Raw genomic sequence first — 115,343 nt, 5'->3', positions numbered from 1 at the left:
GTCCATTCAACAAAGTCTTGGGTCTGATAATTGATCACGTGATCTGCGCCAAGTTGTCTGCAGGCCTTTTCCTTATGCTCATTACCAACAGTAACAACCACTTCACACTCCATTGCTTTCGCTAATTGAATTGCGGCAGTACCCACACCGCTAGCGCCAGCATGTATGAGAACTTTATCACCTGTTTGAACACGCGCGATGGCGCATAAGCTTTGATAGGCTGTGAGGAATACTTCGGCAAGACTAGCACCTTGTTCAAACGTAAATCCTGATGGAAGAGAAAACAAATGAGATGCAAGTAGCTTGGTATATTGCGCATAGGCTCCACCAGGAACTAGCCCAAAAACAGCATCGCCAGATTGCCATTGTTTAACCTGATTACCGACTTTGGTTACGATACCAGACATTTCCAAACCAAGAATGTCAGACTCTCCTTTCGGAGCTGGATATTTACCATAACGTTGTAAAATGTCTGCGCGATTAACACCGATTGCTTTCACTTCAACCAGCACTTCATTGTCAGATATTGCTGGAGTTTCGCCTTCAGTGATTGAAAGCTCATTTAATTGATTAACAGAGATAAATTTCAAAAGAATACCAATAAACTAACGTTAGATGTCAGCCTACTATAGCACTTGCCAAAGCAAATGCTGCCATTCAAATATGAATTTAACTTATCGCAAAATGATTATGGTCCTGCCACGGTACTTGCTTGGTCTCTACGCGACTAACTTCTGCCTGAGGTGGTCCATGCGATAGCCATTCAAGCATTTTGTCGACGCATTGTTGCTCTCCGCACATCAACACTTCGACATCACCACCTTCAAGGTTTCGTGCATAGCCACTAATTCCATATTCAATCGCTTGTTGTTGACTCGAAGCGCGAAAATATACGCCTTGAACTTTTCCACTTATGTGTGCGATATAACTTACATTCATTACTAGCACTCTCATACTATTTATAATAAACACATTTGGTGATTGCACCCTAGCCTGTCATCAACTAAACTCGGCGCATTTCACCATCATCCATCTAAGTATAGGCAAATGTCAGCAAGAATTTATTTAAAAGTTTCAAGAGAGAAGTCACTACGCCGAAAACATCCTTGGGTTTTTTCGAAAGCTATCAATAAAATCAAGGGGTCACCAATGATTGGTGAGACTGTTGATGTGTTTGATAGCAAAGAAAACTTTCTTGCTAGAGGCGCTTATTCGCCAGATTCTCAAATAAGAATACGGGTATGGACCTTCGACCAAACTGAAGAAATAGACCGCGATTTTTTTCTAAACAAATTAAAGTCAGCACAGGCACGTAGAGAATGGTTTATCGAACAAGGTCAGCTAACTGGCTATCGCCTGATTGCAGGCGAATCAGATGGCTTGCCAGGAGTCACCATTGACAAATACGACAACTTTATCGTTTGTCAGCTACTAAGTGCAGGTGCGGACTTTCATCGCCACACTATCGTTGACTGCTTGTTAGAGCTATATCCTAATGCGCACATTTACGAACGTTCTGATGTTGACGTGCGTAAAAAAGAAGGACTGACGCCTATTACAGGTTGGTTAGCCAACGAAACAGATACTACAGACTGTGTCATTGAAGAGCATGGCATTAAGATCAAAGTAGATGTTGCGACCGGCCACAAAACAGGGTTCTACCTTGATCAACGCGATTCTCGGGTTGCGGCTGGTAAATATGCAAAAGGGAAATCCGTCTTAAACTGCTTTTCTTACACAGGTACTTTTTCACTGCATTGTGCAGCCAACAATGCTGAAGAAGTGATCAATGTTGATGTTTCTCAGGCAGCGCTAGATACGGCAAAAGAAAATCTTTCATTAAACAATCTACAAGACAAAGCTGTTTCTTTCGTAAAAGAAGACGTGTTTAAATTATTAAGACAGTATCGCAGTGAAAAACGAACGTTTGATATGATCATCTTAGATCCACCAAAGTTTGTTGATTCAAAAGCACAACTCACTAGCGCTTGCCGTGGTTATAAAGATATCAATATGCTCGCGATGCAGTTGCTTAAACCAGGTGGTGTTTTACTCACATTTTCATGCTCAGGCCTAATGGATGCGAGTTTATTTCAAAAGGTCGTCGCAGATGCGGCATTAGATGCTAATAGAAACGTATATTTTGTGGAAAGACTCCAGCAAGCGGGTGATCACCCGATAGCTAGCAACTACCCAGAAGGTTATTACTTAAAAGGACTCGTTTGTCAGGTAGAGTGATAACCACTCTCCTACAAAATCAGTCGAATTGACTAAGAGCATCACAAGGAAGTGATGCGTTAATCTGAATTAGTATTAATTTGACCAGTCAGATTCGATTAATAGGATTCAAACAAATCTAATAGTCGCATATGTGCCAACAACGGCCTTTAATAATTTCAGCTAAGAGTGTTGTAGAAAATTAATTCTTTTACCTAAAGGACGAAGAATAAATTCTGCGACTATAAAACCATATGTTAGCGAAAGAGCTAAATCAGGTATCAATATACTAATCTCATTCGTAAATGCCGATGACATAACTACAGCGTATAAACACCATAATATAGAAGCAGAATAACAATAAACTATTGCCCCTTTGATTGTCTCCAATTTAATTAAAGTTGGTTGGTAATCATAAACAAAAAAAGTTTTTATAGATTTTATTAATTCACCTAACTGCGATAATCCAAATGAAAGTACCGTCAGAGCTACGAGAATTAAAACAAATGGGACTAATATATGGCTTTTTAAAAAATGATGAGTAATCTCTCCAGATATAAGTGGAAAAAAAGCGATGTACCCTAAAAAAATTACTGGTACTAAAATTTCAATCCTGTATCTCATGGTAATCCTTTCCGATTTAAACTATCTTTAGAAAGCATAAAACCAGTATAGTATTTATTCAAATTTAATGACCGCTATTCGCTCATAGCTGCCTGTCAGATGAAATATAAACCTATTCTTCTAAACTGTATGATCAGATATGAGCTACTACAGTTAATCACACTACTACAGTTAATCAATCTCGGAAATATTTATACCTATTAAATAACACTCTGGACTTTCTTCATTCACTCTTACAACTCGCCCAGTTACATCTAATGGCTGCACACTACCATTAACAGAATCAACGTTAACCTTAACTTGCGTATTAACTTCTAAAGGATGCGGCATTTCGATGGCCATTCCAGTCGCGCTTAAATCTCGGCAAGTAGCTAAAAACTGACTATTAGCTTCATCGTCGATGACGGTTACCGTTACATCGCTGTTGAGCATCATACGATAAAAGTCACGCTTGTCATCATAATTGACCATTACTACTCCATTTTACATACTGTTAATATGTTTCATTTATAACCACTCGCCCATAGTCTGTCAATTAACTATTGGATCGACTTAAGGTGATTCATGATGCGTTTTGCCGATATTGGGTATGCAGTTTTCAAATTTTGCGCATACAGAGATACTTTAAGTTCTTCTATCATCCATCGCGTATGCTCAAGATCTTCTGGTAAAGGTACGTCCTGTCTTTGTTGCTTAACCAGCGCTTGATAAGCATCTTCAACCTTAGCAATCTCTAACATCTTTAAACGATCTTGATTAGGATCTATGGGTAATTTTTCCAATCGACGAACAATTGCTTTTAAATATCGATTAATGTCATCTAATCGCTTAACGCCGCACGCACTGACAAAACCTTTGAATATCAATTTATTTAATTGCGCTTTTATATCACCATGGGATTGAATCACGTTAAGTGGTACATTCCCTTTGAGCTTCTTGTTAATTTCATGAGCTAAACTTAAGACCTGTTCAACTTTTACTGCTGCTGATAATACAGTGTCGGCGATTTCAGCCCTTACAAAATCTCTACAAGCTGCAAAATCAGCCTCTGTTCGCGGTAACTCTCCTCTTTCCTCAATCAAATGCTGGCACGCAGCCGAAATGCAATCATCAAGCAAATCACCAATTGCGCCAAATGGATTGAAGTACAAACCCAACTTTGCCTTGTTAGGTAACTTTTGTTGAAGGTATTTAACTGGCGAAGGAATGTTTAGTAGTACGAGCCTGCTTACGCCAAGCAACATCGCCTTTTCCGCAAGACTCTCTTGTTCAAATAATTCAACGGCAACCGACTGTTTCTTATCTACTAATGCCGGAAACGCTTTAATTTTGATGTTGGCCACTTTTTTCTCATAGCCCTTTGGCAGATCATCAATATTCCATTCAGTTAAGTCGGTTTGCTCAATGCCCTTTTCTGCTACTTTCTTGATTGACGCCTTTACCTTACCTTGAAGTTCTGCTTGTAACGCTGTCAGACTACGTCCTTGTTTGATCAACTTACCTTTTTCATTCAAGATCTTAAAATTCATGATTAAGTGTGTCGGCAACTCAACCGCTTGCCATGCTTCTTTTTCAACTCGAACACCTGTCATTCTAAGAAGTTGCTTGCCTACCGCTTCGCAAAATGTAAACGACATATCTGAAAGTGCGGCTTCGCAAGCTGACGCATAATTGGGAGCAGGAACAAAGTTTCTACGCAGCGCTTTTGGCAATCCTTTTATATAAGCTAATATGAGTTCGTGACGAACCGCTGGAATGAGCCAATCAAATCCTACATCCTGTACCTGATTGAGGATTCCAATTGGAATATTGACAGATATCCCATCGTCTTCTGCACCGGGTTCAAAATGGTAAGTAAGAGGTAATGTTAAGTTGTTTTGAATCCATGTATCAGGGTATTCGCGTTGACTGACCGTACTTTCTGACTCATTAAGCAATAACGCTTTGGTATAATTTAACAGCTCAGGTGATTGCTGTTTTTCTTTTTTCCACCATGCGAGAAAACTACGTTGGCAAATCACTTGCTCAGGAATTCGCTGCTCAAAAAACTCACATAAATGTTGGTCATCGGTAAGAAAATCACGTCGACGGGCTTTTTGCTCAAGCTTATCAATCTCAGCAACTAACGCACGATTTCGCTGAAAAAAAGGTTCTTTAATTGCAAAATCACCATTAACCAGCGCTTCCTGGATAAAAATATCGCGGCATGTCTTAGGTTCAATCTGATTAAAATAAACTTTGCGTTTGCCCACGATTATTAAACCATAGAGCGACACCTGCTCATAAGCCATCACCGCACCTTGTTTTTTCTCCCAGTGCGGTTCACTATAACTGCGCTTAAGCAAATGTTGTGCATACTGCTCTACCCACTGAACATCTATCTTCGCGACCATTCGAGCAAACAGTCGGCTGGTTTCAACAAGTTCTGCCGCCATAATCCACTTAGGCGGCTTTTTCGCCAAGGCAGAACCGGGGAATATAAAAAACTTGCTGTTACGAGCGCCTTTATATTCTCGATTTTCATCAAGTTGCCCTAAATGACTCAATAAACCAGACAATATTGCTTGGTGAATTACATCAGGACTTGATTCTAACTCCATATCAACTGAGCTAAATGATTCTCCTAGCTCTTTGATAGTTAATTTCAATTGGCTGTATATGTCTTGCCATTCCCGTATACGAATATACGACAAGTATTCTTTTTGGCACAGCTTACGAAATTGGTTGTTAGACAATTCTTTTTGTTTTGTCCCAATATATTCCCATAGATTAAGCAAACTTAAAAAGTCCGAAGTCTTGTGCTTGAATCGGCTGTGTTTTTCATCGGCCGCCTGTTGTTTTTCATGCGGACGTTCTCGAGGGTCTTGAATACTTAATGCACTTACAATAACCGCTACCTGTTTAGCGCAACCAATGTTCAATGCGGTCAACATCATCTTTGCTAATCGAGGATCAACAGGGAACTTTGATAGCGCCCTTCCCGATTTTGTTAGTTTACTATTCGAATGATTATGTTCAATCGCCGCCAATTCGTCTAATAAGCGCATGCCATCTGTGATATGTCGATGATCTGGCGGCTGTACGAATGGAAAATCACTAATATTGCCTAAATCAAGCGACAACATTTGTAGAATCACGGTCGCTAAATTTGTGCGCAAGATCTCTGGATCGGTAAACTCTGGACGATTTAGAAAGTCTTCTTCTGAATAAAGTCTGACGCAAACACCTGACGAAACCCGGCCACAACGACCTGCACGTTGATTTGCACTTGCTTGTGAAATAGGTTCGATAGGAAGTCGTTGTACTTTAGTGCGATAGCTATACCTTGAGATTCTTGCTGTACCGGGGTCTATTACGTACTTGATCCCTGGGACAGTCAAACTTGTTTCTGCAACGTTGGTCGCTAATACTATGTTTCGACCACGATGCGGTGCAAATATTTTATTTTGTTCTTGTACTGTTAAGCGCGAATACAGTGGCAATATTTGCGTATCTCGATAGTTTTCTCTTTCGAGTGCATATGCCGTGTCTCTGATTTCACGCTCACCGTTGAGGAATATCAAAATATCGCCCACTGGCAATTCAGCTAGTTCATCTACCGCATTAATAATGCCTGAGATTACGTCACGATCTTCTTCTTGCTCATTTAACGGGCGATAACGCATTTCAACAGGATACGTTCGACCTGACACTTCAATAATCGGCGCATTGTCAAAATGCTTTGAGAATCTTTCGGGGTCAATCGTTGCTGATGTTATAATCACCTTTAAATCTGGACGCTTAGGTAATATTTCTTTAACGTAGCCCAAGATAAAATCAATATTTAGGCTTCTCTCGTGTGCTTCGTCAATAATCAAAGTGTCATACTGACGCAATAACCTGTCGTTTTGAAGCTCCGCGAGCAAAATCCCGTCTGTCATCAATTTTACATAGCTGTTTTCATCAACCATGTCGTTAAAACGAACTTTGTAGCCAACAGCCTTGCCCAACGGTGAATTCAGTTCTTCAGCAATTCTCGATGCAACTGTACGCGCCGCAATTCTTCTGGGTTGTGTATGACCGATTACACCTTCAACCCCACGACCAAGCGCAAGGCAAATTTTAGGGATTTGTGTCGTCTTACCTGAGCCAGTTTCACCTGCAATTATCACCACTTGATTATCCGCAATTGCTTGACTAATTTGTTCAGCATTTTGCGAAACAGGTAACGATTCTGGGTAAGTGACTTTAGGGAGGTTGGCTAGTTTTGCTTGTTTACTATTTATTGAGCGCTGTATGGCTTGAAAAATCTGCTCTTCCGCTTTTTTCTTTTTATTGTCATTTTTAATTTTTGACAGCCCAGCTATTCGCTTTTTCAACAATGCTCTGTCTGATAGTTTTACTTGTGAAAGTAATTTTAATAATGAATCCACGTTAATACTCAACAACTTACGCCACGGTGAGACGTGTAACTCGCTTTGCAACGAAAACACATATACAAGCTTGGTACTACAGGCGTAGGAAAAATACCAAATGCTATAAAGATAAATTTGAGGGAAATTTTAACAGCTTAATTGAATAATAACAGCGTGAAGGACGTAAAAATAAGGAAAATGTTAGACTAAGTGTCGACTTATTTAAGCCGACAACAAAGTAAAAAGACTTGGTATCCCAAAACAAATTATCTTGGTGGAATATCTGCGTATAAACTTCAGAAATAAATTAGGCTAATTACTTGCCTGCATGAAATGTCGCACGCGTATGCTTATCAATAGCTTGCAGAACATCATTTCTACAAATTGTGCCCAATAAGTTACCATCGTCATCAACAACTGGGTAAACTTTAGGCTTATTTCCTAACATCTGTTGCGCCAATTCGACGATGCTATCATAAGGTTTTACAGACAAAACCTCTTTGCGCATTAAGTCAGAAACATTGGCGATATGTTCGTTGTAATAGCTCGTTTCTAACATTTGCTTTAATACATCACTTTCAGATAAAAAACCCACTAACTGGTGCTTGTCATCTACCACAGGCCCACCAATTTGCTTAGTCTTTAAGAATCTCAACGAAGCTTCTTCCAATACCATCTCTGGTGTGAACGTGACAGGGTATGAGTTCATATAGTCTTTAACTTGCAATGATTCCATGTCTTGTACCTAAATTATTATTAAATTACATGGTGTAATACCAATGAATATAAAGGCATAGCAATCATTAATCGTAGCGGGATTTCTGACCGTCTCACTATGAATACATGCCCTTTTTTTAAATGTAGACCTAAAATCTGATTATTCCTATCTATTTGTTAGGAAATCAGCCAGTTATTTATAATTTTTGTCACCAACAAACAACTCTTGTGCTAATTCTTAACGCTATAATCTACTGCCCATTGCCATGCATTCGTCTTATATAACGGAACTGTCGATAAAGAATGGTGATGACTGCCACTCGACTCTTTCGTTGAATATGACAGATATATTAAGGTTTTTTGTTTGGCATCATAGATGCGGCGAACCTTAAGCGACTTAAATAATATACTCTTGGATTTTTTGAAGACGATTTCGCCGTTTTTTGATTTATCTATCTTGGCAAGTTGTTCCGCTGTGATTTCACCTGTTTGACGACAAGCAATTGACATATCAGACGGATCCGAAAAGTCGAGATCAGCTTCAATATGGCTTATATGACATGTTACACCTGTGATAATAGGATCTTGATTAGCCTGAACAACCACATCTTTGGTCGTAAACAAGCCTAAACTTACTTTACCAACATCATCAGAACACCCGGCTAATGCGCTAATAGCGATCGCACCAGCCAAATAACGATTAAACTTTAATAAGCGCATAAATTATTCTCCTTTAAAAATCGCAATCTTTCGCTCGCCAGTTGATGAACGCTGCCCTCTATACATTCCTGACGTATTAAATGGCATTGCAATGTTCCCTTTCGTGTCAATGGCAATAATGCCGCCGGTGCCTCCGGCCTCTTTGAGTACTTGATTAATCACAATATCAGCAGCGTCCGCTAATGTACTTCCCTGGTATTGAACACGAGCACAAATATCAGCTGCCACATGATATCGAATAAAATACTCGCCATGGCCTGTAGCCGATACTGCACAACTGTCATTATTTGCGTACGTCCCGGCTCCAATTATTGGCGAATCACCAATACGTCCAAAACGTTTTGCTGTCATGCCACCAGTACTGGTGCCTGCAACTAAATCACCGTATTTATCAAGTGCAACGGCACCAACCGTCCCCATCTTGTATTCCGACGGCAGTGTTCGATGAGCAGCTTGATAGTCTTTCAACTGGCTTTCTTGTTTTAACAGTTTTTGTTTTGCTTTAATTAACGACTGGTAACGATGCTTGGTATCAAAATATCGATTATCTACTAACTCGATCCCTTGTTGAGAGGCAAAAGCTTCAGCGCCTTTTCCACTTAACATCACATGTACAGACTTTTCCATTACCCGTTCAGCTAGGACTATAGGGTTTTTAACTGTACTAACACCTGATACTGCACCTGCATTGAGCGTTTTACCATGCATTATTGACGCATCTAATTCATGGCTTTCCTCAAACGTATACACAGCGCCTTTGCCTGCGTTAAATAACGGCGAATCTTCTAATATTTTGATTGCCGCAATAACCGCGTCTTGGCTTGTTCCACCTTTCGCCAGAATGTCATAACCTGCATCAAGTGCTTGGCCTAGTTTAGCTTCGTATGCCTCTCTTTTGTCAGGAGTCATCTTAGTTTGGCTTATTGTGCCTGCTCCACCGTGTATTGCGAAAGCAATTGGCTGCTCAACTGCATAACAAGGCGCCAGAGTGCTTAAAAATACACTTGCAGAGGCCAGAGTTACCGTTAAAGTACGATGTACAGCGCGAGTTATTGATTTGGTCATGATATTTCTCACTAAGTTTATGGAGCGGAGCGAAGAAAACTAATCGCATACTAAATCATATTAGTTTTGTTTTAGAGGATGGTCTTCAGGCAATTGCTTTGCAATCCACAACGCTAATTTATGTTTCATGTTAGGTTGCGATTCTTGATCCAAAGCTAATGGATGCATCAGCTTATCATGTACAAGCAATCGATAAAGACTCTCTATTTTTTGTTTAGCTGAGTCTGTGGCTTTGAATGCACTATAGCCACGATTAATGGCATATTTCTCTCCGATCACTAACGCTTTCTTAAGCAATTCACTTTCGTGTTTAAGCTTTTTCACTATGGTATGTCCTTGTAATGACGCATCATTTGATACGTCATTAACGCAAATAACACACCATAAGTAAATATGTTTAGTGAGCTGGTGCCTGAAAGTAAAACGCGTTTAGTTTATTGCCATCTAAATCACGAAAATACCCTGCGTAAAAACCTGCCAACTCGTCTCGAGGACCCGCTGGCCCTTCACACACACCACCGAGTTCGAGTGCTTTCGCATAAATGGCGTCTACCTTCTCTGGCGAATCTACCGATAAAGCAATCATAGTACCATTGCCATTCGTCGCGGGTTGGCCGTTGAATGGCTTCGTTATTGAGAAACTAGGTTGTGAAGGTTCGGTTGCCCAAACAACGTACTCTTCACTCTCCATTACGCGATTTGCACCTATCACGCTAAAAAGTTCATCGTAAAATGCCACCGCTTTATCGAAATTATTGGTGCCTAACATAGTGTAACCTATCATAATATCTCCTTGGTCTACTGTTTTGTAAAATGTATACAGCTAAAAGTCGTCTAACATCGCTTTTTCAAATTGTGTTGATTTAATTTCTATCCCTTTTGCTTCTACCATATCGTGAAAGGCTTGGTGCTCTTTTTCTACCGTTGACATCGTAATTGTATTGTCATCTAAGTGATAAACCTGTTTCAAACTTTCATAGTAAAACTCAACGATAACCATTGCGTTACGATTATTATTCTCGGCAGCCGATTTAATTTTTTTAAGTTTTCGATAGATAAGATTTTGAATTTGTTTGATTTGCCACACGTAATAGACTTCACGAAAAAATGGCGTGAGCTTTAACCGGTGCAATACCGCAGCACAGGTTATTAAACCAAGCACAACCCCAATCAAATTGAATTTAAAATTACTCGCTTCTTCAGTACCATTATTTGGGTTTACTACCGCTTGTGTTTCGACGGAAGAAAGCATGGCTATCAATAATGCACCGTACAAGACAGACAACACCCCAAATATCAAAATAAACCCAACAATAATGGTATTCAGTCGTTTTCTATATTGTACTTTGTTGATTTGCTGTATTTGCATACTTGGTATTACTCACCTTATCTAAATAAATCTAAACCTGACATACGCTTGATTTGGTTAACGACAGTCTGCTGCCATACTTGTTTTGACGCATGCACACTTACCTTAGTTTTGCCTCGGGTGATTCCTGTATATAATAACTCCCGCGACAACAAGCGATTATTGGCTTGTTCTGGTAACACAATAACAGAATGGTTAAACTCACTACCCTGAGTCTTGTGGATAGTCATCGCATATACTGTTTCGTATTTAGGTAACCTTGAAGGTAAAACCCAGTATAAATCACCATCGTCCCGTTCAAATACCGCCATCAGCTGGTTATTTTCATTTGGCCATATCAATCCAATGTCACCATTAAACAAGCCCAAGTGATAGTCATTTTGACTAATCATAATGGGCTTACCTAGATATAGCGCTTGACGATATGGAATAACACCCTGCATCTGTAGCAAACTCTCAACTTCGTCATTTAATGAATCTACACCACATTGACCAACGCGAGTTGCACATAAAATACGGTATTTTGCGAGCTGTTCAAAAGCAGATGTCACCGAGTCACATTGCATTATCGGCGAATAGAATTGTTTAACGTGTGCAGCCAACCACACTTTACGTTCAGTAGGCAAAAGCCTAAGTTGCTCTTTAATATGACAATCAGAGTCTGGACTATTGCTATCAAGCAACAACTGCCAACTTTCTTCACTTTTACCTTCAATAACTGCTTTAGCTAGCCTGCCGATCCCTCCTTGACCATCAAAGCGACGACTATGTAGTAAGAAAGTTAAATGATCCGTAAACACCTTTCCTTTTCCCTTGAATAAAGCGCCCTGTACCTCGCAGATTTGCTTTATCAATTTATTGTTTTCTATGCTAAAACCAGGATGAGGCCTTGGCGCCAAGTCTTCTAATACACAACCAGCACCAACAGAAGGTAATTGATCAGCATCCCCCAAAAATATTACGCGACAATGAGAAGGAAGCGCTCTCGTCAATCGAGCCATTAGTGGTAAGTCAACCATAGACACCTCGTCTACCAACAAAACGTCTATTGACAGCGGGTTATCTTTATTGTGTTTAAAGTTTAATTGCTCTGGAATTACGCCTAGCAGTCGATGAATAGTTTGAGCTTGTCGCGGAATCGCAGATAAAACAGATTCATCAATTTGGCCTTTAAATCCCACCACCGCATTAGAAATAGACTCAGACAAACGCTGTGCGGCTTTGCCCGTAGGCGCGGTTAACGCAATTTTTAACGAACGTCGCTTATCGATATGCAATTGCTCATGCTCTGCAGTCTGCTCGTTATGTAAGGCCACCAATGCCGCTAATAACTTAGTGACAGTATAGGTTTTTCCGGTTCCCGGCCCCCCAGCAATAACAACAAACCGTTTGTTCAATGCGTTTGCAACGGCGACCTTTTGCCAGTCAATCTCAGTATCTTGGCTTGATTGTTGGTTTGAATTAGGAAATAACATCTGCACAATCGACGCGAGTTTTTTCACGTTCGCCTTATCCAAAGCTACTGCTTCATTTGTCCGCTCCTCAACAAATAAACGTACCTCCTGTTCAAATTGGTAATAGCGTCGCAAGTACAATTTGTTATTTGCAATGAGTACAGGAAATTCCCACTGATTAATGGCTAAATCATCAAGCAACAATTTTAGGATAGCGGCTAGTTCTGAAAAACGATATCCCTGTTTAACAATGACTCCTTGCTCATCACTTTCAAAACCGAAAACCTTGTTAGCAAATTGTTCAATCGACACACAAATATCGCCTGCACGATTAGTACAATGCAGCACCATCAATAGATGAAAAAGTTCAGAAAACTCTGCTTGTGAAATTGTATTGTTTGACTCTAATTGGCTCTGACTGCCAACAATGTGCATGCTAGTGTGCTTCGCAAAAAAATAGTCTATTGGCGTTATATCGGCAATAACTTCATTAGCGCGCGCAAAAGTTGAGTAAGGGCATGAATATGTTAACGGCTTTGTATCGCTCATTTGACCTCACTATCGCGGTTCACTTCACCGTCAAATATGTTATCTAGTGCTTGCAAAGTACTCTCGTCAATGCGGCGATAATAAATACCTGAATCACCATTAGCATTTCTATGCCCCATGCCTCTTAAATACAGGTAATAAACCCCGCCAAAATGTTCCGCAACACTGTAATCATCAAGCATTATTCTTAAATACCTATGGAGCGCTAAGCTATAAATCAAATATTGAAGGTCATAGTTGTGAGATTCGATATTCTGACGCAACAAAGCCGGCTGGTATTGGTTGATATCATCGCCTAAATAATTGGATTTATAATCACACACATAAAACTTACCATCATGTTCGAAAACCAAATCAATGAATCCATGCATCATGCCTTTTAATTGTGTCATAGCCGGTAGACTAACATGAGGAACCCGCCCCATATCTTGCTGGCGATTAGCTAAGCGGTGCTTAGTCAATAAAGTTGTTAAGGCGTTGGTTTTAGCAGAGATAATTGGAAAATAAAACTCCATTTCTTTTAACACGCGACGAGAGTCTAGCTTGTCTAGTGACAGTTGAAGTTGGTCAGATAAAGAAGAAGATATAACGTTTTGCAACCATGTAATTATCGCATCGATATCCTGTTGATTTACCACGTTTACATACTTCTTCAACGGCCAATGCAACGCGGCTGTCCAATCTGGAGAATTAAAATCTAGGTTTTCCATTACATCATGTAGGAAATTACCTACCTGTGCGCCACGATCGAGTGAAAACTGAATACCGCCCGCTTCCTGAATCAAAGGCTTAGTCACTAATCCCGCATCAGTGGGATTGTCGAATTGATCACGATCAGGAGACGAAACACCAACATGACGTAAGTTCCGGCTCAACGCCGTAAACGAACTTAGCCACCAGTCTCGTTCAATCCGTCCCGTAAATTTTGCAGGGCTCGCGTCTGGTTTATTTGCGAGAGAACTACTGCTATTTTTGCCACTAGTGTCTGCATTCTTGAGCAGTGAAGCTTCAACCTCTTCAAAACCGATGTCTTTGGGCATTTCATTAGCTAATGCCTGTAGTGTCACAGCTAAAGGCTGATCTTTCGTTAATTTTAACGTACTACCCAATGGGGATGCTTCATAACTATCAAATTGGGTAGTTAGCAAATAGCAGCGTTGCTCAGCACGTGTAACGGCAACATATAATAACCTAACCGATTCGGCATATTGTTCTTCAGCCATTCGCAGCTTTTGTTTATAACTCGCGTCTAAACTAACAGTTCGACCCGCATTTTGATCATGAAATTCAATGACTGAAACATTTTTATTACCAAATTTAAGCGGGTCTTTATGTCGCGTACAAAATGGCACAAATACAAACGGGTATTCAAGTCCTTTCGAACCATGTTGCGTGACAATTCTGATAAGGTTTTCTTCGCTTTCTAATCGTAACTCTGCCTCTGTCTCAGAGTTCTCCTGACGACATTCTTGCTCAAACCAATGAATCAGTTCTTCTGGTTGATGGTGACGTTGACTAGCCGATTGTAGAACTTCGAATAAGTGCAAAATATTGGTTAAACTTCGATCAGAATTACTACGCTCAACATTTATGTGATCGTGCATCAATTTGAGCGCCATCGTAATAAAACTCTTATTTCGCCAAATGTCTCGTAACGCGATGAATTCGAATTTTAGCGATTGCCACGCTATATCGTCTTCTTTCAATGACAGTAATCGTATCGGCGAATAGCCAAGCAACTCAGCCGAGAGCGCAGCGGTAAAAACCTGGTCATTTTCAACATGCAATATAGCATTGAGAATAAGCACTAGTTGTCTTGCTTGTTCACTATCAAACAAGTTTGCCCGATTACTTAGATAAACACTGGCCAACCCGTGCTCATTAAGCGATTGTTTGATTACTTCTCCTTCCGTTCCATCTCGTACTAATATTGCAATATCTTTAGCTTGTACTGACTGGTACGTTAACAATCTGCCGATTTCAAGAGCACACCAATTAGCCATCGTTGCTCTAAAACCTTGTTTGACTGGTTTGTTTTCGTCATGTGAAAAATGTATAAACTGTAACGCCTTATAATCATCACCTGTGTCTAATGGAGCACTAGCTGCAGGCGACACTTTGACTGGTAAATAAGGAATGCCAAAACCAAACACATCTTTAGACTCTTGAGCAAGTTCATTGCCGTAAAACAAACGGTTATAGCCGCCAATCATAGTAGACGTAGACCGCCAGTTGGTGTCCATTACCCATTGATAATCACAATCATTTCGAGCAGACAAATATGCAAATATATCTCCCCCACGAAAACCATAAATTGCTTGTTTAGGGTCGCCAATCATAAACAAGTTAGCCGAAGTTTGCTGGCCATATATCGCACGAAGAATATCAAACTGTTTGGGATCTGTGTCCTGAAATTCATCTACCAGTGCCGCAGGAAATTGTTGATAAAGTGTATTGGCTAATGTTTGGTTGTTTAATCGATCCGCTAGCGTAGAAATTAGATCATCAAAAGTTAAGGTATTTACTTGTTGTTTCGCATTGTTGATAGTTACTCGAAGCTTTGTCATTCCTTTATATATGACTTCCATCGCTTTGGCTTTAGTAACGTTAGACTGCAATCGCTTTAGTAACTTTTTAAGATTTGAAAGTGGCTCAATTGCCAGCGCTATCTCAGTTTTCTTTGCGTGGCGACTAAAACGACGCCCGTCAACAAAACTATCTGGCAGTGAGCTGTAAAGCGCTGAGTCATCACTCTTCGCGTCGCGTAACCAATTGAGTAAAGCATGCTTTTCTGATAATCGCTTTTCTCTCTCAGCTCCTTTTTTACTGTCGACCAAACATTCAGTAAGCAAAGCATCATGATTGACCAATTCACTTTCAGCTTGAGTAACGCATAACCTTACTTCTGCCAGAATATCAGCCTCTGTTCGAACAGAAATAGCGTCTTCATGATGAATCACTTTAGCAAACTGTTGATAAAAGCTTTCTGGTGTTGCACACAAAGTAACTAAATTCATGAAGTCTTCTACATGCTCAATTGCGAGCTTTCGATACCAATCTCTGCACGCAGACAATTCAATTTCACGCCCGTCTGATTCTAACTGAGCATTAAATGGCACTTGTGTTAAAAATGCATGTTGACTTAGTACGCGTTGACAAAAACCATGGATAGTAAAAATTGCTGCTTCATCAAGAAATAAGAGTGCTTGCTTAATCAATAGCATAGCGCGATCTTTACTTACCCGTTGAGCAAGTGCAGTGAAAAATGGATCATCCGTTATTTTTTCATCCCAATGCAACATAGATTCACGCAAGAAGCTATCAATACGGCCTTTAATTTCTTCAGTTGCAGCCTTTGTAAAGGTCATTACAAGAATCTGCTGAACTGTTAACTCTTGCTCTAAAAGAAGTCGCAAATACAAACGCGTTATATTGAATGTTTTGCCAGTACCAGCGCTGGCTTCAATTAAATGCTTGCCAACTAAGGGAACATCGTGCGCAACGAGATTAGTAACCGTCATTGTTTTATTTGCTCCCTGTGCTTTACACAGTCCGCGAAACTTTTTTCTAAGTCAGGAAGCACACTTTCAATATGTGGGCATTCTGGCCAAAAATATTTGATATAAGGGTCGTCACCAAACGAAGAATAAGCATTGGCATCGTGCCAAAACTTCTCAAATTCTTGCTGTTCGAATTGTTTTGCGGTTAATGCTTTATCTGCTAATGCGCTATTAATCAGCAGCGGCCGCTTCATTCCCAGAATAAAAAACGCAATTAACGTTTTAAGCTTTTCCTGTGGGTTGTCTATGCGGGCGTAACAATAGTGGCTGACCTTTTGATTTTTGGTATCAAAATAAAAGCCGTGGCATGAGGTAACATTGCCTAAGTCTAACGTATCGTTATCTTCGCTCTTATCATCAATATACTCCGCGGCATTTTCTTGGGCACATTGAAGCAGAAGTTGATGAATATAAAGCCGTAAAAAATCACCCGCTTTCGGTGAACTCATTCTAAAGAATACTGCCTTGTTTCCAGACAACTGAGGTTTGCCTGTTAACTTAAAACCTATTGTCGTATTTAGATCTTCTATCTTATTTTCATATGTTAAACAGTGAGAGCGTTCTACACCTTCAACTTTTGAACGAATATACGCGTAAAAAGACTCAGTATCTTCTAGCCATTTTTTAAGTACTGGTTCCGTTGTCGGTAAATCAGGAAAGTTTCCGGAAAGTTTGGCCTTAGTAATAACTTCGTTAATCGCATGTACTTTCTGTTCTTCATCTAATGCAGGTTCAATATATATTTGAAGCAACGACTGCTTAAACAAGTAACTTTGCAACGAATCTTCAACAAACGGTTCATTGTCGTCAAGCTCACAGTCATAATCTTCAAGCATCAGTCTTAATTGCTTGTTAGCGAACCACTTACTAGGATGCTGAAAATATCTAACGAGTTCATCTACTGTTATATCTACAAAATCTGTAGTCGATTGTTCAATACATGGCAATGTCCTATCACGTTCAGACTCTGCTATCAGCGATAACCATTTAGCGTCAAAGCTAGGCCACTTTCCCTGATAGTTATTTACACTGAATGGCTGCATTGGCAGTTGCCTTAACTGGCTCAGTGCCTGCTCATCATTTGCATCAAACTGCCAACCATATGCATCAGTGAGATAATGCATAAGCTCCTTAAGCACGATCGATGGTTCTCGTGGTCCATTATTACTAATGTTTCGGCCTTGATAACTCAAATACAAAGACAGCCTTGCAGAGATGATAGCTTCCAAAAACAAATAGCGATCGTCTCCTCGTCTTGATCGATCACCCAGTTTACTGGCAGAGCTCGACATCAAATCAAAACCAAATGGTTGACGTTGTCTAGGGTATTCTCCGTCATTGAGACCTAAAACTGCGACAATTTTAAATGGAATTGACCGCATCGGTAACATCGAGCAAAACGTTACTTGCCCAACCATGAATTGCCTTCCAGGATCTGGCTGGCTGAAATGAGTAAATAAAAACTCTTGCACCACACTAAGTGGTAAATTTTGGTGATATTGAGCATTTTCGGTGTAATCAATCAAGTCATTAATTGCATTAAAAACAATGGTGAAGCCTTGGCTATCATCTACTACGAAAAAGTCCTCAATAAACTGTATCAAAAAGCTATGCCACTGTTCAGCCGTTCTTTGTTGATGTAATGACGTAGAAAACATGGCTAAATTTTCCAACATTAGCATTAAGTTGCCTAGCAAATCGGCAGACGTCCCTTCTACGTCAGCGAGAAATAACTGATTACCTACGAGCGTATCTTGATCAGAATGTGCTAAACCCAAAATGAGTTGTTGTAAACCATAGTGCCAAGTAAATTGAGGCGACACATTATCATTTGCCAACAACTCTGCCTTGTGAGACTGATCTCTTCCCCAATGAATATTTGCTTTATCTAACCAAACGACAAGCCTATCAATGTCTTCATGTTCTAGTGAGAACTTCCCTCGAATATTGGGTAACCGCAGCCATGAAACAATCTTGCTTACTTCAAATCGACTTGTATTTATCTGTAACAACTCGATAAACGTTGCAACAATTGGCTCAGCATCCTTACTTATGCGATCAGCAATTGAGCATGGCAGTGGTGGTATGTTCTCATCAATATCTTGCCAACCAGGAGAAAAAACCGCATTTACATATGGTGCGTACTGTTCAATAGCAGGACACATAACCAATACATCTTTGGGTGTCAACGACGGGTGTTGATTAAACTGATGTAATAACCAATCGTGCAAGCCTTGGACTTCGCGTAAGGCACTATGGGCACTAGTTAATACGATCGACTCGTCTACAATCGAGATTGGTGACTCTCGCTGATCCTTGAGTTGTAAAATGTCCTGTTGAACACGCTGTAACACTGAAACATCTTGCAACACGCCAGTATTATCATGTTTACCAAAGTCTACTTCTTCAAAAGCATTAACATCAATTGTGGCAATATCTTGTAAAAGTGCTAAAAATTCTCGTCCTTGTTGCCCTAAGTTAGCTAGCAAAGGATTGCCGACTGTTATGGACATATCATCAAAACCACCTGTCCACTTTGACAATGTCTTGATTGCCTGTTTCTCAGTACTGATATCTCCCCAATAATCAAAACAAGGATTTAAATGAAAAAAGTGTACTTGGGTAAATTCGGCTAGTACTTCAATAAACTTTAGCCACATTGGTGCCATCGCGTTGATGCCAAAGAAAGAAATACGCTTTGGCAATAAATCACGCTTAGCTTCAATATTTTGAGTTGCGCTCTTAATTAGGCTTAGTGGGCTATAAGAGACTTCTCTCGTTAGCATCGTCCAAAGCTTTCGTTGCCATTTCTCTGTTTGTACAAAGTTATCATCCAAGGAACCACTAACAACTTCACCAAGACTCCAAGCATCAATCCACTCAGGCCTAAAAATCAAATACTGTTCATAAATATCAGCAAGCTGACATGCTAACTGATAACATTTAGCGTCTTGATTCTCAGTAGTTTGGGCATTTGCTGATTCATGTGCGCGATTACCAAGCCAATAATGCGTTACCGTCGCAAAATCTTCGTCTTCCATAACAAGAGGTTGTTGCAATAAGTCATAAATACGCCAAGAGAGTACTTCACGTTCGAATGGCGATTGTTCAGGAATGTCGTCATCGGAAGCTAGTTCTCTAAGTAGCTTCCAAAGAAATTGAGCCGGCAAGGAGAAATTAACATTCATACTTATGCCACGAATTTCAGCTAATGATAAATTTAACCAATGCTGCATACCGGCATTTTGTACGACAATGACTTCAGTATCGAATAGAGATAACGGAGAAACCTGTTGAATTTTACTTAATAGTATCAACAAGTTTTCCATTTTATTTGCTGGATATAAGTAGAGCAAAATTGAACACGTTCCAGTATGATTAATAAGTGAATTTAATCACAACACTGTAAACAAATCCAGTACCCTTAAGTTTTTATTTTGACCCCAAAACTATCATGCATGAATATCATTCAATTTAGCGAATAAACGCCAACTTTTCTTGATAAAAAAAGCCAACAATAGGTACACAGTAGCGCTCACCTAAAAAGGCACGATAAATAGCAATGAGCCAAAAGAGTAAAACAACAACGTTTAGCAACCAGCCAATTAATGGAATAAACGACAATAAAGCCGCTGTTAGTATCAATCCTAGCGATTGACGCAAATGAAAACTAGTCAAGCAGGAACGATTTCTTCCATTAATAATCAGCGCAATCAGCCAACCTACTACAGTTAGATAACTAACGATAGCAAACACTCTAGATGCGTCTATTTGGGTCTGATCTTTTGGAAGCGTTTGTGCCATCTTACTACCTGCTCTAAAATTAGTCCTCATCTTTAAAATTTAGGCAGTCATTGTTATTTATACAAGTCAACTAAAGTGATAGTAGGCGAATTAAAACTTGTATCAAATTCAATCCATCAACACCTTACGTATTGATATTTAAGCTTAAATGTTACCAGCCTTGCGAATATCCTTCCACTGTTTCTTTAATAGTTGAATGTTATTACTCTTTATTTTTAAGGCGTTATCACAATATTCTATTTTTCTAAAAATATTTACAAAATTTGCTACTGGTCGGCGCAGATCCCCGTTTATACCTGCCGCTTTTTCAACCAAAACTTCTCCAGTATCACTTAGTTCAATGGAACAACCTTTTTTCTTCAAAAACTCTCTTAATTTGTTCATATATTTTACGTGAACAGTTTGATGCTGACGTTGGTTTCTAAGGTTGACTAACAAAAGAAAGACCACCGTCCCGGCAATAATGAAGCATATGAAAACGGCTATTTTTACTAGAGAATAATCGCCAAACCAATCTGTTAATAGTTTTAATTGTGTCGTTGCATTGTAGCCTATCACCCATTTCGTCCATTGGTAGTCTACAGCGTCTAGCAGCGAGGATAAGTTGCTAACCCATCGTGAATTTGCAATATCGTTAACCCACCCCAAACCACCTGACAGTTCACGTTGTTCGTCAAAAAGACTGCCATAAATCCCAAGTTCAACCCGGGATATGTCTACTGCGGCTGTTGGATCTATGCGGAGCCAGCCTTGTCCTGCTAACCACACCTCACTCCAAGCGTGGGCATCTCTTTGATAAACACTATAATATTCACCACTTTTATTGAATTCCCCTCCCAAATACCCCACAACAACACGAGCTGGGATCCCTGCTGCTCGCATGAGATATGTAAAACTACTCGCAAAATGTTCGCAGAAGCCCGCTTTAGTCTCAAAGTAAAACTGATCTAAGCTATTGTTAGCCAGTATTGGGGGTTTCAATGTGTACCGGTATGTCTCTTTGTTAAACGTTTGCAGCGCTACTCTTACTATCTCCTCTTCATTAACGAATGACCTTCTTAGTTTTCGACCTTCTTCTGTCAATCTAGGGTTGCTAGAAATTGGAATCATTAAATTGGTATTTCGCTGTTGGTGTGATAGCGTCAAATCCATTAGTTCATTTGGCGTACTCACCACACGATAGGTCGTCGTATTTGTAATTTTTGATTGGCTACGTATTGTGAAATCTTCGAGGTTTTTTCCGTAAATACCGTCCCTTAACCAAGCAGTGTCCAAGCCAAACAGCCAAAATTGATTATTGGGTTCAACAAAAACTGAATACCTTAGTGCGTCAGTATAATTAGTTGGCCCACTTGTGCGACTATTCACTTGGTCGTTTCTTGTCCAAGATACACCATCAAAATTTTCTAACACAATTGTTCGCCAATACAGGCTGCTAGGGTTAGGCCTAACATCTTCAAACTCAACACGAAATGCAAGGTCATTAGATAATGCTAGGTTTGCAATATCACCAATTTTTACTGTATCGGAAAGGCCGACCTGCGCACTTGGTGCGCTCGGCATTTGCCACAAAGGTCCAAGCTTTGGAAAAACGACGAATAGCAGTATTGCCATTGGTAAACTTTGCGATAACAAGAGAGCGGTCAACTTAAACGTATTAAACCTTTGATGCTTAACAAAACCATCTGAAAACAACGCGATATTTACCACCAATAAAACAAACACCACAAGGGCAAATGATAAGGATTGTTGAAAGATTAAAGCGGCACCAAGCACAAATAAATTTAATAGTTTTATTTGTTGTTTATCGCTGTGTTTTTTCAGCTCAAGGGGTTTTAGGATATACGCTAAACACAACAAGTGGACCATACTCATCAGTATGCCCATCGACAAACTACTCAAAGCCAGAATTGTTACACCTGATAACGCAAACACAATTTTTAGTAGCGTCGCAGGTGTTCTAAGAAACTTAAACGCGATCGAAAATTGCCATAGCAAGCTAACCAACGCATAGCCCACTAACCATAAACTCAATTGTTCAACTAAACATGCTAAATTCAGTAACTGACAAACCAAAAGCCTAAATTCAAATGAACTAAAGCGACGATCCAGTTTCCACGTTACACTGCCGAATTTAAGCGTGTTTAGTATTCGCACTTTCGATTCCTCTTTGCCAGCAAGCTTTACAAGCTTATCCTTTGTACTCTGCTAGTAACGTTAAACATCGCTGCAAATGTTCATCACTACTCGCTGGTAGAACATTTATATTGTCTAGTTTCAACCCATACTCCCTATTACTTCGTTGCAAATTTAATAATACAAAACACAATATCCCAAGCTTAGTTTCTATGTTCGGCTCTGAAATTTGATTTAATGAAAACATCAGTTTATCTGAAGATTCACTCTCATAATGTTTTGACATCCACGGCTGGCCTTTTGCTACGCTTTTCCATGCCACTTGAGAGATAGGCTCCCCTATTTGATACCGTCTCAATTCCGAGAAATCTTCACCTTGTAAGTAGCCCGATGATTGCAACGGTGATTGTGGTAGTGCGTCTTGATGTTGCTTAGCTAGTGATAACAAATGATCAAACTGAGATTGTGTAATTTCAATTGGCTGTGGATAGGCGATAATCTGGCTCTTGAATTGAAGATATGACCAACAATGAAACAAGCCAAATGCATATCGACTAAAAACATTCATTCGTTCAATATTGAAGATTCCACGTTTAGATGGAACATAATTAACATGCACGACTTGGTTGCCACGTGAAATATCAGTAAGGTGATTTTCATTTGCTCCAAGTGATAACGACAACGCATATTTTGCTCTGTCTGACCATAGGCGCAGTTTAATATCGCCATCTTGCTTACTGAATAAACGATATTCATCCTCTGCAGCTATTTTTAAGCCAGACAAATTAAAAAACGTGTGCAACATCACGCTGACAAAAAAACTGGCTAATACATAACTAAACAGCAAAATGAGATTATTTTGGTAGTTTGTCCCCAAAATAAAAAGCAATACAACAAAACCAATATATGCCGTGCCTAGTTTGGAAGGAAAAATATAGATATTACGATTAGACAGCTTTTGCACATTGTCGCAATGTAATCGATTAGCAAGCCATCGCTCAAATTTGACACGAAAATATTCGCGTAATTTGAACAGCATTTGAGGTATCACATTCATCACTTAGAAAGCGGTTGAACGGTATCAACCAGCGCAAGAATTTGTTGAGCAACATTTTTGCCTTTTTCTGTATCAAATGACAACGTTGGACGCAAACGATGTAAACAAACAGACGAGAATACCGCTTGAATATCTTCAGGCAAAACATGATCTCGTAAATGCATAAATGCCCATGCTTTCGCTGAAGCAAGAAGCGCCTTACCTGCTCTTGGTGACAGTGGGTTAACTTTAAAACTGCCATCTCTGCTGTACTGAAACAAAGCAATTACATATTCAAATATCACTTCTGCTACATGAACATCAGCCACTGCTTGCTGAATCGCCGTAAGCTCGTCTACAGAAATACACGCTTTTAACGAGTCATAATTATTAATATTGCTACGTAAAATTCGCTTTTCAGCTTCTACATCAGGAAACCCTAGCGAAATTCTCATGGTAAAACGATCCAGTTGAGATTCAGGTAGAGGAAATGTGCCAGCATGATAAGTAGGATTTTGAGTAGCTATTACAAAAAAAGGTTTGGGTAACCCATACGTTGTGCCATCAATACTCACACTGTTCTCTTCCATTGCCTCTAGCAATGCGCTTTGCGTTTTTGGGCTGGCGCGGTTGATTTCATCTGCCAACACAACTTGATTGAAAATAGGTCCACGATGTAATTCAAAAGCATGTTTGTTTTGATTGAAAATCGATACACCAATCACATCTGCTGGCAACAGGTCACTAGTAAACTGAATTCGTTGGTAGCTCAAGCCCAACGTTGTCGCCAGTACGTGTGCCAACGTAGTCTTCCCCATACCAGGAAGGTCTTCAATAAGCAGGTGCCCATCAGCTAGCAAACACGCCAATGCAAGCTTTACCTGATTAGGCTTCCCAATAACTACACTCTCGACCTGTGAAAGTATCTTATCGACCAAAGTGTCCATTCCCCCTCCTAAATACGGGATGAATCTAACAAATATTGATTCTAGTCAAACTCAATAGCTTAAGAATATGTCAAGCTCTCCAAAGTTAACAGCACAAAATCGTAATAGAAAATTGCAGTGGTGCTAGAAACAATTCCGTCGCGCTTAGCTATTAGATGTTGCTAAATGTAGGTTATGAATACTTTCGAATAATGGGTAATATAAGGCCGCCATCATGCAGAATGATTATACAGAGCTGTCAATATTAACTGATCCCAACACCAGTGTACTAAAAGCAGATCCTTATCAATTTCTATTATCTTTAACTGGTCCCACCATAGTTGATATTACCGGTAAAAATACAAATAAAACGTGCGTCGTTATTACACTGATTAATGGTAACGAACCAAGCGGGTTGATAGCGATTCATCGTTGGTTAACAGAACGTGAAATTGGTACAAAGCCTTACCACAATCTTCGTTTCATATTCTGCTCAGTGGAAGCTGCCCTACTCACGCCACTTCTTAGTAACTCACACTTGCCTAATCAAATTGCGCTAACACAATGCTTTGGTGTGGGCTTTAACCATGGCATTTTTAAACGAGCTAAATTGATTGAATCGTCAATACGAGACGTTAAGCCAGCCATAGTGGTTAGCTTGCACAATACGCCAAGCTATAGCCCTGCATTTGCTTGCGCAGCCTCATTAAACAATGAGTCGGTGGGCGTAGCTCAATGCTTTGTTGAAACAATTGTACTTTCGGAACAAATGCCAGACAGACTACAAACACTAAATTTTGACTGTACTAATTTAGCAGTTTACACGGGAAGTCCTGAAGATCCACAATCCCATGAAGTTGCATTATATGGGATAGAATTACTGGCGGATGCAAATCACCGTTATGTGCAGAATAATTCAGCTAACGTCTTGCTACATCCCAAAAGATTAATGCTCAGTCCTACGAGTAAACTATCGTTCAGTGAGCTTGACGAAGGAAATTCAGGGGTTACATTGAGAAAAGATATCGACGCGTTAAATTTCAGGCCAATAAAATCTGGCCAACACTTAGGCTGGCTTGACGAAAAAGGACTGGCAAATCTCTGTCTCTTAGATCACCACAATAACGTATGCACAGAGCGATTTTTGACAACACGGAGTAATCAACTCATCGCGGCAACTAACATGACTATCTTCTTGGCTCCGAGCGTAAAATGCATGACAGAGCCTACTTCCATTCAACAAGAATTTATCTTCTACGTATTGCAAAATTGACCTAGGACAAATCAAATTTGGCACCAATGCCAAATTTAATGCGTAAGGTTGCAATTGAACGTCTGCATTTGATAAAATCCGCTCGAATTATTCTTGCGTATTTGCAAGAGTGTATTTTGGCTGTAGGTTTGCGACCTACCCCGCTAGACAAGGTAAAACATGAGTAAAAACATCACAGTTTGCGCACTGTATAAGTTCGTGCGTCTTGAAAACTACGTAGAGTTACGTGCCCCGCTACTTAAAACTATGGAAGAAAATGGCGTTAAAGGGACACTGCTGTTAGCTAATGAAGGTATTAACGGTACAATTGCTGGACCACAATCTGGCATTGATAACGTACTTAACTTCTTACAATTAGACGAACATCTAAACCCAATTACCTATAAAAACTCATACAGCGATGAAAATCCGTTTCAACGTACAAAGGTTAAACTCAAAAGAGAAATTGTCACAATGGGAGTGGAAGGCATAGATCCTACACTTACCGTTGGTACTTATGTAAAACCTAAAGACTGGAATGCGCTAATATCTGATCCTGACGTACTGCTTGTTGATACACGTAACGAATACGAAATAGAAATCGGTACCTTTAAAAATGCGGTCAATCCAAACACGACTACATTCAGAGAGTTTCCAGATTACGTTAAGCAAAATCTTGACAATACTAAACACAAAAAAGTCGCAATGTTTTGCACAGGTGGTATTCGTTGCGAAAAATCAACTGCTTACATGAAAGAACAAGGCTTCGATGAAGTGTATCACCTTGAAGGTGGTATCTTAAAATACTTAGAAGACGTCCCCAAAGAAGAAACCATGTGGGAAGGCGAATGCTTTGTGTTTGATGGTCGTGTCGCTGTAGATCACGACCTAAACAAAGGCCAATATGATCAATGTTTCGCGTGCAGAATGCCTATAACTGAAGAGGAAAAGCAGAGCGAGCATTATGTTCGAGGTGTGAGCTGTCCTAAATGTATTGATAAGATTAGCGAAGATCAAAAAGCACGTTTTGAAGAGCGAGAGCGACAACTTGCGCTTGCTAAAATGCGTGGTGAAGAGCACATCGGTGGCGATATTAAACACATTATTGAGAAAAGACGACAAGAAAAACAAGCTAAAAAGGCGGTTGAACGTCAAAGTTAACATACTTCGTTAATCAATTTGCGGGTAATTTTTGATTACCCGCACTATTCTTCTATTGATTGATTTCCCATTTTATTACCTTCGAATACCAGACACCTCATCAACTATCATAAACGATAGTAACTGTCAGGAATTTTTACAAATCTATTAATCCAAAATCTCCCCACTATAAATAAACCCTAGTTGTCAATATTTTACTTAGACAGGAACAAGTTATGCTTACAATAACAATGTTCATAAGTTTACCTTCATCTTTAACATTATTTAGAGGAGGAATGCGTCATGAATAGGATGTTCAGTGTAGTAAAACTACTAGGCACTATACTCATCGTATGTGTCAGCCTCTACAGCAAAGCAAGTCTCATTGGTGATGATATCTGCTTTTCTGCCATGCAAGGGCAAGGACAACAAATCACTGTACAAGACTGTGATACCATTGTTGTACGTGACCCTGCTCCATCACCGCCACAACCAATTGATATCGAAATTGTTGCGCTGCAACTAGTATCAGCAGCACCTGTTCCTATACCAAATGCGCCTGATAGCTTTTTTGATATTTTCGTTGATATTGACATTCAGGGTGAAGCCATGATGTTTGAGTTTTATCAACAACCAACCGTTTGTGAAATTGATTGCCCACAAATTCCACCAGATCCTTGGGAGCTTTGGTTTGAGGATCTCGATTGGTGGCTAGATCCATTTCTAGGTATTCCAATGGATGGCTACATCACTGGACTATGGCTAATGTGGGGCGATTCACCAGATCAAATGATCGATATCACTTCATTTGGCGGTCTGCCAGGATTAGGATTTTTCTTTGGGCCACACGAGATTCATTCATTTATTGATATTTTTAACCTAATGAGTGAGTTTAATACCAATAATGCGAATGATTTACCTACGTTCAAACTCGCAATTCATACGCATCATGATATACCAGAGCCATCAATCTTAATGATTGCAGGCATTGCTCTGCTAATGCTTGCTCGTGTTCGCATTAAGAGTTAATCAAATAAACTCAGATTTAAACCTCGCACTGCATCATAAAAACATTAAGCTGTAACTTGTTTTTATGATGCACTTGTTTTTATGATTCATTTATTATGCAACGTAATAAGCGTTTATAGGTAGGTTATAAAAGCGCTTCCACCAACCCTAAGCTTTTACTAAAGAAAGCCACTTCATTTATACAAAAACCTAACATATTCACAATGTGTAATACCATTTTTATATAAAAACCCAATGTTTTTGATCTTTTCCCAATCCCCCACTAACTTTAAATCAATTGGACAAAAACTGATGTAGCAACCTAAAACGCCACAACGAGGCTGCATCTCCATAAAAACCACGCTGTAAAAAATTGCTGCAGATATGGGAAATGGATATTCAAACAAGGTGTAACGCACCTAAAATATACAAAGCGCTGACTAAATTGAAAACGCATACGAAGCGCAAAACAAACAACTTGGTCACGCTGAGTAGCATAGTGACGACCACAAAATTCCTGCGGCTTGTACACGCCATAAATCAAATTCACGAATCAACATTATTGAAAATGCGACCAACCTGCTCACTTGTAAAACGCAGATTATTAGTCGTTAAAATTTTGGGGTACAAACTTTACCCATCCACCATTCAAAACATAGGTATCTAAATCGAATATAGAAAATAGCGTTATTTAAGGAGTAATGTCATGGAAATAATACTAATAAGACACGGTAAACCACAAAGTGCAGTAAACAAATGGCTTTCCGCAGAAGGATTTGCCAAATGGATAGAGGACTATAATGCCTCAAATGTTAGTAACGACAGCGAACCTCCCGTAAGTTTGCAAGATCGCGTCAAAGAGTATTTTGTTGTTTCAAGCGATCTCCCACGAGCGATTCATTCTGCTGGACTTTGTTCAGGTAAAGCACCAGATTTAGTATTGGATAAATTAAGAGAAATGGACGTCCCGCAAGTCAAAATTCCGCTCATAATAAGTGCCTATGCGTGGATAATCCTTAATGGCATATTATGGTACTTAGGTATTCATGGACACGTCGAATCATACAAAAGCGGCAAACATCGAGCAAAGTTAGCCGCTGAATCGCTCGCTGAATTGGCAAAAACGCAAGAAAGAGTCGCTGTATTCGGCCACGTTGTAACAAATATGTTAATCGCAAAAGAACTATTGCTGAAAGGATGGAAAGGAAAATTCACCGGTAAGAGTTTTTGGAGTACAGTTGAATTTAATATTTAAAACAAACGCTTTAAAGTAATAACTAATAACCTCAAGAATTAACAACAATTACAAATGTGCACACTTGTACGCTCATTTTTTTGTTCACCTTTTCAATAGATTACTTATAAAGTGAGATATCCCACATCATCTAAATTACAACAAATCCAAGATAAAAAGATATTTTTCATAACCTTACAAAATATCAAAAGCAGCCATCAAGATATTAACTGAGAGTAACTCTTAGCCAAAACTCGACAAATATTTTTTTCAAACACATCAGTTGTTTTTACTTTTTACGCAAATAAGCACAGCAGAGTGCTACCACAATTTTAGAGTTTTCACTTAATACACTCAAAAGAAAATACAGCCAAATTCCTTCATTTTTTAGCCTTGCTTAACTTGCAAAAGTGTAAATCACTGTTATAAAAATGTTACACACCTCAAATGGTAAGACCACAGAGGTGTGACCAATTATTACAACAATATAAGGGAAAATAATGAAGAAGAAAAAAAACACCTATCTTGCAATGACGTGCCTAGCTTTGCTTCCGTCATTAGCGTGCAATGTTTTCGCAAATGATGGTATTGCGTTTATTCATGGTACGGGTAAACAAACCGATGCGTATAACGATTATTGGAATCCAAATTTTGTTAATACGATTCGTTCGGGGCTTAATGATAGTAGCCGCTACACCGTTATAAATTGCGACTTCGATCAATTCATGTGGGACACTCAAGCAGCAGGATGCCTGGCAAACCAATTGACGAGTTTTATCAACGACAAACAAATAACCCAACTAACTATGGTAACGCACTCTAACGGGGGTAATGTAGTGCGTTGGATCCTATCTAATCCAACATACGATAGTCGTTACCCTGCCATCATCAATAAAACAAACAAAGTCATCGCTATTGCCCCGTCGAGTGCCGGTACGCCATTAGCCGATGCTGTAAAACAAGGAAACGTATTCGAGACATCTTTAGGTTGGTTACTGGGATATGATTCTGATGCCGTCACCCAGCAACAAGTAAGCTGGATGAATTATTACAATCAAAATTGGTTGCATGGAACAAGTGGTAGGCCTGCACTGCCGGCTACATTTAAAACAGTAGTAGGTTCAGATGTTGATTCTGCGTTTTGGGATGGTGATAGCTATTGTGCAGGATACCAATACCAAGTTGCACTCGAGACAACACAGAATTGGTTAGATTCATGTTCAGATGGCTTCTTAAATTGCTCTTCACAACAGGCCGCAGGCGTCACTTGGTTCAAAGACAAGCAACGAACCCGAGGCAGTGAACCGCTCAGTCATCAACAAAGTCGACGTGACTGTTTCAATTTGCACACTATCATTCGCGATGACATATAAGGAAGCCAAAATGAATAAGCTATTTAATACAAAGCCACGCGTATTTGCTATAACACTTGTAGCAATGGTTCCACTTATGCTCAAAGCGAATAACTCAACGCTTCATACATTACCGGCACCTGAACAACATATAGATAAAACAACTGTTCACTTTAGCTCGCCTATTAAACAAGCGCTATTAGCGAACAAGAACCTATTAGCCTATCGCGATGTTAGCGACGAATATTGGTTTGAAGTAACGGGCGAAGAACTTACAAAAGGTGTACCTATTAATATATCCGCCCAAAATGCACTTATACGTATTTCGGGTAAAAAACAACCATTTCATGTTAGTACACAAAATATTTCGCCCGAATGGGTTGAATTGCTCCATCACGGTAAAGTGGTTAACTCACCTTTTAAGTCTACTGTTACAGCAGAACAATTGGCAACCGCTAATATGTTCCCTAATAGCAGTGCACTAACACTTAGTGATCAATTACCAATGGGTTTATATCAACTCGCCGTAAATCAGCCTTTGCCAAAAGACGAGCGATTCATTATCAACGTCAAAGAAAAGCAATCGCCTTACAAAGCGGTAATGGAAATCGAAAAGCAATCGTTTGTTGAAGGAGATTCAATTCCTTTCCAAATGAGTTTAAGTAATGAGCTTGCCCAAAAGACAAGTGATGCGGAACGTAGGGCTAAACAAGTACGAAAAGCCACGGTTAGATTTCCAACGGGTGAAACGCACGAAGTTAACATTAACTACGGTAAACAGGGATTATATATCAAAGTACCAGAAAACATTGACGTAGAACACAGACCAGGCACATTACATGAACTTCATATACAAACTACAAGCCACGTGGCGGGCAAAACAATAATGCGGAACAATAAAATTGCATTTGCTTATACTCGACCAACGGCAAAAATCACGGCTACACCCACAGTTAAAAGCGAAGGGGCAACTTTTAGCATTGATGTAGCTAGCGAAGGTCGATATGAAATAAGCGCTGTGGTATCAGGTAATCGACAAGGAGAAGGAAATAAAGCCGTTATGCTTAGCCGATCCGCATATTACCTAACACCAGGTCAGCACGAGTTAACCCTGGTATTTGATAAGACCATCCTTTCATCAGGTAACGTGACGCCCCCTTATCAATTGTCAAATATTAAACTCTTTGACCAAAGCCGCTTACAGCTCATTAATAACTAACATCTAATCATTTGATTTAATAGAATATGTTATCAGCTAGGTAACTAAGCTGATAACTATTTATAGTTTAAGTAAGTTCGCATTCTTAGTTGTGTCTAAATATCCATAGCTTAATCGCAATTATTTGCGTAAACTTCCCAAAATATTAAACAAGCGTTTGATTTTAAGATGAGTACATTGACATCTCACGACAAGACTTACAATCACTGGCAACATTTAACGCCCTATGGATATACACTCTCTGGCTATTTACATCGGGCGGAAAATGAAAGCCATCGTATACATTTGTTGCACGGTACAGGATTTTCGGGGCTAACGCTAAGTGAAATGGCTCGAAGCTTACCTGCGTCTTGGTCAACTTGTATAACAGACCTTCCTGGCCATGGTAAATCAGAACAACCTAAACATCGCATGCCTGATTGGCAAGAAATGGCTTCAGCCGTATATCATGCTGTCGCAAACCAAATGTCGATTACTAATCACAACCGTATCATTGGCATAGGACATTCTCTAGGCGGCGTTTTAACGCTAATGGCTGCAGCCCAACACCCAGAATATTTTCAACGAGTCATTTTACTTGACCCTCCGATATTTAATCGTCCTGTGATGGCGTTTCAAAAAATTCTCAGAAAAACCCACCTTTGGCCGCACTCACCACTAGTAAAGGCCGTTGTCAACCGTCAATCATATTGGCAAAGTATTGAACAAATGAAACATTACCTATCAGAAAAGGCGCTGTACCGTCATTGGCATCCGCAGGCATTAGAAGATTTCTGTCAATCCGCGACCATAACAATGAATAACGGTGTCAAACTGGCGTGTAATCCTCGATGGGAAGGTGAGATTTTTGGTAGTTATCCACGGGGCTTGTGGAGTAAAATCAAAAAAGTAGGTGTAAGAGTTGATATAGTGACCGCGCAAAAAAGTTACCCATTTATCAAATCTTCAGTCGACAAAGCGCTGCGGCTTAATAGCGGCATCAACGTTCATAGCTTTGGTAAACGACATTGTTTTCCAATGGAGCAACCCGATGAAACCGCTAACTTTATTGCAAACTTAGTTAATCGCTAAGCGGTATTTATACCGCTTAGGTGCGAGTACTAAAACTTAAATGTACCCATTAACCATATTTTGGTCGTATCGGTGTTATGCTCTTTGGCGTCGTAGCTCGCAAATTTTACCAGACCACCAATTTTCTTAGTTACAGCAAAAGCTGCAGTCAAATCAATCTCACTACCGTAATTAATGCTGCCCTTGCTAGAACTAAAATCATGGTACGTTAATGTAAAATTGACATCTTTAAGTTTAGTTTTTGCTGTAATATAGAAATCCTCAACACCATTGCCAGGCGTAGAAAGAAACTGATCGGCAAAACCTTGGAACGCATGTAATGTTGCTAACGGCGTAGCAAAACCAACACCATTATCGCTACCTAGTATTTCTATACCAGCGATTAGCTTGAGATTTTCTAGACCAGAAACAAATTCAGCCTTATAATAGTTAGCCGAATAATCATTCATGTTATCGCCCGCATCAGTTTGAACAGCGTAACTAACATTAGTTACAAAAACATCGAAGTCACCCGAGTAGTCAAAACCGAGTGTATTACTTGATGCCGCAACATTGTCTTCATTATCTAAAAAATACGCAAAAGCTGAAAAATTATGCTTTTTGGCAACTTTCCATTTGCTATTAATAAAATGAAAATCCCCTTCCCAATCAGCAGGTTGTGCACCATCATCGGGACCAAAGATTCTATTCACATTCACAACATAGCTGTAATCGAAGCTTACATTTTCATGAACAGCGTAACTAACACGTAATCCGTCATATGTTTGTTCATTTTGACGCCAGCCTACACCACCAACAAACCGCTGATTATTATGTAATATTCGCTGCCTACCGCCAGTAAAGCCCCCTTTTTCGCCTTTATAGCTAAGATAAATTTGATTTAAGTCCGTTCCTTTTGGGTCAGCGACAACCGGATAATCTGTTTTTCCGTTGTGAGTATCATTGTAGTCATCAGCCCCAACAACTAATACATTATCAACTTCAATTGTTGTCGAGAAGTTATTAAATGCAGCACTTTTCCACGTTAGTCGTGTTTTCAAAGTTGATGCCTTCGCTTCATTTTTAATGCTATCTTGGTCTACATGCTCGTAGCGATAGCGAAAATTCAAGTCAAAGTTTGATTTAGCAAACATGTCGCCAAACGTGTCTACTTGTTCGGCATGAAGTGGAAGAACAACAGAAGTAATTGCAACTGCACAAATCGTTTGTTTCGTCTTAAATGGAGTAATCATATGCTTTCCCTGGTTAAGCCTTTAATGCTATGCCAATTTTTTAAGAATATTTGGCACTAAGTACGAATTACTAATCAAGTTAACAGTAAAATGAACATGCAGTTTTGACTGTAATCAACATAACACAATTAGTTCATGTATGATTTTAGTCAATATTCTGAAAAGTGGCATAAAATGATAGAGTTAAATTTAATTTAGTATCGTATACGTAATAATTTTTCTATCATTTTTGTCTAGTGTTATTAAAAAGAGATTTTAAGCGATCGTTAATTACTTATGTGCATTTTGATGTTCAGTCCATTGTTCAAATGTCGCCTGCAAGTGCTTAACTAGCGCCGGATCTGAGTCGATATTTAGCGCCATACAATGTTGTTGTTTATTACCAGGCATGAGTTCACGTTCGGCAACGACAACATCAGGTGATAAACCCAGAGCATTTAATCTAAATTTAATCGCACTTGGAGATTGCACGACAAAATCGACTCGTCCATTGAACAATTTTTTAATGTTAATATCTTCATCTGCCGACAAATCAAGGTTCACTCGCTCAATAAACCCATTATCTCTTAAAAATTGATGAGAGAGATCTTCACGCATTACACCAATTCTATATTGGCGAATATCTTGTAACGACGCTAGGTAATATGGGTTTTGAGCCAAACGATAAAGGTACCCTTGCTCTGCAGGCATAATAGGACAAAACCAATGAAACAATACCTCTCTTTCAGGAGATCGAAAAATAGAAAAAATAAGCGTATTGGGTGTAGAACGCGCAAGTTGATAACTACGCGCCCAAGGCAGTAATTTAATTTGGTACTCTAGCTTGGTAAGATCAAGCACTTCTCTTACTTTTTCTGCGACTAAGCCAATAACTTCACCATCTTTATGGTAAATAAATGGCGGCCAAGACTCACTTAGGACAGTAATTCTATCCTGACCTACAACAGTATTTGTTGCGCAAACAAGAACTAAGAGTATGACTTTAAACATACATACACAAATAACTCACTTCACATTACCTATTAAGTATATGCTTAAAACGAAGAATTAGGTTGCTGTAAAAATGCCAATTCGGCTTCAGTAGACTCTCTTCCTAAAATTGCATTGCGATGTGGGTAGCGGCCAAAGCGTTCAATAATTACTTTGTGTTTTAGTTCGAATTGATAATTAGCGTCAATTCCATTGTCTGCAAACAATTTAGCTGCTTCTTCATGAATAGGTAATGATTCACTATGCATATAAGGCATGTACAAAAAGCTGCGTTCTATAGGCGTTAATTCACTACATTGACCTGTCGCGATAGCCTCTTGAGCAAGCACGATGGCCATGCCATCATAGGCAAATGACTGCGCTTGATCTCTAAATATATTACGAGAGAATTGGTCTAGAATTATGACTTCCGCCAGTCGACCTCGAATATGATGACGCCAAGAAAACAATTCCCCTTTTACAGCTTGCGTGTGTAAATCACCAAATCGTTCTTCTATTGCTCGATCAACGCATTGATCTTTCTTCCACCATTGTTCTGGTTCAAGTTCTTGGAACCAAAATCTCAATACCGCTTCATACATTGTTTCATGCATTGCATTTATCCCTTAACAATTATTTTTCCATAAAAAATGCCAGTTAATCACTTAACTGGCATTTTCGCAAATATTGATGAAGGTAATAATTCAACTTAATTCGTGGCGACTTCTAACTTAGCCAACGGCTGAAGTTTACCATAAGTTAAACTACGCCATACCCATTCGAACGGACCAAATCGGTATCTATTCATCCAAAATGTTGAGAAAAATATCTGAAACAGCCAAATAGCCATCACTAGCATTATTTGCTCAGTACGTTCAAATGTGCCGTAAAAACCTAAGCCCCAACCATAAAATATAACGCAACAAATGATTGTGTGAGACAAATAGTTAGTCAACGCCATACGCCCCACATTAGCAAGCAATGCCTTTAATTTGCTCAATACAGTTGAACGGCAAAAACACACAAGTAAACACATATAGCCCAAAGCCATAATTATACTGCCCCAATAGTTATATTGGGTCTCTGTAAACATTGTGGTTAAGTCCCACCCTCTGGCAAAGCTCGCTTCAACACCTGTTGTAATCAAATACAATGCAATTGCACAGGCGCTCACCCCAGCAATTAACAACGATTTAGTGCGAAAACGTTCACCAAAAAAGTCTAACTTAAACAACGCCATACCAAACATCATTAAACCAATAACACGCGGCATATAGAATAATACATTGCCTTGCGCCATAGCCGCCATATTAATACGTTGCTCAGCTTGCCCCACCCAAGAAGCCTGATTCGCAGCAATATCTTGAGCGATTAATTCTTTTGAAGGTGACCACATCGCCATCATTTCAGTTAATTCTTGTTCAGACATAAAAGGTACAGCCATACTAACTGACCAGAATAGTAGCCCACAAATGGCAATCAAACTGGTCCCAGTAATCAACAAGAACTTTGGTGACTTGTTACGCGCCAAAAACACAACCATTCCTGCTAAAGCATAAGGCAATAAAATATCACCGAACCACAACAAGTAAGCGTGCGCCAGACCCACTAAAGCCAAAATAAACATACGTTTATAATGGATTCGTTTAGCATTTCCACCTTTTCGTTCAATATTTTGTGCCATTAACACAATACCGGCACCAAATAACATCGAAAAAATCGACATAAATTTTTGATCAGCAAATAAATGTGAAAAGTAATATACATAATAATTTGCCCCAGTTAAGTCACCATAAACCGTAGGGTTCATGTAAGCGGCAAAATTCATAGAAAAGGCCTGAATATTCATCACTAAAATACCCAGCAACGCGATTCCTCTAATAATATCTATGTTCACCAAGCGATCTTGGCTTTGAATCGGTTGACTCAAATCAACAGTCATACAAACTCCGTGTCTTTGTTATTGTTTCCATATGTAGTCTTTATACTTACTGATTTATTACACAGGTTAACAAAAAATTTATTAAAATCTTGTAAGCGATTGAATAATAGTTGAAAGATCTTGTTAGTTTAATGAAATTCGTCAATATTGACCGCCAATAAGTGCTTCATATAAATATTTAACGAACATTAAATTCTACCAATCCTCTTCTTTGCCTTGATCACATTTTACACAGGTTAGTTGCTGGCCTAGCATCTCACTTCGCCCCGCTTCTGTTTGCGTCCAAGGTCGTGATTGCCAAGGAGGATTGTGGCGAATATGTCGAAAATGGTGACAAGATAGTTTAGCTAACCACTGCCCTTCTTCTTCACTATCTAACTGATACCCAACTATTTGACGAAGCATGCTAATTTTTTGATGAATATGGTTAAGCTACATTGCAAGCGCAACACCCACTAATGCAAATGCGACTACTAATATTGCAATTGGCACGCGAACGACTCTTAATGCATAAATACCAAGTAGCGCGATGGCTAAGTCTGTTCCTGAAGCCACTGCCGACATAAATACAGGTTGATATAACGCTGAAAAAAGAATGCCTACAACGGCGGCGTTAATACCGATCATGGCGCCTTTCACATTAGACGGTAAAGCAGCAATATCCCAATAACGATAAAACGCGTAAATCAAAACAAAACCCGGTAAAAAGATGCCTAGTGTCGCAACTAACGCCCCAACAAGTGGCATATCTTGCAGTAATTCAGCACCTAAATAGCTAGCCAAAGAGAACATCGGCCCAGGTACGGCTTGTGCTGCGGAATAGCCAAGTAAAAACCTATCAGCGGAAAGTTGCTCTCCCACTAACTCTTGAAGAAGTGGGAGTACAACATGACCACCACCAAACACCAAACTACCTGCTTGATAAAACTGGCTAAACAACTGCCACAACGAATTGTCTTTAAACAGGACAAGACCAACGAAAAACAAGATACCAAAAATAGCCAGTGATAACGAGTGAATGCGAAGCTTACCCTGCTGATTACCATCCGCTGGCTGTAAAGACTTAACACCAACAATCGCCGCGATAACAAGCACTAAGATTTGACTCACTAAACTCGGAATAGCTAACAAAGTAAACGCTGAAAATACGGCAATACTTATTGTTAGCCTTTCACTACAAAATGACTTAAACATGCTAAATGTTGCATCAGCGACAATCACAACCGCAAAAAGCTTTAATCCTGTAACTGCACCGTACAGCAGCACATTTTCTGATTGTTCTAATCCACTGTAAGATAGTAACCACAACAAGATAAATGATGGGAGCGTGAAGCCAAGAAAGGCAGCTATTCCACCTAATAATCCCGCTCTTTTTAGCCCTAATGCAAAACCTACCTGACTGGAACCTGGCCCAGGTAAAAACTGGCTCAACCCAACAAGTTGACCATATTCAAATTCATCTATCCATTTAAGCTTTTTGACAAAGGTTTGCTGAAAATAGCCAATGTGCGCAACTGGGCCTCCAAAGCTCACACACCCTAGCATTAAGAAACGCCAGAAAACGTCTATGACGGGATTCATTTTACTGTATCTACTTGTTATTAATTATTGGGCCAAATGATAACAAGCCACATTTGAATGGGGAAATGGTTTTATCAACGCCCGTTATGAATATATAGCTAATTCACTCGATTTACGTTGCATGTTAGGGTCTTCTACTGTGTTGATTAAAGATAAATAAGAAACGTAATCTGATGGTAAGTCTGCTTCTATAGCTCCCTGAAGAATATGGGTCAAATACCAATCAAATGGCCGCATTGCGCGATTGATATTAATTGCTATATAGCAATAGGCTTGTATTAGTTCACCACTATTGTTTTTTACAGAAACTCGCTGGCAAGTATAACCGCTCCCTTCTATTGCATCTAACGTTGACTTGTCTTCGTCAGATAACTGATATAACCGCCCAAACACATTGTGTGTTGAATGAGGCATAATATTTGCCTTTGCTGAACCATCCTTTCCAACCTTATTAAAGATCAAAGAATGTCCCGGCAACTGAAAGAAGCCTTTAACTGGCACGGCTTCAATTCTTGCCTGTATTCTGGCTAACGACATATTTGAGCCATAAGCGAAGTAGTACATGTGGTTATTCGTTATTTAAATAAGTACAAAACTATCAGAACTACCTGTTGCTTTACAATAAAAAAGCCAGTTGTTATTACTAACAACTGGCTTCTAAATTTATCGAGTTATCTATAGTAACTTTACATATAACTCATGCAACACATCTTATAACAAGCTAGATAAGATTGTATTGAAAGTTTCGCTTGGACGCATTGCTTTTGACGCTAACTCTGGCGCTGGGAAATAGTACCCGTTAATGTCCATTGAAGGACCTTGCGCATTGTTTAACTCTTCAACAATCTTAGCTTCTTGCTTAGTTAACGCTTGAGCAACTGCTGTGAATGCAGTTCTCAACTCTTCATCATCTGTTTGCTCTGCAAGTGCTTGTGCCCAATACATAGCAAGATAGAAGTGGCTGCCACGGTTATCTAATTCACCCACTTTACGAGACGGTGATTTATTCTCATCTAAGAACTTACCAGTTGCAGCGTCTAATGTATCTGCCAACACTTTTGCTTTGCTGTTACCCGTTGTATTGCTTAAGTGTTCAAGTGAAGCAGCAAGTGCCAAGAACTCACCTAAAGAATCCCAACGTAAGTGGTTTTCTTTTTCAAACTGTTGTACGTGCTTAGGCGCTGAACCACCTGCACCTGTTTCAAATAAGCCACCACCATTCATTAGCGGTACAATTGAAAGCATTTTCGCACTAGTACCAAGCTCTAAAATTGGGAACAAATCAGTATTGTAATCACGCAAAACATTACCTGTCACAGAGATAGTGTCTTCACCTTTACCACAGCGTTCTAACGTATGTTTACAAGCTTCCGTTGGCGCAAGAATACGTAAATCCAAGCCATCTGTATCATGGTTAGGCAAATAAGCATTCACTTTCTTGATGATTTCTGCATCGTGTGCACGGTTTTCATCTAACCAGAATACAGCAGGCGTGTTTGACAAACGAGAACGAGTAACAGCCAATTTAACCCAATCTTGAATCGGTGCGTCTTTAGTTTGACACATACGGAAGATATCACCTTCGGCAACATCCTGAGAAAGTAATACGTCAGCTGTAGCAATGTCAACTACACGAATCACGCCTTCACCTTTTGCCATGAAAGTCTTGTCGTGTGAACCATATTCTTCTGCTTTTTTCGCCATCAAACCAACATTAGGCACGGTACCCATAGTCGTTGGATCAAAAGCACCATTTTCGCGACAATAATCAACTACTGCAGAGAAAACACCAGCGTAGTTACGATCTGGGATCATAAACTTGGTGTCTTTTTGCTTACCATCAGGTCCCCACATTTGGCCTGAAGCACGCAGTGCCGCTGGCATAGAAGCATCAATGATCACATCACTTGGAACATGTAAGTTAGTAATACCGCGATCTGAATCAACCATAGCTAGAAGAGGTTGTGTTTCATATACCGCTTGCAGGTCCGCTTCAATTTCGGCTTTCTGTTCAGCAGGTAAACGCTCAATCTTCGCGTAAACATCACCAATACCATTGTTAACATCAACACCTAGTTGTTCGAAGATTGCCGCGTGTTTAGCAAAAACGTCTTTGTAGTAAACTTTAACTGCATGGCCAAAAATTACTGGGTCAGATACTTTCATCATGGTTGCTTTCATATGAAGAGACAATAATACGTCTTCTTCTTTTGCTTTCGCAGTTTCAGCTTCAAAGAACTCAACCAAAGCTTTTTTACTCATTACCGATGCGTCGATAATTTCTTTGTCTTCCAAAGCAACTTTTTCTTTTAATACACTAATGTTGCTAGCAGTATCCACATATTCGATACGAACATCTGTAGCACCATCAACGGTCATAGATTTTTCGCTGCCGTAGAAGTCACCGTGGCTCATGTGAGCAACGTGAGATTTAGAGTCTTTCGACCAAGCTCCCATTGAGTGTGGATTTTTCTTGGCATAGTTTTTAACAGCAGCTGGTGCACGACGATCTGAGTTGCCTTCACGTAGTACAGGGTTTACTGCTGAGCCTAAAACTTTGGCATAGGTTAACTTAATTGATTCTTCAGCTTCGTTTTGCGGCTCTTCAGGGTAGTCAGGTAAGTCATAACCTTTCGCCTGTAGTTCTTTGATTGTCGCTTGTAATTGAGGGATTGAAGCACTGATGTTTGGCAACTTAATAATGTTTGCTTCTGGTGTTTTCGCTAATTCACCTAACTCAGCTAAAGCATCACCAATGCGTTGTTCTTCAGTTAAGTACTTTGGAAAATTTGCAAGAATACGACCAGCTAACGAGATATCGCGTGTTTCAACGTCAATACCAGATGAAGCTGTGAACGCTTGAATGATTGGCAATAGTGAATGTGTAGCCAATGCTGGCGCTTCATCAGTGATGGTGTAAATGATTTTAGAAGAATCTGTGGTCATTTTTAGTCCTATTTGTTTTAGCAACGATGATTAACGATGAATAAATAATCAGCGAGAAATTATTTATATGCAATTAATCAAAAATTTTTTTTGCGCGCGCATAGTATAGGAATTAATAACACTTTAAAATAGCCCAATGAAAACTAACACAAGCAAAAAAAGGCAAGAAAAGGTGACATTTAAACGCAACAGTGCAAAATCACGCCTTCACAGCCAAAAGCCCACAAAGGTACGACCAGATGAAAAAAACCGCATTGTCGTACTATTTAATAAACCGTTCGATGTACTGAGTCAATTTACCGACGACAATAATCGCGCTACGTTAAAAGATTTCATTAATATTCCAGAAGTATATGCAGCGGGACGTTTAGATCGCGACAGCGAAGGCTTGTTGCTATTAACCAATGATGGAAAGCTCCAACATCAGCTTGCTAATCCCAAAAAGAAAACAGTAAAAACCTACTGGGCACAGGTTGAAGGACAGCCAACAGACGAAGACTTAACCAAACTCAGAAGTGGTGTTGAATTAAAAGACGGTATGACGCTTCCAGCTAAAGTAAAAGTCATCGCTGAACCCAACGTTTGGCCACGCACTCCGCCAATTCGAGAACGCGCCAATATTCCTACCTGCTGGTTAGAGATAAAAATAACAGAGGGCCGCAATCGTCAGGTGAGACGTATGACAGCACACATCGGCTTTCCAACACTGAGATTAATTCGCTATAGCATTGGCAATTTCACACTTAGTGATATCCGCAACGGAGAATTCACCCTATTAAAAGGTGAACGTATCAAACAATTCCTTTAGACAACAAATAGGCAATTCAATGCACGACGAACAATTTAAACCGAACACTACCGTTGCCATGATAGTAGCTTGCCAAGACAAGTTTTTACTGGTTGAAGAAATTGAGAATGGTCAGCACGTATATAATCAACCCGCTGGTCATTTAGAAGCCAAAGAAAATTTGATCAACGCTGCCAAACGCGAACTTCATGAAGAAACCGATATTAGCGCAGAGCCAGAATATTTAAGTGGTATTTATTATTTTCATCGCCCTGACCTTTCGCTTTATTACTTGCGTTTTTGCTTTGTAGTACATTTTGAAAATCCGCCTGAAACGTCACCCAACGATAGCGATATTATTGCTACTCATTGGCTAACGTATGACGAAATTGTCGCGCGAAAAAATCAACTTCGTAGCCCAATGGTTCTTGAATGTATTGATGATTATTTGGCTGGCAACAAAATTCCGTTATCAACACTAAAATCTAACCTATAAGGGGTACTACCTTACACAACTCCGTGCTATAATTTTGCGCCATTTTTATCAAGTTACGAAGTATTAATGTCTATTAGCGATATCTCTTTATCTTCCATTATTGGTGCGAACAGCCCTGACACTCGTGATCCATCTGAAATTAAGGTGATTGTTGGTATGTCCGGTGGTGTTGACTCTTCAGTTTCAGCTTACTTACTACAGCAACAAGGCTTTCAGGTAGAAGGCTTGTTTATGAAGAACTGGGAAGAAGACGACACTGACGAATATTGCGCGGCAGCACAAGATTTAGAAGACGCACAAAAAGTTTGTGAAAAATTAGGCATTAAACTACACACTATAAACTTTGCTACAGAGTATTGGGACAACGTGTTTGAATACTTCCTCGCTGAATATAAAGCAGGACGTACACCAAACCCTGATATCATGTGTAACAAAGAAATTAAGTTCAAAGCGTTTCTTGAATTTGCCTGTGAAGACTTAGGCGCCGATTACATCGCTACCGGCCATTATGTTAGCCGTGAGTACAAAAACGGCAAATGGTCGATGATTCGTGGCAAAGACAATAATAAAGACCAAAGTTACTTCTTATACACACTAAGCCACGAGCAAGTGGGTCAAACTCTTTTCCCTGTTGGCCACATTGAAAAACCACAAGTGAGAGCTATCGCTGAGCATGCAGACTTGATTACGCATAATAAAAAAGACAGCACTGGCATTTGCTTTATTGGTGAGCGTAAATTTAAAGACTTTCTTCAACAATATTTACCTGCGCAACCAGGCGTTATCGAGTCAGCAGAAGGTGAAGCTGTAGGTGAGCACGACGGTCTGATGTATCACACGCTTGGACAACGCAAAGGTTTGCGTATTGGTGGTTTGGCTAATGCAGGCGAAGAACCATGGTATGTGGTAGACAAAGATCTTAAACGCAATGTACTTATTGTCGGCCAAGGCCATAATCATCCACGCTTGTTTTCAGTTGGGCTAATTGCCAATCAATTACATTTGGTCAACCGCCAGCCGTTAGCAGAAAGCATTAAATGTACGGTCAAAACGCGTTACCGTCAGGACGATGTACCCTGCACCCTTTCGCCTAGTAAATCAGGTGTTGAAGGTGAATACGACGTCATGTTTGAACAAGCGCAAAGCTCAGTAACGCCCGGTCAATCAGTGGTGTTTTATCAGGGCGATACCTGCCTTGGTGGCGCTATTATCAATACCTTAATCCGCTAGTTCTGGTTATCGATATATTATGAAAGAACAAACAATCACACTCGCTGCTATTTGCCAATGCGCTTATTGGGTTCAGAAGTTTTCTCGCCATGGCATAGTCGATCAGCAAGATTTAGAAATGTTACTAAATAGCATCATTGTTACCTCGCCAAGTAATACACTTGAAGTGTATGGTGGTGATTTGGCTAACTTAAAAATTGGTTTGCAAACACTGGTGTCCCATTTGGGCAACGAATCAACCAATAAAGACCCTGAGATCACACGCTATGTGGTCAGCCTCATGAGTATCGAACGACGTTTGAGTGCTAAACCAAAAGTATTAGCAGAACTTGGTCAGCGTATTGAGCAAAGCCAACGCCAAATGGCACATTATGACATCACTAGTGAAACGTTGATCGCCAGCTTAGCCAGTATTTACAGTGATGTAATCAGTCCGCTTAGCACGCCGATTCAAGTTGCTGGCAATCAAGAAATTTTAAAAGTACCTGCTAATCAACACAAAATACGTGCGCTTTTGTTAGCAGGAATGCGCTCTAGTGTATTGTGGCGTCAAGTAGGTGGAAAACGCAGAAACATCTTATTTTCGCGTGCAAAAATTGTGAAATGTGCGCAAGAGCTTTTATCGAGAATTTAATTTTAATTTGATCTAAATATAGGAAATCCTATGGAACTTTCAGCATTAAGTGCTATTTCACCAGTTGACGGGCGTTATGGCAGCAAAACCGAAGCGTTACGACCTATCTTCAGTGAATTTGGTCTAATCAAGTATCGTGTAACTGTTGAAGTTAGATGGTTGCAAAAGTTAGCTGCCACCGCTGAGATCGCAGAAGTACCTGCGTTCAGCAACGAAGCAAATGCCGTTTTAGACGCTATTGTCGCTAACTTTAGTGAAGAAGATGCACTGCGCGTTAAAACCATTGAAGCAACGACTAACCATGACGTTAAAGCGGTTGAATATTTCTTGAAAGAAAAAGTAGCTGACAATGCTGAATTGAACGCCATTACGGAATTCATCCACTTTGCTTGTACTTCAGAAGACATTAACAACCTATCGCACGGCTTAATGCTAAAAGAATGTCGCGAGCTCGTACTTTTGCCGCTTATCGACAACATTCTAGCTGATATCAAAGGATTAGCGGTTGAGTATCAATCAATTCCTATGATGTGTCGTACGCACGGTCAACCAGCTTCGCCTAGTACTATGGGTAAAGAAATGGCCAACGTATACGTGCGATTGAAGCGTCAACGTGATCAAATTGCTAACATTGAATTTCTCGGTAAAATCAACGGTGCAGTAGGTAACTACAACGCCCACATATCGGCATACCCAGAAGTAAACTGGCATGCATTTTCTGAACAATTTGTAACGTCATTAGGCCTTACGTGGAACGCATTCACTACACAAATTGAGCCACACGATTACATCGCTGAGTTTTTCGACGCAGTTGCGCGTTTCAACACTATCTTAATTGATTTTGATCGTGACGTTTGGGGCTATATTGCATTAGGTCACTTCAAGCAAAAAACAATTGCGGGTGAAATTGGCTCGTCAACCATGCCACACAAAGTAAACCCAATCGACTTTGAAAACTCTGAAGGCAACTTAGGTATCGCGAATGCCCTATTTGGCCACTTAGCACAAAAATTACCTATTTCTCGTTGGCAGCGTGACCTGACTGATTCAACAGTATTACGTAACCTAGGTGTAGGTTTTGGTCATTCTCTTATCGCGTACCATGCAACGCGCAAAGGTATTAGCAAACTAGAGGTAAATGAAAATAACCTACTTGCTGAGCTAGACCAAAACTGGGAAGTGTTAGCTGAGCCTATCCAAACAGTAATGCGTCGTTACGGCATTGAAAAACCATATGAGAAATTGAAAGAGCTAACTCGTGGTAAGCGTGTTAACAGTGAATCAATGCGTGAATTCATTCAAAACCTTGAGTTACCAGAGTCAGTGAAAGCTGAACTATGTGAACTAACACCGGCAGGTTACATTGGTCGTGCAGTGTCATTCATTGCTGAACTAGACTAAGCTAGATAGCAAGTCAAATTAAAGGGGGGCAAATGTCCCCTTTTTTGTCCTTAATTATAAGAAATACTTACATCATGATTGAGAAGATCCAATGGGGAGACCTAACTCCCGAACAATTTATGTCGGAATACTGGCAAAAAAAGCCATTGCTAATCCGTAACGCAATACCAAACTTTCAAGGCACCATTGAGGCAGATGAACTTGCTGGTTTAGCGATGGAACAAGAAATAGAATCTCGCATTGTATCTCACGATGGAAATGGTCAATGGCAGGTAGAACATGGGCCATTTGAAGATTTTGCTCAGTATGGTGAAGCAAACTGGACGTTGCTGGTACAAGCGGTAAACAACTGGTCACGAGAAACCGATCAACTGATTTCATTGTTCAACTTTATTCCACGTTGGCGCATCGACGATGTTATGGTGAGTTTTTCCACACCCAACGGTGGTGTAGGTGCACATCTAGATCAATATGATGTATTTATTTTACAAGGTGAAGGACAACGTCGCTGGCAAGTAGGCTCTCCCAATATAGACTTGCAAACATTATTACCGCATCCAGACTTAAAACAAGTTTCGTCATTCGATCCGATTATTGATGAAGTAACTAATCCTGGTGATCTGCTTTATATTCCACCAAATCACCCTCACAATGGCGAGTCTATTGAGAATTCACTCAATTTTTCAATTGGTTTTCAAGCGCCGAGCGGTCAAGATTTATGGTCTGGTTTTGCCGACAGAATTATAGATGAAAACTTAGGCGAAAATCGTTTTGGTGACCAAAACCGTAAACCAACAGCTCAGCCAGAACAGTTAACACAAACTGATATTGAGCAACTAAAAGCATTTATGCTGGAAAATATTAACGACGAGAACAAATTCAACTCGTTCATCGCCCGATATCTAACGCAAAGCCATCACGCTCTCGAGTTATTAATTCCAATGGAACCATTCACTATAGAGCAAGTGACAGAGTTTCTTGAAAACGATGAAATTCAGTTCTCACCTGTATCAGGCATTAAAGCGCTAGTTACCGCAACAACGGCACAAAATTTATTTATCAATGGCGATGAATTCCAATTAGATGATTTAACACTGGAATTTGGCAAACGTTTAGCACGGCAAGATATTTTGACTACCAAAGAAGCAAAAAGTTTCGCCACCTGTTTGAAAAACACCCAATTGTTAACTAATGTTTTAAATAAGGGTTATTGGTATATTGAATAGTAGTCATGTCGTTCAGCGTCAGTCGGGTCAACTGGGAGCAGGCAGCTCCCCTACTGAAGAACATCAGGGAAAAAGTGTTTATATGCGAATGGCGCATCCCTAGAAGTATTGAATTTGATCGTAATGATCGCAAAGCCTATCACATGTTGGTATGTGACGACTCAACACAGGAGCCAGTCGCCACAGGCCGCATAATGCCTTCTGGCGAAATCAGCCGTATTGCCGTTGTAATAAATTTTCGAGATAAACATATCGATCGAATAATTTTCAGCGGCTTAATAAAAATTGCTAAAGAACTACAACTTGACGAAGTGTTTATTATAAGTAGTCTCGAAGCGGTTGATTATTATCGAAAACATAACTTTACTCCATCTGGTGCTGTTTTTATGGAAGCAGGTATTCCAAGGCAACGAATGTCTTGCCGTTTAAACAACTTAGATATTGAAGATACCAACTATCTACTTAATCATTAAGTATCATTAACATACGCTCTACATTTCATTATTTAGTAGCAAAAATTTGACAGCAAAATTGTATGTTTTTGTTAACACTTTCACCTTTTTATTAATCACTGGTTGACTAGCGCCATTGATTCCTTAATGCTATTGTGCGTTGCAATTTATTACAGCAAACGTTCAATATAACAAACCAACAATGAACGCCCGCTTTTTATCTAAGAGGAAATACCGTGGCATTTTTTGATTTAGTAGATTTTGACGATCATGAACAGGTCGTATTCTGTAGTGATGAAAAATCAGGTTTAAAAGCCATTATTGCCGTACACAGCACAAAATTAGGCGCTGCTGTTGGTGGTTGTCGACTATGGGATTATGCTTCAGACGAAGAGGCACTAGTAGACGCTCTACGTTTGTCTAAAGGCATGACGTACAAGAACGCGATGGCAGGCCTGAAAATGGGCGGCGGTAAGTCAGTAATCATTGGTGATGCAAAAACCATTAAATCTGAAGCATTATTTAAGGCATTCGGCAATGCACTTAATGGCTTAAATGGCCGTTATCTAAGTGCTGAAGATGTGAATATCACTACAGGTGACATTGCCATCGTAAATACTGTAACACCATTTGTGACGGGTACAGAAGGCAAAAGTGGCAATCCAGCACCATTCACAGCACTTGGTACCTTTTTAGGCATTAAAGCATCGGTAAAACATAAGTTTGGCCGAGATGACTTAGACGGTTTGAGAGTCTCCATTCAAGGTCTTGGCAGTGTGGGTTATTACCTATGTGAGCATCTACATAAAGCAGGCGCTAAACTTGTAGTAACCGATTTAAATCAACAAGCGCTTGATAAAGTGGCCACAGAGTTTGGCGCAGAGATTGTCGGTCTAGATGAAATTTACGATCAAGACGTTGATATTTATGCACCATGTGCATTAGGCGCAACAATTAACGACAACACGATTGATCGCTTAAAGGCTAAAATTATTGCAGGTTGTGCCAACAACCAACTAGCTGAAGCACGCCATGGTAAAGCGTTACTTGATGCAGACATTTTATATGCACCAGATTATGTAATTAACGCCGGTGGCATTATCAATATTTCATTCGAAGACGATTATTGCCCAGAAAAAGCAACCAAGAAAGTAGAAGAAATATACGAGACTTTACTTAACGTTTACCAAAAAGCGGACGAAGAAGGTAAACCTACTGCGGTAGTGGCAGACGAAATCGCTCGCGAAATCATTGCGAACGGTGGCAAATAGCACCTATCAAATGTGATGATCGGTATTAGTAAATAGCCCTTTGCAGGGCTATTTTATTATCTGTGCTACCCGTATTCAACACCTGTTCTAGAAGAGTAACGGTAACGGCTTAACTAAAAAAACACTATAATTTTTAGACTAACGAGGCTTAATTAAATTTGGTAAACTTTACCTTAGTGGTCATAGCTTACAACGCGAAAAAGCTTCCAGTCTAGACCATCTTTTTTCCATATATGTACAAATTTAAATACCCCACAATCATTTTTCCCGTTTTCCATATGACAAAATTGGTGGCTTGCTTCTTGAATTGCGCCAAAGTTTTGAATTGGAAATACTTTTAAAGTATCTGCTATAAGTGTCCTTGTCAAACCCAACTTTTTATCACAATTTAACTTTGAAGCTGACATCGTTTGTTCGTAGTTAGCGACACCACCTTTGTCATGGTAAAATTCCAACTCTTTTGAAAATATATTGCTCATAGCCTCTAAGTCGCATGAATTAAAAGCGTCGAACAATGCTTTGTCCATTTGCGATATTTCATTAAATAGCGCATTATTTTCTTTAGAATGTGTGTTGAAAGCTAGAATACTCAAAGCTATCAGAATAAGTATCTTCATGAACCCTCACTAATGTTCGATTGTTCGCAACGCCACGTTAAGCGGCGTTTGGCGATGAAGTCTTTTGCGATAAAATCTGCGAATCATTTCGCAAAAGACGATATGAATAAAATATCCAATGCAGCCATTGCTATGTCGTACAGACTATTTAAGTTTTTTGATGAAACAAACCACCCTTTCAGTCTCAACAAACCCAAGCTTACCGCGTATCTCAAAACTCATAGTGTTTTCTAGAGCTGTGTCGCTCGCAAGCTCACTAAAACCATTTTCTAACGCCCACTTTTCAGCTTTTAACATTAGCTTAGCGCCGCAACCAACTCCCTGATATTCTTGCTCTGCGGTCCAGCCTTCATCGTATGGCACCTTCGGGTGCCTGCAACCTTCTGCCAAACAACATTTTCAATGACAAAAGGATCTTCCGCAATTATTCCTTCGATTTCTTCTTTGACTACATTTATCGCAACAATCCCACCGCCAGCATTTGGCTGAATACTACCGGATAACACAAATATACCCCTATCAAATCCTGCTTGAAGCCATTCTTTATGACCTCCCATAAAGTCTTTAGCTTGGGCTTTATTGTCCAAAAATTTTAATTGGATGATGAATGTTTTTTACTTAAAAATATATCCGAATTATTTTCAAATGCCTAATCAGTCAATGATATCAATAACGCGATCAGTGGCAATCAACTATTTGATCATATTAAAGTCAGATACGAAAAGTAGCTCGCTCTATTTTGTAATATTAAGTTACGTGTATATCAATATTAAGATCTATGTTCGTCATTAAAATTTGGATCACATCAGTGAATGTCAACAGGTACTTGCCATAAACGGTTACTGCTCAGAAAAAATAACACATGCTACGATAACAACACATCCAACAAATAATTGTAAGACTAAAATTTCATAGTAACGCAATGAATAAGACGACTAATGCCTCAGTCTAAATACTAGATAAAAGCTGATACAAGCTGACAAAATGCTCACAGCGCTCAATAGCTTATAGCTCCAGTCACTATGCTTGTTCATCGCTTTATGATTGGCGATTATCCCGTTAAATGCATGTGCCAGTTGAGTAGAGGCTTCGCGATCAACCGCTAAATTTTCTGTAATTAACTGCTCAACAACATCAACTGATTGAGGTGTAGATGTTTTCATTTGAGGGAAATGTAGCAACGCAGCTAAAGGTGACAACAAACATACTATTCCCCACACTATTAAGATGCGACGTAGTTCTAGGTTTTTCATATCACCAACCTATCTATCATTATGCGCCTAAAACACGGATGAACTTAGGTAAACAAATCATGGCCTCCACAAGTTAGCCCAAATTATTAACCCAGCGTAAATTCAAAGTCGTAAAAATGCTGGCCGTTTTCAATGCGGATTGCCATAGTACCTGACAATCCTTTTAGTTCATTTGTCGCTGAATTAGGCACAACTTCGAGAATAAGGCGGTCTGTGCCATCAGACATTACGCCGTAATGTTGAAAAACAAAGGAGCCTTGCTTACCCACAAGCGTTCCAACGACTTGTTCAATCGCGACATAACCCGCTGAGCCTTGCACTTGGGTCAAAACACTTAGCATTTCACCTCTACTCTCTGCAGATAATTCACCTTGAAACTGCTTGTCAATTGACATTCGGCATAATTGAGAGCTATCAACGCTTGTCGCATACGTATCCATTGGGTTTAGTGATACATCGAATTTTCCTGTAATTTTCATGTTTTCTCCACGCATTGAGCCGTCATCTAGCACCATATAATTCGACTCAAAAAATATTTTGCTCTTTAAGTTAATAGCATACGTTTAGCAAAATCAACTGTTTATCACTTATTGTTGACTGCAAACAGAAATTTTTTCATCAAACGCATCCCTTTTTCAATAAGGTGTAATTGCGTACATTTAGTATTTCAAATTACTTTGTACAGAGATACCGTAACGCTAACCAATAAAATTAACCTACCATTAATACAGCCCCCTAAAAATGTGCGACGACTCCGACAAAAGCACCTTTGAATTCAAGGTCGGTGTATAAACTACTCAAATCGTCAAAATCCAAATTCACCGTTCGATAACCTAAGAGCAGATTAAGGTCTGCACTTCTATTTTTAATTACGTCATAATTTAAGCCGATTTGATAGTCATAATGAGAACCTTCACCTGTTAATAAAACATCGCCTTGAGCGAAGATACTTAATCCCGTTAACGGTAACCTAATATTGGTTGCAACATACAACATAGGCTTAATTTCATTCGGTTTGACTTTATTCGCGTTGACTGTTTTTGTTGTTTCTACAATATTGTGGTAGTCATGATCGTCGTGGTCTTCTCCATCCCAAATAAAATCTCGAGAGGTAGTAACAATATCGTCAGTCTCAATGAATGTTGCTGCGCCGCCAAAGTCTCTCGCTGTTAAGCCTAAATCAAATGAAAACAAGTCATTGCCTACCAGCTGGTAATATAAGGTGTAATCAATATAACGGACGCTAAAATTGGCTTCTGTAACACGGTCAACATGTACATCAACATGAGCGGTTTCTGTGTCATCACTATAATCTAACGTTGAGTTTGTCTGGTTTGAAGTATCAAGCGATGTTTTTGAGATACGTATATGAGGCAGTAAAGGAAACGGATGTTCTAAGGCAAAAAAATAGCTGTATTGTTGCTCTTTCTTTGAATCTACTTCGCCAAGTGAATTTTGCTCCCCAAAAACACCACTCGCTTTACTTTGCCAAAATTGACCACCTATATGTAGACCAACCGAATCAGCCTGTGCATTAGCGATTAAAAGTGCAGCTAGCATTGCTGTAAACGCCTTGTTTTTCATTAAACTAAATCCTTGTTATAAAACAACTTAACCAATAATTACTACAGTTGCGATAACGCCAATTGCCCCCCCAGCAACTAGCCCTATAATGCCAGAAATCGCACCACGCCTATTAAATAAAGAATTTCCAACGACCTCTTCCAATAACAAACGATCCGAATCGTCTTTTTGCAAGTGTTCTGGAGCGTCCTCGACCCGATCCATATTTTCTTGAGTGTTGGGCTCACTATCTGTTGACTGCCTTTCTCTTAATGAAATTACAACTTGATTTGAACTGACATGGTCGCCTACCGATACGTGAATCTGCTCAACAACGCTATTGCTTGATGCACATACTTCTAAAACCACCTTATCAGTTTCTACATCAAATAAAATATCATCTACGTTTACTGCTTGCCCTTTAGTAACGTAAATATTAGAGATTTTAGCTTCAACTGTTGATTCGGGAAGTTGAGGAATATTGATTTCAGAGAACACGAGTCATCCTTGAGTTATCGTTCAAATAAGAGGGATACAAATGCTTGGTATTTATCGATTCGAAGAAACGCATCAAGCGTTTACGTCCAATCCTTGTTGAGTTTTTAATTTACGTTTCTATTAAAACTAAAATTAAAACTAAAATCTATGCTCGTTGTTAAAACTTGGTGTGATATAAACGAGTTGAGCTTTTTCTATCACGTTGACTTTATGCCATTCCCCTTTTCGGATTATGCACGAATCACCCGAGCGCAACTCTAAACAACTAGCTGGATTAGAATCTGACTCGATCGTAATTTTCCCGCTAACCACAATAATTATTTCGTCTCCATCATTGTGACGCTCACCATTATGCGGTGCACTACCTTCCATCGTCGCTAAGCCAACCGTCATTCCTTTTGAATCACTTGAAGCCCAAGGCTCGATTTCACCCGAATGAACAGAATTATCGTTTTTAATCAGAAGTGTCGCTTTGGTTAAATCGACTAAATCTACATTTTCCATAACATTATTAATTCCTTTCTTGGCATAACGCTATTGCGCTTAAGAGAGACCCCCTAGTTAAGGAATCGTCACTTCTTTTTTCATCAACTCCCAATAAAAAGTACTGGTGAACGCAATAGTCAAAAACTTCTTTGTACTCGAAAGATACATATTTTTACTTATTCAAGCTACTGATAATTTTCATAAATACCCAAACCATGCTTATTTTGTGCATAACATCCCTATTGGTACGTTAACCCAATAGCTCATACGGCAATACACACGATAGGCCTATGATTTTGGTGATAAATACTCTCCAACTGTTACGTTTTATTCTACCAAACAATTTGCCATTGAGGCGCAATTGAACGCAGAATCATAGCCTTTTATCGTTTAATTTGTGGGCAATTTTAAAATAATGTTAGTTTACTGTGGTAATTGGCGTTTCATTTTAAGGAAGAAGGAAAGTAACACTTATGTTTAAACTAGTAATTAGTGCTCGTGATTTAAAGATCTTTGTTAAAAGTACCGCAGTTATTTTGGCTATGCTATCTGCGAATGTATGGGCTGGAGAAACTGAAGATTTTGTTGATAAGCTCAAAACACACTATGAAAAAACTAGGTCTATTAAGGCATTCTCACTGAATTATCACTTTTTAAATAAGCAATACAGATCTCATGATTATTGGGATTATCAAGCGCCAAATAGAATCTTATCCGTAAGAATGGTCGAAGTTGATCTAGTCAAGAAGCACTTGTACGACAATGACATTCTTTATACTCCGGGCGGCCAAATACTTGATAGAGTTCAGTTCCAAAATGATACACATAGCTATTACTATGAAAGAAATGGCAACTATTTAGGCAAACGTTATTTTGATCTAGGTTTAGATAATTTTGACAACTTCATGGGTTACCATATCATGAATCTTGACTTCATGGCGGTTTCTCCCTTGCTTGACGAAACTAATGTTAAAGACAATGTCACCCTTCGCCATGATAATAAAAAAGGAACAACAATCCTCACCCATACGAATTCATCAGACCAAGTCATCGATTATGAATTTAGCAATCAACCGTTGCAGTTAGTTTCTCTTAATAATAAGACCCGTCAGGCATTCTTTACTTATGAAGACTATCAAACAACAAGAGGAATAACCTATGCTCGCTTGGTGAATAAGTTTTACAACGGTTCAAAGGTGCCAGCTTACATTAGTTTTAATGACAAATTTGATATTATCGAAGAAGTCGACGCTGATAAACTAAAGCTACCAAAGGGATATGGCCCAGAAGTTAAACAGGGTGATGGCGTATTAGTTGCGAAAGAAATAGCCCCAAACCTATACCTAGTACATGACTCTGCAGAATGGCGAAATAGTTTATTTAAAGTAACTGGCGATGAAATCATGGTTTTCGGTGCCGCCGGATATCCTGCTCAAGCGACAAAAACAATTAAACTAATTAATGACAAATTTCCAAATAAGAAAATAAGTGCGATTCACGTAACACATGCACAAGAAGCTGATATTGCTGGTCTTGCCGTATTTTCTGAACAAGGTATCGAAATACTTGCCGATGAATACAGCATTTCAGCCATAAAGGCCTACCCTGACTTTTCAGGCGATATTCACAAATTCAAATTCCGCACAATTGAAAACGAGCAAACTATAGATGGTGCGCAGTTCTATGTGTTAGAAAGCATGCACGCTAAACGACAAAGTTTTGTTCATTTCAAAGATAGCGGGATAATTTTTCAAGCAGACTTTCTCAATATTGCTTATGACAACACTATCCCCAAGGTAATTCCTAATTACACCAGAACCTTTATCGATTTCATTAGACACAAGCAACTTAACTTCAATCGTATTGTTGGCAATTATCAGAATAACAATATTTCTCTAGAAGTGGTCGATAAAACGTATAACGCTATGATGTAACAACCATGGTGTTAAGTTTATAGGGGCATTCTACAAGCATCAGGAATTATATTTCGTTACACTTTTGCCAAACCTAGCTATGTAGAAAAACATACAATTTACAACTGCGAGATTGGACAAATGACAACGCTTGTTACGCTGTATAAAATTCAACGCAGCGTGGAGAATTGAAAAAATGAGATACTTTGCCCCTATATTTAACGACCTAAGAATGTCCGAGTCTGTATTCGAGCTTTCGAAGCACACCTATACTGCGCTCACTTTGGTCTGGGCTATCTTTATCCTGTTGGTGTCAATCAATTGCTTTTTATTTGGCTTGTTACCGTCTAATGAAACCCACAGTTTTCAACAGTCCGTACTGTGGTCATTTGGTTTTTGGTGGAAATGGGCGGTAGTCAGCCCCTTAGTCTTACCGCAAATTAAATTGCTTTCGAAAGCGTCATTCCACCCTCGCCAATTTGGTATTTTATTGCCCAAAGCGCTGCAATTTTCATTAGCGGCGATAGTCTTAGCTACAATTCAAGCTGCGTTGTTCGGACAACACATGAGCATGGAACAATGGATGGTACTCATTAGCAAGAAGCTATTCAGCGATTTGTATCTTGGCCTCGTGATTTACGGTGCTGTTTTGATCACAGGATGCTTACTTCTTTGGACACAAAAGCTAAGCGATTCAACAACGACAACAACCAAGCCTCGCTACCTTAAACATCTATTAGCTGCCAAAGGTAGCGGCAAGGCAATGGTGGCGGTTGGTGATATTAGCCATATAACCGCTGCAGGTAACTACCTAGAAATTCATACGGCAAGTGGCACTTATCTCATACGTAGCACCATGAAAGCATTGCAGTTCCAGCTAAATCCAAATGATTTTGTTCGCATTCATCGCTCGACTCTTGTCGCAGTTTCCCGCATTGATACAGTGTCGCCAAGAGCATGCGGAGACTATTTGTTGCTATTGCAATGCGGTACTCAAGTTACCGTCAGTAAGAGTTACCGCAATGCATTGAAGGAATTAGCACAGCCTTTGCGCGCCGCCTAAGATAGAAGTAATCTTCATATTGTTTTCTAAAAGCGGTAACTGTAGTCAAGCTTGGTAACATAGTGCGTTTCAAGTGATTGAAAGCCTTTTTCCGTATCTACCATATTGTGCTCCACCACCAAATTGAACGATTGGGCTGCGCTGGGCTGATAGCGCAATCGACTGTTAATGCCTAATCGTTTTGAACCGTTTTCAAATTGTGCTGTAGTGAGCCAAGACCAATCAGAAGTAATGGCCAGCTCGCTGTTTAATCGATAGAGTCGCGCGGTAAATTCGCCTTCTGCCAACGATGCAATCGTTCGTTGATATTCAGCTGAGAGTAGCCAGCGTGGTGAAGGTCGCCAATTAAGTTTCAATTGCAGCACTTTACTATTACCAGATAAAAAGTCTCCCTGTTCATAATTGATATCCAGTGACAGTGGATCATGGCTAGGGGTGATAATGCGCACGCCGTATCGTGTTTCATCATACCGCCCAGGTTGCACCTCAATGTCGTCAAAAATATTGAAGCTATCATCCAACACCTGAGTGCTTTCCACGAGCCGAACTGCAAAAAAGTAGTTATTATTTAGCAGCACTGTTGCTGGGTAGAACCGGGCTTCCTTATTTAGCATTCGGCCTGAAAGATCGGTTACATAGTTCGCGTCAATCCAAGGCGTCCATCGGCGTATCAGCCCGTCTTGAAAACGAACGATATGGCCATAACTGAGATCGCTTTCTTTAATACCTGCACGGTTAACAAATCCAAGCGCAGGACTGAAATCATTACCGATCACATTATGTCGAAGTCGCGCATACAAAGATTCATTTGGGTATGCCATAGTGATGCCATAAGCTTCCTGATCGTCCCCTGCGTCAGAAGTGAATGATTTTTGAAACCATAAGTTCCCCTGAACAACATTGCCGTTGATGGCATCGCTGTCCCTGAAATTAAAGTCAGCCCCCCATAAGCTACTCGATGACATTGAATTTGGATTACCCTGTGTGGTGATCACGCCAACAGTGGATTCATCGAAAATATCTGTGGTGACTCGCCCTACAAAAACATTCTCTTGCTGACCATCAACGCCCGAATCTTGTAATACGTCGAGAAAGCCATAGTTGATGCCATTAATTCGCCCAGTTAGTTTTACCCCTGCATCTATACCTAGTGGCTTACCGCTGCTGTCTAAGCCTATTTTTCGTGAAAAAAATGGTCGGCCATTGCCCGTTAGACCGCCAAATTCAAAGATGTCGATATCTTGTAAGAAAAAACTACGCTTCTCCGGCAAAAATACTGAAAAACGTGACAGGTTTATGACGCGATCGTCAACATCCGTTGCAGAAAAATCCGTATTAACTGTAGCCGCTAAAGTCAACTCGGGAGACGGTTTGTAAAAAATATCCAGTGAAGGTTCGAGCGCCATAGTAGTATTGTCGCCTTCGTGGTCAACATGACTTTTCGCAATTAGAGATGCCTTCACTTCGAGGCCATTACCACTGTTCTCTACCTTAGGGCTGTTTATTTTGCCACTGGCCGATGGTGCCATTTCCCAACTATTAGCACCTCGAGAACTCCAGGCGATGATTTCGCGGTGACGACGTATAACTCGGCCAAAATTTATTCCCCAACTTTCGCTAGAGGGGTCAAACGACAAAGATTGATATGGAATACGCATCTCTAAGCTCCAGCCATGCTCGTTAATTTGCGCGTCCCCTTCCCATAAAGTCTGCCAGTCGGCGTGAAAGGCATCATTTTCAATTAACGCCTCACGACGAACGCCGTTAGGGTTAATCTGAAAAAATGTCCCAGTACGCTGGTTGTCAAATGCGTCAATGGTGATATGAAACTGATCATCACTGTTCAGGTTACGCCCTTGTATGAATTGTGTTGCCAATATTTGCTTTGGCTCGTCATATAATTGAGCACCAATATAGAGACTGTCTTCGCCATAAAACATCATGACCTTGGTCGCTTGCGTAGGCTGCTGGTATTCACTGGGCTTTACTTGGTGAAAGTCTTCAACGACACTCGCATGCTGCCATATTTCCTCGTTCAAATTACCATCTATGGCCAAGGGTTTAGCCACATCATTTAAATTGGCTACCAAAAATTGTTTATTTATAAACTCTGTGGGAACGTTTGCCGAAGCTAAGGGCGCCAAAATGGCAAATACCGAAGTGCCAAATATTAGTACAGTCAGTGCCTTCATCATATAATCCTATTCAAGAAAGATGACTTGAGACTAAAAGCACAAACGCGCTATTACCAAGGGTTTGGGATAACTAGAAGGTATTTGGGACGAATGTTTCTTGCTGAATTTGTGAATGCCAGCGTGGTTTCAATAGATCCAATTAACAAACCACTACAGAGACATTAATTATCCCGATTATTGAGTAAAAATGGTGTATTTGGCATTCAGTCGAATTTTATAAGCGTCTGATTCAATCGAATAAGTTGAATTAAGGCTGAAGTAAACCAATCCAGAGAAATAGGATTATTTTTTTTGAAAAATTTGAAGCATCTTCGCCAATTAGTTCACAAGTAAAATGGTGACTATCAGTTTAGTTTTTAGTGAATTAATTTCGGTTGTACTGGCAAAGTTATAACGCTATGGCCAGTTTTGCTTGATCATTTCATAGATCGTTATTATTTGCTTAGGAAGTCATCATTAAATTGGCACTTTAACCAACATAATAATTCCATCTCGTTTTGAATCTTACTCAAACACCTTAAAGACAACTGTAGTTGAGCGATCAGGCGAAAATTTAGCGCGTTTATTGTCCAGTTTGTAGCCACGTTAGGCTTCATTGTTGCAGGAACTCGCGTGGTTCGCCATTAAATCGAAAGAATCGAGTAGCATTGTTGTAAAAAATATCCCTTTTTTGTTCCTCAGTAAGAAATTCTGCTGATTCGATGCTCTCAATAGCCATTTCTATAGCATCCGGCCACAGCTGTGAATCTGAACCGAACATCAGCCGCTTGCCAAGACCGCCGTCAACCAGTGCTTTAAGATGATAATGAAACTCTTTTCGTGGTAAGACCCAATTGATCACAGCAAGGTCGGCGTATACCCTCGGGTACATAAGCATAATCGCTTTTGTCTCTTGCAGGTAAGGGTACCCAGCGTGCATAAGGTATACACGAAGTTTTGGATACTGCACCAGCACTTCTTCCAGGTGCTCTGGATTTCCTAGTGTCACTCGAAAATCTGAACAGCATGACTTGTATGGCGTTTTCGGTGCAGCGAGTCCTGTGTGAATCGCGACAGGGACATCCAACTCTTCAGCCAAACGAAAATACGGCTTTAGGCGTAATGCATTGGGTTTAAGGCCGCGGTACTGTAACCCCAGTTCCCCCATCACACGAAGGCGACCAGACTCGAAGGATTCACGTAAGACCGTAATGTCTGGCAAAATCCCTCGCGGCCCCTCATAGGCCCCAGCGATGATCCTGTCAGGAGCAGCCTCAAGCCATGCACCAACCGATTCTAGGGGCCCACTGACAATGCCAAGCACAATATTGAATTTCTCCATTTGCCTCAAAGTCGCTTGCATGTTTTCTTTAGCTGTCGTAGCAGCAGGCATCTCGCCACTCACAGCATTGGGGGACAAGCGTTCAGAAAAACCCTCCGCTCGGTAGGAGTGTATATGAACGTCGATAATCGGAGGTCGTTTTGCCGCTACATGCTGCTCAGAAACCAGCGGTGCAACTCCTATCAGAGCCAAAAGAAATATTACTCTATTCACTTTGTAGTCCTCAGACGATGCTCGTGGATCAAATGGCCTAGAAATAATGATTCACTCAGCGGTTGCTAGACTCCGATAGCTAGCGTAGGCAAAGCCAGATCCATAGTTAGTCTGTTTAAGCGGTGTGATTTTCGTCATAAATTAAATAGCTGAGGCTAGCATGCTTAACAATAGCATAGTTTTTCGTGTTTGATCTCCACAAGCTATTTTTCCAAATCGCGGCCAATTTTACTTGGCCACTACAAGGCGACTTCCTTATAGCCCTAACGCTTCAATATTGTGTGACGTAGTTTGGCAGTTTTATTGCGTCGTTTGCAATTAAAAATGCCAAATTTAAGGAATCACTATTATTGCCTTGTTATATTTTTTTAACTATAATGTACGACATTACCGTACATGAACAAGGTTGGAATTATGGATAGCATAAGTGTAAACCAATTTAGAGACAACTTAAAAGCATACGTTGAGCAAACAGTTAGCCAACATGAACCTATAAAGGTTACTAGGCGAGCCGGTGATGCTTTTGTAGTAATGAGTGCTGATGATTGGGAACGCGAGCAAGAAACTTTACACGTTTTACAAAGTAATAGTTTGATGCAGCAAATTGCTGATTCGCTGAAAACACATACCGAAAATAAAGGCTATAAACCAACACAAGAGCAATTAGATGAGATCACTAATCTTTGAAGGCAAGACGTGGCTCACCTATGAGCAATTAAGAGAAAAAGATAAAAAACTTCATAAAGCATTGTGCAAAGTGTTAAAGGAGATGCTCCGCTCAGATCCTAGTACTGGTTTAGGTAAGCCAGAACCCTTGAAGCATAATTTGTCTGGATTATGGTCAAAGCGAATATCACAAAAAGATCGACTAATTTATAAATTTGATGATGAATATATATACATTTTCGCCATAGGTGGGCATTACGACGATCATTAGAAAACGTATAACGACCTAATAATGGGCAAATATCAGTTGGTTAAAATAAGCGACGCAGGAGCAAGAACCAACTGTTATTTGTCTTAATTTATTTGCTTGTTATGTGTAAATTGCTCCAATAAAATGACCGTAGTAAACATTATCACCGACAAGTGATTGAAACTCTTTTGTGCTCGGAAAGGATGGCCATTTTGCGGTTGTCTCTTTTGCAGCATCTGGACTAACCCATGTTAGATGCCAACACAACTCGGTTTCATTATCTGTTTTTTGCAATATTTCATGTGCAATTATAACTTTACCATCTGAATTCATTTCCTTAAAAATCAACAGACTCAATTCAATGACTTTACGTTTATTTTCTTTCGAAACTTTAAAGACTGCAAATTCTGAACACTTACTCATAACTTCCCTTTACACATAACGAATGAGATGGACTCCCCTGACTTTGGCAAATTTGCCAAACTTAAGGTGCGAAACTCAAAAAAGGAGTCCACCATGAATAACATTAAAACACTTGGTATCGATTTAGCAAAAAATACCTTTAGCCTAGTTGGCATGAATAAACATGGGAAGGTTGTTCTAAGGAAAACGCTTTCACGTAAAAAGTTACTTCCTTATATTGCTCAACTTAATCCTTGTCTCATCGCCATAGAGGCATGCAGTGGCGCTCATTATTGGGCGTGTTAGTGTATATCTCTCGGACACCAAGTCGCGATTATTGCCGCCAAGTTCATTGAACCTTTTCGCACTGACGGTAAAAACGATAATAACTATGCCGAAGCCATTTGTGAAGCAGCAATGCGCCCGAATATCTGCCATGTGCCAGTTAAAACTGTCGACCAACAAGCAGTAATGACGTTACATCGTGTACGTCAAGGTTTAGTAAAAGTGCGCACCACCATGATTAACCATCTTAGAGGGTTTCTGTCTGAGTTTGGGATTGTCATCGCGAAAGGACGCTATAGTTTGCAAGGCGTCATTCAAGATATTCTTGAAGATGCTGAAAATGGCCTACCACATTTAGCACGCCAAATGATTGATAACCTCTGGCAGCGCATTAAGCAAGCCAACGAGCAAATTCTTAGTTATGACCGTGCACTTGTACAGCAAGTACGTGAAGATACTATCGCACAAAGACTGATGACCATTCCCGGTGTTGGTAAGCAGGTGGCTACCGCCATGTCAGCCAATGTACCCGACCCGAGATTATTTAAAAACAGTCGACAGTTCTGTGCCTGGCTAGGGCTTGTACCTCAGCAATTCACTACCGGAGGTAAAATTCGAATAGGCCGCATTACTAAACGAGGCGACAAATATATTCGTATGTGCTTAATCCATGGTGCTCGAGCCGTTATGGCAAACCTCAGAGATAAACAAGATAAAGTCAGCTGTTGGGTAAGAGAATTGATTGCGCGGCGCGGTTACTTGCGTGCGGCGGTTGCCTTAGCGGCGAGAAATGCGCGATTGATTTGGACGTTGATGGTTAAACAAGAGGATTATCGCCTGATGGCGTAATACAGCACAAAATAAGCAACTTGTTATGCATTAATTGTACGGCCATCTTTTAGTTCATCTTCATCTGGAACCTCAAATCTTGGCTCCATAAAGTTAAACATCATATCAGTCACTTCGAATGCGTATACAGCTGGATCTTTTTCGGTATTTCGTTTTTCGACACGCTGTTTACGAGTATCTTTCGAAGCGTTCAAATAATGTATTTCTGGATCTAGACCAAGTTCTTTACCACGATTAACAAAAAAATCTCTTTGCTCTTTAGTAGTGAAACCAAGATCCAATATCACGTTTCCATTAATAGCCAAAATCTGCTCACTAACCTGCCAAATTAGTTCTGAGCACCTCTTTACTCTTTCCATCATCCACTCGAAATCTAGACTGGTCATGTCTTTTGAAAATAGTGTTTGCATCCATGGGTCAATAGAAAATTTTATTGCATCTATTTCTTTAGCCAGTGATAGCGAGTAAGTTGTTTTACCTACTCCTGTAGGGCCACAAACCAAAATTAATCTTGCCATATAATTTACAACCTCTGAATAATGCATAACGCCGCCATAAGCGGACAAGTAATTGTTGGCTACAATGTGTAGCGAAGCGAAACCGAGCCAACAATTACGGTTCCGTTCTTCATGGCCTTGTTATATGCCGACTACTCGAATACAACTGAAGTTATACTGGGCTCGGCTTCTAGCTTTGATTTAAGAAATAAAACACAATCATCGGTACGGGATATTTTCTCTTTCCCAAGCAACCTTTCTAAGAATGAACGCTGCTTATCAATTTGGAAAATCCATTCTAGCTCAGCAGTAGGCTCATCGCCCTCTTCAAAGTAAACAGATGCACCAATCATATATTGGCGATTATTCCATGTAAAATAACTATACCAACCCCAATCCTCTGCATCAGGTTCGGTAATTTCAAATTCTGAACCTAACTCTTGCTTTATCCATGTAAGCAAAGACTCTCCGTAAATTGGATTTATAGGGTTCTTATTTTCCTTTGAAACGTCGAATTTTGAAGTTTTGAAACTGATGGCAATATGCACGACTCCCTCCTAGGCATATAACGCCTCACTAAGAGGCAAATAATAGTTGGTTAAAATAAGCGACGAAGGAGCAAAAACCAACTGTTATTTGTCCTTTTGAGTGACTTGTTATATGCAAATTACTCTATATAGGTTTTATCATATGAACCGTTTCAGGTTTAAACCCTATATTTTGGTAGAACCTATCTGCTTTTTTATTATTGGCGAATACCTCTAGATGTAACAACCGACATCCTAAGTTTTTAGCCCATTTTTCACCATGCTCAATTAAACGTTTACCTACCCCTAAACCTTGTGACTTAGGTGATACGGCAAGAAGCGGTATAGTTCCACAAGTTTCACCTGAAATACTATCCTCATGTGTGCGCACATGAATAAAGCCCAATGAAACATCATTGATCTCAGCGATAAATGTGATATTTGGTTTAGAAGTTTCAGCAAGCATTTCAGAAATATAATCATCTTGCATTTTTTGAATGGCATCATCACTATGCCACTCTAAATGAGCCACTTCCGCTAAGTAAGGTGATAACTCAAAAATAAATGAGTGATCACTTTCTTGTGCTTCTCTAATTACAACTAAATTTTCCATACAACCTTACTTGAATATTACTCTTAAACCCGAATTGCATATAATTGCATATAACGCCGCCATAAGCGGACAAGTAATTGTTGGCTACAATGTGAAGCGGAGCGAAACCGAGCCAACTATTACGGTTCCGTTCTTCATGGCCTTGTTATAAGTCTATTCAACTAAATTAATATAGTTGATTGAAGGAGTCTCGAATATGTACTCTTTAACATGCCTATGTAGTGGGTAATCATAATTATGAGCCCAAATTTCCATATAAATTACGTTTCCTTTTTCATTTAGGCCCAAGCCAACACTTGCGCCGTACTCTAGTTCGGGAGACTTGATTAATGGACCTTCAATTTGCGCAACTTCATCAGGAACATCAAGAAAAACGTTCTCGCTGCTAAGATCAAACGTAATAAATGCGCCATACCCGTCAGAATATTCTCTTTCATCAATATTGCAACGCTTTGAAAGAACCTCAAGGCTTTCAGCATATTCTGGATAGTGCTGAATATACCATTTCAATATTTCAGATTCTAACTTATCCATTGAATTACTAACCTAAACCCGCGAGACTTATAACGCCGCCATAAGCGGACGTGTAATTGTTGGCTAAAATGTGAAGCGGAGCGAAACCGAGCCAACAATTACAGTTCCGTTCTTAATGGCTTTGTTATGTGTAAATTACCACAATATTAATCACTTGCAGTTTTAATTGTTAATTCATTTTTGTAGCAAAAGCTGAAAAATGGCAACAAACGTACAACAGTATTTATCAACTGTTTATCAGAGCTATGTATGGTGCTTAAGTAAATTAACTCATGAACGATTGCATTCGCTTGTTCAGAGTTTATTACAGGCGATTTATAGAATTCATGCCATACCCAATTCAGAATAGGAAACTCGTCGAGTTCATTGATATACATAAAGAGATACTCTTCACTGTGTTCAATCTTTTCTTCCTTATGGCCTGCATACATATCGAATGCCACTAGAACTCCTTTTACACATAACGCCTGAATAATGTGTGAGCGTAGTTTGGCAATTTTATTGCGCTGTTTGCAACTAAAAATGAAAAACTATGGCGAATCACGATTAATTCGCTTGTTAGGTATACTTTACTACCTACCCTGATACTTACCATTTTCAACCAATGCTGGCTCTTTTACTGTATAGCGTTGGCCATTACGCCAAGCCTGAGTTTTGAAAGATACCAGATAAAAATCCTTCTCGGTTCTTAACCATTTATGAGGAAAGGAAATAATTTTTTGATAGTCTTGTCTTGAGTACAAACCTAGCTTGCCTAAGTTTGCCGATTCTAGCGCGGTAACATCAGCAACTTGTACTGAATCTACTACGTAACATTTATTTGGTATTTCCTTAGTACAGAATGCTAAGGCCGTCATTTCTTTATTCCATATGACTTCGCTAAGATTTCTAACATCCAACTCTTTTAAAACATCATGTTTCATTATGAATTGAATCGTATCAGGCTCACTCGATATTACAGAACTACAAAAGAATAATGCTACGATAATTAGTAGAGGCTTCATCCATGTATACCTAACAGCTCATTAGCGTGAATACCGAATTAAACTGTCGACAATCTAAAATATCTGACATGTAAATCCACGCTTTAATCTAATAATTTTAAGAGCTTACCAGTAAAATAAAAGGTCATCAACGATTTGCTAGCTTTACATAGCGAGCCTATTACTTATTCGAGAACGACAATGGCTCGCTATGCACGTTATTAATAACAAAAAACATACACGACTTCAGTGCCTTATGGTTAGCTATTAGATATTGGAGCCATTTATTGAATTTACATAGCGAGCCAAATGTTAGCGGCTACTTGACAACAATAGGTGTGATTAGTGGCTTATAGAAAGAAATGAAAGAATAGGTTTAGTTTTAATTTAGGCTTAGCATAATACTAATGCTAAGCGCTGGTCACTGATAAATCTAATGGCCCTATTCTTCTTCTACAATGTACAAGTATTCGATATTGATATTCTTGATATCTTCGTATTTTAAAATCAATCGATCCCCTTTGATATCGTAGAATCTGGTTGAAGTAGGTGTAGACTGAATATCATCCGATTCAATTGGGCGTCGCATCGCGCCAGAAAGTACGATGCGGTCGAGCTGCCCCGCTGAATCAAGGTAAAAATCTTCTAGCACACCATAATATAAGAATGCAGTGTTCTTAGACTCAACTAAGCAAGATAATTTAATCAACTCAGCATTTTGAGTTTCTGAAAGTTTGCCCGTAAGTTCGTAGTACCAAGGCGTATCAAACGCGTATTTGGAGGATTTGAACGGATTAAAATAAAAGATAAGTTTCTGGAATTGCTTACCCATACCATAAGCTAATATGAAGGAGCCAGCGAAATATAAGACAATGCTCGAAATATTATTGCTGATTGTAGCCAATTCAGTATCTGATATCGATTTAGCACCAATTAATAGTTTTATACAAACATCGTAATCAATTTCGTTGCCAGAAAGAGGGATCACAATACAAATTAAAAATGTATGTAAAATCAAGGCGTAAAAAAAAGCCAATGATGAGGAAACATCGAATGGCTTTTTCTCTATGCTGGTATTCTCAACTCTTTCGTAAGCGTTTTGAAAAATGAAACCAGGAATTAGTAGTACTAGAATAAAAAACGCGGGAAAAGCTATGTTCATGCAACGGCTTTTTCCTTCGGCGAAGTCGATACACGATATTTTTTACCATTGGATAATGTTATAACTTCGCTCTCTTTAGAGCTACTCGATATAAAAGCCTTTAGCTGTTCGCTACCTGAAGGATCACCTTTAATTTTCTTAGCTAAGCTACCTAATAAAGCTTTCATAACTTCCTTAATAACAACGTTATATCATTTAAGTCTACTGCAAATTTTGCCAATTTGCTATAGGTAGCAACCGTCGCTACCTAGCATTTACCTACATTACAACGCTTAAGATGAATGTGCAATTTGTTTAGCCAACACTTCAACCGGATGCTGCGTTAGTTTACCTGCAAGCCGTTTTACCTGACTACGGCACGAGTAGCCTGTAACCACCAATTGCGCTTCTTCGTACTGGTCGACTTTGTCGCGCCAGCTAAGTTCAAAAAGCCCTATCGAATTTTCAAGATTAACTTTTTCGTGGCCATAAGTGCCCGCCATTCCACAACAGCCAACTGATTGCTTGTTCAGGTTTAAGCCAAACTTAGCAAATATTTGTTGCCATTCCTGTTCACTACCAGCAAGCGCAGTTTTTTCAGTACAGTGCGCAAATAATTGGTAATTGTCTGCTATGTTATTTGATAGGTCGAGGTTGATATCATCGAGTGTTGTCATTAGCCATTCATGGGCCAACAACACATTGAATTCACCTCGCTTATCACCCAAAATTTGTTTGTATTCATCGCGATAACATAGCGCCAAAGAAGCATCTAAGCCAATCATTGGCATGCCCAACGCGTGTACTTGCTGGAGGAAATCAGCGGTGTTTTTCGCAGTGCGTGCAAATCGTCCTAAAAAGCCTTTAACATGTTGCGGTTTGCCATTTGGTTTAAAAGGGAGCAATACAGGTTCATATCCCAACCCTTTAACTAAATCCATCAAGCCAATAACCACTTGAGCATCATAGAACGAGGTAAATGGGTCCTGCACCACTAATACAGTTTTTGCACGCTGTTCGTTAGTCAATCTCTGCAACTTAACTAAATCCAGTTGCTCATACCCTTTTTGCTGTACGCTTTGTTGTAGGGTCGGAATTGATAATAAAGGTGTATCAACATAGCCGATACTTGCTTTCGACAGTTTGTCGTAGATTTTTGAGCCGAGCAACTTATTGGTTAACTTTGGCACCTTTGCCATCATTGGCGTCAGCAACTCAACGTTTGCCACTAGATGATCTTTCAGCGGTCTAAAATATTTCGAGTGGTAAAGGTTTATAAATCTTGCACGAAAATCTGGTACATCGACCTTAATCGGACATTGGCTCGCACATGCTTTACAAGCCAAGCACCCTGCCATTGCTTCCATAACTTCGTGAGAAAAATCTTCAGACGCATTTGGTTTGAATTTCGATTTAACTTTATCGAGTAACTGCTTAACCGACCAACCGTTAATTTGTTGCTCTACCGATAATATATCTACACCTTTGGCTTCAACTAATCGTAGCCATTCGCGCATTAAGCCTGCGCGCCCTTTTGGTGAATGACGACGATCTCGAGTAATTTTACTCGATGGACACATCGGGCTATTAGCATCGTAATTAAAACACAAGCCATTGCCGTTACATTCCATTGGAGCTTTGAACGACGTTTTTACTTCGATCGGGATTTGACGATCAAACGTGCCACGCTTGATGTCATCAACAGTTACTAATGTCTCGGCAGAATCTATCGGTGTGCAGATCTTTCCCGGGTTCATTTGATTATGTGGATCAAATACTGTTTTTATTCGTCGTAATTCGTTAAATAACGATTCACCAAAAAATTCGGGGCCATATTCACTGCGATAACCTTTTCCGTGTTCACCCCACATAAGGCCACCATATTTAGCAGTCAACTTAACCACTTCGTCAGACACTACGCGGAGTAGTTTTTCTTGTTCAGGATCACACATATCCAATGCTGGGCGTACGTGTAAAACGCCAGCATCCACATGACCAAACATGCCGTACTGTAAATTGTGGCTATCTAGCAACGCCCTAAATTCAACAATAAAATCGGCTAGTTTCTCCGGTGGTACGGCTGTATCTTCGGCAAAAGCCAGTGGTTTTTGTGCGCCTTTAGTATTACCTAGCAAGCCTACGGCTTTTTTACGCATCGCATATATACGATTAATACTCGCTAAATCAGAAGTTACCTGATAGCCAATAACTCCCGTATTATTCTCAATATCCTTATCTAACTGCGCCGTAAGCTGAGCAACGGTATCGGCAAGTTGTTCAACCGATTCACCGTTGTATTCAACCATATTCAGGCCATCCATTACTTTGCCTTCAACGTTTTGGATCAGGTCACTAACGGAGTGCCAAATAATGTCTTCACGCGCTAAGTTCAGAACTTTACTGTCAACGGTTTCTACTGATGTTGCCTTAGCCGCAACTAATGTTGGTGAATGACGCAGTGCAGAATCAAAGCTGTCGTACTTAATATTAATGAGCGTTTTAGCGACTGAAATTGGCGTTAAGTTTAGTTTGGCTTCACAAACAACCGCCAATGATCCTTCTGAGCCCGTAATTAAACGTGAAACATCAATCTTGGTAAGGTCTTCACTTACCGCGTGTTCTAGGTCATAACCTGTTAAAAAGCGATTTAAACGCGGGAACTTCGCCAGAATTTCTTCGCGCTTTTCTATACAGCTTTCAAATACTTGTTTGATAATTTTGCCGTAAGCCGTATTTTGTTGAGCAAGCTCTTTCGCTTCTTCAATTGCCATTGGCTGCGTTTCTAGTAACTCACCATTCGCTAAAACCGAGGTTAAACCAAGTACGTGATCAGACGTTTTACCGTACACTAATGAGCCTTGGCCGGAAGCGTCAGTATTGATCATACCACCAACAGTTGCCCTATTGCTGGTTGATAAATCAGGTGAGAAAAAGAAGCCGTGAGGTCTCAAATAGTCGTTGAGTTGGTCTTTTATGACACCTGCCTCTACGCGCACCCAGTTTTCTTTAACATTTATCTCTAAAATACGATTCATGTATTTAGATAAATCTATCACTATGCCGGGTGTTAAGCTTTGTCCATTTGTGCCAGTGCCACCGCCGCGCGCACTGAATTTAATAGCACTGTATTCTTCTTGTGACGCTAATTGCGTGATCAGCTGTACATCCTGTTTTGTGCGAGGATGAATCACCAATTGCGGCAATCGCTGATAAATACTATTATCCGTTGCTACTGCCAATCGTGCACCGTACTGGCAATTAATTTCTCCGGTAAAGGACGACGTTTGCTTGAGGGTGTCGGCAAAATCCTGATAAAGCGGATCAACAAGTTCTTGTGGGTGAATATGAGGCAACATAGATTAAAAACGGCAAATCAATCAAAACTAAAACCGCAGTATAGCATGGAGAATTTGTGTTTTTACTACATATTTTCCAGTGATATAACTGAAATTACTATTTGTAGCGAGTAATTCGCCATAATTGAATTAATGCGTAAATCACAAGTTGAATGGATATTCTATGAAAATAGAGGTAGTAAATATTTCTCACGAAAATAATGTATAAATAAACAAAAAGGCCTGTAATAAAAACAGGCCTTTTTATATCTAAAAAATATAGACTAAAGCTTACGCGTTGTGTTGTTCAGCTAAATACAACCATGTTGGTAAAACGGTGTCAGGGTTTAAAGATACGCTATCAATGCCCTGCTCAACTAACCAAGCAGCAAAGTCAGCATGGTCTGACGGGCCTTGACCACAAATACCGACATATTTACCACGTGCTTTACACGCTTTAATTGCCATTTCTAATAACACTTTGATCGCAGCATTACGCTCGTCAAACAAGTGAGCAATTAAACCTGAATCTCGGTCTAACCCCAATGTTAACTGCGTTAAATCGTTTGAGCCAATTGAAAAACCGTCAAAGTGATCTAAAAATTGGTCAGCCAGTAGTGCATTTGACGGTAATTCACACATCATGATTACTTTAAGGCCATTTTCGCCGCGCTTTAAGCCATTTTCACCAAGAATTTCGATAACTTGCTCTGCTTCTTCAACGGTACGTACGAATGGGATCATAATCTCAACATTGGTTAAGTCCATTTCGTTACGTACTCGCTTTATCGCTTCACACTCTAACGCAAAACAGTCACGGAAGTCTTTTGAAATATAACGTGAAGCACCACGGTATCCAATCATTGGGTTTTCTTCGTCTGGCTCGTATTCTTCACCGCCAACAAGATTAGCATATTCATTTGATTTGAAATCAGACATACGCACAATCACACGCTCCGGCGCATACGCAGCCGCTAGCGTTGAAATACCTTCAGTAAGTTTTGTGATATAAAACTCTACTGGGTCTGCGTAGCCCGCCATGTAGTCACGAATTTCTTCTTTTAAGTCTTCGTCTTGCACATCAAAATTTAATAGTGCTTTGGGATGAACACCAATCATTTTGTTAATAATGAACTCTAAACGCGCTAAACCAATACCTGCATGTGGTAAACGAGCAAATGAGAATGCACGGTCAGGGTTTCCTACGTTCATCATTATTTTAAGCGGTAGTTCAGGCATTGAATCCACTTCAGACGTAGTAACGGTATATTCTAATTTACCTTCGTAAATAAAACCGGTATCACCTTCAGCACATGAAACAGTGACTAAATCACCCGTTGCAATTTTTTTGGTGGCATCACCACAACCAACTACCGCTGGAATGCCCATTTCACGGGCGATAATAGCCGCATGACACGTACGGCCGCCACGGTTCGTTACAATAGCTGACGCTTTTTTCATGATAGGTTCCCAATCAGGATCCGTCATGTCTGTCACCAGCACATCACCTACGTTAATTTTGTCCATTTCACTTAGCGACGATAGTACTTTGGCTTCACCGCTACCAATCTTGTGACCAATTGAACGCCCTTCACAAACTACGTTTGCAGTTGTTTGTAACTGGAATTGTTCCATCACGTTAGCGCTTTCACGGCTCTTCACCGTTTCAGGGCGTGCCTGAACAATATAAAGTTTGCCGTCTAGGCCATCTTTCGCCCATTCAATGTCCATTGGACGTTTATAATGCTGCTCAATAATCACCGCTTGCTTCGCTAGCAATTGCACTTCTTCGTCAGTTAACGAGAATTGGTTTGACTGCTTTTCATCTACATCAACCACTTCAACTTGCTTGCCATGTTCTTGCGTTTCGGCATAGATCATTTTGATTGCTTTACTGCCGATATTACGACGAACAACTGCAGGCTTGTCTTTTGCTAATGTTGGTTTATGTACATAGAATTCATCAGGGTTAACCGCACCCTGTACAACCATTTCACCTAAGCCATAGCTTGAGGTTACAAATACAACATCTTCAAAACCAGATTCAGTATCAATAGAAAACATAACACCTGAAGACGCAATGTCACTTCGTACCATGCGTTGAATACCAGCAGATAATGCGACGCCGCGATGGTCATAACCTTGGTGAACGCGATAAGAAATAGCGCGGTCATTGAATAACGAGGCAAATACGTGCTTTATAGCTACCATTACGGCATCTAAACCACGTACGTTCAGGAACGTTTCTTGTTGACCAGCAAAAGATGCATCAGGCATGTCTTCGGCAGTCGCTGACGAGCGCACTGCAAATGACGCATCTTCAGAAAACTCACCCGCAAGTTTTGCGTAGGCTTGCTCGATGTCTTGCTGCATTTGGGGAAGAAATGGTGTGTCGATTATCCATTGGCGGATTGTGCTTCCGCATTCGGCTAACGCATTTACGTCGCTAACGTCTAAGGTATCAAGAAGTTGATAGATTTTATCGTTCAAACCGCTTTGCTCTAAAAATTCATTAAAAGCGAAAGCTGTTGTTGCAAAGCCACCAGGGACTTGTACCCCAACGTTTGCCAGATTTGAAATCATTTCACCTAATGACGCATTCTTTCCACCAACACGCTCTACGTCATTCATTCCTAGATCTTCATACCAAAGTACGTTTTCTTGCACAACCACTTCTCCATTCAGGATATTAAGAATTAATTATAGCTATTTATTTAAAGCCGAAAGCATTTTACACTGCTAGGTAACTATTCCAAAACACTTTATGAAAGTTTTCATTTTATATTTCATAACAGAATAAACTAAAAAAAATAAAGGTATACCCTATGCGTACTGCATTTTATATTTCAGATGGTACTGCCATTACTTCTGAAGTTTTCGGCCATGCATTGTTATCATTGTTTCCGATGGAATTCCACCACGACACCATATCTTTTGTGGAAACCATTGAACAAGCCGAAGAAGCCAAAGCGAAAATTAACCGAATAGCCAAAGCAAGCGGAGAACCGCCACTGGTTTTTCATACCTTTGTTAACCCTGAAGTTCGTGAAGTCATTGATAGCTGTGACGGCATTATTTACAACTTTCTTGAGCACTTTGTAGGTCCGTTAGAGCAACAACTAAACGTTAAGGCCAAACCTAAGGCGCACCGCACGCATAGTATTCATGAAAATAGCTATGATTACCGTATTGACGCGGTTAATTATTCATTGGCAAATGACGACGGCTCTAATATATCTAACTATGAACATGCTGATGTTATCCTTGTTGGCGTTTCACGTTCAGGAAAAACACCTACTTCGCTTTATTTAGCACTGCAATACGGCATTAAAGCAGCTAACTACCCTTTTACTGATGACGATATGGACGAACTTGAACTGCCTGCATTTCTAAAACCACATAAGAAAAAAATATTTGGTTTAACCATTGATCCACAACGGTTAATGGACATCAGAGACGGCAGAATGGCCAACAGTAAATATTCATCCGCCAGGCAGTGCCGAATGGAAGTACGTGAAGTGGAAAAACTGTATAAAAAGGAAAAAATACCGTTCTTAAATACGACCAAACTGTCTGTTGAAGAAATTACCGCTAAGATTTTGGCAGAAACAGGTCTACAACGGTATAAATATTAGAGCGTGTTGAGCTTTGCTGTTCATTCCTAAACGTCTACAGGTGGCCGTATTTTCTGGCCACCTAGTCAGTATCGCAACTTGCATTTAAGCCTCGCTTTTTCATACACACTTCAAGAGGACATTAATTGTTGACTCAGATCAAGTTTGCATCAGATAAACCGTAAATCATGCGGTATCAGCACGCTACTTTGTACCTAATACACTAGAGTTTAACTTGTCTTGAGTGAACAGATATGAGCAAATTAATTTCAGTCCTCTATCAAGAGCATAAAGGCCTCAAGAGACTTCTTTCACTAATGAAAGAAAATCTCGTCAGGTTACAAAGAGAAGAGTCTATTGATCACAGTCTGCTTGAAGATTCAGTACATTATATTGAAGTCTATGTCGATAGTTATCACCACCCAAAAGAAGATGTGTTCTATCAATACATCATCGATCATAAATTGGATAGCAATCGCGTATTCCAGCATAAACTTGATGATCATGACGACATCAAAAAGATCACACAGGACTTGAAACAAGTACTGCATTCCATCAATCTCGACATTATCGTTTCAAGAAGTTCATTAATTAACGAACTCGAGGCCTTTATTCATGTTTCAAATAATCATCTTAATGACGAAGAACACAATACCTTTCCTTTGGTAGAAAAACTACTAACAGAAGAAGATTGGCATAACGTCGCACTGCTTATGCCTGAATATTGTGAAGATCCGTTGTTTGGCCGAAACTTAAAAGAAGATTACTTGGACTTATCTCATCGGCTTGCTAGTTTCGAAGTTTGTTAGTAAGCATGTAAAGTATTGACTACGTTTCATACAAATATTTGAGAAATTTAGACTAATAACAAATTAATCCTAAATATCTCATGATATTGTTTCACAACCGCAGTTATTTTCGTTATGTTAGCGCCAAGGTTTAAGCCGTGTCATCTCTGATCAACACGGCCAAAATAGAAAGTTTAGCAATGACGATTAAAACTGACGAATTTCGCACCACGCTGATTGAAAACTTGGTGTCGCCTGCGGAACTAGCCACACAGATTCCTCTTTCTGACGACACAGCGCATTTTATCATTGAAAGTCGTCGCCAAATCGAAGCGATTATTAATGGCGAAGACAAGCGACTACTGGTTGTTATCGGCCCCTGCTCTATTCATGACACGAAAGCTGCCGTCGAATACGCAGAAAAATTGAAGGTGTTACACGACAAATATAAGCAAGAATTGTTTATTGTTATGCGTGTTTATTTCGAGAAGCCCAGAACCACCGTTGGCTGGAAAGGCTTGATTAGCGATCCCGATCTCGATAAGTCCTTTCATGTTGCAAAAGGCCTCAATCTCGCCAGAAATCTGCTAATGGACATTAACAATATCGGATTACCCGCAGGCACAGAATTTCTAGATATGGTAACAGGTCAGTATATTTCAGACCTAATATCTTGGGGAGCCATCGGCGCACGCACGACAGAAAGTCAGGTGCATAGAGAGTTAGCCTCGGCGCTGTCATGTCCTGTTGGCTTTAAAAACGGCACTGACGGCAATATTCAAATCGCGGTAGACGCGATTAAAGCGTCAAGCGTACCGCATGTACTGTATTCCCCAGATAAAAGTGGCCAAATGTGTATTTACCAAACGCATGGCAACCCTTTCGCGCATGTGATACTGCGTGGCGGCAAAACACCTAACTACCACGCTGCCGACGTACAAGCGACCCTCGATAAACTAAGAGATGAGCAAATTGATATGGGTATTATGGTCGACTGTAGCCACGGTAATAGCTATAAAGATCATAGCAAACAAATTGATGTTGCTCGTTCAATCGCTGAACAAGTGTCCCAAGGTCAACTGGGAATTTCGGGCGTGATGATTGAAAGCTTTCTCGTTGAAGGTAACCAGAAAGTTACTGATGGAGAGCCGCTAACCTACGGCCAAAGCATCACCGATGCATGTGTAAATGTAGAGACCAGTGAAGAAATTTTATCGTTACTGGCTGAAGCAGTTAAAAATCGTTTGTAATAATTCATTAGTTATTTAAATGTAAAAACAGCAAGTTATTACTTGCTGTTTTTTTATAATTATCACAATGCGTTAACGCATTTTGCTAATTAATCCATCACTGGCATCTTCTGCCATCGCAAGCACCAATCTGAAACCACCTGCACCACCATAGTATGGGTCTGGCACTTCCATATCATCAAAATTTTCCGCATGTTGAAGGAATAACTGTACTTTTTCGTGGTGTTCAGAAGGCGCAATATCGATTAAATCTTGATGATTTTTCTCATCCATCGCTAAAATCAAATCAAATTTTTCAAAGTCTTCTACTGTCACCTTGCGGGCTTTAAGACCTTTAAAAGAGTAACCGGCTTGCTCTCCGACTTTCTGTGCGCGATGATCGGGGCTCTCTTTGGCATGAGCACCAATTGTACCTGCCGAATCAATTTTTATTGATAACCCAGCTTCGCTTGCTTTTTTTATAAATACCGCTTCGGCAGTAGGTGACCGACAAATATTGCCCATACAAACGAACAATACGCTCTTAATATCCTTGTAATTCAATTTCATGCCCCTATCGCATCGAAAAATTCATTGTTATTGTTTTAGTCCAGTGACTTTTTCAGTATTTTCTTTGGAACTAGCACAGTAAATACTATGCCTCTCCAGAAAATACCTTTCAAAGAAGATAGATTATTCTATTAATTGCGAACGTTTAAAGCAAATAGGAAACAAAAAGCCTACCAACTATGTGCCCAATATATGCTCTTTTCAGAGAGTAAGACAACTAAAGTGTACAATTATTAATCTACATCAATATCTTAAGCGTACTGATATGACTTACTATAAGACCTAAAGGTATGAGAATGCTCCGGTGAAATGAAACAAGTTTTCTTATCAATAGATTGATGCTCTATCGAAGCCTTGTTAATAAAAGTCTAGTACATTGATATCTAGATAAAAATAACTAACGCCTTATACTAAAACTATGAGAGTAACACTTAAAAAATCGACTATACGCGCCCTGCAAGGCTTAATATTAGCCTTTGGTTCGCCTTTGGGTTGGTTAACGATTCAATATTTGATTGGTGTATCTATTACAGCTGAGCTTGAAACAAACTCAGGCGTATACCTGTATATGTTATTTGGTACCATGATTGTGTTTACCCTTTTTGGTTACTATGTCGGTGAGAAAGAAGACAATAGTGAGATGCTATCCTTTCGAGATCCACTCACTGGTGTATTCAATGTGCGCTACTTTAGAGAAAGGCTTAAAGAAGAAATCATTGAGGCTCACCGCGACAATACCCCGCTTACACTGATCTATTTCGATTTGGATCACTTTAAAAACGTCAACGATAAATACGGTCATGCCGTTGGCGACGAAGCGCTGGTAACCGTTTGCCATGCGGCATCAAAGGTATTGAGAAAACACGAAATACTAGCGCGTGTTGGTGGAGAAGAATTTGTTGGTCTATTGCCAAGGTGTTCACTGGAAGACGGATTACATACCGCAGAGAGGCTTATCAAGAAAGTATCGGCCACCCCTATCGCAATAAATGCGAATAACCAATTTTTCATCACAGTCTCAGCGGGTGTCGCCACATTAGCGGAAGAAGATGATGACAATACGTTATACACTAAAGCCGATTCTGGGCTATACAAAGCCAAAAACAACGGAAGAAACAGAGTTGAATTGGCCTAATTGGTTCCTAAAAAATGCTTCAAAATGAAAATGAGCGCTGCAATTAAATTACGATTTTTGCTAATATGATGTCTATAACGTGTTCCCTAGAGCAATAAAAATTAAATGAAATCCAAGACATTTAAGTCTTTTAATTTCTTAAAGCACTGCTTTTTTACCATCACATTACTCGTTGTATTAGTACTGCTGGTAAACATTAATTCAGTCATTCAATCAGTGTCAACGCTGTATGATAATAACTCGCCTGTATTTATTGATACAAAATTCAGCTACCTGAAAGATACCTCAGGCACAATTAATATTAATGACATATTTGAAGTCGCTGACAATTTCACAAGCGTCATACCCACACAAATTCCATTTAGTCTAGAAAATCATACCTATTGGATAAAAGTACAAATTCAAAATTTATCCAGCACTCGAGAAAACCTAGTTTTATTCGCAGATAACAATTTTCTTGCTGACTTTGATGTTTATCTTATTGATTCGAGCAAACAAAAGGTTCAACAACTCTTACCAAAGCCAAACACGACGTTGTTTAACATATTTCCCCATCACACGTTTTCTATTTCCTCCAACACAACGCAGGAAATACTCATAAAAATCACGTCTGAAGGGCCTCCTAGTATTCCGCTCAAATTAATAACGCCGGAAGCATTCGAAACCGTCACTTCATTCAACAAACTTATTTATGGCATATTTATTGGCGGCGTATTAGTTATCGCACTGTATTACCTTGTGTTATTTATCACCATAAAAGACATTGTTTACTTAATTTATGTAGGCTACCTATTTTGTGCCCTGTTGATTATGTCGGCAATAACTGGTTTTAGTCATTTAATGCTAACACCAGAATTACAACCAGCCCTGCAAAACAGCATGATGTTGCTGCACTTTTTATTGGTCATTTTTCTATTACTTTTCACAATTGTTTTCTTAAGATTTGACCCGAAAAAAAGCCTCATTTTTCGTACCACTATTGCCTATTGTATTTTCTTAGTCGGTGTCTATTTATTTACATTGCCTATGTCACATCAAATACAGGCAAATTGGTTCTTCGGCTTACAACCCGTGACCTATTTACTTGGAATAACTGCTGTATTTGTGCAGTTCAGGTCTAAAATTGTTTGGGCTAAATATTATGCATTATCGTGGTTACCTTTACTGATTGGCAGCGCAATACAACCCTTGGTATTACTGAATATCATCGAATCCAGCTACGTAACGCGTAACGCTTTTTTGTTTGCCGTATTTGTTGAAATAATCCTGATGTCGTTTGCACTTGCCGAACGCGTAAGACGCTTGGAATTTGAACGGTTTAACGAGGTTACCTTTCATTTGGCAACAGGCATTCCGCGCAAAACAGTCTTGGAAAATAAACTAAGGCACTTTATCGATAAGAAGCAGCAAAATTTCAGTGTTATCGTCATTGCACCTAAACATCTTGATCTGCTTGATTACTATTTAGATGAAACAGCACAGTTCCAGTTTCTTAGAAAGTGTGAGAATAAGCTTAATTCGCTCTTTAGATTAAATAACGCCGTCGTTCCTTTAATTAAAGATAAACAAAAGGTTTGTATCATCAATAACAACAAGTTGGCGGTGATTGTCGATAACTCACAAGCAGATCAGCCTTTAGAAACACTGTGCAAGTCCATACAATTTGTCGTGTCTGAAAGCGCACAGTTCACAAATTCAGCACTCCCTATTAGTTGTAACTTAGGCATTGCAAGCTACCCTGTGCATGCAATTAGTGCACAGTCACTTATTAACAAAGCAATAATTGCTGCTGAAGATGCACAACTAAACGTTGCTCATTGGCAGTTTTATCAGGGAAATAACCCACAAGAATTAGACAGTATACTCAAACTGGCGGTTGAGCTAAGAGCGGCAATTGCATCAAATGAGTTAGCCCTTTATCACCAACCTCAGGTTGATTTAAAAACACGTCAAGTATGTAGCAGCGAATGCTTATTACGTTGGTTTCACCCTGAAAAAGGTGAAATTGCGCCGGATGTATTTATACCAATTGCTGAAAAATTTGGTCTGATCAATGAAGTCACGTTGTGGGTTATCAATCGTGCACTACAACAACAACGTATGATCATAGAGCAGCAAGCCACCCAACAAATGCTTTCTATTAATATCAGTATTCATGACATACTACATGAACAGTTCTTACTCAATGTCGTTGAATTAGTAGATGCATCTGAAATTCCTGCCGACAAAATTATATTTGAACTCACCGATGTCATTTCGTCTTCTCAATTGGAAAAAGCGAGCTACAATATTTCGCAACTTCAGGAACTGGGTATTACCGTAAGTACCAATAGTTTTGAATCTAAATTTACCGATTTAGCAAACACACAAAATGCTCCGTTTCAGGAAGTTAAAATAACCCGTCAAATTACCAATGAAATTGTTAATTGTCCGCAAAAGCAATCTGTAGCACATGCATTGTTCACCTTAGCAAAGGGTTTAAACATGGAAGTAGTTGCCGAAGGAATAACGACTGAACAAGAGGAACGTTTCCTACGTGATTTAGGTTGTGATATTGGCCAAGGGTTCTTTTACGCAAGACCAATGTCAATTGACGACTATTTATTTTGGTTGTCGCAGCTGTCAAATGGCCGCGCAAGTTTTACCGTTGAAGGTGAATTAGTTAACTAATACCAAAAAAAGTACAAAAAAAGCCGAGATAATTTGCTATCTCGGCTTATATATTTGTTATACAACAATAATTATTTATTTTGCACTTCGGCGCTTATTAACCGCTTGCGCTAGGTTTTCTAATAGCACTTCAGTATCCTGCCAGCCAATGCATGCGTCCGTGACACTTTGGCCATAAGTTAAAGGCTGTCCTTCCACTAAGTCTTGACGCCCTTCAACTAAGTGACTTTCTACCATCACGCCAAAAATATTGCCATTGCCGTCTGCAACTTGTTCGCTGACATCTTCGCACACAAGCATTTGGTTCTTATACTGTTTCTTAGAATTCGCATGACTAAAATCAATCATGATCTTAGGATTCAAATTAGCCGAGGTTAATTGCTCTGTTACTTGTGCCACGCTCTCAGCGTCATAATTTGTCTCTTTTCCGCCTCTAAGAATAATATGACAGTCAGCATTACCTGTGGTTTCAACGATAGCGGAATGACCATATTTGGTAACTGATAAGAAATGGTGCGGCGCACTTGCTGCACCAATCGCATCGATCGCGATTTTAATTGTGCCATCCGTGCCATTTTTAAACCCAACAGGACAAGACAAGCCAGATGCTAACTCACGGTGCACCTGACTTTCAGTAGTACGCGCACCAATTGCTCCCCAACACATGAAATCAGCCATATATTGTGGAGTAATCATATCTAAGAACTCGCCTGCTGTTGGTAGGCCAAGATCGTTAAGGTTTAATAACAGTTGGCGCCCAATGCGCAATCCGTCATTTAGTTTGAAGCTATTATCCATGTATGGATCATTGATCAATCCTTTCCAACCTACTGTTGTACGTGGTTTTTCAAAATAAACGCGCATTACCACTTCAAGTGACGCTTTATATTTTTCACGTAGTTCGACCAAGCGACGACCATATTCCATGGCGGCTTCTGTGTCGTGTATAGAGCATGGTCCAATCACCACCAACAATCGGTCGTCTTCACCATTAAAAATTTTGCTAATAGCTGCACGACCCGAAAATACTGTTTCTGATGCTTTTTCTGATGCAGGAAATCGCTCTAATAAAGCGACTGGCGGTAACAATTCTTTGATTTTATTTATTCTGACATCATCAGTTTGGTAGAACATAGTATTTTCTCTTACTTCTTAAATATGATTTTCTTAATCTTTACGTCTAGACACCTAGAGTTATAATCCCGTCAGCTAATTTATCAGTGTTATAAGGTGAATACCAACAGTATTTGTTAAAAAACCAGATATAATAAAAAGTAATACCTAATGAAAATTTTCAGTCTAACATTCTTATACGAAAGTCTTAGGATTAGATGTACAATCAATTTTTTGTGATGTTTAAGAAGGAACTGCAATTTACGAAAACTCTTTTAATAATAACTGTCAACTAAACCGGAGAACGATATTCCAATGATAAATAACACGCTCCCACTCCTGGATCTACATCGGCATCTCGATGGAAACATTCAACCTGAAACCATCTGGCGTCTTGCTGAAAAAAATAACATCGCACTTCCTTGTCAAACATTGGAAGAATTTATACCTCATGTGCAGATACAAAAAAGCGAACCTGACCTAGTTTCTTTCCTGAAAAAGCTAGATTGGGGAGTTGCCGTGCTGAAAACACTCGACGATTGTAAGCAAATCGCCTATGAAAATGTTCGTGACGCTCATAATGCTGGCATTGACTACGCAGAATTACGATTTTCACCTTATTATATGGCGATGAATCACAACTTGGTCATTGAAGACGTAGTTGCCGCGGTAATTGATGGCATTAAACTGGGCACCAAAGAATTTCAGACGAAAGTCAATCTTATTGGCATTATGAGTCGCACTTTTGGTGTTGAAGCATGCCAGAAAGAATTAGATGCGATTCTTGCACACAAACAACATTTTGTTGCTGCAGATTTGGCTGGTGACGAACTAGGATACCCTGGCGAGCTATTCGTATCGCACTTTGATCAGGTTAAAAAAGCTGGTTTACAAATCACCGTGCACGCAGGTGAAGCCGCAGGTAGCGAAAGCGTTTGGCAAGCTATCAATCAACTAGGAGCAACTCGCATTGGTCACGGTGTGGCGATAGCAAGCGATGAAAAGCTCATGGACCACATGCGCACTAATAACATTGCTATTGAATCATGTCTAACATCTAACTATCAAACAGGTACCGTCAGCAATCTAGCAACGCATCCCATTAAAGTATTTCTTAATCATGGTTTGATTGCTTTTCTAAATACTGATGATCCTGCTGTTGAAGGCATTGAACTTAAACACGAATATGAAGTTGCCCGCCAACAACTCAATCTAACAAGCAATGAATTAACTCAAATACAGGAAAATGCCTTAAAGGCCGCATTTTTGAGTGATGGAGAAAAACAAGCATTGGTTAATGCATGCCAAAACAAATAGAATCATAAACAACCAATGATATTGTAAACAGACAATGTAAACGATTTTTACACTGCCTAGATAAATTACGACTACACTGTATTTTTCAGTAAGTAATTTAATATTCGCTCGGTAATTTAACTAGAAAAGAGCTTAAGTATTCAGTTAAAATAATCGGCTGCGGTCAAAGTACCGTAAGAACAATTCAGTAAAACACCCTTGATAGCAGTTAGCAACGTGTTACGAGCACTGGCTTGAAACTTACTGGGACATAAAAATATAAGCAATTATAAGGTTATATCTCATGGCTACACCTCATATAGAAGCAAAAGAGAACGAATTCGCTAAAACGGTATTGATGCCTGGCGACCCACTACGCGCAAAATTTATTGCCGAGAACTTTTTAGATGATGCCAAATGTATTACTCGCGTGCGTAATATGTTCGGTTACACCGGCACATACAAAGGCAAACCTATTTCCGTAATGGGTTCTGGCATGGGTATTCCGTCAATCTCAATTTACGCAACAGAACTATACAAAGATTACGGCGTTGAAAATATTATCCGTATTGGTTCGTGTGGCGCAGTTCGCGACGACATAAAAGTGAGAGATGTCATCATTGGTATGGCAGCAAGCACCGACTCAAATGTTAACCGCCAACGCTTCAATAACTGTGATTTCGCTGCATGTGCTGATTTTGGTTTATTACAAAAAGTAGTTAACACCGCTGAAAAACTAAATAAACCTGTGCATGTGGGTAACGTTTTCACCGCTGATCTATTCTATACACCGCAACCTGAAATGTTTGCAACAATGGAAAAACACGGCATTTTAGCGGTAGAAATGGAAGCAGCTGGCTTATATGGTGTTGCAGCGGAGTATGGCAAGAAAGCGCTAGCCGTGTTTACTGTAAGCGATCATATTAAAACAGGCGAGCAAACTACGGCTGACGAACGTGAGAACACGTTTAAAGATATGATGGAATTAACGTTAGAAAGTATTCTTTAATTTCTCGTTAATTACACACTGAACACACTAAAAAGCCAGCTTAATATCATTGGGCTGGCTTTTTGTTATATAGATCATGATGAACTTCCGTACGAATCAAATTACTATTCTTCTGATAATTCTTTAAAGTCATCCAAATAGCGTTCAAGCTTGCGAAAGAACTTCTTTTTTTGCTTTTCCGTCAAACTATTGAGTTGGTAATGCAACATTGATAAATACACTGCGTTGTTATTCTGAGCCAGTTGTTTATGTTCATCTTTCCGGTATTCTCTACCATGAACAACTAGATCAAGGAATACACTAGTAAACAGTTGGCGCTCAGTTTCATTCGATAACAATGAATCAAATTTTACGAGCCACAAATCTCTGAAATCAATCCAATAAGAAAAAGTACTTGTTAAGCCTGTCACTTTGTCACGAAGTGATTGCTTTTGTGTCTTAGTTAATGGACCAAACCACTCCTTAAATCCATCATAGTAATCATCATAGCGCTCGTTATACCACTCGTCTTTGGTTAGCTCTTCCCTATCCTCTCTAAACTCTTGATTTTGTTTGGCGATAGCGTCAACCAGTTGTTTTCGTTGTTTAGACGTTAAACTGAATGCTATAGGCTCGAGTTGTGGTGCCAAATGCGCGAGTAAAACGCGCCAATGTTCTCTTAACTGTTGATTGTGGCGTGTGAGTTGTTCGAGTGAAATACCCTGTTCTACATTTTCACGAAAGGCAGCTAAATCGGCACTATACTTGGGTAATTGTGTTTGACGATGCCAACGTAAGTTACTTTCAATAACTTGGTCAAAGGCACGCTGTTGTGATTTATTTAAGTCGACATAATCATCAACGTACCAATTCACCCACCAATCTATGTGATTATAAACAAAAGTAAAACTACAGCCAGAAAGCAGAACTACGCATATCAAACAACTAAAACGTTTTAGTGTAAGCATTGGCATAACCTACCTATTGCGTCACAGCTTGTTTGACCTTTTCTTTATAACTGCGGCTGACTTTAAGCTCTTTACCGTTAGACATCACCAAGTAATACTCACCGTTAAGTTGACTACAAAACTTGTCTATATATTGTTTGTTCACAATCGTGGAGCGATGGCTTCTTACAAACTGTTTTGGATCTAGCATTTCCTCAAGCTGTTTCATGGTTTTTCGCAAGATATGTGTATGTTCTTCGGTGTGAACACACATGTAATCGCCCGCAGCATCAATCCATAAAATATCTTTTACAGGCACTCTGCTCACTTCTCCAGCATCTTTAATTGGAAGCACATCAGAATAGCGCGTTAAGTTGACGGTGTTACTGGTATCAAGCTCGTTCATAATCGTCGAATAATCGCTACCAGTTACATCACTGACCAGTTTAACCAATTGTTCTTTGTGTTGTTCTAATGAACGATTTGTAAATGCAGTTCTGACTTTTTCTAGCGTACGCGCTAAGCGATCATCATCAACTGGTTTCATCAGATAATCATGCGCAGAAACTTCAAATGCCTTTAGCGCGTATTGATCAAATGCCGTTACGAAAACTATGATAGGTAATGGTATTTCCTGTTCTATCAGCGTTCTAACCACTTCAAAGCCATCTACGCCCGGCATTTGAATGTCTAAAAAGAGAAGATCCGGCTCGTAGGCACGAATTGCTTCTATCGCTTCGCGGCCATTATTACAGGTAGTAATAATCTTGATGTCAGCATGTTCTTCTAGTCGTACCGCCAACCCCTTTCTAGCAAGAGGCTCATCATCAACGATGATCGTAGTGAGTGTTTTAGTCACAGTTACTTTCCAATGTCATACGGCATTCTGATGTTAACTTTAACACCTTTTGGTTCGTTATTGGATACAACCAAGGAGAAATCATCACCATAAAGTGCCGTTAATCTTTCTCTGGTATTCGCAAGACCAACCCCGTTCTCTCTGAAAAGGTTGCCGCCTTTAATTTCTGCACCAGGACCATTGTCAGATAGTTCCAACAGTAAGTCATTGCCAAAGCGGTTAACGGTAACAGTGATCGTGCCACCTTCTTCAAGCGCCGCAATGGCGTACTTAATTGCATTTTCTGCTAACGGTTGCAAAATCATGCTTGGTACACGGGCTTTCTTACAGTCGTCAGCAATGTGGATTTCAACATTTAGGCGCTCTTCAAATCGCACTTTTTCAATGTCTAAATAGAGCTTTAACGCATGAAGTTCATTTTCAAGCGTCACGGTTTTCATCGGATCTTTATCAAGTGAGTATCGTAAAAACTCACTAAGTTTAGTCACCATACCATTGGCGGTCTTATTTTCTTTTACCAATATAAGCGTAGAAATTGCATTGAGCGTATTAAAGAGAAAATGTGGGTTTAATTGATAACGCAGCATTTTGAGTTGCGCCTGATGCGCTACAGTATTCGCTTGCAGTACACTTTGTTTCTCTTTTTGCAGCATTTGATAGTACTTAGTACCAAAATAAAGCACTGACCAACTCAACATAATTGAGAAAGAGAACAGGCTGTTTTTGGTGTAGTACAACCAAAAATCTGGACGATATCCGTGTTTGTATATTTCCCAATAATTAAGGTTCTGTATGACCTGCCAAATAACCCCCATGATATATGACGCTAGAAAGCCAATGATAAGGATTTTAATTGGGGAGTAATTCCAAATACGTTGGTATAAGTACCTTAAAGGTACGCTCAATAACCAACCGGCATATGCATTGAGGAAAATGATAATCACAAACAGGTCACGTAAGTCATGCAACAGTGATCCTAGGTAATGCACTAACGCAAAACCAAACCACCCTGCTGAATGAACAATCCAAAACAACCTGTTTTTATTTTCTAAAAATTCTTTCCAATTCACAAAAGATTACCGCTATTACTCCATTAACTTAATTATGCGTCACTCGCTGGACTCACGCATTGTTGTTAATCGTAAGTTATTCGCTTCTTGTCTCATTTTATCGCTTAGTTCGTCTTCTTCCATGAAATACTTATCAATGCCCTGAAACTGCATTAACGCCAGCGACAGGTATTTTTCACTATTATATTCTAATGCGCGTTCAAAATACCATAATCCATTGATTAAAAAGCACAAACATAGGTAACGCATAACCATTTCAACATCAAAATCATAGAGATTTATGTCTTCGGCATGCAAGTTTGTTTTAAAAAGTAAAATGAGTTTTTCAACGCTGGCTTGCTTGTCTAAGCGATTGATTGCAATGCACATTGCAACATCAAATGCGGGATGTGCTAGGCAGCATGACTCAAAATCAACCAACAACAAATCCCCTTTTGCGGGATGTTGTGACACGTAAGCGCACTCTTTTACATATTCACTCAAGTTAGGTTGTATAATATTGGCAAAATTCAAGTCTCCATGGCAAACCACTAACTGCTGTTTGGAGCTTTGCGGGATGTGTTTACGAATAAGCGTTTTAATTTCATCATAAACAGCATCACTGAGTTGGCATTTGTTCAACAGTGCCAGCGTGGTTTCAGCAATGTTTAATGGCGGTATTTCATCACTTGTGACCTGATGAAGTTTATTTGCTAAGCCGCAAGTAACTGCTATTTTTTCCGCAAGCGGCAATGTCATCGATTCAAGCACAATATGTGGAATGAATTCATAAATTAGCAAATGTTCAGCCTGAGCAATTAATTCGGTTGAGATATTACTGGAAGACAACAGTAACGCCGTGTGCTTTTCAAGCATTAGGCTGGCATCATCAGGCGCATTAAAGCGCTTAACAAAGTACTGCTTGTTGTTTGCGCGAACAGCAAAGCTATGCCTGCTTAGCCCATTGTGCTCAAATGGAATTACTTCTATTGGAGCCGACAGCGCGTGAGACAATAGCTTTTGCTCAACTTGAGTAATTTCTACTACGTTATTAAACAATAGCAGAAACCTTACCTAGGTTTTCTTGTGACTGGCGTTTAACCTGACGCCATGAATAATAACCATATACCGCAATAATTACGTAGAGCACAAAAAGCAACGCGGTAGGCATCAATTGTTTTTCAATGTAAATATAGATTGAAACCACATCGATCACGACCCAATACAACCAGTTTTCTAACACTTTTTGCGTCACCAGGTACGTCGCAAATACCGCAAATACCGTCGTAAAGCTGTCTATATATGGAAAATGCGTTGGCGTAAAATTAGCCATTAACCAGCCAACGATGACAGAAACGCCAGTAAGGGCAAAACAAATTTTGCCATGTAGTGCCAAAGACCAACTGATAATTGGCTTACTGGTTAATTGCGTGGCATGAGGTTGCTGGTAGCTACGCCACGCATACCAACCATATATGGCCATTAAAAAGTAATACACTTGTAACAGACTATCCATCCAAAGATAGACGTCGTAAAACAAGACGGTATACAGAGAAGTGCTAATTAATGCCATAGGCCAGCACAAAATATTATTGCGTGCGGCAAATACAACATAAGCTAACGCAGTAATAACCGCTGCCCATTCTAGCAGCGGTAATTGACTGTAATACTGAAGAACACTTTCCATTTATTCCACCAATAGGTGCGATCGGTCACTGCCGATAATCTTGCAAATGAAAACCGTTGCTTGCGTTTGCATATGAACCTGCTTGATCGCTGACATTACCGTTGATGTTGCAAGGTCGTATTCACCAAAAACCTGAGTACTCATACCATTGGTTACGACACGCAACTCAGAAACTTGCTTCAACTGTTCAACAAAGCCCCAAATATGTTTTTTGTATTCAGCTTCAGCTAAAGGATACATACTTATTTCAATAGAGATATCCAATTTGTTCTCCTTAGAATGACCAGTCCAAAGTGACGCCGATATGGCGAGGTGCATTATAACGAACATACTCTTTGCTCGCCCAGTCTAAGTCTGGTTCATTACCAAAATAAAAACCACGTGAAGCGATTTTCTCATCGGTTAAATTGCGTCCCCATAGATAAACCGCCCAGCTCTCGGCTTCGTAACCAACGCGCATATCAACTTGATGAGAATCATCTGCTTTTTCACTATGACTATCTGAGAAATAAAAATCACTCTTACCTGACACTGAGGCACTGGCAAAAATGCCTGAATCAGCACGATATACGCCCGAAAATGAATAAGTTAAGTCTGGAGCATGCGCCAGTTGTCGACCAGAAATATCGATTTCACTACCATATTTATCAAAGTAAGCGTAGTCATCGTAGCTAGCATCTAAATACCCTAGCGCAGCTGACAACACGAGGTTTGCTGTAGCCTGCCAATCTGCTTCGAATTCTATCCCTGAACTAGTTGAACTAGCAGCGTTTGCGGTGTAAATAGTGAAGCGCTGTGGATTATCAGGATCTTGTTGAGACGCATTAACTTGCTGATCACGTCTATCCATATAAAATGCAGCTAAACGCGTAGTTACGCTGTTACTAGCAAATGATGACTTAACGCCAATTTCATAGTTATAAAGCGTTTCTGTATCAAACTCTTTAAATTGAGATAACGCAGCAGGTAGCCCCATATTAAATCCACCCGCCTTGTATCCTTTAGCGAGACGAACATAACTGTCGTGGTCTGACGTTAATTGGTAGCCTAGCGAAACATGTCCGCCCCACATAGTTTCAGAAGGTGAAAATGCGTCGCCGTTACTATCAGCATAGTCGACTGAACGACGCTCAATACGCAAACCTGTAGACATGTGTACTTTTTCATTTAGTTGGCTGTCAAGTTGACCGAATAAAGCAGCATTACTTGCGTCATATTGAGAGTCCAGAATTTCGTCTGGCCAACCATTATAAGAAGAATCTAAATCATTGTTCTCTTCTAATTCACTCAAATAAACACCAAATAACCAGTCAGTGGTGCCATTGAATATTTTCTGTTGTTCTTTAGAAGCAAAACGAAGTTCTTGCGACAACACTTGTCTATCAGCTTTTTTCGCCCACAAATATTCGTATACACAAGGGATAACATCATCCGTTTGACCATTGCCATTTTCATCATAATAGTCTGTGCATGACTTACTTCCCCAATAGTCAGGGTTTGCCCAATCACCGTCATAGGCATGTGTATGATCGGTATCCGTGAAACTGGTGATTGCGGTAATATCTGCAAAATCAGCACCGTCGTAGCTCAACTTTAACGCACTACCGAGTGAATTTTGACTATCTTCACCAGGATGATCGGTCAAAGTGTTAAAACCGTTATTATCTAGCGTCCAAGCATCATAGCCATTGTCCATATCTGCAAACAACAACGTAAAGTCAGCGCTAAGATGTTCAGTCGCCTGATACTGTAGCTTTACTCGACCTGTTAGTTCGTCAATGGCATTAGAGTCGTCAATATTCAGGTAGCTATTGTCTCGGTAGCCATTTTGTTGATGGCTTTCAACCGAAATGCGATAGCCAAGCTTATCGCTCGCCTTACCTGAGGTGAAACCTGCGACGTTAACTAAGTTATCATCACCTAACGATAAAGATAAGCCATGTTCAGACACGTCTGTAGGCTGGTTACTCTGAACATAAATCATTCCAGCTAAAGCGTTGGCACCAAAACGCGTGCCTTGTGGGCCTCTTAATACTTCTACCTGCTGAACATCATACATTGACGCAGCCATACCTAAGCCTGACAAATCAATATCGTCAATAATAAAGCCTACCGAAGCGTTAGGCGCACCGCGATATTCAGACCGCTCACCGACGCCACGTATTTGAATATACTTTGGTCTAGAAGACCCACCTGCATAGTTGATATTAGCGATTTTGTTTAACACTTCCTGAAAGTGCTGAATACTTTGATCTTGAATATCTTGCTCGTCAACGATAGCGACACTGGTTGGCAACTGAGTAATATTTTGCTGACGAAAATCGGACGTAACAATAACGCGCTCGATATCAGTAGTGTTAGTGTCAGCGATGACAGATGAAGAAGTAACGCCTGCTAATACGGCTAATGCGACAGGGCTTTTTAGAATATTCATGTTTTTCTCGTTAAACGTTATTTTAGGCATAACAATGACAACACACAGAAAAACAAGGTTGTTTGCCATTCCTACGCCAGAATTATCCAGATCAGGTTCAAAGGGTTTGCAGTTGCATCTCAGTCATACAGACACCCCTTGGCGAAGCGGATTCTAACAATTTATTACCGGTTTAACACCCGAAATTACAAATATTTTGAATTGGGATGATATTTAGAGTGCTTGAGTGGGACGAAGCAATCACGAGAAAAGAAATGATACGGCACTTGCTTTTAGAGTAGATCGAACAAAAAGATGCAAGTGCCTGTTTAATGACAAGCCTAAAAACAAGGATTAGTTACACAACATCCGGCCTAAGGGTTCACCGCCGACTAAATGCATATGAATATGATACACCTCTTGCCCACCATGCTGATTACAATTCATGATAAGGCGGTATCCGTTTTCTGCGATTCCTTCCGCAGCCGCAAGTTTCGCTGCCACAGTGACCATGCGACCTAGCGCCAGCTCATCACTTTCTTCTACATCATTTACCGTAGGAATTAACTTATTTGGGATGATCAATATATGGGTTTTCGCTTTAGGCGTAATGTCGCGAAATGCAGTAACCAATTCATCTTGATAAAGCAATTCTGTGGGGATCTCTTGTCGTATTATTTTCGAAAAAATCGTTTCTTCAGCCATGATAAAACTCTCTCTAATCTCTAAATAGGTATTGCCCTAAGTGTAGCGATAAACAGTTAAAGACAATACCTTTTTTTAATCATTAGTAGCTATGCATCTGCCGCAAGCCACACTTTAGTCTTTCTACCCCAACGTTTAACATCTTCAACCAGCAGATAATTAACTGGCACCAAAATCAAGGTAATAAACGTGGCGAAAATAATGCCAAAACCCAAAGACACCGCCATAGGAATTAAGAACTGTGCTTGCGTAGCTTTTTCAAAGAGTAATGGCATTAGCCCGATAAACGTTGTTAATGATGTGAGCATTACTGGCCTGAACCTTGCCCTACCCGCAATGAGTACAGCATCATGTACGAGTTCTCCCGAAATTCGCTTCTTGTTGATGTAGTCCACTAATACCAAAGAGTCATTAACGACTACGCCAATTAACGCCATTAATCCCAGCATACTCATGATCGTGAGATCCATCCCCATGATCCAGTGCCCAATTACAGCTCCTATAGCGCCAAAAGGAATGACTGACATCACAATTATTGGTTGCAGGTACGATTTAAATGGAATCGCCAGCAAACAATAAATGATGAAAAATACAAAAATCAGCCCCCAATACAGACTACCGAAAGATTCAGCCTGCTCTCTTGCTTCGCCTTCAAGTGTATAGCTTAACCCAGGGTATTTAGAAGCAAGTTCGTCTAAAAACTGCGCTAAATCACTATTGAGAACCGTCATGTTTGTGGCTTCTTTATCAACATCTGCGGTGACGTTAACGGTTCTAAACCGATCAATTCGATTGATTTCCGACGGGCTGCGGCCAGGGATCAATTTAGCGACATGATCTAACGGCACTTTACCTCCTGACGGGGTATTGATAAGCATATTACTCAAACTAGCAATTGATTGACGTTCCTCAAGTGGAAATTTAACCATTACGCGTACGTCATCACGCCCGCGTTGAATACGTTGAATTTCAGCACCAAAAAATGCATTTCTGACTTGTCGGGTAATGTAAGAACTCGACATGCCCAATGCATATCCTTGAGCTGTAAGCTCTATCTGCAATTCTTCTTTGCCGTTTGATAACGAATCAGAAATTTCAAAGGCTGTCGGATAGGTTGCCAATCGTTGCTTTACTTGCTCAGACGCCTCTTTTAATGTGGACAATTCTGACGCAGTTAACTGTACGTCAATCGGATCACCGCCTCGTCCGATTTCAGCACGAAACGTTAAGCTTTCTGCGCCCGGCAATGTGCCAATTAAGCTTCGCCATTCCTGAACGAGCTCTCTAGTGCCAATGCCTGTATCGTTTTGATCTGCAGGTAATATTTCAAAACGCACACGACCCTGTTCGTTTTGCGTTATCGCTAATATATTTAAAATAACGCTATTGCCATCTTCATCGCGATATTTGTCTTTAAGCACTTTGGCAGCATTCGACATTTTTTCGACATAAGCATCAACAACATCGTAGCTTGTACCGACTGGCATGGTCAGATTAGCTCTGGCGGTTTCGCTAGGAATCCTTGGAAAGAATACAAACTTGGTCCAGCCGCTAACAATAAACGCCAATATCAATGCAAACGTACCAACGAACAGTGCAAGAGTGGTCATTCTGTTTTTTGTCGCACGTTTTAATATCGGTTGGTAGTATTTCAAAATGGCATTTTCAAAGCCATCAGCAAAATTTTGCTGCCACTGAGAAAATTTAGATTGGCTCTTCTTTTCGCCACGCAATTTTAGGTTCTTCAAATGAGACGGTAGTACAAACTTAGACTCAATCAAAGAGAAAATAAGCACAGGTATGACAATGACAGGGATTTGCGCGAAAATAGCGCCACGTTGCCCTTCTATAAACGCTAACGGCAAAAATGCCGCAATTGTGGTCAGTATGCCAAACGTAACGGGTACCGCCACTTCTTCAGTCCCTTTGACGGCCGCTTCTATGCCTGAGCTGGCTGTCTGGGTATGCCGATAGATGTTTTCCCCCGTAACAATGGCGTCGTCTACCACGATACCTAAAACCAATATGAAACCAAACAAGCTCATGATATTGATAGAAATATCAAAGATCGGCATCATGATAAATGCGCCCATAAAGCTAATAGGAATACCAATAAACACCCAAAAGGCAATGGAAGGTCTTAAGAATAACGTCAGCAGCAACAACACTAAAAAGCCACCTTGTAATGCATTGCTAATCAATGTATTTAAACGGCTTTTAACAATCTCAGAATCATCATCCCAGTAACTTAACGAAAACCCATCAGGTAAACTAGCTTGTCTTTCTTTGATGTAGTCTTTCACAGCATCTGCAACGTCAATAGCACTTTGATCGCCAATACGGTAGACCTCAATGAGTGCCGCCTGCTCTCCATTAAAGCGCGCGCGTAATGGTTTCTCTTCAAAGCTGTCATCAACATTTGCAACATCACTGACACGAATAAGTGAGCCATCAATATTGGTTTTTACGATGATTTTCTCAAATTCATCACGGCGATACGCTTGGCCTTTACTTCGTACAAGCACATCCCCCCCTTCGGTTCTCACATTACCTGCAGAAAGATCCAATGAACTTTCTTTAACAGCGTCTGCAATGTCAGAGAGGGTTAACTGATATTGTTGTAATCTGTCCTGACTCACCTCAATATTTATTTCATAATTGCGTACCGCATCCAAAGAGACTTGTGTGATTTGTGATAAGTTTAGTAAGTCATCTCGCACTTTTTCAGCAAATTGGCGGATCTCTTTTTCGCCATGTTTTGACGATACGGTAACGGCGATCACTTCTCGTTTACGTTGTAATACTGAAATTACGGGTTTTTCAGCATCTGCCGGGAAAGTATTTATCGCGTCAACGCGACTTTTTACATCATTAAGTAACTCTCTTACATCATAACCAGAGTCAGCTTCAATTCTTACGGCAGCAGAACCTTCAACCGAAGTACTTGAAATCTTTTTGATCCCCTCGAGATCTTGAACAGCTTCCTCTATACGGATCGCAACGCCCTGTTCAACATCTTCAGGTGTCGACCCCCTCAAGCTAACTTGTACATTAACAACATCGGATTCAAACGACGGAAATACTTCAAGCGGTATGTTGCTTTTTATCGAAAAAATGCCAGCCAGCAGAATCGTGATCATTAATAAATTGGCGGCAACATGATTTCGGGCAAACCAAGCGATCATTAGCGTTCTCCCTGCTTACGTGCCGCTCGTTGAGCGCGTATTTTTTCTTGCTCTTCTTTTGGTAGTTGGGCAAATTCTTCTTTTGTTAACCTTTTACCGCGTTCTGGTTTTTTTATTGGATGAACATCCGCAGGCACACTTTGTGAAGGTTGTTCATTTGAATGATTAACCGCAACGGGTGTACCTGATGTTACTTGACCTAAAGGTGTCAGTACGAGGTTTTCACCAGGCAACAAGCCTGAAGAAACAATCGCAAATTTTTCATTTTGCCAGGCAATGCTAATTTCCTTTCTCAGTAGCTTGTTATTGTCTACCACGTAAACGTAACTACCTTGATAGATGGTTTTGTTGGGTATTTTGATGCTGTTTTCTACCACTTTTCCTTTGATATTAGCCGTAACGTACTGGCCTATTTTTAAAGGAAAATTGTTTTCAGCTTTCTTGCCATAGGGATCATCAATTTGTGCAACAACATAAAGTTGTTGTGAACTCTCATCAAAAGCCCCTTCCGTTCTGACAATGCGGCCATGCCATTCCTGTCGGCCAGTTAAATCTGAAACCAAGGTTACCGCTGGTTGCTCATTAACACTCTCCTGCTCAAATCGATTGCTTTCTGGCAACAACATATAGGGCAAGTCTTTGTTTTTAATCGGTAGTCTCACTTCGATATAGTCAACCGCATAAATTTCAGCTAACTGCGTGCCAGAAGAAACGACTTGTCCAACATCAACCTTTTTAGACAGTACACGACCGCGATATGGCGCAATGATTTTTGAACGTTCAAGCGCCAGCTCAGCCTTTGTCAATGAGGCTTCTGCTGAACTAACTGAGGCCTTAGCGGCTAATAACTGTGGCTTACGAAGCACAAGCTCTGGCGCTTCACCGCCATTTCCTAATCTAATCCAATCTTGCTTTGCTTGTTCGACTCTTGCTTCTTCTTCACTCAAAGCTTGTCTTGCACTGTACAAACTAGAGCGCGCAATTTTTACTTCTGCTTTAAGATCTCTATCATCCAGTTCAAGTAAAATATCACCTTTCTCAAAGAAACCTCCATCTCTGAAGGTGTGACTAATACGAATGATTTCACCTGATACTTGGGGAAGCAACACGCTTTGCGTGCGGGGTTTTACTGTTCCATAGCTGTTTATTGTTAACGCAACATTCTCGCTTGCCAACGATATAACATCAACATTCAGTTGCGGTGCTTGACTAGGACGCCCTCTTTGCGCTTTTGGTGGATTTGACACCACGATATAAGCCAATAAGGCAAAAGATACAATGACAATGAGTGGGATAAATTTCTTCGCTTTCATTTACTTATTATTCTCTGTTGGCTAATTCATTGGTGGTTGGCTGCGTGATTGCGCGACTTATTTGTTCATTTGATAGGTGATCTGAACTTTGAGTATCCGATGTATTGACTTCGCTAAGAGCGGGCCCACCGAGTGCAATATATAAATCAATCCGATTTTGAAGTAACTCATTCGATAACTGTATGACACTCGTTTGTGCATCAAAGGCGCGACGCTGTGATTCTAACACTGTGGTATAACTAACCAGCCCTTTCATGTACTGCTCAAAAGCCAATTTTTCAGCCGCTAGTGCGTTCGCTTCAGCTTGTGACATGTAATCAAATCTATTGCGCAGCGACTGTTGATTGCTTATGCCATTTTCAACTTGCGCAAATGCTTGGTATACAGCGTCTAAGTACTGTTGTTCTCTTTGGACAACAGCTAAACGGGCTTGTTCTTCAAGTGATGCCAATCGTCCCGCATTAAAGAGTGGTGTTGTGATATTGCCAATTAACGACCAGGCTAACGCATTACCCGACAAAAGATCACTTAGCTCATTGCCACTATCACCTGTTGATGCGCTGATAGTAAATGATGGAAAACGTTGCTTATGCGCTACTGCTAGGCCATTATCGAGCGCAAGCAATTCAAACCAAGATGACTTAATGTCATGTCGATTGGTCAGAATATCAGCAGGGATCCCGGTATTTATTTCATCATCGATTTTCGGAAGCTCAACATCTGCGAAAATCTCAGCATTAGGATAATCACCTATTAACAGTTCGAGTTGACGGGCGTGTTCACTAACAATTTGTTGCTGACTTTCAACTCGCGCTAATTCGCTTTTAACTTCGTTTTGCGTTAAGTAAACGTCAAGCGCTTCACTGAGGCCCAATCGATAAGACGACTGAATAATATCGAGGTTTTTTTCTAAATTGCTAGCTCGTTCGCGATACAACGCTAATAGCTGCTGCGCCTGAACGAGATTAAACCATGCACGAGTGACTTCTGCGATAAGATCCAGTTCTTGTTGCTCGTAGAGCGCCTTTGCCGCGGCATAATTTAATTGGGACTGACTTTGTTCGGCAGACAATTTACCCCACAGATCAAGTTCATAGCTCAACTGTAGATTAACCTCAGCACTATTCGCATAATTAGTGCTGTTGCCACTAACAACTTTGCGTCGACTATTGTTAATTGCTAACGATAACTCGGGAAAGTCCGAAGCCCCGCTAACGGTAACTCGCTCTTTTGCCAGTAACACATTTACCCGCTGAGCTTTCAACTGATAGTTTTTCGCTAACGCCTGTTGCACGATTTTGTTGAGGGTAGCGTTATCGAAAGCGGACAACCAGCTGGTTATTTGTGGTGAATGCTGCTGCGTTAACTGTTCGTTTTGCCAAGCTGACGGCGCTTTAAATGAACGAGACTGTTCGGTAATGGCAGTTGGGCTAGCACAACTCGCGAGTACTAAAAGCACTGCACTACTAACACCTGCTCTTTTGAATAACGTATTGATAATCATCTCTTACTTATAATTTCATCTTATTGATTCTAGTTAGAACCTACTTCAAGTGTATATTATTTTAGGAATATTCAGACAAACAATGTAATTTACACAGCTTTACATAGATGTAAGCAGATGATTCGACGAACTACGTTTTTATCGGATAAATGACAGGAACAGCAATAACATTCTGAAACGATGCGACACAACAATGATTAAAGATAATAAAGGCACTGAGAATTAGGACTGATAATTAAGACTGATAATTTTTGGTTAAACACGATTTCGGGCGTACAGTAGCTATGATATTATGCTGGGATGATTAAGCATCTCGCATTAAAACAAATACAGCGGTTAAAATGACAAATCAAAACAATAACATAGCTCAGCCCACCATTCTCTGGCACGATTATGAGACTTGGGGCATTTCACCCAAATATGATAAGCCTTCGCAATTTGCTGCTATTCGTACTGACTTAGATCTTAATATTATTGGTGAGCCCGAGGTATTTTATTGTCAGCCACCGCAAGATTACTTGCCGCATCCAGAGGCGTGTCTAGTTACAGGCATTACACCTCAAAAAGCACAAAAAGAAGGACTAACGGAAGCTGAGTTTGCCGACCGTATTCATCGCTTGTTTTCTACGCCAAACACTTGTGTTGCCGGATACAATAATATTCGTTTTGATGATGAAGTGACCCGCTATTTATTATTTAGAAACTTTTATGACCCCTACGCCCGCGAATGGCAAAATGGCAATAGCCGTTGGGATATTATTGATATGGTGCGTGCATGCTACGCGCTAAGGCCAGAAGGTATCAATTGGCCCAAAAACGACAATGGTAAAGTGAGTTTTCGCTTAGAGCTGTTAACACAAGCTAATGGTATTAGCCATGAAGCAGCGCATGATGCAATGAGCGATGTGTATGCAACCATTGCAATGGCCAAGTTGATAAAAGAGAAGCAGCCAAAACTATACGATTTCATTTTCAAATTGCGCAACAAAAAAGAGGTCGCCAATTTGCTTGATGTTTATCAAATGACGCCTATCGTGCATACCTCAAGTAAAATATCGTCTGAGCATGGCTGCACTAGCTGGTTTTCGCCCGTGTCCTATCATCCGGTAAACAAGAATGCCGTCATTACCGTTGATTTGGCACAAGACATTAGTCCATTAATTGAATTGTCAGCCGCAGAAATCAAACAACGTTTGTATACGCGACACGATGAATTGGCAAGCGACGAATTACCTATTCCAATTAAATTGATTCATACCAACAAATGCCCTGTTGTTTCGCCTGCCAAAACATTACTCCCTGAAAACGCCGAGCGATTAAACATCCCACGTGAAAAGTGTTTGGCCAATCTAGCTCTGCTCAAACAAAATCTAGAAATCAGAGAAAAATTAACTGAAGTATTTGCATCTGACGACAAAGAATTTGAACAAGAAGATGCTGAACATAGTTTATATGGGGGCGGGTTTTTATCGCACGCAGACAAAGCACAGTTTGAAATATTGCACCAATGCTCGCCAGAACAATTAGCGACACATCAATTTAACTTCGAGGATAGTCGGTTCGATACACTGCTATTTAAGTATCGTGCAAGAAATTACCCCTTCACTTTATCAGCTGATGAGCAAGTTAAATGGCAACACCATTGCCAAAACATTATTCAGCATGGCGGTAAAGGCCGATTAAATGCTGAAGAATACATGCTAAAACTTGAAAATCTCGCACATGAGCACGAATCGGATTCACGTAAGATGTCTATCATCAAAGCGTTGTATCACTACGTCCACACATAAAGTTAACGTCAGAAATCTTTTAAGCACTATACCACTGAATTTTGCGGTAAATTACCGAGAGTCGACTACACTAATATGATATAGTTATTCGCTCTGTATGGTGCTCGCGATGCAAAGTAATTTCTGGCGTAAATTGAGTACGCGCTTGTTTTCACCACTTGTTGCAATTCTAGTGCTTGTTCTGATTATTATTGTGACCTACATACCCAACGTGATTCGAACACATGCGATTGAATCAGCAGTAACCTCCGCAGAAAGTACGGTAAAACAGTACAAAGCAATACGAGGTTACTACACCAAAAATATCATCAAGAAAGTATTAGCGGGACAAGAGATAAGGCCCCACTACAATCACAAAGATCAACAAAACAAAATTCCATTGCCAGCCACTTTTATTCACGACATAAGCAAAGTATTTTCAGACAATAATATTATTTCACTTAAGCTCTACAGCCCTTACCCGTTTCCAAATCGAAAATCACGAAAACTCGATAATTTTGGCCAGGAAGCATGGAACACCCTCACCAGCAACCCCAAACAAACATTTTCAAGAATGGAAACTATCAATAATCGTGAAACTGTACGTGTCGCGCTCGCCGATACGATGGTCGCAGAGGCTTGCGTAAAATGCCACAATTCACACCCTGATACGCCAAAAACCGGCTGGTCTCTCAATGATGTACGCGGCATTTTAGAGGTACAAGTTCCAATTGATGAGCAGCTACGCAATGCTGCTGCATTGAATACGACAATTGGTGGCATAGTTATCATTGCGCTAATTGCGACAGTCAGCCTCTTGTTCTTTATGTTCCGGAAAATAGTATCTAGCCGATTACGTGAAGTCCATCACGCACTCGTTGAAATCGCAGAAGGCGAAGGTGATTTAAGTAAACGTTTGAACGACGAGCCAAAAGACGAGATTGGCGTAATCGCCGAAGCATTTAACACCTTTATGGAACAATTATCACGCACATTGACTCGAATTAATGACCAAATTCAGCAGCTAACTGGTGCAACCGCCAATATGGAGAACATTACCAAAGAAACGCAATCTGGCGCTGCGCAGCAACACATGCTGACAGAACAAATAGCAACTTCCATGAGCGAAATGACCAGCTCCACTGACGAAGTAACGACAATTGCTTCTAACACCGCAGACAGATCACAAACCACATTAGAAGAAACACGTTCAGGAACAAAAACAGTGCAAGAAAATCTTGCTTCTGTTGAGCAGTTGTCTCAAATGATGGCAAAAGCATCTGAAGTCGTACAGACCTTAGAGTCTGATAGTCAAAACATTGGTGGCGTACTCGATGTAATTAGAGGCATAGCAGAACAAACCAATTTACTGGCATTAAACGCCGCTATTGAAGCTGCACGTGCGGGAGAGCAAGGACGTGGTTTTGCCGTAGTTGCAGATGAAGTTCGAACACTGGCCAGCAGAACGCAAGAATCAACGGAAGAAATCAACAAAATGATAGAGCAACTTCAATCGGGCGCTAAAAATGCAGTTGAATCTATGGCACAAGGCAGTGAAAGCATTAGTGTCAGTCAGGAAAAAGCTAATCTGACGAATGAAGTAATTATGTCAGTTGGCAGTGCAGTTGCAGAGATTCAAACGCAAAATATGCAACTATCTGAAGCAGCCAACGCACAATCATCCATTGGCATGGAAATAAACACGAATATTGAAAACATCAAAAACGTGTCTACCACAACGAGCCAAAGTTCAGATGAATTGCTTCAACTAGCGGAAGAAATTAACTCTGCGGTTAACACCATTAACAGGCAACTGAGTAAATTTATCAAATAAATCTGTGCTCTAGCCCTATTGAAATAATAGCGATAATGCTTAACGCATTATCGCTATTTTAGGTTCAAAAAAATCGACTACTTTTTGAAGCGAGAAATTAGACTCGATGTGTCCCAACGATTACCGCCAGCTGATTGAACTTCTTCGTAAAAACCATCCACCATTTTGGTCATTGGCAAAGGTATCCCGTTCTTCTGTGCTTCTGCAAAAGCAATCGACAGGTCTTTGCGCATCCAATCCACGGCAAAACCAAAATCGTATTCTCCAGCAAACATGGTTTGGTAACGGTTTTCCATTTGCCACGAGCCTGCTGCACCTTTTGAAATAGTCTCCACTAATTTGTCAGGATCTAAACCAACTTTTTCCGCAAAATTAAATCCTTCCGCTAACCCTTGAACTACGCCAGCAATACAAATTTGATTAACCATTTTAGCCAACTGACCACTGCCTGCTGGGCCCATAAGCTGACTAAAACGCGCAAATGCAGCCATTACCGGTTGAGCTTGCTCGAACGTGTCTGGTTCACCACCGACCATCACGGTCAATACACCATTCTCTGCACCCGCCTGGCCGCCAGATACTGGCGCATCTAAAAACAATTTGCCTTGCTGTTTAGCTGCTTCGTCTATTTCTCGCGCAAGTTCTGCAGACGCAGTTGTGTGATCAACTAAAATCCCACCTAGTTTGAGTCCTGATAGCGCGCCTTCATCACCATAAACAACTGTGCGCACATCATCATCATTACCAACACACACAAACACAATATCGGCGTTATTTGCCGCTTCAAATGGTGTAATTCCCACTTGACCACCAAATTCTTTCTGCCAAGCTTTTGCTTTTTCTGTAGTGCGGTTATAAACGGAGACTTCATAGCCTGCTTTCACTAAGTGGCCTGCCATAGGGTAACCCATAACACCTAGGCCAATAAATGCGACTTTTTTCAAAACATTGTCCTCTGGAAAATTATGCCCGCTAGTTTACAGAATCGATGAATTACACACCAGTTTTAAGAACGATTAATGTAGCAAGAAAGTACCAAAGAAATATGATGTGCGAATTGTTGCAACGAATAAAAATGAGGCTGTAAGAATCAGCCTCATGATATTGAAAATAGGATCTATGGATTATCTTTTTTTATCAAGCGCTGCTTGAATTTTATCCATGTCTTCTTGAGAAAGTTTAGAATCATCAATTAGGTTAATAATTACATCGGCAAATGAGTGGCTGGTATCCTTTAGATCAATCACTTTTTGATCACCATTTACAACAATATGTTTTACGACCTTGTGCAAATCATCACTATCAAATTCCTGTTTGTCTACTTTGACAACAACCATAGATTTAGCGCCTGCACTATCGTCAGCGCTCCAGTTGAAAATATGTTCATCATCTGTCGCGATTTTAATCATGTTCGCGTCAAGCGAAAAACCACTAAGGTGCTTAAGCAAATTTTCGCGAACCTCAACAGGAAAATCCGCGAGCGCTTGTTCAAGCTGATCTTTGTCAGCAAACACATTATTCGGCAGATTAAACTCCTTCACTTCGCCATTAGTATCTATCAATACTTTAACGTCAGCTCCTTTTTCAGCCACGACTTCTATCCGTTGTTCAACGTGTTTATCTTCAGTTGTCATCGCAATTGCAGACAAGCTCGCTGTTGCGCCTGCTACCGATAACAATAATGCAATAGCGTTCACTTTTAGTCGTTTCATTTTATTTTTCCTTTATTGAAAACTTGTGGGTTCAGCACAACAACAGCGAGATTCATACCACAAGAACAAAAACTATACATTTCAACCACTTGAAGAAACACGTGAGTTATCTTGTGTTAGCAGACTTTCCTCAAATGCGCACAGAGTTATCCTTATATCAGGATATTTTACCGACCTTGAACTAAATGTTCGTTACTCCATCTGTAACGTGTTGAAATTATTTATTTTATAAGACTGGCTTTCATGGCATCAAATTTGATAGCTTTAGACTTTCGACAAATTTGAGAGCGCTATATGTCATTACGGCAATACCTATTCGCCTTAGTTGGAGGCCTCATAATCGTATTAACGATCGTGCAGGTAGTACTGATTTTTTGGTTGCAACACAATATAGATCAAGATGTCCAAAACAAAGTGCGGACGATTAATGAACAGGCTTTTGAACTTGCATTAGACGAGGTCGGGATAAAAACCGTAATAGATGCCCACCACGGCGTTGCGCTAACAGAAAAGATCAAGCAAGACGATAACACCCCGGAAATAGAGGAAACTAAAGAGGTCGAACAATCTTCAGTCGACAAGCCAAAAGTCAGAGAGACTATTAAAATAGTCACGTTTAATTCAGATGTGCCATCTAAGCCAATCATTGAACTAAAGTCTTCAGGTGAAGATAGTGCACGCGTGATCGAAGCCAAACATTTAAAGAAAGTGTTCGACGCTCAAATCGAACTGTTGCTCAAGGAGAAAGTGCCTAATAGCGCAGAATCTTCCAAGCTTGTAATTCAGCAAGATAACGCTGAAAGTAAAGTATGGGTCTCTTCAACTGTTAACGACGGTAAAATTAAACAACTATTGTGGCGAGTACAGTTAATTCTAATCTTAGGAGGAGCGATTGCGTTAACGTTTGCTTATTGGCTCAGTGTAACATTCAATCAGCCATTAAAGGCCTTAGTTAACGGCTTTGAGCAGCTCTCCAAAGGCAATTATGACCATCGAGTAGAAGAGTTGGGAGTAAGCGAACTAAAGACAACCATTAAACGATTCAACCTGATGGGTGAGCAATTAGCCCAACTAAGCCAAGCAGAAAAGCAACACAAAGAGATTGCTCATTTGGCTGAATTAGGAGAAGTCAGTCGAGGTTTAGCGCATGCACTGAGAAGTCCGATTCACACAATTGGGCTATCTTTAGAGCAGTTGCTAGATCAGTCGCTTAGCAGTGAGCAGAGAAATCTAGAGCTAACGCGAATCCAGCAGAAGATCAGTCACATTGATAAGAGTATTAAATCATTACTGACACTGACTACCTATGGCATCAATCGGGATGAAACTTGCCCGCTACTAGCAATTGTGCAAGACATTGTTCTCGAATATAAAAGTAGCCAGGCAAAAGTAATTCAATTTGAGATAGACGTTGATAAGAATCTGACCCTCAAAGGGGCTGAATCAGAAATTCGCAGCATTTTTCATACGCTCATATTCAATGCATGCGAGGCCTCGTCAGAAAACCAAATAGTTAAAATCGCCTTATTACGCAGCCCGAACCAGCTTCAGTTTACTGTAACCGACTCAGGTTCTGGTCTCGCAGCTAACATTGCAAGCCAGTTATTTAAGCCACATGTATCCAGCAAGCCAGACGGCGCTGGAATGGGGCTATACATTGCCCGAAGAATTATCCAGTTACACTATCATGGAGACCTTGCGCTCGAGAACATCATGCTCGATGATCAGGTAACAGGCTGCAAGGCTTATGGATTTTTTGCGCTACAGGAAACCAATTAACGATGAATACATCATATAAAATACTCGTTGTAGAAGATGACCCTGAGCAACGTCAGCTCATTGTTGATATTCTCAGTGCCGCAAAATACCTCGTCGAGTCAGCTGACTGTGTTGAACAAGCGATACTATTTTTGAAATCACAATCCTTCGATGTAGTTTTTTCTGATTGGAAACTTGGTGAGTTATCCGGTATTGAGCTACTCAATTATGTTCGTTTAAACCAGCCTGAAATGGGTTTTGTCATCGCGACAGCGTATGGCACGATAAATCATGCAGTTGAAGCCATGCAGAAAGGCGCTGATGATTACATTCCCAAACCCTTTAAACGCCAAGAACTATTGCTCACGATAGAAAAGGCAATTAGTGCTCAACGTCTAAGAAATGAAAATCGCTTGCTGTCTTCACAATTAGGTGAACAAAAGCAACTCATGCAATTAGTCGGAAATGCCCCTGCTATGCAAGCCGTTTATCAGCGCATCAACAAAATTTCTGCGACCAATGCCACTGTGCTCATATTAGGAGAAAGCGGCACAGGTAAAGAGCTAGCTGCGAGAGCACTTCACCAATCATCCCATCGCGCAAAAGAAAAGTTTATTGCCATCAACTGTGGTGCGATTGCAGAATCTATTGCTGAAGCAGAATTATTTGGTGCTGAGAAAGGTGCATTTACTGGCGCCAACACCTTAAAAATAGGACGTTTTGAAGCAGCAAATAACGGTACAATATTCCTAGATGAAATAGGCGAGCTATCTCCTGCCTTGCAAGCACATTTGTTACGGTTTTTACAGGAAGGAACGATTACCAGACTCGGTAGCAACACAGAGCTAAAACTCGATGTTAGAGTGATCGCTGCCACCCACAGAAATCTTGAACAAGAGGTTAAAGAAGGAAGGTTCAGAGAAGATCTCTTCTACCGCTTAAATGTCGTGCCGATTAACCTGCCCTCGTTACGGGAGCGCTCTCAGGATATTGCGTTATTAGCTGACCACTTTGTAGCTCTCCATGCAAAGAATCACCAATGTTCTTCCCCTAAGATAACGACTTCGCAATACCGCAAGCTTTTGGATTATCACTGGCCCGGCAATGTCAGAGAGTTGTCTAATCGTATTGAACGTTTTGTCTTGTTAGACGACGATTCAGAACTTGTTCCCGCACTTAAGCATAATCAAACCTCCGACGATACGGCGCTACCCACAGTGGAGTTTCCAAACGATGGTTATCATTGGGAGCATTTTGAACGCTATTGCCTGCAACAAGCCTTAATGCACAATCATCACAATAAAACAAAAGCAGCTAAATACTTGAAAATGTCATATAAAGCGTTTTTATACCGCCTTGATAAGTACGAATTGAGCTAGTTACCGCTGTTTTATGCTATATCAGTAAGAATGATTAACATTTGTACTAAGAACCAAATTGTATAAAAAATACACACCTTTGTTCTAGACTTAGTATTATTAGGGTGTAACAACGCATTCACCTACACCACACCAGTTCTACGCCCAAATGGGTAGGACTGGCTTTTGTTCACGTTTAAAATGTGAGGACGTATTATGAGTGCCATGTGGAAAGATCACGCAAATAAATTGTGTGAAATGATGAACGGAAAAAATGAAACTCAAGCCCATTTGTACCTCGAGCAGCTTTTGCTATTTCCCGTCGATATTCAGGACAAAATAATCGAAGATATCAGTCAGCTAAACATGTGTAATCGAGATGAAGTCGCCGCTATCATCAGTCGTTATTCAATGTTTGAATTAGAATAGTACGACAGAACTGAGCCGTAATTATCTCAGCATAAAAGTAGCAAGGACATAGACACCAACAATAACAAACACTATGTACACCGCATAACCGTTACGCGTTCAATTTCTGCACGTGTACGTGTTGCTTTGATCTAAATTTTACGGCATTAGCTGAAATACTTAGGTTTTAAGTTGTACTAGTCTTAGTTTGGCGATTTCGTCACGAATAGCAGCCGCTTGCTCAAATTCAAGGTTTTGCGCATGATCAAGCATTTGTTTTTCTAGCAATTTCACTTGCTCGTCAATTTCACTTGTGCTCATGATATGATAAGTCGGCTTGCTTTCGGCTGCTTGATCGAAACTAACCTTTTCGCCAACATGCCCGACATCCATCACATCTGTAATTTTACGTTTCACCCCACGCGGTGTGATCCCATGAAGTTCGTTATATGCCTGTTGCTTCTCACGACGACGATTAGTCTCGTCAATCGCTTTGCGCATTGACCCTGTAATGCGATCAGCATACAGGATCGCTCTACCATTAACGTTTCGTGCTGCTCGGCCAATTGTTTGAATGAGTGAACGCTCAGAACGAAGGAAACCTTCCTTGTCGGCATCTAATATGGCAACCAATGACACTTCCGGCATATCTAAACCTTCACGCAAAAGGTTTATCCCTACCAATACATCAAAATGCCCTAATCTGAAATCTCGTATGATTTCAACACGCTCAACAGTATCTATATCCGAGTGCAAATAGCGTGTTTTGATATTGTGTTCATCAAGATAATCAGTTAAATCTTCCGCCATTCGTTTTGTTAACGTTGTCGCCAACACGCGTTCACCTATTTCCACGCGGATACGAATTTCAGACAATAAGTCGTCTACCTGCGTGTCCACTGGGCGAACTTCTATTTCAGGATCTAGCAGGCCTGTCGGTCTAACAACTTGCTCGGCCACTTCACCAGCCGACTTGTCCATTTCATATTGACTGGGTGTAGCCGAAACGTAAATAGTTTGAGGAGCAAGCGCTTCAAACTCTTCAAATTTCATTGGTCGATTGTCGAGTGCTGATGGCAGTCTGAATCCATATTCAACTAGATTTTCTTTGCGCGATCTGTCCCCTTTGTACATCGCACCAATTTGCGGCACTGTTACATGGGATTCATCAATTATTAATAAGCCATCGTCTGGCAAATAATCAAATAACGTGGGCGGTGCTTCGCCCGCCTCACGACCAGATAAATAACGAGAATAGTTTTCTATGCCCGAGCAATAACCAAGCTCGGTCATCATTTCAATATCAAATTGCGTTCGCTGAACAATACGTTGTTCTTCAACGAGTTTGTTATTCTCTTTAAGTTGAGTCGCGCGCTCTTTTAGCTCGATCTTTATTTGATCTACCGCCGCAAGAATTTTTTCTCTCGGCGTTGCATAGTGGGTTTTGGGGTACACAGTAACACGCGCTAATTGTCGCTCAACAGCGCCAGTGAGCGGATCGAATTCGCTAATCCTTTCGATTTCTTCATCAAACAGCTCTACACGTAATGCAATGCGATCAGATTCTGCGGGAAAGATATCTATCACATCTCCCCTTACGCGATAAGTTGCCCGCTGAAATGCCATATCATTTCGTGTGTATTGCAATTCAGCAAGACGACGCAGAATATCACGCTGATTGATAATATCCCCTTGACGCAAATGCAGCATCATTTTCAAGTAGGAATCGGGATCACCAAGGCCGTAAATTGCCGATACCGAGGCGACGATAATTACGTCACGTCGTTCAAGTAATGCTTTGGTAGCAGACAACCGCATTTGCTCAATATGGTCATTGATAGAAGCATCTTTTTCGATAAAAGTGTCAGTTGTTGGCACATAAGCTTCAGGTTGATAGTAATCGTAATAGGAAACGAAATACTCAACAGCATTATTTGGAAAGAACTCCTTCATTTCGCCATACAATTGTGCAGCAAGCGTTTTATTAGGCGCGAGCATCATCGTTGGTCTATTGAGCTTAGCGATAACATTGGCTACGGTAAATGTTTTACCCGAACCAGTAACCCCTAACAATGTTTGGTGTGCTAAACCAACATCAATACCCTCAAGCAGTTGCTTAATTGCCGCCGGTTGGTCGCCACTTGGTGTGTAGTCTGATTGTAAATCCATATCCTTCATGATTACACTGCCTTCTCACTCAAAGAACTTTGTTCAAATTGACGCGTAAATATTCGATAAGAAATGAATGCCATAACGAAATTACCTAAAAGCGCACCTATGAAAAACCCTTCTAAGTCATATAGAAAGCTTCCTAAATAGGCCATGGGTACGTAACAAACAAACAACCGAACAACACTTAACGCTAACGCAATCATTGGCTTGTGTAAGGCGTTAAAAGAAGAATTAGTTAATATGATGATTCCTTGTAGGCCATACCCTAGAGGAAGTATCCAAATAAACAATTTAATGATATCTGCAACAGCTTCTTCCTTGGCAAACGCATCGGCAATCCATGGGGCTAACAAGGCCAACACCGCATAAATGAATACCTGCCAGATCATGACAAACTTAGCGGACGTTTTGTAGCTGTCTTCTACGCGTTGCATATTACCCGCACCGAAGTTTTGGCTAATAAATGGCGGTAATGTCATCGACATTGCTAGAACCACTAAACAAGCGATTGATTCAATTCGTGAGCCAACGCCAAAAGCAGCTACAGCTGCTTCACCATAAACTGCTACTATTGCCGTCATTACGGCAGCAGCAATGGGTGTTAACATATTGGCACCAGCAGCGGGTAAACCGATTTTTAAGATTTCGCGACTAGACTGAACAAAGTTTTCAATAGCAGAAATTGATGTGTGAATAAGCTTTCTTTGAACCCCTAGAATATAAAGCACAAAGAATAGACCACATAACCACGAAATCGTTGTCGCGATAGCAGCACCTTTAATGCCAAGCGCAGGGACAGGGCCAAAACCAAAAATTAAAATAGGATCTAATACCGCATTAATTAGTCCAGCACTTCCCATAATTATGCTGGGTGTCTTAGTATCACCAGAAGCACGTAGAATTGCGTTGCCTATCATCGGACCAATTAAACATACGGCACACAAAAACCAAACATCCATATAATCATGAATTAATGGTAATAAATCCTCGGTCGCGCCTAATAACAAAAACGTTTCATCGATCAATAAAAAGCCAATGAAAGATAATAGCGCCACTACAACGCCTGTTAAAATTAGCGCTATAGTGCCTGAATTTTTAGCCTCTTCCTGCTCACCTTTTCCCAGTGACTTAGCGATGACTGCCGATGTGCCAATGCCCAGGCCTATAGTCAAACTAATTACAGTAAAGGTGATAGGAAATGTAAAACTAATTGCTGCAAGTGGTTGCGTTCCCAACAGTCCCACAAAAAACGTGTCAACAAGGTTGAATGTCATTAATAACACCATGCCGTAGATCATGGGTATTGTCATTCGTTTAAGCGTTTGCCCAACGGGATCGACAAGCATGTTAACTTGATTCTTTGTGGTGGAATTTGTCATAAATGTACAATTTTAAGATTAGAAAATATCTGCCAGCAGCATTGTAAAGAATACTAAGAAGAGTCGCTATCGATAAATTTAATTTCATCTACAATTCTTAGCATTTAGTGAAGGTTTTCTAAGATTGAAATGGCTTGTCAGTTATCGCACTTTATTTATTTCGTGTGAATAACCCACAAATAACGACAAAAATCCCGCACAAGGTCAAAAATCAAGCTAAAATCGTTATTTATCAAACAATCAACCAGTAAGATATTGTATTTAAAGTACTAATAGAACTAAACCTATACATACAACTTTTACCTACTTGCACCGTAAAACCGAGTTATTACGATTTTTTACACTTTCGCACACATAGTTATCCACACAATTAGTGGATAACTCTTCATTCATAATTGGTTACATTAATTCTAACTGACTGAATCTGCTCGCTATCACTTAAAGTGCGCATTTAGCCAGTAAGAAATTCCATGATCGGCGACAGTAAACACGAGTGTTTAGTTTACCGCTCTGGCTACAGAACTTAGTATCTGTTCTTTCGTTGAAGGCTTCATAATGTAGCCTTTTAGCCCGTATGCTGCCCATTTTTTTACGATTTCTTTATTCTTATTACCCGTTAATGCGATTACTGGAACGTCTTTACCGCCTGAAAACTGTCTGATTTTTTTAGTGGTATTCAAACCATCTAATTTTGGCATGAACAGATCCATGATGATTAAATCAAAATCATCATCTTTGATTTTCTGTAATGCGTTGATGCCGTCCATCGCTTGGTCAACGGCAAACTTTTCTTTTGTTAACACATTAACCAGCATTTCTCGGTACAAAGCGTTATCTTCTACTACCAATATCTTTCTTGCATTCTCAATAGTTTCTTCTTTTTCTTTAGGGATTGGGGGTGGATTTAGAATTCCCTTTTTATCTCCGATGTCAGCTAATTCTTCATCATCCTGAGCCAACGTATCTTGTTCTCCCAATAGTTGCTGTTGCTCTTTACTCTTAGCAGCTAATGCGGTTGCTTGTGTAGCCTGCCTAACAGGCTGCGCAGCAGCGGTTTTTAAATCAGAAACCTGATTTTGATTATTCGATTTTTGATTAACCATCTGACTGATCATTTGATCAAGACTACTTTTTATGTCATTTTCCAAGACTGACAGCAGAGGCTTCAAGTGATTTTCAGTTAATGCAGTCATTAACTCTTTAGGGGAAATTGGGTCAACTTGTTCAACTTGGCTTTCATTCTCTATCTTAGCAACGGCATCCATCATATGCTGTTCGCTTTCATTTATGCGTTGAATAAGACTATTTTTGCAATTGCTAGCATCTTCAATTAATTGCGCCAATTCCTCATCAACTTCTGACGTATATTCTTCTTGCTTACTCAGATAGTGGGCTTTAGCCGCGCTGCAAACTAAGCCGTAATGTACTATCAGGCGTAAACGATATCGTTCATATATTGGTTGATAAACAAAATAGTTATCAAACAGTCCTTTTAAACAACAGTGAAATGACAACGCTGACTGTTTATTGTTACACATTAAAATACTGTAATGAGGATAATCCAATTTGCCTTGTTCAACGAGTTCGCCATAATAGGCTACGCTATCCTCAGCAGTTTCTAATGCCACAAGAATAACAGCGGGCTTAGTGCGAATCAGAAACTTAGTATTTTCTTCGGTTACTTTTAGCGTTCGATATTCATCAAATTGTTCCGCAATCAGTGCTGTAGCACCATCAATATTTTCTGCTTGCTGATACATCATGATAACTTTAGGTACTGAATTACCTAAGCTGACAGATTTAGCTTTCATTGATAATTACTCCATAAACTTGCTTAATCGCATGGCTAATTTGATTAATTAGCTCCTTTGACTTTGCCTTATCCTTTTGCTCACTAATTTGTTCAAGTTGCTGTAACAGTGTGGCTGTCGTTTGCGCACCAACCGCTTTAGCTGAAGTTTTTAAGAAATGAGCTTCTTCTTTTATCTGATTAAAATCGTTGGCGTTGAAGAGCTCCGTGAGTTTTTTTAGCGACTCTTTTGCCTGTTTTAGAAACTCCAACTCAAACTTACGGGCAAGCTCAGTATCATCACCGATTAATGCCGTAATAACACTTCTATCGAGTACTTGTTGTCTTGATTCAGTCATTTGGATACCATTTTTTCAAAGCTTGTTTTAGGTCTTTTAGCTGTACGGGTTTACTTAAAAAGTCAGACATCCCCGTATCTAAACAATAAGCTTCGTCCCCTTTCATCGCGGCTCCCGTGATCGCAATAATCGGGATTGGCGGTAGCTTATTTTGCTGTTCTTGTTCTCGAATGGTGCGAGTCATTTCATAGCCATCCATAGATGGCATATGGCAGTCAGTGAAAATGACTTTGTAGGCTTTGTCTTGCCAACTTTTGAGTCCTTGTATTCCATCACTGGCAATATCACACTCAAAACCCAAGTTATTCATTTGTTTAATAATCAGCTTTTGATTAAAAGGATTGTCTTCAACAACAAGCACACCAGTTTTTAATGCTATTTCCTCTGGCGTTTCTTCTGGTTCAATTAGCAGCTCAGACAAATCTAGTTCTTCAAGATCTAACGACGTATTGTTTTGCCAAACATGTTTTATTGCTTCCACTACTTGAACACGGGTTAGAGGTTGTAAAGGTATAAGTCTGGCACCCGAAATACAGTTGCGGCTATAATCAATGAGATCCTTATCAACAACAAAATAAACATTATTGCTCTTTGGCAGTTTGCTATATAAATTAGCTACAATCGGTTCGCATGCCTTAATATCTCCAACAAGCACAAACAATACATCGTATTGTGCAAAATGCTTATCCAATTGTTTGTAGTCAAAGTGATTTACCACAGCACCTTCTAATGTGAGATGTTCGGCCATTCGTTGAGGTAAGTCTTCAGTACTATCTAACAAATCAACAAGCGCTACACGAACACCAGTTAGCGATTCAACATCCAATGCTATTGTTTCTTGCGAGCGCCAAAATGGCACTTCAACACGAAAATCAGAACCGACGCCTTGTGTACTTTTAAGACCTATACGCCCACCCATCATTTCGGTGAGTTTGGCACAAATTGCCAATCCTAAACCTGTTCCACCATATTTGCGTGTAGTTGAACGCTCTGCTTGCGTAAATGGCATGAACAGCTTTTTTTGTACCTCTTTGGTCATCCCAATCCCGTTATCGGATATGGTAAATGCCACTTCGCAAATATAATCGTTACTTTCGAGTACTTCAGCTCTCAAGGTAACTTCACCACCATTGCCCTCATTTCCTGTAAACTTAATTGCATTACCCAATAAGTTAAACAGGATTTGTCGTACGCGAATGGGATCACCTTTAACAAATGCAGGTAGTGAAGTGCCTTCGTAAACCACGAGCTTGATGTCTTTCTTCGCAGCTACAGGTAGATAAACTTTTATCACATTATCAATAACATCAAAGATGGAAAATGCGGTATCTTCTAAATCTAGCTTTCCTGACTCAATTTTATTAATATCGAGTATGTCGTTTAGAATATGAACAAGGTTATTAGCAGAAACCTTCGCTGTATCAATTAAATCAAATGACTCTTCTGTTTGCTTCGTAGTGGCTAGGAGATCCAATGAACCAATAATTGCATTCATTGGCGTGCGTAACTCATGACTCATCATAGACAAGAAATCTGACTTAATTTGGCTCGCGTGTTCAGCCTGTTCTTTGGCACGTTCAGCTTGCTCTTTAGCCAACTCAAATTCTTTTGTTCTTTGTAAAACACGCTCTTCTAAATCGGCATTCAACTGTTTAAATTCAATTTGTACCTCTTGAATAAACGTTTGGTCGATGCATATGCCGTCCATACGACATATTTTGCCACTGTGGTCACGCCCAACCATGCCTTCGGCAAGAATATACTTTACTTCACCGTTTGGGAGGATAGCTCGATAATTGTCATGATAAAGGTCACCTGTTTTCAGTGAGTATTGAACCGAATTAACTACTTTTTCTCGATCATCAGGATGCAATCGTGAAATCCACTTATTTAGATTGCCAATATCAGAAATATCCAAACCAAACATGTCATTCGCTAGATAACTCCATTCCCAACGCCATTCATCATTGGCTAATAGCTCAGCACGCCATGTTCCAATTTTTCCGGCTTCCATCGCTAGATTTTTGCTTTCAATCGCATTGTTTAGAGCGTTTAATGTGTCTCTTTCCTGACTACAGTCAATTAACGATCCCATGACGATTGTACCTTCGTCGTTTTTCTTACGGCTCTCTCCTTTAATTTGAAACCAACGAATTTCCCCCTTAACTTCCACTCTGAATTCAAAGTTGAGCACGACGTTGTAGTTTAAATGATTAGAAAAAAACGATTTGAACAAAGCACGATCTTCTTCGAGAACCATTTCGGAAAATTCTTCCCAATTGATATCGATTGTAGAACTCAACCCAATTAGTGCTTTGAACTGTTTTGAAAAGTAAGCTTCCCCAGTCGTCCAGTCATATTCCCAGATACCGATATGAGCGCCTTCGATTGCGCGATTTAGATGGATGAGGTTTTGATTGGTAATTTCGTATTTGTGCTGCCAATTAAAGGCTTTATATATCAATAATGCGTTTTCATCTGCGCTTGTTTTGTCAGATGCAAGAACGGCACGTACATTTGTACCATTAACGTTTTCTACGGTAAGGATTGCATCTGCCTGACGTACTACCTGAATACATTCTGATATTGTCATGCCGGAGAATTGTTTTTGATAGAGTGTTAATACATCATCAAGCGGCGTATCAATTAATACGTCTTCATCAATATTAAATTCTCGCGTTATTGCTGAAGAAACGCGGGTAATAATCCCCTCTTCGTTGAACAGCAAATATGGGAATAGATCAACGTCGACCACATTTGATGCCTGTTGTTCCATGTCTTAGTTCCTTTAAACGTCGAATAGGCGAATAGCTCACTAGCTTTAAATATAGCAGAGTATTAAATTTTCACTGTCATGAGAGAATTAAGTAAGCAGAACGCAAACTATCAAGAAACTTCTTTAATGAAAGGTGCACTGTTTTTTGAAGAAATTTGCATAAAAGTTAAACGAAAAGTTCTTGTTTCGCGCCTCCTTGCACGTAAATTAATCAAACGAACGAATTAATGACTTTTTTATTAATTTTGTGTTGACAGCCTCGCATGTGCGCTATAATATTCCGCCCCGTTAGCGAGGAGCTAACGTGTTTTTACAACACAATTTATTCCCCTGTAGCTCAGTTGGTTAGAGCGGTGGACTGTTAATCCATGTGTCGTCTGTTCAAATCAGACCAGGGGAGCCAAATTCAAGATAATGGCTATTAGCGGTTATCTATAAAAAAAATTATTCCCCTGTAGCTCAGTTGGTTAGAGCGGTGGACTGTTAATCCATGTGTCGTCTGTTCAAATCAGACCAGGGGAGCCACTTTCAAGATAATGGCTTTTCGCGGTTATCATATAAAAAATTATTCCCCTGTAGCTCAGTTGGTTAGAGCGGTGGACTGTTAATCCATGTGTCGTCTGTTCAAATCAGACCAGGGGAGCCACATTTTAAGGCTGAGACTTGTTCTCGGCCTTTTTTCATTTCATAGCCCGTGAAAAATGCGGTGGACTGTACTCTTATTAAAACCCTGCATGTGTCATCTG

The 115,343-nt window shown here is 40.0% G+C and carries 99 protein-coding genes, 3 tRNA genes, 1 pseudogene and 1 riboswitch (1 of these 104 running past the window's edge); of the genes and pseudogenes, 36 read left to right on the top strand and 67 right to left on the bottom strand.

The genetic code is table 11. The features are described 5' to 3' along the window. Positions 1-590: the 5' portion of an NAD(P)H-quinone oxidoreductase gene (locus ACSLUK_RS14650; RefSeq protein WP_448549412.1), read on the bottom strand. Its footprint begins 376 nt before the window's first position; 590 of the gene's 966 nt are visible here — the first part of the coding sequence; its start codon is at positions 588-590; the stop codon falls past the left edge of the window. A 79-nt stretch (positions 591-669) separates the two neighbouring features. Beyond that, the gene (locus ACSLUK_RS14645) at positions 670-939 is read right to left on the bottom strand and encodes an acylphosphatase (RefSeq protein WP_448549411.1); all 270 of its coding nucleotides are present in this window, start codon (positions 937-939) and stop codon (positions 670-672) included. A gap of 108 nt (positions 940-1,047) precedes the next feature. Between ACSLUK_RS14645 and ACSLUK_RS14640 the strand changes: the two genes are divergently transcribed. After that, positions 1,048-2,238 (top strand): class I SAM-dependent methyltransferase, encoded by a 1,191-nt coding sequence (locus tag ACSLUK_RS14640; RefSeq protein ID WP_448549410.1) that lies wholly within the window; start codon positions 1,048-1,050, stop codon positions 2,236-2,238. Positions 2,239-2,400: 162 nt separating this feature from the next. Here ACSLUK_RS14640 and ACSLUK_RS14635 read toward each other — a convergent pair whose 3' ends face one another. The 16 genes from ACSLUK_RS14635 to ACSLUK_RS14560 all read right to left on the bottom strand — a co-directional run bounded on the left by ACSLUK_RS14635 (position 2,401) and on the right by ACSLUK_RS14560 (position 24,592). Next, positions 2,401-2,841 (bottom strand): hypothetical protein, encoded by a 441-nt coding sequence (locus tag ACSLUK_RS14635; protein WP_448549409.1) that lies wholly within the window; start codon positions 2,839-2,841, stop codon positions 2,401-2,403. A gap of 171 nt (positions 2,842-3,012) precedes the next feature. Then, positions 3,013-3,312, bottom strand: coding sequence for a PilZ domain-containing protein (locus ACSLUK_RS14630; RefSeq protein ID WP_448549408.1), 300 nt, complete (start codon positions 3,310-3,312; stop codon positions 3,013-3,015). 68 nt (positions 3,313-3,380) lie between these two features. Further along, a complete protein-coding gene (gene hrpA / locus ACSLUK_RS14625) occupies positions 3,381-7,259 on the bottom strand; it encodes an ATP-dependent RNA helicase HrpA (protein WP_448549419.1) in 3,879 nt (1,292 codons plus the stop codon). 292 nt (positions 7,260-7,551) lie between these two features. Continuing rightward, the gene (locus tag ACSLUK_RS14620) at positions 7,552-7,971 is read right to left on the bottom strand and encodes a CBS domain-containing protein (protein ID WP_448549407.1); all 420 of its coding nucleotides are present in this window, start codon (positions 7,969-7,971) and stop codon (positions 7,552-7,554) included. A 212-nt stretch (positions 7,972-8,183) separates the two neighbouring features. Beyond that, the gene (locus ACSLUK_RS14615) at positions 8,184-8,672 is read right to left on the bottom strand and encodes a CreA family protein (RefSeq protein WP_448549406.1); all 489 of its coding nucleotides are present in this window, start codon (positions 8,670-8,672) and stop codon (positions 8,184-8,186) included. A 3-nt stretch (positions 8,673-8,675) separates the two neighbouring features. Next, entirely contained in the window at positions 8,676-9,737 is a 1,062-nt protein-coding gene (locus ACSLUK_RS14610) for an isoaspartyl peptidase/L-asparaginase family protein (protein ID WP_448549405.1), read from the bottom strand. 60 nt (positions 9,738-9,797) lie between these two features. After that, positions 9,798-10,061, bottom strand: a complete 264-nt coding sequence (locus ACSLUK_RS14605; RefSeq protein WP_448549404.1) for a DUF5062 family protein — start codon at positions 10,059-10,061, stop codon at positions 9,798-9,800. Positions 10,062-10,134: 73 nt separating this feature from the next. Next, on the bottom strand, positions 10,135-10,521 hold the full coding sequence (locus tag ACSLUK_RS14600) for a VOC family protein (RefSeq protein ID WP_448549403.1): 387 nt from the start codon (positions 10,519-10,521) through the stop codon (positions 10,135-10,137). Positions 10,522-10,560: 39 nt separating this feature from the next. Then, positions 10,561-11,106 (bottom strand): DUF3087 family protein, encoded by a 546-nt coding sequence (locus ACSLUK_RS14595; RefSeq protein WP_448549402.1) that lies wholly within the window; start codon positions 11,104-11,106, stop codon positions 10,561-10,563. Positions 11,107-11,123: 17 nt separating this feature from the next. Further along, positions 11,124-13,109 carry an exodeoxyribonuclease V subunit alpha gene (gene recD, locus ACSLUK_RS14590; protein ID WP_448549401.1) on the bottom strand — a complete coding sequence of 662 codons (1,986 nt, stop codon included), beginning with the start codon at positions 13,107-13,109 and terminating at the stop codon, positions 11,124-11,126. Beyond that, on the bottom strand, positions 13,106-16,630 hold the full coding sequence (gene recB / locus ACSLUK_RS14585; protein WP_448549400.1) for an exodeoxyribonuclease V subunit beta: 3,525 nt from the start codon (positions 16,628-16,630) through the stop codon (positions 13,106-13,108). Before recB ends, recD begins: the two co-directional genes overlap by 4 nt. Further along, positions 16,627-20,025, bottom strand: a complete 3,399-nt coding sequence (recC, locus tag ACSLUK_RS14580; RefSeq protein WP_448549399.1) for an exodeoxyribonuclease V subunit gamma — start codon at positions 20,023-20,025, stop codon at positions 16,627-16,629. The genes recB and recC overlap by 4 nt, the downstream gene beginning before the upstream one ends. A gap of 118 nt (positions 20,026-20,143) precedes the next feature. Beyond that, entirely contained in the window at positions 20,144-20,473 is a 330-nt protein-coding gene (locus tag ACSLUK_RS14575; RefSeq protein ID WP_448549398.1) for a DUF4870 domain-containing protein, read from the bottom strand. Between the two features lie 144 nt (positions 20,474-20,617). Then, entirely contained in the window at positions 20,618-22,630 is a 2,013-nt protein-coding gene (locus tag ACSLUK_RS14570) for a transglutaminase TgpA family protein (protein ID WP_448549397.1), read from the bottom strand. A gap of 34 nt (positions 22,631-22,664) precedes the next feature. After that, a complete protein-coding gene (locus ACSLUK_RS14565; protein ID WP_448549396.1) occupies positions 22,665-23,648 on the bottom strand; it encodes a DUF58 domain-containing protein in 984 nt (327 codons plus the stop codon). A 17-nt stretch (positions 23,649-23,665) separates the two neighbouring features. After that, positions 23,666-24,592, bottom strand: a complete 927-nt coding sequence (locus ACSLUK_RS14560; protein WP_448549395.1) for an AAA family ATPase — start codon at positions 24,590-24,592, stop codon at positions 23,666-23,668. A 214-nt stretch (positions 24,593-24,806) separates the two neighbouring features. Between ACSLUK_RS14560 and ACSLUK_RS14555 the strand changes: the two genes are divergently transcribed. From ACSLUK_RS14555 to ACSLUK_RS14525, 7 genes are all read left to right on the top strand, one after another. Beyond that, complete coding sequence (locus tag ACSLUK_RS14555) at positions 24,807-25,844, top strand: M14 family metallopeptidase (RefSeq protein ID WP_448549394.1); 1,038 nt, start codon at positions 24,807-24,809, stop codon at positions 25,842-25,844. A gap of 159 nt (positions 25,845-26,003) precedes the next feature. Then, a complete protein-coding gene (trhO, locus tag ACSLUK_RS14550; protein ID WP_448549393.1) occupies positions 26,004-26,984 on the top strand; it encodes an oxygen-dependent tRNA uridine(34) hydroxylase TrhO in 981 nt (326 codons plus the stop codon). Positions 26,985-27,266: 282 nt separating this feature from the next. Further along, positions 27,267-27,992 (top strand): hypothetical protein, encoded by a 726-nt coding sequence (locus tag ACSLUK_RS14545; RefSeq protein ID WP_448549392.1) that lies wholly within the window; start codon positions 27,267-27,269, stop codon positions 27,990-27,992. A gap of 685 nt (positions 27,993-28,677) precedes the next feature. Continuing rightward, on the top strand, positions 28,678-29,226 hold the full coding sequence (locus ACSLUK_RS14540; protein WP_448549391.1) for a histidine phosphatase family protein: 549 nt from the start codon (positions 28,678-28,680) through the stop codon (positions 29,224-29,226). Between the two features lie 509 nt (positions 29,227-29,735). Then, entirely contained in the window at positions 29,736-30,578 is an 843-nt protein-coding gene (locus tag ACSLUK_RS14535; protein WP_448549418.1) for a lipase family protein, read from the top strand. A gap of 10 nt (positions 30,579-30,588) precedes the next feature. Continuing rightward, on the top strand, positions 30,589-31,776 hold the full coding sequence (locus ACSLUK_RS14530) for a DUF4785 domain-containing protein (protein ID WP_448549390.1): 1,188 nt from the start codon (positions 30,589-30,591) through the stop codon (positions 31,774-31,776). 168 nt (positions 31,777-31,944) lie between these two features. Further along, positions 31,945-32,847: an alpha/beta hydrolase gene (locus tag ACSLUK_RS14525; RefSeq protein WP_448549389.1), complete on the top strand. Its 903-nt coding sequence runs from the start codon at positions 31,945-31,947 to the stop codon at positions 32,845-32,847. Positions 32,848-32,876: 29 nt separating this feature from the next. Here ACSLUK_RS14525 and ACSLUK_RS14520 read toward each other — a convergent pair whose 3' ends face one another. The 8 genes from ACSLUK_RS14520 to ACSLUK_RS14485 all read right to left on the bottom strand — a co-directional run bounded on the left by ACSLUK_RS14520 (position 32,877) and on the right by ACSLUK_RS14485 (position 41,517). Beyond that, on the bottom strand, positions 32,877-34,079 hold the full coding sequence (locus tag ACSLUK_RS14520; protein WP_448549388.1) for an alginate export family protein: 1,203 nt from the start codon (positions 34,077-34,079) through the stop codon (positions 32,877-32,879). Between the two features lie 270 nt (positions 34,080-34,349). Then, positions 34,350-35,069 (bottom strand): substrate-binding periplasmic protein, encoded by a 720-nt coding sequence (locus ACSLUK_RS14515; protein WP_448549387.1) that lies wholly within the window; start codon positions 35,067-35,069, stop codon positions 34,350-34,352. Between the two features lie 44 nt (positions 35,070-35,113). Then, positions 35,114-35,662 (bottom strand): DUF924 family protein, encoded by a 549-nt coding sequence (locus ACSLUK_RS14510; RefSeq protein ID WP_448549386.1) that lies wholly within the window; start codon positions 35,660-35,662, stop codon positions 35,114-35,116. Between the two features lie 95 nt (positions 35,663-35,757). Continuing rightward, on the bottom strand, positions 35,758-36,990 hold the full coding sequence (locus tag ACSLUK_RS14505; protein WP_448549385.1) for a DUF418 domain-containing protein: 1,233 nt from the start codon (positions 36,988-36,990) through the stop codon (positions 35,758-35,760). A 195-nt stretch (positions 36,991-37,185) separates the two neighbouring features. Further along, complete coding sequence (locus ACSLUK_RS14500) at positions 37,186-37,395, bottom strand: DUF3565 domain-containing protein (protein ID WP_448549384.1); 210 nt, start codon at positions 37,393-37,395, stop codon at positions 37,186-37,188. 27 nt (positions 37,396-37,422) lie between these two features. After that, a complete protein-coding gene (gene chrA, locus ACSLUK_RS14495; RefSeq protein ID WP_448549383.1) occupies positions 37,423-38,571 on the bottom strand; it encodes a chromate efflux transporter in 1,149 nt (382 codons plus the stop codon). Between the two features lie 84 nt (positions 38,572-38,655). Then, entirely contained in the window at positions 38,656-39,135 is a 480-nt protein-coding gene (locus tag ACSLUK_RS14490) for a gamma-glutamylcyclotransferase family protein (RefSeq protein WP_448549382.1), read from the bottom strand. Positions 39,136-39,282: 147 nt separating this feature from the next. Beyond that, positions 39,283-41,517, bottom strand: coding sequence for an NADP-dependent isocitrate dehydrogenase (locus ACSLUK_RS14485; RefSeq protein WP_448549381.1), 2,235 nt, complete (start codon positions 41,515-41,517; stop codon positions 39,283-39,285). A gap of 136 nt (positions 41,518-41,653) precedes the next feature. On the opposite strand from ACSLUK_RS14485, the gene ACSLUK_RS14480 reads away from it, so the two are divergent. The 8 genes from ACSLUK_RS14480 to ACSLUK_RS14445 all read left to right on the top strand — a co-directional run bounded on the left by ACSLUK_RS14480 (position 41,654) and on the right by ACSLUK_RS14445 (position 49,014). Continuing rightward, positions 41,654-42,325 carry a pseudouridine synthase gene (locus tag ACSLUK_RS14480; RefSeq protein ID WP_448549380.1) on the top strand — a complete coding sequence of 224 codons (672 nt, stop codon included), beginning with the start codon at positions 41,654-41,656 and terminating at the stop codon, positions 42,323-42,325. A gap of 19 nt (positions 42,326-42,344) precedes the next feature. Continuing rightward, positions 42,345-42,800: an NUDIX hydrolase gene (locus ACSLUK_RS14475; RefSeq protein WP_448549379.1), complete on the top strand. Its 456-nt coding sequence runs from the start codon at positions 42,345-42,347 to the stop codon at positions 42,798-42,800. A 66-nt stretch (positions 42,801-42,866) separates the two neighbouring features. Beyond that, positions 42,867-44,030: a tRNA 2-thiouridine(34) synthase MnmA gene (gene mnmA / locus ACSLUK_RS14470; RefSeq protein ID WP_448549378.1), complete on the top strand. Its 1,164-nt coding sequence runs from the start codon at positions 42,867-42,869 to the stop codon at positions 44,028-44,030. 19 nt (positions 44,031-44,049) lie between these two features. Then, entirely contained in the window at positions 44,050-44,664 is a 615-nt protein-coding gene (gene hflD / locus ACSLUK_RS14465) for a high frequency lysogenization protein HflD (protein ID WP_448549377.1), read from the top strand. A gap of 30 nt (positions 44,665-44,694) precedes the next feature. Continuing rightward, complete coding sequence (gene purB / locus ACSLUK_RS14460) at positions 44,695-46,065, top strand: adenylosuccinate lyase (protein ID WP_448549376.1); 1,371 nt, start codon at positions 44,695-44,697, stop codon at positions 46,063-46,065. A 74-nt stretch (positions 46,066-46,139) separates the two neighbouring features. Then, positions 46,140-47,291 carry a JmjC domain-containing protein gene (locus ACSLUK_RS14455; RefSeq protein ID WP_448549375.1) on the top strand — a complete coding sequence of 384 codons (1,152 nt, stop codon included), beginning with the start codon at positions 46,140-46,142 and terminating at the stop codon, positions 47,289-47,291. A gap of 5 nt (positions 47,292-47,296) precedes the next feature. Further along, positions 47,297-47,764 (top strand): GNAT family N-acetyltransferase, encoded by a 468-nt coding sequence (locus tag ACSLUK_RS14450; RefSeq protein ID WP_448549374.1) that lies wholly within the window; start codon positions 47,297-47,299, stop codon positions 47,762-47,764. A 215-nt stretch (positions 47,765-47,979) separates the two neighbouring features. Further along, complete coding sequence (locus ACSLUK_RS14445; protein WP_448549373.1) at positions 47,980-49,014, top strand: Leu/Phe/Val dehydrogenase; 1,035 nt, start codon at positions 47,980-47,982, stop codon at positions 49,012-49,014. 173 nt (positions 49,015-49,187) lie between these two features. On the opposite strand, the gene ACSLUK_RS14440 is transcribed toward ACSLUK_RS14445, so the two are convergent. From ACSLUK_RS14440 to ACSLUK_RS14405, 8 genes are all read right to left on the bottom strand, one after another. After that, positions 49,188-49,631: a nuclear transport factor 2 family protein gene (locus ACSLUK_RS14440; RefSeq protein ID WP_448549372.1), complete on the bottom strand. Its 444-nt coding sequence runs from the start codon at positions 49,629-49,631 to the stop codon at positions 49,188-49,190. Between the two features lie 144 nt (positions 49,632-49,775). After that, on the bottom strand, positions 49,776-49,994 hold the full coding sequence (locus tag ACSLUK_RS14435) for a GNAT family N-acetyltransferase (RefSeq protein ID WP_448549371.1): 219 nt from the start codon (positions 49,992-49,994) through the stop codon (positions 49,776-49,778). Next, positions 49,928-50,188: a YciI family protein gene (locus ACSLUK_RS14430; RefSeq protein ID WP_448549420.1), complete on the bottom strand. Its 261-nt coding sequence runs from the start codon at positions 50,186-50,188 to the stop codon at positions 49,928-49,930. Before ACSLUK_RS14430 ends, ACSLUK_RS14435 begins: the two co-directional genes overlap by 67 nt. Positions 50,189-50,566: 378 nt before the next feature. Then, positions 50,567-50,884, bottom strand: a complete 318-nt coding sequence (locus ACSLUK_RS14425) for a hypothetical protein (protein WP_448549370.1) — start codon at positions 50,882-50,884, stop codon at positions 50,567-50,569. Positions 50,885-50,970: 86 nt separating this feature from the next. Continuing rightward, positions 50,971-51,363 carry a DUF3224 domain-containing protein gene (locus ACSLUK_RS14420; protein ID WP_448549369.1) on the bottom strand — a complete coding sequence of 131 codons (393 nt, stop codon included), beginning with the start codon at positions 51,361-51,363 and terminating at the stop codon, positions 50,971-50,973. Positions 51,364-51,619: 256 nt separating this feature from the next. After that, positions 51,620-52,468, bottom strand: coding sequence for a TIGR04219 family outer membrane beta-barrel protein (locus ACSLUK_RS14415; RefSeq protein ID WP_448549368.1), 849 nt, complete (start codon positions 52,466-52,468; stop codon positions 51,620-51,622). A 27-nt stretch (positions 52,469-52,495) separates the two neighbouring features. Next, the gene (locus tag ACSLUK_RS14410; RefSeq protein WP_448549367.1) at positions 52,496-52,945 is read right to left on the bottom strand and encodes a biotin/lipoyl-containing protein; all 450 of its coding nucleotides are present in this window, start codon (positions 52,943-52,945) and stop codon (positions 52,496-52,498) included. A gap of 138 nt (positions 52,946-53,083) precedes the next feature. Continuing rightward, positions 53,084-53,449: a cupin domain-containing protein gene (locus ACSLUK_RS14405; RefSeq protein WP_448549366.1), complete on the bottom strand. Its 366-nt coding sequence runs from the start codon at positions 53,447-53,449 to the stop codon at positions 53,084-53,086. Positions 53,450-53,904: 455 nt separating this feature from the next. Here ACSLUK_RS14405 and ACSLUK_RS14400 point away from each other — a divergent pair, with 455 nt between their 5' ends. Continuing rightward, a complete protein-coding gene (locus ACSLUK_RS14400) occupies positions 53,905-55,365 on the top strand; it encodes an MBL fold metallo-hydrolase (RefSeq protein ID WP_448549365.1) in 1,461 nt (486 codons plus the stop codon). A 175-nt stretch (positions 55,366-55,540) separates the two neighbouring features. Continuing rightward, positions 55,541-56,407, top strand: coding sequence for a LytTR family DNA-binding domain-containing protein (locus ACSLUK_RS14395; protein WP_448549364.1), 867 nt, complete (start codon positions 55,541-55,543; stop codon positions 56,405-56,407). 26 nt (positions 56,408-56,433) lie between these two features. Here ACSLUK_RS14395 and ACSLUK_RS14390 read toward each other — a convergent pair whose 3' ends face one another. Both ACSLUK_RS14390 and ACSLUK_RS14385 read right to left on the bottom strand, forming a co-directional pair. After that, positions 56,434-58,602 carry a carbohydrate binding family 9 domain-containing protein gene (locus tag ACSLUK_RS14390; RefSeq protein WP_448549363.1) on the bottom strand — a complete coding sequence of 723 codons (2,169 nt, stop codon included), beginning with the start codon at positions 58,600-58,602 and terminating at the stop codon, positions 56,434-56,436. Positions 58,603-59,194: 592 nt separating this feature from the next. Further along, a complete protein-coding gene (locus ACSLUK_RS14385) occupies positions 59,195-60,136 on the bottom strand; it encodes an amidohydrolase family protein (protein ID WP_448549362.1) in 942 nt (313 codons plus the stop codon). Between the two features lie 414 nt (positions 60,137-60,550). Between ACSLUK_RS14385 and ACSLUK_RS14380 the strand changes: the two genes are divergently transcribed. Then, positions 60,551-60,823: a type II toxin-antitoxin system Phd/YefM family antitoxin gene (locus ACSLUK_RS14380; RefSeq protein WP_448549361.1), complete on the top strand. Its 273-nt coding sequence runs from the start codon at positions 60,551-60,553 to the stop codon at positions 60,821-60,823. After that, the gene (locus tag ACSLUK_RS14375) at positions 60,804-61,073 is read left to right on the top strand and encodes a Txe/YoeB family addiction module toxin (RefSeq protein WP_448549360.1); all 270 of its coding nucleotides are present in this window, start codon (positions 60,804-60,806) and stop codon (positions 61,071-61,073) included. Before ACSLUK_RS14380 ends, ACSLUK_RS14375 begins: the two co-directional genes overlap by 20 nt. A gap of 99 nt (positions 61,074-61,172) precedes the next feature. On the opposite strand, the gene ACSLUK_RS14370 is transcribed toward ACSLUK_RS14375, so the two are convergent. Next, entirely contained in the window at positions 61,173-61,475 is a 303-nt protein-coding gene (locus tag ACSLUK_RS14370; RefSeq protein WP_448549359.1) for a hypothetical protein, read from the bottom strand. A 93-nt stretch (positions 61,476-61,568) separates the two neighbouring features. Between ACSLUK_RS14370 and ACSLUK_RS14365 the strand changes: the two are divergent. Next, positions 61,569-62,588, top strand: a pseudogene (locus tag ACSLUK_RS14365) (IS110 family RNA-guided transposase). 23 nt (positions 62,589-62,611) lie between these two features. On the opposite strand, the gene ACSLUK_RS14360 reads toward ACSLUK_RS14365, so the two are convergent. The 10 genes from ACSLUK_RS14360 to ppsA form a co-directional block, all read right to left on the bottom strand. After that, positions 62,612-63,133: a P-loop nucleotide/nucleoside kinase family protein gene (locus ACSLUK_RS14360; RefSeq protein WP_448549358.1), complete on the bottom strand. Its 522-nt coding sequence runs from the start codon at positions 63,131-63,133 to the stop codon at positions 62,612-62,614. Between the two features lie 104 nt (positions 63,134-63,237). Then, positions 63,238-63,633 carry a hypothetical protein gene (locus tag ACSLUK_RS14355; protein WP_448549357.1) on the bottom strand — a complete coding sequence of 132 codons (396 nt, stop codon included), beginning with the start codon at positions 63,631-63,633 and terminating at the stop codon, positions 63,238-63,240. 124 nt (positions 63,634-63,757) lie between these two features. Next, positions 63,758-64,225 carry a GNAT family N-acetyltransferase gene (locus ACSLUK_RS14350; RefSeq protein WP_448549356.1) on the bottom strand — a complete coding sequence of 156 codons (468 nt, stop codon included), beginning with the start codon at positions 64,223-64,225 and terminating at the stop codon, positions 63,758-63,760. A 153-nt stretch (positions 64,226-64,378) separates the two neighbouring features. After that, positions 64,379-64,759, bottom strand: a complete 381-nt coding sequence (locus ACSLUK_RS14345; protein WP_448549355.1) for a hypothetical protein — start codon at positions 64,757-64,759, stop codon at positions 64,379-64,381. A gap of 146 nt (positions 64,760-64,905) precedes the next feature. Next, positions 64,906-65,202, bottom strand: a complete 297-nt coding sequence (locus ACSLUK_RS14340; RefSeq protein WP_448549354.1) for a hypothetical protein — start codon at positions 65,200-65,202, stop codon at positions 64,906-64,908. A gap of 129 nt (positions 65,203-65,331) precedes the next feature. After that, the gene (locus tag ACSLUK_RS14335) at positions 65,332-65,763 is read right to left on the bottom strand and encodes a hypothetical protein (RefSeq protein ID WP_448549353.1); all 432 of its coding nucleotides are present in this window, start codon (positions 65,761-65,763) and stop codon (positions 65,332-65,334) included. A gap of 421 nt (positions 65,764-66,184) precedes the next feature. Continuing rightward, complete coding sequence (locus ACSLUK_RS14330) at positions 66,185-66,904, bottom strand: hypothetical protein (RefSeq protein WP_448549352.1); 720 nt, start codon at positions 66,902-66,904, stop codon at positions 66,185-66,187. Continuing rightward, complete coding sequence (locus ACSLUK_RS14325) at positions 66,901-67,071, bottom strand: hypothetical protein (protein ID WP_448549351.1); 171 nt, start codon at positions 67,069-67,071, stop codon at positions 66,901-66,903. The genes ACSLUK_RS14330 and ACSLUK_RS14325 overlap by 4 nt, the downstream gene beginning before the upstream one ends. A 105-nt stretch (positions 67,072-67,176) precedes the next feature. Continuing rightward, positions 67,177-70,239 carry a D-2-hydroxyglutarate dehydrogenase YdiJ gene (gene ydiJ / locus ACSLUK_RS14320; protein ID WP_448549350.1) on the bottom strand — a complete coding sequence of 1,021 codons (3,063 nt, stop codon included), beginning with the start codon at positions 70,237-70,239 and terminating at the stop codon, positions 67,177-67,179. A 270-nt stretch (positions 70,240-70,509) separates the two neighbouring features. After that, positions 70,510-72,885, bottom strand: a complete 2,376-nt coding sequence (gene ppsA, locus ACSLUK_RS14315) for a phosphoenolpyruvate synthase (RefSeq protein WP_448549349.1) — start codon at positions 72,883-72,885, stop codon at positions 70,510-70,512. Positions 72,886-73,043: 158 nt separating this feature from the next. On the opposite strand from ppsA, the gene ppsR reads away from it, so the two are divergent. From ppsR to ACSLUK_RS14300, 3 genes are all read left to right on the top strand, one after another. Beyond that, positions 73,044-73,853, top strand: a complete 810-nt coding sequence (gene ppsR / locus ACSLUK_RS14310) for a phosphoenolpyruvate synthetase regulatory kinase/phosphorylase PpsR (RefSeq protein ID WP_448549348.1) — start codon at positions 73,044-73,046, stop codon at positions 73,851-73,853. Between the two features lie 233 nt (positions 73,854-74,086). Further along, positions 74,087-74,641 (top strand): hemerythrin domain-containing protein, encoded by a 555-nt coding sequence (locus tag ACSLUK_RS14305; protein ID WP_448549347.1) that lies wholly within the window; start codon positions 74,087-74,089, stop codon positions 74,639-74,641. A 179-nt stretch (positions 74,642-74,820) separates the two neighbouring features. Continuing rightward, positions 74,821-75,870 carry a 3-deoxy-7-phosphoheptulonate synthase gene (locus tag ACSLUK_RS14300; protein ID WP_448549417.1) on the top strand — a complete coding sequence of 350 codons (1,050 nt, stop codon included), beginning with the start codon at positions 74,821-74,823 and terminating at the stop codon, positions 75,868-75,870. Between the two features lie 72 nt (positions 75,871-75,942). Here the strand turns inward: ACSLUK_RS14300 and ACSLUK_RS14295 are convergent, their stop codons facing one another. After that, positions 75,943-76,419, bottom strand: a complete 477-nt coding sequence (locus ACSLUK_RS14295) for a low molecular weight protein-tyrosine-phosphatase (protein ID WP_448549346.1) — start codon at positions 76,417-76,419, stop codon at positions 75,943-75,945. A 418-nt stretch (positions 76,420-76,837) separates the two neighbouring features. Between ACSLUK_RS14295 and ACSLUK_RS14290 the strand changes: the two genes are divergently transcribed. Together ACSLUK_RS14290 and ACSLUK_RS14285 are read left to right on the top strand one after the other, a co-directional pair. Further along, complete coding sequence (locus tag ACSLUK_RS14290) at positions 76,838-77,554, top strand: GGDEF domain-containing protein (protein ID WP_448549345.1); 717 nt, start codon at positions 76,838-76,840, stop codon at positions 77,552-77,554. Between the two features lie 105 nt (positions 77,555-77,659). After that, a complete protein-coding gene (locus ACSLUK_RS14285) occupies positions 77,660-80,224 on the top strand; it encodes an EAL domain-containing protein (RefSeq protein WP_448549344.1) in 2,565 nt (854 codons plus the stop codon). Positions 80,225-80,299: 75 nt separating this feature from the next. On the opposite strand, the gene aroG is transcribed toward ACSLUK_RS14285, so the two are convergent. Next, positions 80,300-81,358: a 3-deoxy-7-phosphoheptulonate synthase AroG gene (gene aroG, locus ACSLUK_RS14280; protein WP_448549343.1), complete on the bottom strand. Its 1,059-nt coding sequence runs from the start codon at positions 81,356-81,358 to the stop codon at positions 80,300-80,302. Between the two features lie 294 nt (positions 81,359-81,652). On the opposite strand from aroG, the gene add reads away from it, so the two are divergent. Together add and deoD are read left to right on the top strand one after the other, a co-directional pair. Next, positions 81,653-82,654: an adenosine deaminase gene (gene add / locus ACSLUK_RS14275; RefSeq protein ID WP_448549342.1), complete on the top strand. Its 1,002-nt coding sequence runs from the start codon at positions 81,653-81,655 to the stop codon at positions 82,652-82,654. A 283-nt stretch (positions 82,655-82,937) separates the two neighbouring features. After that, positions 82,938-83,642, top strand: coding sequence for a purine-nucleoside phosphorylase (gene deoD / locus ACSLUK_RS14270; RefSeq protein WP_448549341.1), 705 nt, complete (start codon positions 82,938-82,940; stop codon positions 83,640-83,642). 104 nt (positions 83,643-83,746) lie between these two features. Here the strand turns inward: deoD and ACSLUK_RS14265 are convergent, their stop codons facing one another. The 11 genes from ACSLUK_RS14265 to ACSLUK_RS14215 all read right to left on the bottom strand — a co-directional run bounded on the left by ACSLUK_RS14265 (position 83,747) and on the right by ACSLUK_RS14215 (position 97,283). Further along, on the bottom strand, positions 83,747-84,589 hold the full coding sequence (locus ACSLUK_RS14265) for a DUF6279 family lipoprotein (protein WP_448549340.1): 843 nt from the start codon (positions 84,587-84,589) through the stop codon (positions 83,747-83,749). A gap of 13 nt (positions 84,590-84,602) precedes the next feature. Beyond that, complete coding sequence (locus ACSLUK_RS14260; RefSeq protein WP_448549339.1) at positions 84,603-85,427, bottom strand: LytR/AlgR family response regulator transcription factor; 825 nt, start codon at positions 85,425-85,427, stop codon at positions 84,603-84,605. A gap of 2 nt (positions 85,428-85,429) precedes the next feature. Further along, positions 85,430-86,497, bottom strand: a complete 1,068-nt coding sequence (locus ACSLUK_RS14255; protein WP_448549338.1) for a sensor histidine kinase — start codon at positions 86,495-86,497, stop codon at positions 85,430-85,432. 39 nt (positions 86,498-86,536) lie between these two features. Beyond that, positions 86,537-87,535: a phosphotransferase gene (locus ACSLUK_RS14250; protein WP_448549337.1), complete on the bottom strand. Its 999-nt coding sequence runs from the start codon at positions 87,533-87,535 to the stop codon at positions 86,537-86,539. Further along, the gene (gene pnuC, locus ACSLUK_RS14245) at positions 87,528-88,163 is read right to left on the bottom strand and encodes a nicotinamide riboside transporter PnuC (protein WP_448549336.1); all 636 of its coding nucleotides are present in this window, start codon (positions 88,161-88,163) and stop codon (positions 87,528-87,530) included. Before pnuC ends, ACSLUK_RS14250 begins: the two co-directional genes overlap by 8 nt. After that, positions 88,164-88,427: a hypothetical protein gene (locus ACSLUK_RS14240; protein ID WP_448549335.1), complete on the bottom strand. Its 264-nt coding sequence runs from the start codon at positions 88,425-88,427 to the stop codon at positions 88,164-88,166. Positions 88,428-88,437: 10 nt separating this feature from the next. Beyond that, positions 88,438-90,597 (bottom strand): TonB-dependent receptor, encoded by a 2,160-nt coding sequence (locus ACSLUK_RS14235; RefSeq protein WP_448549334.1) that lies wholly within the window; start codon positions 90,595-90,597, stop codon positions 88,438-88,440. A gap of 51 nt (positions 90,598-90,648) precedes the next feature. Further along, a riboswitch (TPP riboswitch) is annotated at positions 90,649-90,746 on the bottom strand. A 184-nt stretch (positions 90,747-90,930) separates the two neighbouring features. Continuing rightward, positions 90,931-91,281 carry a purine nucleoside phosphoramidase gene (gene hinT, locus ACSLUK_RS14230; protein ID WP_448549333.1) on the bottom strand — a complete coding sequence of 117 codons (351 nt, stop codon included), beginning with the start codon at positions 91,279-91,281 and terminating at the stop codon, positions 90,931-90,933. Between the two features lie 89 nt (positions 91,282-91,370). Beyond that, positions 91,371-94,466, bottom strand: a complete 3,096-nt coding sequence (locus ACSLUK_RS14225; RefSeq protein ID WP_448549332.1) for an efflux RND transporter permease subunit — start codon at positions 94,464-94,466, stop codon at positions 91,371-91,373. After that, positions 94,466-95,779 (bottom strand): efflux RND transporter periplasmic adaptor subunit, encoded by a 1,314-nt coding sequence (locus tag ACSLUK_RS14220; RefSeq protein ID WP_448549331.1) that lies wholly within the window; start codon positions 95,777-95,779, stop codon positions 94,466-94,468. Before ACSLUK_RS14220 ends, ACSLUK_RS14225 begins: the two co-directional genes overlap by 1 nt. A gap of 7 nt (positions 95,780-95,786) precedes the next feature. Continuing rightward, the gene (locus ACSLUK_RS14215) at positions 95,787-97,283 is read right to left on the bottom strand and encodes an efflux transporter outer membrane subunit (RefSeq protein WP_448549330.1); all 1,497 of its coding nucleotides are present in this window, start codon (positions 97,281-97,283) and stop codon (positions 95,787-95,789) included. A gap of 341 nt (positions 97,284-97,624) precedes the next feature. Here ACSLUK_RS14215 and sbcB point away from each other — a divergent pair, with 341 nt between their 5' ends. Both sbcB and ACSLUK_RS14205 read left to right on the top strand, forming a co-directional pair. After that, complete coding sequence (gene sbcB / locus ACSLUK_RS14210; RefSeq protein WP_448549329.1) at positions 97,625-99,073, top strand: exodeoxyribonuclease I; 1,449 nt, start codon at positions 97,625-97,627, stop codon at positions 99,071-99,073. A 109-nt stretch (positions 99,074-99,182) separates the two neighbouring features. Further along, positions 99,183-100,886, top strand: a complete 1,704-nt coding sequence (locus ACSLUK_RS14205; protein WP_448549328.1) for a methyl-accepting chemotaxis protein — start codon at positions 99,183-99,185, stop codon at positions 100,884-100,886. A 77-nt stretch (positions 100,887-100,963) separates the two neighbouring features. On the opposite strand, the gene ACSLUK_RS14200 is transcribed toward ACSLUK_RS14205, so the two are convergent. Then, positions 100,964-101,830 (bottom strand): NAD(P)-dependent oxidoreductase, encoded by an 867-nt coding sequence (locus ACSLUK_RS14200; protein WP_448549327.1) that lies wholly within the window; start codon positions 101,828-101,830, stop codon positions 100,964-100,966. A gap of 180 nt (positions 101,831-102,010) precedes the next feature. After that, the gene (locus ACSLUK_RS14195; protein ID WP_448549326.1) at positions 102,011-102,598 is read right to left on the bottom strand and encodes a hypothetical protein; all 588 of its coding nucleotides are present in this window, start codon (positions 102,596-102,598) and stop codon (positions 102,011-102,013) included. A gap of 294 nt (positions 102,599-102,892) precedes the next feature. On the opposite strand from ACSLUK_RS14195, the gene ACSLUK_RS14190 reads away from it, so the two are divergent. The 3 genes from ACSLUK_RS14190 to ACSLUK_RS14180 all read left to right on the top strand — a co-directional run bounded on the left by ACSLUK_RS14190 (position 102,893) and on the right by ACSLUK_RS14180 (position 106,143). Further along, entirely contained in the window at positions 102,893-104,377 is a 1,485-nt protein-coding gene (locus ACSLUK_RS14190) for a sensor histidine kinase (protein WP_448549325.1), read from the top strand. A 2-nt stretch (positions 104,378-104,379) separates the two neighbouring features. Continuing rightward, positions 104,380-105,735 (top strand): sigma-54-dependent transcriptional regulator, encoded by a 1,356-nt coding sequence (locus tag ACSLUK_RS14185; protein ID WP_448549324.1) that lies wholly within the window; start codon positions 104,380-104,382, stop codon positions 105,733-105,735. 195 nt (positions 105,736-105,930) lie between these two features. Beyond that, on the top strand, positions 105,931-106,143 hold the full coding sequence (locus ACSLUK_RS14180) for a hypothetical protein (RefSeq protein WP_448549323.1): 213 nt from the start codon (positions 105,931-105,933) through the stop codon (positions 106,141-106,143). 159 nt (positions 106,144-106,302) lie between these two features. Here the strand turns inward: ACSLUK_RS14180 and uvrB are convergent, their stop codons facing one another. From uvrB to ACSLUK_RS14155, 5 genes are all read right to left on the bottom strand, one after another. Next, complete coding sequence (uvrB, locus tag ACSLUK_RS14175; RefSeq protein WP_448549322.1) at positions 106,303-108,300, bottom strand: excinuclease ABC subunit UvrB; 1,998 nt, start codon at positions 108,298-108,300, stop codon at positions 106,303-106,305. A gap of 2 nt (positions 108,301-108,302) precedes the next feature. Further along, positions 108,303-109,673, bottom strand: a complete 1,371-nt coding sequence (locus tag ACSLUK_RS14170) for an MATE family efflux transporter (protein WP_448549321.1) — start codon at positions 109,671-109,673, stop codon at positions 108,303-108,305. A 497-nt stretch (positions 109,674-110,170) separates the two neighbouring features. After that, a complete protein-coding gene (locus tag ACSLUK_RS14165; protein ID WP_448549320.1) occupies positions 110,171-111,484 on the bottom strand; it encodes a response regulator in 1,314 nt (437 codons plus the stop codon). Continuing rightward, complete coding sequence (locus ACSLUK_RS14160; protein WP_448549319.1) at positions 111,474-111,821, bottom strand: Hpt domain-containing protein; 348 nt, start codon at positions 111,819-111,821, stop codon at positions 111,474-111,476. Before ACSLUK_RS14160 ends, ACSLUK_RS14165 begins: the two co-directional genes overlap by 11 nt. Further along, a complete protein-coding gene (locus ACSLUK_RS14155; RefSeq protein WP_448549318.1) occupies positions 111,814-114,597 on the bottom strand; it encodes a hybrid sensor histidine kinase/response regulator in 2,784 nt (927 codons plus the stop codon). The genes ACSLUK_RS14160 and ACSLUK_RS14155 overlap by 8 nt, the downstream gene beginning before the upstream one ends. 326 nt (positions 114,598-114,923) lie before the next feature. On the opposite strand from ACSLUK_RS14155, the gene ACSLUK_RS14150 reads away from it, so the two are divergent. The 3 genes from ACSLUK_RS14150 to ACSLUK_RS14140 all read left to right on the top strand — a co-directional run bounded on the left by ACSLUK_RS14150 (position 114,924) and on the right by ACSLUK_RS14140 (position 115,243). Next, positions 114,924-115,000, top strand: a tRNA-Asn gene (locus ACSLUK_RS14150). 45 nt (positions 115,001-115,045) lie between these two features. Further along, positions 115,046-115,122, top strand: a tRNA-Asn gene (locus tag ACSLUK_RS14145). A gap of 44 nt (positions 115,123-115,166) precedes the next feature. Then, positions 115,167-115,243, top strand: a tRNA-Asn gene (locus ACSLUK_RS14140). Positions 115,244-115,343: the final 100 nt, after the last annotated feature.

It is taken from the genome of Thalassotalea fusca (genome assembly GCF_053485835.1).
This window is presented reverse-complemented; position numbering and strand designations above follow the sequence as displayed.

Bases quoted from the DNA above. Each gene is read 5' to 3' on its own strand.
- ACSLUK_RS14645 (WP_448549411.1), bottom strand. From the start codon at position 939: ATGAATGTAAGTTATATCGCACACATAAGTGGAAAAGTTCAAGGCGTA.
- ACSLUK_RS14640 (WP_448549410.1), top strand. From the start codon at position 1,048: ATGTCAGCAAGAATTTATTTAAAAGTTTCAAGAGAGAAGTCACTACGC.
- ACSLUK_RS14635 (WP_448549409.1), bottom strand. From the start codon at position 2,841: ATGAGATACAGGATTGAAATTTTAGTACCAGTAATTTTTTTAGGGTAC.
- ACSLUK_RS14630 (WP_448549408.1), bottom strand. From the start codon at position 3,312: ATGGTCAATTATGATGACAAGCGTGACTTTTATCGTATGATGCTCAAC.
- ACSLUK_RS14620 (WP_448549407.1), bottom strand. From the start codon at position 7,971: ATGGAATCATTGCAAGTTAAAGACTATATGAACTCATACCCTGTCACG.
- ACSLUK_RS14615 (WP_448549406.1), bottom strand. From the start codon at position 8,672: ATGCGCTTATTAAAGTTTAATCGTTATTTGGCTGGTGCGATCGCTATT.
- ACSLUK_RS14610 (WP_448549405.1), bottom strand. From the start codon at position 9,737: ATGACCAAATCAATAACTCGCGCTGTACATCGTACTTTAACGGTAACT.
- ACSLUK_RS14600 (WP_448549403.1), bottom strand. From the start codon at position 10,521: ATGATAGGTTACACTATGTTAGGCACCAATAATTTCGATAAAGCGGTG.
- ACSLUK_RS14595 (WP_448549402.1), bottom strand. From the start codon at position 11,106: ATGCAAATACAGCAAATCAACAAAGTACAATATAGAAAACGACTGAAT.
- recD (WP_448549401.1), bottom strand. From the start codon at position 13,109: ATGAGCGATACAAAGCCGTTAACATATTCATGCCCTTACTCAACTTTT.
- recB (WP_448549400.1), bottom strand. From the start codon at position 16,630: ATGACGGTTACTAATCTCGTTGCGCACGATGTTCCCTTAGTTGGCAAG.
- ACSLUK_RS14575 (WP_448549398.1), bottom strand. From the start codon at position 20,473: ATGGCACAAACGCTTCCAAAAGATCAGACCCAAATAGACGCATCTAGA.
- ACSLUK_RS14565 (WP_448549396.1), bottom strand. From the start codon at position 23,648: ATGCTGTTCAAATTACGCGAATATTTTCGTGTCAAATTTGAGCGATGG.
- ACSLUK_RS14560 (WP_448549395.1), bottom strand. From the start codon at position 24,592: ATGGACACTTTGGTCGATAAGATACTTTCACAGGTCGAGAGTGTAGTT.
- ACSLUK_RS14555 (WP_448549394.1), top strand. From the start codon at position 24,807: ATGCAGAATGATTATACAGAGCTGTCAATATTAACTGATCCCAACACC.
- trhO (WP_448549393.1), top strand. From the start codon at position 26,004: ATGAGTAAAAACATCACAGTTTGCGCACTGTATAAGTTCGTGCGTCTT.
- ACSLUK_RS14545 (WP_448549392.1), top strand. From the start codon at position 27,267: ATGAATAGGATGTTCAGTGTAGTAAAACTACTAGGCACTATACTCATC.
- ACSLUK_RS14540 (WP_448549391.1), top strand. From the start codon at position 28,678: ATGGAAATAATACTAATAAGACACGGTAAACCACAAAGTGCAGTAAAC.
- ACSLUK_RS14535 (WP_448549418.1), top strand. From the start codon at position 29,736: ATGACGTGCCTAGCTTTGCTTCCGTCATTAGCGTGCAATGTTTTCGCA.
- ACSLUK_RS14530 (WP_448549390.1), top strand. From the start codon at position 30,589: ATGAATAAGCTATTTAATACAAAGCCACGCGTATTTGCTATAACACTT.
- ACSLUK_RS14525 (WP_448549389.1), top strand. From the start codon at position 31,945: ATGAGTACATTGACATCTCACGACAAGACTTACAATCACTGGCAACAT.
- ACSLUK_RS14520 (WP_448549388.1), bottom strand. From the start codon at position 34,079: ATGATTACTCCATTTAAGACGAAACAAACGATTTGTGCAGTTGCAATT.
- ACSLUK_RS14515 (WP_448549387.1), bottom strand. From the start codon at position 35,069: ATGTTTAAAGTCATACTCTTAGTTCTTGTTTGCGCAACAAATACTGTT.
- ACSLUK_RS14510 (WP_448549386.1), bottom strand. From the start codon at position 35,662: ATGCATGAAACAATGTATGAAGCGGTATTGAGATTTTGGTTCCAAGAA.
- ACSLUK_RS14505 (WP_448549385.1), bottom strand. From the start codon at position 36,990: ATGACTGTTGATTTGAGTCAACCGATTCAAAGCCAAGATCGCTTGGTG.
- ACSLUK_RS14500 (WP_448549384.1), bottom strand. From the start codon at position 37,395: ATGCTTCGTCAAATAGTTGGGTATCAGTTAGATAGTGAAGAAGAAGGG.
- chrA (WP_448549383.1), bottom strand. From the start codon at position 38,571: ATGAATCCCGTCATAGACGTTTTCTGGCGTTTCTTAATGCTAGGGTGT.
- ACSLUK_RS14490 (WP_448549382.1), bottom strand. From the start codon at position 39,135: ATGTACTACTTCGCTTATGGCTCAAATATGTCGTTAGCCAGAATACAG.
- ACSLUK_RS14485 (WP_448549381.1), bottom strand. From the start codon at position 41,517: ATGACCACAGATTCTTCTAAAATCATTTACACCATCACTGATGAAGCG.
- ACSLUK_RS14480 (WP_448549380.1), top strand. From the start codon at position 41,654: ATGAAAACTAACACAAGCAAAAAAAGGCAAGAAAAGGTGACATTTAAA.
- ACSLUK_RS14475 (WP_448549379.1), top strand. From the start codon at position 42,345: ATGCACGACGAACAATTTAAACCGAACACTACCGTTGCCATGATAGTA.
- mnmA (WP_448549378.1), top strand. From the start codon at position 42,867: ATGTCTATTAGCGATATCTCTTTATCTTCCATTATTGGTGCGAACAGC.
- hflD (WP_448549377.1), top strand. From the start codon at position 44,050: ATGAAAGAACAAACAATCACACTCGCTGCTATTTGCCAATGCGCTTAT.
- purB (WP_448549376.1), top strand. From the start codon at position 44,695: ATGGAACTTTCAGCATTAAGTGCTATTTCACCAGTTGACGGGCGTTAT.
- ACSLUK_RS14455 (WP_448549375.1), top strand. From the start codon at position 46,140: ATGATTGAGAAGATCCAATGGGGAGACCTAACTCCCGAACAATTTATG.
- ACSLUK_RS14450 (WP_448549374.1), top strand. From the start codon at position 47,297: ATGTCGTTCAGCGTCAGTCGGGTCAACTGGGAGCAGGCAGCTCCCCTA.
- ACSLUK_RS14440 (WP_448549372.1), bottom strand. From the start codon at position 49,631: ATGAAGATACTTATTCTGATAGCTTTGAGTATTCTAGCTTTCAACACA.
- ACSLUK_RS14430 (WP_448549420.1), bottom strand. From the start codon at position 50,188: ATGGGAGGTCATAAAGAATGGCTTCAAGCAGGATTTGATAGGGGTATA.
- ACSLUK_RS14425 (WP_448549370.1), bottom strand. From the start codon at position 50,884: ATGAAAAACCTAGAACTACGTCGCATCTTAATAGTGTGGGGAATAGTA.
- ACSLUK_RS14420 (WP_448549369.1), bottom strand. From the start codon at position 51,363: ATGAAAATTACAGGAAAATTCGATGTATCACTAAACCCAATGGATACG.
- ACSLUK_RS14415 (WP_448549368.1), bottom strand. From the start codon at position 52,468: ATGAAAAACAAGGCGTTTACAGCAATGCTAGCTGCACTTTTAATCGCT.
- ACSLUK_RS14405 (WP_448549366.1), bottom strand. From the start codon at position 53,449: ATGGAAAATGTAGATTTAGTCGATTTAACCAAAGCGACACTTCTGATT.
- ACSLUK_RS14400 (WP_448549365.1), top strand. From the start codon at position 53,905: ATGTTTAAACTAGTAATTAGTGCTCGTGATTTAAAGATCTTTGTTAAA.
- ACSLUK_RS14395 (WP_448549364.1), top strand. From the start codon at position 55,541: ATGAGATACTTTGCCCCTATATTTAACGACCTAAGAATGTCCGAGTCT.
- ACSLUK_RS14390 (WP_448549363.1), bottom strand. From the start codon at position 58,602: ATGATGAAGGCACTGACTGTACTAATATTTGGCACTTCGGTATTTGCC.
- ACSLUK_RS14380 (WP_448549361.1), top strand. From the start codon at position 60,551: ATGGATAGCATAAGTGTAAACCAATTTAGAGACAACTTAAAAGCATAC.
- ACSLUK_RS14375 (WP_448549360.1), top strand. From the start codon at position 60,804: ATGAGATCACTAATCTTTGAAGGCAAGACGTGGCTCACCTATGAGCAA.
- ACSLUK_RS14370 (WP_448549359.1), bottom strand. From the start codon at position 61,475: ATGAGTAAGTGTTCAGAATTTGCAGTCTTTAAAGTTTCGAAAGAAAAT.
- ACSLUK_RS14360 (WP_448549358.1), bottom strand. From the start codon at position 63,133: ATGCATTATTCAGAGGTTGTAAATTATATGGCAAGATTAATTTTGGTT.
- ACSLUK_RS14350 (WP_448549356.1), bottom strand. From the start codon at position 64,225: ATGGAAAATTTAGTTGTAATTAGAGAAGCACAAGAAAGTGATCACTCA.
- ACSLUK_RS14345 (WP_448549355.1), bottom strand. From the start codon at position 64,759: ATGGATAAGTTAGAATCTGAAATATTGAAATGGTATATTCAGCACTAT.
- ACSLUK_RS14335 (WP_448549353.1), bottom strand. From the start codon at position 65,763: ATGAAGCCTCTACTAATTATCGTAGCATTATTCTTTTGTAGTTCTGTA.
- ACSLUK_RS14330 (WP_448549352.1), bottom strand. From the start codon at position 66,904: ATGAACATAGCTTTTCCCGCGTTTTTTATTCTAGTACTACTAATTCCT.
- ACSLUK_RS14325 (WP_448549351.1), bottom strand. From the start codon at position 67,071: ATGAAAGCTTTATTAGGTAGCTTAGCTAAGAAAATTAAAGGTGATCCT.
- ydiJ (WP_448549350.1), bottom strand. From the start codon at position 70,239: ATGTTGCCTCATATTCACCCACAAGAACTTGTTGATCCGCTTTATCAG.
- ppsR (WP_448549348.1), top strand. From the start codon at position 73,044: ATGCGTACTGCATTTTATATTTCAGATGGTACTGCCATTACTTCTGAA.
- ACSLUK_RS14305 (WP_448549347.1), top strand. From the start codon at position 74,087: ATGAGCAAATTAATTTCAGTCCTCTATCAAGAGCATAAAGGCCTCAAG.
- ACSLUK_RS14300 (WP_448549417.1), top strand. From the start codon at position 74,821: ATGACGATTAAAACTGACGAATTTCGCACCACGCTGATTGAAAACTTG.
- ACSLUK_RS14295 (WP_448549346.1), bottom strand. From the start codon at position 76,419: ATGAAATTGAATTACAAGGATATTAAGAGCGTATTGTTCGTTTGTATG.
- ACSLUK_RS14290 (WP_448549345.1), top strand. From the start codon at position 76,838: ATGAGAGTAACACTTAAAAAATCGACTATACGCGCCCTGCAAGGCTTA.
- ACSLUK_RS14285 (WP_448549344.1), top strand. From the start codon at position 77,660: ATGAAATCCAAGACATTTAAGTCTTTTAATTTCTTAAAGCACTGCTTT.
- aroG (WP_448549343.1), bottom strand. From the start codon at position 81,358: ATGTTCTACCAAACTGATGATGTCAGAATAAATAAAATCAAAGAATTG.
- add (WP_448549342.1), top strand. From the start codon at position 81,653: ATGATAAATAACACGCTCCCACTCCTGGATCTACATCGGCATCTCGAT.
- deoD (WP_448549341.1), top strand. From the start codon at position 82,938: ATGGCTACACCTCATATAGAAGCAAAAGAGAACGAATTCGCTAAAACG.
- ACSLUK_RS14265 (WP_448549340.1), bottom strand. From the start codon at position 84,589: ATGCTTACACTAAAACGTTTTAGTTGTTTGATATGCGTAGTTCTGCTT.
- pnuC (WP_448549336.1), bottom strand. From the start codon at position 88,163: ATGGAAAGTGTTCTTCAGTATTACAGTCAATTACCGCTGCTAGAATGG.
- ACSLUK_RS14235 (WP_448549334.1), bottom strand. From the start codon at position 90,597: ATGAATATTCTAAAAAGCCCTGTCGCATTAGCCGTATTAGCAGGCGTT.
- hinT (WP_448549333.1), bottom strand. From the start codon at position 91,281: ATGGCTGAAGAAACGATTTTTTCGAAAATAATACGACAAGAGATCCCC.
- ACSLUK_RS14225 (WP_448549332.1), bottom strand. From the start codon at position 94,466: ATGATCGCTTGGTTTGCCCGAAATCATGTTGCCGCCAATTTATTAATG.
- ACSLUK_RS14220 (WP_448549331.1), bottom strand. From the start codon at position 95,779: ATGAAAGCGAAGAAATTTATCCCACTCATTGTCATTGTATCTTTTGCC.
- ACSLUK_RS14215 (WP_448549330.1), bottom strand. From the start codon at position 97,283: ATGATTATCAATACGTTATTCAAAAGAGCAGGTGTTAGTAGTGCAGTG.
- sbcB (WP_448549329.1), top strand. From the start codon at position 97,625: ATGACAAATCAAAACAATAACATAGCTCAGCCCACCATTCTCTGGCAC.
- ACSLUK_RS14205 (WP_448549328.1), top strand. From the start codon at position 99,183: ATGCAAAGTAATTTCTGGCGTAAATTGAGTACGCGCTTGTTTTCACCA.
- ACSLUK_RS14195 (WP_448549326.1), bottom strand. From the start codon at position 102,598: ATGAAACGACTAAAAGTGAACGCTATTGCATTATTGTTATCGGTAGCA.
- ACSLUK_RS14190 (WP_448549325.1), top strand. From the start codon at position 102,893: ATGTCATTACGGCAATACCTATTCGCCTTAGTTGGAGGCCTCATAATC.
- ACSLUK_RS14185 (WP_448549324.1), top strand. From the start codon at position 104,380: ATGAATACATCATATAAAATACTCGTTGTAGAAGATGACCCTGAGCAA.
- ACSLUK_RS14180 (WP_448549323.1), top strand. From the start codon at position 105,931: ATGAGTGCCATGTGGAAAGATCACGCAAATAAATTGTGTGAAATGATG.
- uvrB (WP_448549322.1), bottom strand. From the start codon at position 108,300: ATGAAGGATATGGATTTACAATCAGACTACACACCAAGTGGCGACCAA.
- ACSLUK_RS14170 (WP_448549321.1), bottom strand. From the start codon at position 109,673: ATGACAAATTCCACCACAAAGAATCAAGTTAACATGCTTGTCGATCCC.
- ACSLUK_RS14165 (WP_448549320.1), bottom strand. From the start codon at position 111,484: ATGAAAGCTAAATCTGTCAGCTTAGGTAATTCAGTACCTAAAGTTATC.
- ACSLUK_RS14160 (WP_448549319.1), bottom strand. From the start codon at position 111,821: ATGACTGAATCAAGACAACAAGTACTCGATAGAAGTGTTATTACGGCA.
- ACSLUK_RS14155 (WP_448549318.1), bottom strand. From the start codon at position 114,597: ATGGAACAACAGGCATCAAATGTGGTCGACGTTGATCTATTCCCATAT.